This is a genomic window from Acidimicrobiales bacterium (assembly GCA_041394245.1).
Classification (GTDB): Bacteria; Actinomycetota; Acidimicrobiia; order Acidimicrobiales; family Aldehydirespiratoraceae; genus JAJRXC01.
The window spans coordinates 223755-339097 of the sequence record JAWKIR010000002.1; the positions used below are offsets into that span (position 1 = coordinate 223755).

The window sequence follows — 115343 nt, forward strand, 5'->3', positions numbered from 1 at the left end:
CGAGAGTCTGATCGCGCACCCCGGTCTGAGTGACACCGACCTCCAGGCGACCAGCGTCGAGAACTCCGACGGGAAGCCGCTCGCCAAGTTCTTCCACTCGATGGCTGCCGCAACCGGCATGAGTCCGGCCCGGGGCGCGCTGGCGCAGTTGCGAGCGGCGACCGACCCGGCGGCAAAGGGCGGCGAGTTCTACGGCCCCCGCTGGATGAACACCGGCAACCCGGTACGTCTCCCGATCCTGCGGCGACTGGGGATGGACCGGGCGATCGCCACCCTGTGGTCGGTGAGCGAGGAACTCACCGGCGAACGGATCCTGCCGGAGTGACGAGCGGCGTGACCCCGGATCCTCACGACCGGTTCCCGACGGGATTCTACGACCGTCAGGATCCCGACGACGAGGGGTTCTACGTGCCGGCTCGCATGGTCACCCACATCGACGACGCGGCCATCGCCGCGGTGGGTGCGCTCTATTCGGAGCTGGGCATCGACGGCGAGGTCCTCGACCTCATGGCATCGTGGGTGTCGCACTTCGACGCGGCGCCGAGGTCGCTGCACCTCCTGGGCATGAACGCGGCGGAACTCGCGGCCAATCCGCTCGCGGCCGGCGCCGTGGTGCACGATCTGAACACCGACCCGACGTTGCCGTTCGACGACGGGTCCTTCGACGACGCCGTGTGCTGCGTGTCGATCGACTATCTCGTCCGCCCGATCGACGTGCTGCGCGACGTCGCCCGGGTGCTCCGGCCGGGTGGGCGGTTCGTGTGCACGTTCTCGAATCGCTGTTTCCCGACCAAGGCCATCCGGGGATGGCTCACGAGCGGCGACGAGGCCCACACCCAGATCGTGAGCGAGTACTACCGACTCGCCGGCGTCTGGGGCGAACCGGTGGCGCAGCGCCGCACACCGGTCGGGCATCGAGGCGACCCCCTCTTCGCGGTGTGGGCCGAGCGGGTGTGACCGACTAGAAACGGCCCCGTGACCAGCGAGCAGATCGACGACCCGACCGCCCCCTATGCCGGTTTCGGCGGCACCGTCGGGAGGATCTTCTCGACGTCGGAGCCGGACTGGCCGGCCCAGCCGAAGGCCCCCGAGCGGGCGCCCAACATCATCGTGATGCTGGCCGACGACCTCGGCTTCGCCGACCTGGGCTGCTACGGCAGTGAGATCGACACCCCGGAGCTCGACGCCCTCGCCGCCGGCGGCGTGCGCTACACGAACTTCCACGTGAACCCGATGTGTTCGCCCACCCGCGCCTCGATGCTCACCGGACTCAACCATCACCTGGCGGGTATGGGCCATGTCGCCCACAGCGACCCGGGCTTCCCCGGCTACGCCCACGAGATCCGCGACAACGCCGTCACGATGGCCGAGCTCTATCGCGACAACGGGTGGGCCTCGCTCATGGTGGGCAAGTGGCATCTCTGCAAGGACTCGAACCTGAGCGAGGCCGGCCCGCGCCACAGTTGGCCACTGCAGAAGGGGTTCGACCGCTACTACGGCATCCTCGACGGCTTCACGAACTTCCATCAGCCGCACCGTCTCTACGAGGACAACCATCATGTCCAGGTCGACCAGTACCCCGACGACTACTACTTCACCGACGACCTGACCGACCACGCGATCACGATGATCGACGAGGTGCGCTCGTCGCACCCGACCAAGCCGTTCTTCCTGTACTTCGCCCACGGTGCCGTGCACGCTCCGCTCCAGGCCAAGCAGGCCGACATGGACAAGTACCGCGGCATGTACGACGCCGGGTGGGACCGCATCCGCGAGCAGCGCTTCGCCCGTCAGAAGGAACTCGGTGTCGTCCCGGCCGACACCGTGCTGCCACCCCGCAACTCCGAACCGCTCCACGACGTCACCGCCTGGGACGACCTGTCCGACATGCAGCGCGAGACCTTCGCCCGCTACATGGAGATCTTCGCCGGGATGGTCGACTCGATCGACCAGAGCGTCGGTCGGCTGCGGGAGCACCTGCAGGCGATGGGGGAGTGGGACGACACGATCCTCGTGTTCACCTCCGACAACGGAGGATCCCGGGAGGGCCAGTACGACGGCACCTCGCAGTACTTCCGCACGCTGCTCGCCCAGACCCGTGACAGCGATCTCGAGGACGTCGCCGTCGACCATGCCCGGCTCGACCTCATGGGTGGCCCACAGACGCTGCCGCACTACCCGATGGGCTGGGCGATGGTGTCCAACACGCCGCTGCGCATGTACAAGATCAACACCTTCCAGGGTGGCCATCAGGTGCCGTTCATCGTCCACTGGCCCGATGGCCTGGCGTCAGCCGGCGAGATCCGGCGGCAGTACCAGCACATCACCGACCTCCTGCCCACCCTCGCCGAGATGACCGGCGTGGAGATCCCGACCGTGAAGGACGGTCAGCCGCTCCCGGCGCCGGCCGGGGCCAGCTTCGCGGCGACGATGAGCGACGCCGCAGCCGCGTCGACCCACCCCGAGCAGTACTACGAGATGATCGGCAACCGTGGCTTCTACCGCGACGGCTGGTCGGCGGTGACCCTCCGCCAACCCCGCACACCATTCTCGGAGGAGGAATGGGAGCTCCACCACCTGGCCGAGGACCCGTCGGAATCGCGCAATGTCGCCGACGAACACCCGCAGAAGCTCGCCGAGCTCCAGGAGGCGTTCGACGAGGCGGCCTGGGCCAACCAGGTGTATCCGCTCGACGAGGGCAACTTCGTCAAGATGATCCAGAAGCCGCCCAGCGACGACGAGTTCGTCGCCGACGTGCGCCTCCGCCCGGGCATGCCCACCCTCGAACGGTGGCGGGCACTCCAGCTCATCTATGCGCGCGACTTCGATGTGGTGGTCGACATCGACTACGCCGCCGGCGACCAGGGCATGCTCGTCGCCCACGGCGACCAGGGCGGCGGCTACGCGCTCTACATCGAGGACGGCCACCTCTTCTTCGCTTTCAACGGCTATGGCGACATGACCGTGATCGACGCCGGTGAGGTTCCCGTCGGCACCGAACAGGTGGCGTTGCGCATCGAGGGTGCGGGCAACTTCCGGTGGAACGCCTACGTCTCCATCGCCGGACTGACCGTCGCCGAGGCGCTCGACCTCCCCGTCCTCATGGCGATGGCTCCGTTCGAGGGGATCGACGTCGGGATCGATCGGCGATCGCCGGTGAGCTGGGAGATCTACGAGCGCCACGGAGTGTTCCCGTACTCGGGCACGCTGCACGGCGCGACCTACTCGCCCGGCGAGCTCGCGGCCGACGCCGGCGTGCGCTTCCTCGAGTACATGAAGGAAGCCGGCACCCGCTACGAGTGAGTGAGACAGGGCCTCGACGCCACCCTGCTCTTCTAGGATCTCTCGATGCCACGTGAATCCGACGTGATCGCAGGGTCCTCCAAGCCGGTCACCCGGACATCGATACTTCGCGACCTCAGGGCGCTCGGGGTCGTCGCCGGCGACACGCTGATCGTGCATTCGTCGTTGTCGTCGCTCGGTTGGGTGGTCGGCGGGGCCCAGACCGTCGTCGAGGCCCTGCTCGACGCGACGACGGCCACCGGCACCGTCGTGGTGCCCACGCAGTCCGCCGGGTCGAGCGATCCGGCGGGTTGGTCGAACCCACCGGTACCGGCCGAATGGTTCGACGAGATCCGGGCCGCGATGCCCGTCTTCGATCCCGATCTCACCCCGACGAGCGGCATGGGTCGTATCGTCGACTGCTTCCGGGGCCACCGGTCGACACGCCGGAGTGATCACCCGCTGGTGTCGTTCGCCGCCAACGGCGCCGCGGCCGCAGCGATCACCGAGCACCACCCGCTGTCGCCGTCGCTCGGTGACGATTCGCCGCTCGGGCGGCTCTACGAACGAAACGCCAAGGTCCTGCTGCTCGGCGTCTCCCACGCCAGCAACACGTCGTTGCACCTGGCCGAGTACCGCGCCGACTGGTCGGGCAAGACGACGGAACGCCAGGGTGTGCCCCGAATCGTCGACGGAGCGCGCGTCTGGCTCGAGTTCGAGGACCTGGCCCTCGACGAGACGGACTTCGACGAGATCGGCGATGCGTTCGCGGCGACCGGCGGCGAGACCAGAGGACGAGTCGGTCAGGCCGAGGCGCGACTGTCGTCGCAGCGCGCCCTGGTCGACTTCGCGACCGAGTGGATGACCCGCAACCGCTGACCGCCCCTGGACGCGTCGCCGGTCGGATCAGCGCTCGACCGCACCCCGGGGATCGAGGGCGTCTCGCAGGCCGTCGCCCAGGAGGTTGAACGCGAGGATCGTGAGCACCAGCAGGGACCCCGGAATGACCATCAGACGGGGGGCGAGTCGGTAGCGCCCGCCCGGGATGGCTTCGGCGATCATCCGCCCGAGCGAGGGCACGTCGGGAGGCAGGCCGAAGCCGAGGAACGACAGCGCGGCCTCGAAGGTGATCGAGCTCGCGATCGCAAGGGTGGCCCACACGACGGCGGGGCCGACGAGGTGGGGGAGGATGTGGCGCACGAGAATGCGGCGCGTCGGTGCGCCGAGGCTGGTCGCCGCAGCGACGAAGTCGCGCTCACGAAGCGAGAGGACCTCGCTGCGGAAGAGTCGCCCCGGGTAGAACCACGAGAAGAACACGATGATCGAGATGACGATCCCTCGCGACGAGCCGAACGCCACCGACATGGCGATGGCGAAGAGGAGAAACGGAAACGCGGCGACGACATCCATCAGCCGCGAGATGACGCTGTCGATGATGCCGCCGAAGTAGCCGGCGACCAGGGCCATGGTCAACGCGAGGATCACCGTCAGCGTCGTGGAGACCAGCCCGATGTAGAGCGACGTGCGCATGCCGTAGCTCAACTGCACGAGCATGTCGTAGCCGCTGACGTTGGACGCGCCGAGCACGAAGCAACCGGGTTCGCCGACGTCGCCGAGGCCGTCGCACCCGGTCATCGGCGCCACCGGGAGCAGCGTGATGTCGTCGGATCCCTGCGGGTTCGACCGGTTCACGTCGTGGCCGGTCCACGACTCGAACAGTGGTGCGGCCAGCGCGAACACCACGAGCAGCACGATCACGGCGATGCTGACGAGGGCGACCCGGTCGCGCCGGAGGCGACGGCGGACCAGCGCCCACGGGCCGAGTCCGGTCGTGGCGAAGGACTGTTCCGTGGCGAGGTCGGTGGTGTCGGTGTCGTTGCTCATCGAGGACCTATCCGAGGGCGAGGGCGGCGGCGTTGAAGGCGACTCCGAAGGCGAACAGGCCCAACGCCAGTCGCTCGGTCTCGCGGCGGATCGAGATGGAATCGGCGTCGTCGTACGGCTGTGACCGGACGTAGCGAACCGGGCTCGCCTTGGCGAACGACGCAACGCCGGCGAACACGAGCAGGGTGCCGACCGAGCCGGCCCCCGCCGCGATGGCAGAACGGCCCCGTGCCCCCAGCAGCAGGAAGATCACGCTCAGCAGCATGGTGCCGAACACGAGTCCGACGGTGATGCCGGCCAGACGGACCAGGCCGCGACGTAGCTCGTCCCGGCTCACGAGCCGTCCTCCCCGGCGAGGGCGGCGACGCGGCCCAGATCGGACGGATCGTCGAGCGGCCACTTCTCGACCGGATAGTGACAGGCGTACTGATGGCCGGACTCGGTCGGTTCGGAGAAGGTGGGTTCTTCCTCGGCGCACCGGGGTTGTGCGCGGGGGCAGCGGGTACGGAAGCGGCAGCCCGAAGGAAGGTCGAGCGGGCTGGGAACGTCGCCCTGGAGGATGATCTGTCGGCGCTCACGGGCACGGACGGGGTCGGCTTCGGGCCGAGCCGACAGCAGGGCCGCCGCGTAGGGATGCATCGGGTGTTGGTAGACCTCGGTGCTCGTCGCCCGCTCGACGACACGGCCGAGATACATCACGTGCACGACATCGGACACGCGCTGCACAACGTCGAGGTCGTGGGCGATGAACAGGTAGGTCAAGCCGAACTCTGCTTGGAGGTCCTCGAGCAGGTTGATCACCTGGGCCTGGACCGAGACATCGAGCGCCGAAACGGGTTCGTCGCAGATGATGAGCTTCGGTTCGAGGGCCAGAGCGCGGGCGATACCGATGCGCTGGCGCTGCCCACCGGAGAACTCGTGCGGGAACCGGTTGACGTGATTCGGGCTGAGACCGACGAGTTCGAGGAGTTCGTTGACTCGTGCCCGTCGGGACTCGGTGGTGCCGATGCCATGGATGTCGAGCGGTTCCTGGATGACCTGTCCGATGCGCATGCGGGAATTCAACGAGGACATGGGGTCCTGGAAGATCATCATCATGTTGCGGCGAACCTCACGAAGCGCCCGCGGCGACAGGCGGGAGATGTCGTCGCCCATGAACTCGATCTTGCCGGCCGTGGGTTCGAGCAGTCGGGCCACGCATCGGGCGACGGTCGACTTGCCGCAACCGGATTCGCCGACGAGCCCCAGCGTCTCGCCGGCCCGAATCTCGAAGCTGACGTCGTCGACGGCCTTCAGCCGGGCGAACTCGCGCTGGAAGATGATCCCTCGCGTGCTCACGAAGTGCTTCTCGAGATTCGACACTCGCAAGATGACGTCGCCCGGAGCGGTCATGACACCCCCGTGCCGAAGTCGGCCGCGTGGGTGGTTCGCGTGCTCTGGTCGAGGTGACAGGCGACGGTGTGATCCGCCCACATCGTCGGCTCGGGTTCGGGGGCCGGATCGGTGCGGCAGATGTCCATCGCATGCGGGCAGCGGGGGGCGAACCGGCATCCGGGTGGCGGATCGATGAGGCTGGGCGGTGCCCCGGGGATCGAGTAGAGCCGTTCGGCGTTGAGGTTGCGGCCCGGGAGCGAGCCGAGGAGACCCCATGTGTAGGGATGCTGTGGTCGGCTGAACAGGTCGTTCACGCTCGCCCGCTCGACGACACGTCCGGCGTACATCACGACGACCTCGTCGCACAGTTCGGCGACGACGCCGAGGTCGTGGGTGATCAGGATGATCGCCGATTGGAAGTCGGAGCGGAGCTTGCGTAGGAGCTCGAGGATCTGCGCCTGGGTCGTGACGTCGAGCGCCGTCGTCGGTTCGTCGGCGATGAGCAGCTGAGGATTGTTGATCAGCGCCATCGCGATCATGACCCGTTGGCGCATGCCGCCCGACAGCTCATGGGGATAGGCCCGCATCCGCTCGGCCGGACTCGGAATGCCCACCGCGGTCAGCATCTCGACGCCCCGCTGGTGGGCCTGCGAGCGCGAGAGCGACTTGTCGTGGAGACGGACCGCCTCGACCAGCTGCCAGCCGACCCGGTACACCGGGTTGAGCGACGTCATCGGGTCCTGGAAGATCATCGCCATCCCCGAACCGCGGATGCGCTGCATGTGGCGCCGGGGCATGTCGAGCAGCTCCTGCCCGTCGAAGACGACGGAACCCTCGGTCATCGAGTTGCGTGGTGACAGCAGCCCCATGATCGACAGCATCGTGACGGACTTGCCGCAGCCCGACTCGCCGACGATGCCGAGCACCTGGCCCCGTTCGACCGAGAACGAGACGCCGTCGACCGCGCCGACTCGACCGTCGTCGGTCACGAAGGTGGTGTGCAGGTCGGTGACGTCGAGCAGGCTCCTGTGAGGCGGATCCGGGGGTCGATGAAGGCGTATGCGAGATCGACGAGGATGTTGGCGACCACGATCATGATGGCGGCGAAGAGCACGGTGCCGGAGGTGAGCGGCACATCGAGCGAGGAGGCGGCGTCGATGGAGAGGGTGCCGATGCCCTGCAGGCCGAAGGTCGCCTCGGTGAGGATCGCGCCGCCGAGCAGGATGCCCATGTCGAGGCCGAAGATGGTGACGATCGGCAGCAGTGCGTTGCGAAGGGCGTGACGGAAGATGGTGCGACCCTCGCTCGCGCCCTTTGCGCGGGCGGTGCGGATGTAGTCCTCGCCCATGGCGTCGAGCATGCTCCCGCGGATCAGACGGATGTAGATCGCGATGAAGGCGAGGGCGAGGGTGAAGCCGGGCAGGATCAGGTGCGAGAGCCAGGGCCAGGGGTCGGACCAGGCGAAGTCCTCGTAGCCGCCCTGAGGGAAGATGTGGTACTTGAACGTGAGGAAATAGAGCGCGAGAAGACCGAAGTAGTACACGGGGAGTGACTGTGCGATGAGGATCGTCACGATCGTGACCCGGTCGAATATCGAGCGCGGTTTCACTGCCGACAAAACGCCGACGGGAATCGAGATCACCAGCCACATCAGGGCCGCGACGGTGGCGAGCGAGAACGTGACGCCGACCCTGCTCCAGATGAGTGAGTCGACCGATCGCTGTTTCTCGAACGAGCGGCCGAGATGGCCGATCAGTTCGTCGCAGTCGTTGCCGCTGGGACACGACCGCCGCAACTCTTCGTCCGACGGACCGAAGATCAAGCGGCGGATGCTGATGGCGTATTGCTCGTAGTACGGCTTGTCGAGGCCGAGCGTCTGCTCGACCTGGGCGATCTCGTCGGGCTGAGCGTTCTTTCCGGCATACAGGCGGGCCGGGTTGACGTTCGCCGTCGAGCGCAGCACGGGTCCGAAAAGGACGAAGACCGAGAGGGTCACCGCGAAGATGACCAACAGTCCCCACAGGACCCGTCGAATGGTGTAGCGCAGCATCGGAAAATGACTGTGCCCCGGGGACCCGACGTGTGTCGAGTCCCCGGGGCGACTTCGTCAGATGTTCGGAATCACTCGTTGATGAAGTAGTTCGCGAAGTAGAACTGCTTGCCGGGGCCCCAGATGTAGTTGCCCACTCGCTCGGACACGAACGAGATCTTGCGACGGTTCACCCAGGGGTACCAGGGTGCAAGGTCGGTCATGGTCTGGGTCGACAGCTCGGCGAACGCCTGTGCGCGTTCGGGACCGGCCGGCATCGTCGCGATCTCGGCGACCGCTGCGTCGAAGTCCTCGTCGCAGAAGTTGCCGTAGTTCGAACCGACACCGCAGGTGAGCAGCGGGCCGTAGAACGTGATCGCGTCGGCGAAGTCCTGGCCCCAGGCAGCGATGCCCAGGTCCCATCCGGCTTCGGGGTCGGCGAGCACGCCGTAGTGCACGCTCGCGGTCGCGCCTTCGAGGGTGACATCGAAGCCGACGGCGTCGAGGTTCTCCTTGATGGCTGCAGCCGTCTCCGGGCCGGGAGCGTCGGAGAAGTGCTGCAGCGTCACGGCGATGGGCGTCTCGACGCCCGATGCCTCGACGAGCTCGCGGGCCTTGTCGGGATCGAAGGTGTAGACCTCGCCGGCGGCGTCGGCGGAGCCGGCCATCAGGTTGGACGACAGGATCTCCGACCACGGCGAACGCACGAGCTCGCCACCGAGGATGCGGGCCAGCGTGGTGCGGTCGATCGCGTAGTTCACGGCCTGACGCAGCATGACGTTGTTGAACGGTTCCTGGTCGGTGCGGAACACGCCGTAGTCGACTGCGGCATCCGGGGTCGAGAAGACTCGGCCGGCGTACTGCGGATCGTTGACCACGTTCGGCACGTCGGCGCCGGTCGGGGCCGAACCGTCATAGGTGATGTCGAGGGTGTTGTCCTTCAGACGGCCGAGCTGGACGTCGTCGGGCACGCCGATCTCGAGATCGATGCCGTCGATGTTGTTGACGTCGGGACCCTCGGGAACGCCGGCGGCGACATTGTCGGCCCAGCCTTCCTGACGGTCGACGGTCAGCGACTGATCGACCTGGTAGTCGGAGATGTAGTACGGGCCGACGTAGGGCGGCGAGACCTCGAGGATCTCGTGCGGCGTCGACGCCGGACGGATGTAGGACCAGCCCATGGCGAGGGCACGAACGAAGGCGCCGTCTTCCGCGGTGAGCGTGAACTCGGTCGTGAGTTCGTCGACGGCGACGATGCCGCTGATCTCGGCGTCGGCGGCCGGGTCGGCGGTCAGCGCTTCGCTGTACTCAGCGACGCCGGCGATGACGTCGTAGTAGCCCGAGGAGGGCGGGCCGCCGGTGGCGCACTGGATGTTGGGATCGAGCATGTACTCGAACGTCGCCTTGACGTCGGCCGAGGTGACGGGGTCGCCGTTCGGGAACGTGAGGCCTTCGCGCAGCGTGACGGTGTAGGTCAGGCCGTCGTCGCTCACGGTCGGGAGCTCCGCGGCGAGATGCGGCTCGACCGTGTCGGAGGCCGGCTGCTCGACGGTGTCGGGATAGCCGTAGAGGCCGCGGGCCATGAAGTAGAAGAGCGACCACGAGATGCCGTAGTACGACAGACCGCTGTAGCAGTCGATGTTGTCGTTCATGGCCATCTGCAGGCGACCACCCTTGACCGGGTCGACCGGAGCCGGGAACTGGTCGGGGATGCCGGTGGCGTCGCCACTGTCACCACTGTCGCCGGAGTCGGCGCTGTCGCCGGAATCGCCGGTGTCGCCGGAGTCGGCGCTGTCGCCGGAGTCACCGGTGTCGCCGGTGGTGGAATCACCATCGTCGCCACAGGCGGTTGCCAGCAGTGTGAAGGCGAGCAAGATCGCCATCAATCTCAATACGGACTTTCTCATGGGTATCCCCTCCGAGGAATGTCGCCAGGCGAGTTCACCGGGCTGATCCGCACGCTACCGGTGAGTCACTTCCGATGAAAGGGATGCGCCGGATTCATTCGCCGAGGTGCTTGAGCGCCTCTCGCCTCGACAGGCCCGACAGCCGGTCCTCCTGACGGTGGACGTAGGCCCGGACCTCTTCGGGATCGGTCCGGGCGTACTGGCGCAGCGCCCATCCGATGGCCTTGCGGAGGAAGAACTCCGTGGAGTCCATCGATGCCTCGATCGCATGGAAGAGCAGGTCGAGGTCGGTGGCGTCCTTCGCCGTGAGCTGGCACAGGATCGAGGTCCGGCGACGCCACACGGCCTCGTTCCGCTCGATCGGATCGGTCGCCCAGGCCCACATCGCCGGGCGAACCCGTTCGGGATCCTGCCGGAGCATCTCGCCCATGTGGTCGCCGGCCAGCGCGTCGACATGGTCCCACCACGCCCCGGTCACGATCATCTCCTCGATCATCGGGAGGGCCTCGCCGTCGAGCCATCGCCGGTAGGACGAGCGGGCTGCGAGCTGGGTGGCCGCATACCTCTGCTCGCGGTGCGTCGCCTCCCGCCAGATCTCGAGCACCCCCGTCTCCCACTCGACCCGATCGGCGAAGGGGTGGGCGCGGTCGACCGCGGTGGCGATGCGTCGGACCTCCGGCATGGCGACGCCGTGGTACGGCATCGCCGACTTCATGTACCGCTGCTGCCCGACGGCCCGGTCCGGATCGGCCACGGCCTCGAGCCGGGCGACGAGGTCGTCTCGTCGGGCGCTCACTCGGCGACGGTCACCGGGAGCCCGGCCAGGTCCTTGAGGGCTGCGAACTCCTCCATGTGGAGCTCGGCGAGGCGGTCGAGATCGGGCACCAGCTCGCGGCACGACACGAGCCCGATGTCGAGCGTGTCGCGATAGCTCTGCACCGTGATGTTGAGGCCCTGGCCGTCGACGATCGTGGAGACAGGGACGTAGTGGCGCACAGGCGCATCGCCCAGGGCGAGCAGGTCGCGCGGGCCCGGAACGTTGCTGATCGTCACGTTGGCGACCGTTCGGCCGGTGTTGGCGATCCGCGGGTTCATGGCGATCCGGGCGGCGGTGTGGGCGATCAGGCCCGGCGCGATCGACGCGGCCTCGACGATGAGATCGGCGGGCAGCAGGTCGTGGCGGTGCTTGCCCTCGGCCATCGTCGCCCCGATCGCGGCGATGCGCCCGGCCAGATCCTCGACATCGGTCGGGATCGTCACGAAGATGCTCGACACCCGGTTGGTCCAGGGGTCGACCTCGTCGCCGGTACGGATCGACACCGGCACCATCGCGACGAGGGGGTCCTCGGGCAGTGCCGCGTGTTCGAGCAGATAGTTGCGCAGGGCACCCGCGCACATCGCCATGACGACATCGTTGACCGTGCAGCCGAGTGCGGTCTTGATCGCCTTCACCTCGGCGAGCGGGATCGACCGCCAGGTGAAGCGTCGATTCGGAGTGATCGGCGCGTTGAACGGGTCCTCGGTACGCCGGGCAACACCCCGGCGAGCTCGCTGCGGCTCTCCGACGACCGCCCCACCCGGAACAGTTCCTTCGCCAGTTCGGTTTGCCAGCGGATCATCCGCCGGGGCCGTCGGGCCAGGTCGAACATCGCCTTGTTGAGGACGTCGACGGGCTTCGGGAGCGGAGCGGCCTTCGGCAGCGGGGGGACCGCCTCTCGGAGATCGACCATGGCGCCGGCCGAGAACATCTGCTGGGTGAGCATCGCGCCGGCGGCACCATCGATCGTCGAGTGGTGCATCTTGGTGAAGATCGCGAACTGGTCGCCCTCGAGGCCCTCGATGACGTAGGCCTCCCACAGCGGCTTGTTGCGGTCGAGGGGCCGACCGATCAGGCGGGCGATCAGTTGGTCGAGCTCGGCCGGCTCGCCCGGCGGCGGCACGGCGATGTGGCGGATGTGGAAGTCGAGATCGAAATCGGGGTCCTCGGCCCAGTACGGATGGTCGAGGCCGAACGGAACCTCGACCAGCCGGCGGCGCAGCGGGAGGTAGTCGACGACGGCTCGTTCCATCCGCGCCCGGTACTCGTGGTACGGGTCGAACGAGGGGTCGTCGGGTCGGTCGAGAACGAGGATGCTGCTGACATGGCCGAAGCTGCGGCCGGTCTCGAGGTAGAGGAAGCTGGCGTCGAGCCCGGAGAGTTGGGTGAGTCCCATGACGGCCTTTCGAGCGTGGGTCACGACAGTAGCGTTCGGCCGCCTCGGCCTCCGACGAAGTCGCGGATCAGGTCGGTCCAGTCGGCGACCTGCGCCTGATGGTCGGCGATCACGAGTTCCGCGTTGGGCAGGGCGCGCGCCACGCGTACGGCGGTGCCGATCGGGCGGAGCGGATCGCCCGGGTAGGCGAGGATCAGTGTGGGCATCGTGAGGCGGGCCAGGTCGTCGGGCGACGGCAGGTTGCTCCGGGCCGCACCGACCAGCGCCGCCACATAGCGCTGCCGTGGTGTCGACACGATCTTGCGGAAGTGCGCGCTCCGGTAGGCGGCGACCGAGCGCGGTTCACCTCCGGGCAGCGGGAGGTAGCGGGCGAGGAAGCGCATCGGCTCGGTGAGCCCGGTGAGGGCACTGGCGCCGAGTAGTCCCTGGATTCCTGCGGCAGGGGCGCGCCAGGTCCACCCGTTTGGCAGCGCGGCCAGCACCAGGCGGTCCACCCGTTCGGGCGCCATGTGGGCGGCCCACAGGGCGGTTGCCGCACCCGTCGAGAACCCGCCGAGGGAGACGATCGGGAGGCGGACCCGCTCACAGAGTTGGAGCAGGTCGTCGGCTCGCGAGTCCCACGTGTGGTCACCCGGATGGGCCACACCCGGGGAGCGGCCGTGGCCGACCGCGTCGTAGCGGATCAGCCGGGAACCAGTGGCGAGCCGGTCGAAGTCGACGAGCGAATGGAGGTCGTCGTCGTCGATGCTGAAGAACGCGTCGTGGGCCCAGACGAACGGGTCGCCCCAACCCCGCGAGACGACGCGGAGCCCGTAGCCGTGGACCAATTCGACGCGGTCCTCCGAGATGCCTTCGCCGTCGACGGCCGCGAGGTCAGGCATCGACTGCTCCCTTCGCCATCACGCCGGTCGCCCAGCGTTCGATCGTGGCGACGACGGCCCGGGCCCGCGGCCCGTTGATCACATCGAATGCGTGATGGGCGTGAGGGAGCTCGACGAACCTCGCCGAGGCCGAGGCCGAGGTGATCGCTGCGCCGAAGTCGCGGGCCTCCTCGATCGGTACCAGCGTGTCGTAGGCGCCGCTGATCGCGAGCATCGGCGGGGCATCGGCTCGCACCCGGCTGACCGGCGACAGCGCGTCCCAGGTCTCCTGGTCGTCGGCCAGCTTCGATTCCATGACCATCCGTTGGAGGAACGGTGTCATCTTCATCCGGCCGCGGCGGTTGTTGCGGTCGAGGAGGTCGAACACGCCATAGATCGGCGCAGCGGCGGCCACCGTGCAGTCGGCGTGTTCGAAACCGGGCTGGAGCATCGCGTCGTCGGCGGTCAACGCGCACAGCGCGGTGAGGTGGCCACCCGCGCTCCCCCCGGTGAGGAGGATGCGGTCTGCGTCGCCGCCCCATTCCTCGGCGTTGGCGCGGATCCACGCGATCGCCCGCTTCACGTCGTGGACGCACGCCGGGAGTCGATGCCTCGGGCCGAGTCGATAGTCGATGGCGACCCCGATCCAGCCCTGGCGGGTGAAGTGCGAGAGCAGCGGTTGCCCCTGCTGCCGCTTGTTGCCGCTGACCCAGCCGCCGCCGTGCACCTGGAGGACGATCGGCGCCTGCGTCGGCGTCGACGTCGGGCGGGCGGGGAGGTAGAGGTCGGCCCGGTTGCGGCGATGCGGTCCGTAGGTGAGATCTCGCCGGATCTCCACGCCTCTGAACGACGGGGGGACGACGCCGAGCAGTCGTCTGGTCATCGGCGCCGCGTCCTGTTCGGGGAACGCCGTTCGGAGCAGGCCCTCGGTCGCCAGGGCGCGTCGGTGGGCGAGTTCGAGGAGGGCGACGGCGAGGACGGCGAAGGCAGCGCCGGCGACGCCGGCTGGATCGTCGAGCGCGCCCGCAGCGATCCAGAGGGCCGCAGCCGAGAGGTGCAGCACGATCTGCACCCGGGCGAGCTCGGCGGCGAAGAAGCCGGCGATGGTCGACGGGAGCCCGATGATCACCGGTCGGACCCGCACGTTGGCGACGAGCGCGGCCGCGAAGCCGAGGCCGGCGGTGATGGCGAAGAGCGCTCCGATCACGAGACGCGTGTGGCGGCGGGTCGCCGACTGCGCAGATCGATCACGTCGGTGTCGGCGACCAGCAGCTCGGCCCGGTGGGCCACATCGGTGATGGCCTCGGTGAGGACCGTCGCGAACCCCGGCTCGAGGCAGCTCACGTGGCCGCCGTCGTACCGGTGCAGCCGTGCGCCAGGGATCTTGGCCGCGAGCCCGTACTGCGCTTCCGGCGGCACCGCCCGATCGCGTTGGGTGACCACGACCGAGGTGGGCACGTCGATGTCGGCGATCCACTCGCTCGACGAGTAGGTGCCGATGGCGAGACCGGCTTCGGCGATCATCCGCCAGGAGTGCCGCTGCATCTCGGCGCGAGCCCATTTGGCGATGGTCTGGGGTCGGTTCGCACCGCGGGCGTCGCGGGTGAGTTGGCGGGCGAGGGCACTCGGGAAGGTGGCCGGCATCGCGCCGGCTCGGAGGCCCGCGGCCAGCATCGACGCGGCGCCGGCCATCGCCATGCGGGCGCCACCACCCTGGACGAGGTCGAAACCGGTTGCGCAGAACACGAGGCCGGCGACGCGCTCGGGATGGCGTTTCCAGAGCATCTGGCTGATCGGTCCGCCGAGCGAGTACCCGACGACGATCGCCTGATCGATGCGGAGCACGTCGAGCAGCGCCGCGAGGTCGTCGGCGGCGTCGGCGATGCGGAAGCGGGCCCGCGAGTCGATCCCGCGGCCGTGGCCCCGATTGTCGGCGGCCAGCACGTGGAAGTTCTCACCCAGCGGATCGAACGCGGTCAGCCAGTTGAGACCGCCCGATGCGATCCAGCCGTGGACCAGCAGCACATGGGGACCATGGTCGGGTTGGTTGAGCTCCCGCACGAAGGTCGTGCCCCGTCCGGGGAGCAGGACGCGGTGACCGGCCGGAATCGGCAGTCGTCCGTCGTTGCCCCCACGCATGCTGATCGCCACGTCACCGACGGTAGCGGTTGCTGCGCTCTGGGTCGATGAATCGTTCGGGCTAGGGAGCGATGCCGGTGCTGTTGGTCAGCAGGGCGACGACGTCGCGGCGCAGGATCTTGCCCGTGGCGTTGCGAGGGATCTCGTCGACCACCGCCAGTCGTTTCGGGACCTTGAAGTTCGCCAGCCCGGTCTTCACCCGGTTGCGGATCGCCGCCGCGTCGAGACCCGCGCCGGCTTCGACCACGACGGCGGCACCGACGACCTGGCCGAAGTCGGGGTCGTCGAGGCCGACCGCGGCGGCGTCGACGATGCCGTCCATGGTGAGGAGGAACTCCTCGACCTCGCCGGGGAAGAGGTTCTCGCCACCGCTGATGATCATGTCGTCGACGCGTCCGGTGACGTGGAGGAGGCCGTGTTCGTCGAAGAACCCCAGATCACCCGTCTCCATGAACCCGTCGATCAGAAGCTTCGAACCGCCGCCGGTGTAGCCGTCGAAATGGGCGCCGTTGCGGGCCACGATCCGGCCCGTCGCGCCGGGGTCGACATCGCGGCCGGCCTCGTCGACGATCCGCACGGTCGCTCCCGGGATCGGTCGACCGGCGGTGCCCGCGGCGAGACGGAGATCGGCCGGCAGGGCGAGGGCGACATGGCCGACCTCGGTCGAGCCGTAGAAGTTGTGCAGGTTGTCGCCGAACGCGTCCATCCAACGCAGCGCGAGGCTGCCGGAGAGGGCGGACCCGCTGGTGGCGGTCATCCGGAGATTCGCGGCGACGAAGGAATCGCCGTCGGGTGCGGCTTCGAGGATCCGTTCGAGCATCACCGGGACCGCGATGAAGATCTCGGTGCGCTGGTGGCCGAGGTCGGCCAACACCCGCTCGGCCTCGAAGTGGCGGCGGAGGCGCACCGACTGGGCGTAGACGGCGGCGAGGGCAAGCTGGCTGAGGCCCCAGGCGTGGAACAACGGTGCCGCGATGTGGGTGCGTGCGCCCCGGCGATGGGGCAGGGCCAGCAGGGGTCCGAGTGCCGCGAGGTCGACGTTGCCGCCCCGACGCTGGGCGCCCTTCGGCGTGCCCGTCGTCCCCGATGTCATGAGCACGCTCTGCAGCGACGGGGAGGTCAACGGGAGATTCCAGGCGGCCGCGCCGGCCGGGAGCCCGGGGACGCTCCAGTCGGGGTTCGCCTCGGGCGCCACCAGATAGGAGTCGGCCCGGGCCTCGGCGACGACGTCGGAGAACTCCTCGTCGTGGAACACCGTCACGACCGATTCGCGCGCCACCACCTCGCTCAGCTGCTTCGTCCCGAAGCCGGTGTTGAGATACACGGGGACCGCGCCGGCTCGGCTGGCCGCCGCGTTGACCTCGACGAATCCGCGATGGTTGCGACACAGGATGCCGACATGATCACCGGGTTCGATGCCCGCCTTGCGCATCGCGTGGGCCAGTCGCTCGATGCGGCGGCAGAGCGCGAAGTAGGTGAGCGAACCGTGGTCGTCGGTGACGGCGATCCGTCGCGGGAACCGCAGCGCGGCGATGGCGTAGGGGAGCGCGAGCGATGGTCCGGTGGTCGCGATCCCTCCCGCTGCAGCGAGCGGCGTGGTCGGGTCGAAGAGCCCGAGGTTCCACGACGTGCGCAACAGTGTCCTCGTCGACACTCGGGTGGTCATGGGCGTGGACATCAGTCCTCCGAGCCGGCTCTCACCGGGCCGATGGTACCGCCAGGGGTCGAGGGCGGCGTGGTCGGCGACTTCGTGTCGGACGCAGCGGTGCGTTAGAAATTCACCCATGTACATCGGGTACGACGACGACCAAGAGGCGCTGCGGGCCGAGCTCCGCGCCTACTACAAGGACCTTCTCACCGACGACGTGCGCGAGGCGCTCGGAACCGAGGACGGCTGCGGCCCCATCCATCGCGAGATCGTGGGGCGGATGGGGCGCGACGGCTGGCTGACCGTCGGCTGGCCGGAGGAATACGGCGGCCGTGGCTACAGCGCCGTCGAGCAGTTCGTGATGTTCGACGAGTCGGTCGCGATCGGCGCCCCGATCCCGATGCTCACCATCAACACGGTGGGGCCGACGCTCATGCAGTACGGCACCGAGGAACAGAAGCAGTTCTTCCTCCCCAAGATCTCCAAGGGCGAGATCACCTTCTGTATCGGGTACTCCGAGCCCGACGCCGGTACCGACCTCGCCGCGCTGCAGTGTCGGGCGGTCAAGGACGGCGACGAATACGTCATCAACGGCCAGAAGACCTGGACGTCGCTGGCCGCCGACGCCGACTACATCTGGCTCGCGGCCCGCACCAACACCGAGGTCAAGAAGCACAAGGGCATCTCGCTCTTCTGCATCCCGATGGACACCCCCGGCCTGTCGATCGAGCCGCTCGACCTGCTGTCGAGCCACAACATCAACCACACCTTCTTCGACGACGTGCGGGTGCCGGCCTCGACGATGATCGGCGAGGAGAACGGTGGGTGGGGGCTCATCACGAGCCAGCTCAACCGGGAGCGGGTGACGATCTGCTCGTCGGGCATGGTCACCACCGCACTCGAGGAGACCATCGACTTCGCCAAGAACACGAAGCGGGCCGACGGCTCGCGGGTGATCGACCAGCCGTGGGTCCAGCGCAACCTCGCCGAGGTCAAGGCAGGTCTCGAGTACCTCCGTCTCGCGAACTGGAAGGTCGCCTGGACGGTCGCCACGAAGATCGACGACCAGACGCCCGACATGGACACGATCACGGGCTTCATCGCCGACTCGTCGGGGGTGAAGGTCTACGGCACCGAGTTCTACACCCGGGCCTATCGCAAGCTGATGGAGGTCTACGGCCCGCAGGCCGCGATCTCCAAGGGCCAGATCGGCCACCTCACCCGGCTCGAGATGCAATACCGCTCGACCGTCATCCTCACCTTCGGTGGCGGCACCAACGAGATGCAGCGAGACCTCGTCTCGCAATTCGGCCTCGGCTATCCCAAGGCCGATCGGTAGGAGACGACATGGACTTCAACCTGAATGACGAAGAGCAGGCGATCCACGACCTCGCCGAGCAGATCCTGGGCGACAAGTCGACCCACGAGCGGCTGCGGCAGCTGACCGCCGACGACGACCGAGTCGATGCCGAGGCGTGGGCCGCGCTGGCCGAGGCCGGCGTGCTCGGCGCCGCCATTCCCGAGGAATACGGCGGCATCGGGCTGGGCTATCTCGCCACCGCGATGGCGCTCCAGCAGGTCGGTGCCACCGCGTCGCCCGTGCCGTTGCTGTCGACCGCGGTCATGGGCGCGATGCCGATCGCCGAGTTCGGCACCGACGCCCAGAAGACCGCCTACCTCCCGTCGATCGCCGACGGGTCGCTGATCACCGGCGCCGGTCTCTACGAAGAGGGGACCGTGCCCTCCGAACCGGAGACCGTCGCGGTCGCCGACGGCGACGGTTACCGCCTCGACGGGGTCAAGCCCATGGTCGAGGCCGGTCTCGACGCCGGCCTGTTCCTGATCCCCGCCAGGATGGCCGATGGCTCGTGCGCGGTCTTCCTCGTGCCGGCCGATGCCGACGGGGTGTCGCTCACCCGGGTCGAGGTCACCACCCGTCGCCCGGTCGCTCGTGTCGAACTCTCCGGTGTCCGCGTCGGCGCCGACGCGCTCCTCGGCGACGGCACCACGCCGGGCGCCGACATCGTCCAGTGGATCGAACTCCGGGCACAGGCCGCGATGTGCATGATGATGGCCGGCGCGGCTCGGTCCTCGATCGAGTTGGCCGCGGCGTACACCAAGCAGCGCCAGCAGTTCGACCGTCCGATCGCGACGTTCCAGGCGGTCAGCAGTCGGGCCGGCGACAGCTACATCGACACCGAGGCGATCACCCTCACCGCCTGGCAGGCGGCGTGGCGCATCGATCAGGGCCTGCCGGCCGACGACGCGGTCGCCATCGCCAAGTGGTGGGCGGCCGACGGCGGGTTCCGGGTCGTGCATGCGGCCGTGCACGTGCACGGCGGCGTGGGCGTCGACCGCGACTACCCACTGCACCGCTACTTCCTCATGGCCCGCCAGCTCGAGTTGACGCTCGGCAACGGTGAGGAACAGCTCGCGGCGCTCGGTCGCTCCATCGCGGCCGGCTGAGCCCGGGCCGAAGGCCCGGGAACCAGACGCCGCCGCTCGACGTCGTAGTCTCGTCACCGTAGAGGTGGGGGAGGTTCGGCGCCCATGCGACGAAAGATCACACTGCTGTTGCTGGTGCTCGCGCTGATTGCGAGCGCCTGCTCCGGCGACGACGACGCCGGCCCCGACGAGGGCCCCGACGATTCGGGCCCGACCGACAACGGCGGACCGGCCGGTCGTGCGAACCGGACCGCGGGTCCGGTGACCGTGAGCCTCAGTCAGGGTGAGCGCAGCGGTGCAGCCGCCGACGAGCTCGTCGCCTACGTCGAAGGCGCACCGCTCGATGCCGCCGCGGTCGATCGGGTGCTCGATCGGCTGCCCGACTGGTCGGGCGACGATGCCGATCGGGTCGACTTCAACCGTCCGGCCGAGTCGCTCCGTCCGCCGGTGTCGGGTGACACGATCGACGTTCCCTTCCCGGCCGACGGCGGCGACCCGCCGCCCGCCGTCGACGACGGACCGCTCACCGTGCTGCGCCACCAACCCGACGGTGATGTGGGAATCGCTCCGTTCCTGAGCCTCACCTTCAGTCAGCCGATGATCGCGCTGGGCACGGTGGAGCAGACCGACGCGGCCGACATCCCCGTCACGATGACGCCAGAACTCGCGGGCCGCTGGCAGTGGATCGGCACGCGCACCCTGCGCTTCGAACACGACCCCGAGGTCTTCGATCGTCTCCCGATGGCCACGACCTACTCCGTGGTCGTCCCCGCGGGGACGGAGTCGGCCGCCGGTGGCGCACTCGCGGAGGACTACGAGTTCGCGTTCGCGACTCCGAGCGCCACCGTCCGGTCGTTGTCACCGAGCAACGACTCGCTCGAGCTCGAGCCGGTGTTCCTCGCGTCGTTCGATCAGCGGGTCGACCCCGACGCGATCCTCGGCGTGACCACCATGACGCTCGAGGGCCGGGAGGTCGCGATCAGGCTCGCATCGGACAACGAGATCGCCGGCGACGAGTTCGTGTCGGAGCGGATCGAACAGGCCGTCGAGGGCACCTGGGTCGCCTTCCGGGCCGTCGAGGCGTTCACCCCCGACTCGGCGATCCGCATCGAGATCGGCCCCGAGATCCCCTCGGTGGAAGGCCCTGACACCACCGACGAAGTGTTCACCGAGCAGGCCCGGACCTATGCGCCGCTGCGGGTCGACGACCAGTCGTGCCGACCGGGCGACGACTGTCAGCCCGACTGGGGCTTCTCCGTCTCGTTCAACAACGAGCTCGACCCCGACTCGCTCGATCCCGAGGATCTCCGGTTCGAGCCGGCGCTCCCCGGCGCGTACGTGCGGATCCAGGGCAACTGGATCGAGATCAACGGCCCGATCGTCGGTGGCACCGTCTACGAGATGACGGTGCCGGCCGCCCTGACCGACGTGTTCGGCCAGACGCTCGGCGACGACGAGGTGATCGAGTTCACCGTCGACGACGCGTACCCGTTCCTCGACTTCGATCGTGGCCGCCTGGCGACACTCGACCCGCTGGTGGACTCGCAGACCCTGCCGCTCCAGCTCCGCAACCACTCCGAGGTGCGGGTCCGGGCCTTCGCCGTCGACCCCTCGGACTGGGCCGACTATGTCGACTACTGGGACGACCGCTGGGACGACGACGGCTTCCCCGATCCTCCGTGGACCGAGATCTACGACGCGGTCCAGCAGACCGGCGCACCGGCCAACGAGCGGTTCGAGGCGCGGATCGACCTCGAGCCGGTGTTCGGCGGCGAGCCCGGCATGGCCGTGGTCGTCGTCGAAGCGGTCGGCGAGCTCGCGAACCTCGATCGCGACAACGACCGTCGCTACTGGGACAACCAGCCGGTGGTGCAGTGGGTGCAGTCGACTGCGCTCGGCGCCGACCTGATCGCCGACCAGGAGACCGGCTACGCCTGGGTGACCGACCTGACCACCGGCGCGCCGGTCGCCGGCGCATCGGTTGCCCCGGCGCCGATCTGGGCGACCACCGACCCGGTCGTCACCGGCGCCGACGGCCTCGCCACGCTCCCGCTGCCCGGATCCCGCGAGGATTCGGGCCCGCTCGTGGTCTCCCTCGGCGACGATATGGCGATCAGCGAGGCCTACGCGAGTGCCTCGCCCGCCACCGACCAGGCGCTCTGGTATGTCGTCGACGACCGCGGTCTCTACCGGCCCGGCGAGACGATCAGTGTCAAGGGCTGGGTCCGACTGCTCGACCTGTCCGACGATGCGACGATCGAGGAGTTCCCCGAGGGTGAGGCGTTCACCTATTCCGTCAAGGACGCGTTCGGCAACGAGATCGCGGCGGGCGATGTCGCCCTGAGTGCCACCGGTGGGTTCGACTTCACCGCCGACATCCCGCTCGGCGCCAACCTCGGCCAGGGCTGGATCGAGTTCGGTCATCCGTCGACGCCGCAACGCTTCGGCCACACCCACAACTTCGGGATCGAAGAGTTCCGGCGCCCGGAGTTCGAGGTGACGGCGCGGGCCGAGACGCCCGGACCCTACCTGGTCGACGATCCGGCGACGGTCGCCGTCGATGCGACCTATTTCTCCGGCGGACCACTGCCCGACGCGCCGGTCGACTGGTGGGTCGTGACCCGCCCCACGTCGTACTCGCCTCCGGGCTGGGGCGAGTTCACGTTCGGCGCGTGGATCCCGTGGTGGGATCGCAGCCCGTTCGGCGAGTATGCCTACGACGACGTTTGCTGTGGTGGCCCGGGCTTCGAGCCCGAGAGCTCGGCGGAGTCGTTCTCGGGGACCACCGATTCGACGGGCAGTCACTTCCTGCGCATGGACTTCGCGGGCGACGGCGAGGGCCGCCCGACCACGGTCAGCGCGACGGCCTCGGTGACCGACGTCAACCGCCAGACCTGGTCCTCGACCACCGACCTGCTCGTGCACGCCGCCGCGCTCTATGTCGGCATCCACGCCACGCGTCCGTTCGTGAAGGCCGGCGACCCGTTGCCGGTCGAGGTGATCGTGACCGACATCGACGGCGTCGCGGTGCCCGACCGGGTCGCCGACGTGGTCGCCGAACAGGTCCGCAGCGAGTACGTCGACGGCGAATGGACCGAGGTCGTGATCGACTCGGAGCCGTGCGAGATCACTTCGACCGACGCACCCGAGATCTGCACCTTCGCGATGGAGAACGGCGGCCGCTACCGGATCGCGGCCTCGGTCGTCGACGATGCCGGACGCGAGAGCCGCAGCGAGATGACGGTGTGGGTCAGCGGGGGCGAATCCCTGCCGAGCCGTCGGCTCGAGCTCCAGGAGGCCACCGTGGTCCCCGACCAGGACGCCTATGCAGCCGGGGACACCGCCGAGATCTTCGTCGGCTCGCCCTTCGGTGCGGCCCACGGGCTGATGACGATCAGCCGCAACGGGATCGAGGAGATCGTCCCGTTCGAGATCGAGGGGAGCGACACGATCCTCGAGATCGACATCCGCGACGAACACGTGCCGAGTCTGCGCATCGGCATCGAGCTGGTCGGCATCACCGACCGGGCCGCCGACGACGGCACGGTGCTCCCGGATGTGCCGCCGCGGCCGGCGTATGCCACCGGGGGAGTGGACCTCCGCGTCCCGCCCGCGAGCCGCACGCTCGCCGTGGAGGCGATCCCGGCCGACGACGTGGTCGAACCCGGCGCGTCGACGTCGGTGACCGTCGAGGTCACCGATGCCGCCGGCGACCCAGTGGAGGGCGCCGAGCTGCTGGTCGTCGCGGTCGACGAGGCAGTGCTGGCCCTCACCGGCTACGAGCTGCTCGACCCGCTCGACATCTTCTACCGCTCGCTCGGTGATCGCGACTCGGTGTCGCGGAGCCGCGACTCGATCCTGCTGGCCGATCCGCAGGCACTGGTCGACCTCGCCCGGCAGCTCGAGGAGACGGTGCAGACCTCGCTCGCGTCGCCGTTGCCGCAGGACGGGGCGACGGATGAGCTTGGTGACGATACGGCCGACAGCGACATGTCCGAGGCGGCTCGGGCTCCCGCTGCGCTGATCACCGCCTATGCGGTGGGTGGCGACGCGGCGCCGATCGAGGTCCGTTCGAACTTCGATGCGCTGGCGCTGTGGGATCCCGAGGTCACCACCGGTGCCGACGGGCGGGCGACGGTCGACTTCGACCTGCCCGACTCGCTCACCCGCTACCGGGTGATGGTCGTGGCCGTCGACGGGGTCGACCGTTTCGGCTCGGCCGAGTCGAACCTGACGGCGCAGCTCCCGCTCCAGGTGCGCCCGTCGGCGCCCCGATTCCTGAACTTCGGCGACGACTTCGAACTGCCGGTCGTGCTCCAGAACCTGACCGACGAGGCGATGGAGGTCGAGGTCGTCCTCCAGACCGCCAACCTCGAGATGACCGGACCGGCCGGCCAGTCGGTGACCGTGCCGGCCAACAACCGGGTCGAGGTGCGCTTCCCCGTCACCACCGAGTCGGCGGGCACCGCCCGTTTCCGGGCGGCGGCGGTCAGTGGTGACCATGCCGACGCGGCCACCATCTCGCTCCCCGTCTACACCCCGGCCACGGCCGAGGCGTTCGCGACCTATGGCGTGGTCGACAGTGGCTCGACCGGGAACGGCGCCACGATCCAGCCGGTGCTCGCCCCGGAGGGAGTCATTCCCCAGTTCGGCGGGCTGGAGGTGACGACCTCGTCGACCGCCGTGCAGGCCCTGACCGACGCCGTGTTGTATCTCGCGGAGTACGACTACACGAGTGCCGACGCCTACGCGTCACGCATCCTGGCGATTGCCGCCCTGCGCGACGTGCTCGAAGCCTTCGAGGCCGAGGGCATCCCGACGCCGACCGAGTTCGATCAGATCGTCGCCGACGACATCGCCTCGCTCGCGGCGCTGCAGAACTACGACGGTGGCTGGTCGACCTGGCGGCGCAACTTCGAGACGTCGCCCTACCGATCCGTGCACGTCATGCACGCGCTCTACGAGGCCAAGGCCAATGGCTACGCCGTGCCGGCCGGCGTCCTCGAACAGGGCCGCTCGTTCCTCCAGAACGTCGAGGGCTACATCCCGCAGGACTGGAGCGCCGAATCCCGCGACACGCTGATCGCCTACTCGCTGTTCGTGCGACGACTCGACGGTGATCTCGATCCGAACCGGGCCGACGAGATCTGGCGCCGTCACGGTCTCGACTTCGGGCTCGACGCGCTGGCCTGGCTGTGGCCGGTCATCGGCGACGAGGCGATCGCCACCGAGATCCGCCGCAACTTCTCGAATCGCGTGACCGAGACACCGAGCGCGGCGACGTTCACCACCGACTACACCGAGGACGCGTATCTGCTGCTGCAGTCGGATCGCCGCACCGACGGGATCGTTCTCGGCGCGATGCTGCTGATGGATCCGGACAACGACCTGATCCCGAAGATCGTGACCGGGCTCATCGGCAACCAGCGCCAGGGCCGCTGGAACAACTCCCAGGAGAACGCCTTCATCCTGCTGGCGCTCAACAACTACTTCGACACGTTCGAGGCGACGACGCCCGACTTCGTGGCCCGGGTCTGGCTCGGTGATCTCTACGCCGCCGAACACGTCTTCGAGGGACGCAGCGTCGACAGCCAGGAGACGGTCGTCCCGATGCAGGACCTCCTCGACCAGGGCGACACCGACCTCGTGGTCAGCAACGATGGCGTCGGCCGGCTCTACTACCGCCTCGGTCTGCGCTACGCGCCCGACGACTTCGACCTCGACCCCCTCGACCGCGGCTTCGTGGTCCAGCGCAGCTACGAGGGCGTCGACGACGAGGGCGATGTGTGGCTCGATGACGACGGGGTCTGGCACGTGAAGGCGGGGGCCGAGGTGCGGGTCAAGCTCACCATGGTCAACGATTCGCAACGCACCAACATGGCCCTGATCGACCCGTTGCCCGCCGGCCTCGAGCCCTCGAACCCGGCCCTCGCCGTGACCGCCGACCTCGGAGATCGCGGAGATCGCGACGTCGAGGCGGCGGCCGACAGCTGGTGGTACTGGACCTGGTACGACCACCAGAACCTGCGCGACGACCGAGCCGAGGCCTTCTCCGCCTACCTCTGGGCCGGCACCCACGAGTACAGCTACCTCGCGAGGGCCACCACACCCGGCACGTTCGTCGTACCCCCCACCAGGGCCGAGGAGATCTACGCCCCCGAGGTCTTCGGCCGTTCGGCTTCCGACCGCCTGATCATCGAGTGACCCGCCACACCGGTGTCAGACACCCGCTACGGCGGTGTCAGACACCTGCTTCAGATCAGGACGCCAGTCGGCGGGCCTTCCGGTGGCGACCGAGGTACTCCGCTTCCTGTTCGGCGGACCATGCGACGTGCCGCCCGCCGGGCAGGGCGAGGGTCGCGGCCCGGTGCCGTTCGACCTCGGTCGGCAACGAACGGTCGAACCCGAGGGCGATGAGCCCGGGCAGGCGCAGATAGACGGGGACGGCGATCGCCTCGGCCAGCGTCGGCTCCGGCCCTGCGAGCCACGGCGTCTCCCGCAGCCAACCGGCCATCTCGTCGAACGCCTCGGCCAGTCGACCGGCGGCGCGGTCGATCCGGTCGGGATCGACGCCGTAGGCGACCCCGCCCATGTTGCGCATGAGGGTCTCGTCGAGGTGGGCCACTCGCTCGAGCACCAGCGCCGCCCGGTCGGCGGGCAGCAGCGGGGGAGCGTCGACCCGTTCCTCGAGGAAGCGCAGGACGGGGATCGAGTCGGCGAGGTAGTCGCCGTCGACGCAGACCATCGGCACCTCGAGTCGGGGGCTGTGGGCGACGAACTCGTCGGGGAGGACGAAGCCCTCCGGTCGAACCGCCGACGGTGGGACCTCGACGAGTTCGTGGTCGATCCCTCGTTGCCCGAGCGCGAACGCGACCCGGTTCACATAGGGGCAGGTCCAGTGGCCGAAGAGCCGGACGCTCATGCGAAGAGTTGCTCGCAGCCCGTGCCGGCGAGCAGCCCATCGACCGCAGCCCGGTCGTCGGGCGCGAGGGCCCGGTACTCGTCGCGGAGCCAGTCGAGGCACTTGCGTTGGTAGCCGAACCGACCCTGCGAATAGGTGGCGCCGTCGATGGTGCACGACACCATCTCGTCGTCGTTCGCGAACGCGGCATGGTTGGCGACCATGAACGGCGCATAGGTGCGCCCCACCTCACCCAACAGCGCGACGGTGGTCGGGGGAATGGCGGCGCGGTCGCACCAGCTGTCATCGCCGTCGACGGCCAGACCGGACAGGTCCTCCATGCGCTCGACCCACACGACGGTCCGGCTGCTCTCCCGCACGGCGACGGCGACGGCCTCGGGGTCCCACCAGGTCAGCTGGGTCAGCTGACCGTAGAGCCCGAAGTCGGCCCGGGCCGGGCGGGGCCCGAACAGGTGGTCGTGCTCGTGCAGGTGGGCATCGAGCAGCCGCAGGAGGCGGACGTAGCTGTCCTCGATGATCGGCCGGTTCTCCTCGGTCGAACCCACGAGGGCCCGCCGGGAGATCTGCCGGTCGGTGATGAAGTCCTTGCCCGCGAGCCAGGCGTCGTCGGGGATGGTGAGGTCGGCCTGGAGCGGCAGCATGCGACCGGCCTTGTCGATGGCGGCCTCGTAGTACCAGCGGTAGTGGTACATCATCTTCGTGACCCATTCGTCGGCGAAGTCCTCGAGCAGGTAGTCGACGAAGGCGACCACCGGATCGGTGGGTACGAGGCTCCGGCCGTCGTACATCCCTTCGAGCCGCATGATCTGTGGGCTGCTGTCGGTCATGACCTCGGTGCACGTGCCGTCGGCGTCGACGAAGCCGATCACGGGGATCACCGGCACCTTCGGCTTCGGCAGGGCTCGCGCCTCGGGGCTGTTCTGGAGGACCCAGTCGAACGGGATGCGGCGGTACCGCAGGACGGCGCGCATCTTTCGCGAATACGGCGACGCCGGTGCGCCGATCACCTTCAGCGGTTGTGGCATGTGCTGCTCCCCGTCCATCGAACGTCCCTCAAACTATTGACACACTAACCGTCAATAGTTGCCCGGGAAAGATGACTAACTTCGCGCGATGGCAGAGTTCTTCACCGATGTCGACGCGATCACCTTTGCCGGGCCGGCAAGCGACGATCCGCTGACCTACCGCTGGTACGACAAGGATCGGGTGGTGGGCGACAAGACCATGGCCGAGCACCTGCGCCTGGCGGTGTGCTACTGGCACTCGTTCAACTGGCCGGGCAACGACGTGTTCGGCGAGGGCACGTTCGACCGGCCGTGGCTCGATCCCTCCCTCGATCCCGTGGCGGCGGCCCGGATGAAGATGGAAGCGGCGTTCGAGTTCGTCGAGAAGCTGGGTGTGCCCTTCTTCTCGTTCCACGACCACGACATGTCGCCCTACGGAGGCTCCTTCGCGGAGGAGACAGCCAACCTCCACATGTTGACCGACGAGGCGGTGGGCCACATGGAGCGCACGGGCATCAAGCTCTTGTGGGGCACGGCGCGGCTCTTCCATCATCCGCGCTACATGGCCGGCGCCGCCACCAACCCCGACCCCGACGTGTTCGCTCGGGCCGCAGCCCAGGTGGCGAACTGTCTCGAGGTCACCCACAAGATGGGCGGCGCCAACTATGTCCTCTGGGGCGGCCGCGAAGGCTACGAGACCCTGCTCAACACCGACCTTTCGCGCGAGATGGACCAGCTCGGCCGGTTCCTCACGATGGTCGTCGAGCACAAGCACGCGATCGGGTTCGAGGGAACCCTGCTGATCGAGCCCAAGCCCCAGGAACCGACCAAGCACCAATACGACTACGACACCGCCACCGTGTTCGGCTTCCTCCAGCGGTATGGCCTCGAGAACGAGATCAAGGTCAACATCGAGGTCAACCACGCAACCCTGTCGGGCCACGACTTCGCCCACGAGGTTGCCGTGGCCCGATCGTTGGGCATCTTCGGCTCGGTCGACGCCAACCGTGGCGACGATCGGCTCGGCTGGGACACCGACCAGTTCCCGAACTCGGTCGACGCTCTCGTGCCCGCGGTCTACGAGATCGTTCGAGGTGGTGGCTTCGACACCGGCGGGTTCATGTTCGACACCAAGTTGCGCCGCATGTCGATCGACCGATCCGACCTGTTCCACGGCCACGTGGGTGGCATCGACACCATCGCCAAGGCGTTCCTCGTCGCCCACGAGATGGTGGCCGACGGCGCGCTCGAGAGCCTGCGATCCGCCCGTTACGCGGGGTGGAGCGGCGAGGAAGGCCGGGCGATCCTCGCCGGTGCGCGGTCGCTCGACGACCTGCGGGCGCGGGTCACGGCGCAGGACCTGGATCCGGCGCCGGTGTCGGGAGCACAGGAAGCACTCGAGACGGTGGTCAACCGCTACATCGAGCGAGTGCACTGATGCCGCTGGTCGCCGGGGTCGATTCGTCGACCCAGTCGAAGAAGGTCGAGCTCCGCGACATAGACACCGGTGTGGTCGTCGCATCCGGCCGTGCCGCGCACCCGTCGACCGAGCCGCCGTGCAGCGAGCAGGACCCACGGGCCTGGTGGGGCGCCCTGGTCGAAGCCTTCGCGGCGACCGGCGACGCCCGCCGTGACGTGGTGGCACTCTCGGGTGCCGCCCAACAGCACGGCCTCGTGGTCCTCGGCCGTGACGGTGAGCCGCTCCGGGCGGCGAAGCTGTGGAACGACACCGAGTCTGCACCGCAGGCCGACCGGCTCGTGGAGGCGATCGGTGCAGACGCATGGGCCACCGCGTGCGGGTCGGTGCCGGTGGCGGCGTTCACGATCACGAAGCTGGCCTGGCTGGTCGAGACCCATCCCGACCTCGCGCCCGGAATCGATCGGGTGATGCTGCCGCACGACTACCTCACGTTGCGGCTGACCGGCGAGGCCGTGACCGATCGCGGCGACGCCTCCGGCGGTGGATGGTTCGACCGGGAGACCGGCGAGTACCGGGCCGACCTCCTCGGGCTCGTGGGCGGAAGGGACGACTGGGTATCGATCCTGCCGACGGTCCTCGGCCCCGACGAAGTGGCTGGTGTGTTGACCGCAACGGCGGCCGACGCACTCGGGCTTCGTCCGGGGATCACGGTCGGCCCCGGCACCGGCGACAACATGGCGGCGGCGCTCGGCCTCAGGCTTCGCCCCGGCGACGTCGCCATGTCGCTCGGCACCTCCGGCACCGTCTACGCGGTGTCGCCGGCTTCGACGAGCGACCCCTCCGGTACGGTCGCCGGGTTCTGCGATGCAGCGGGCGGCTACCTCCCGCTCGTGTGCACCCTCAACGCCACGAAGGTGACCGATACGGTGGCTCGCTGGCTGGGCCACAGCCGCGACGAGTTCGCAGGGCTCGCGCTGCGCTCCCCGTCGGGGGCGAACGGCGTGTCGCTCACGCCCTACTTCGACGGCGAACGCACACCGAACCGGCCCGACGCGACCGGCACCTTCGAAGGTCTCCGCAACACGACCGTCGCGGCCGACCTCGCCCGAGCGGCCCACGAGGGGGTCGTTCGCGGGCTGCTCCACGGTCTCGATGCGCTGACCGCGGCAGGGGCCGACACCTCCGGCACCCTCCACCTCATCGGTGGCGGTGCCAAGAGCCCGGCCTATCGGACGGTCGCCGCCGATCTGCTCGGCGCGGTCATCCGGGTCCCGGCCGACGACGAGACCGTGGCCGCGGGGGCCTGTGTGCAGGCCGCCCGCGTCCACGGCGGATCCGCCGCGGTCTCGTCATGGGATCTGCGCTCGGGAGTCGACGTCACTCCGTGATCGTGAACACTCCGAGCTCGGCGATGGTGCCCGACGGGGCGTCGTAGCGGGCGGCGACCGAACCGTCGATGAAGTAGGTCCAACCCTCGTCGGTCTGCATTGCGATGGTGTAGCGCCCGGGACGGAGCCCGACCACTTCGAAGCGTCCGGTCTCGTCGGTCGATGTCGTGGCCATGAAAGGGTCGTCGGCGCACGGCGTGTCGCCCTCGAACTCGTCGTCTTGTTCCTCGACACACACCTCGACCGTGATTCCCGCATAGGGAGTGCCGACGTCGTCCAGGACGAGCCCGGCGAGCCCGCTCCATTCCCGTGGTTCATCGCCGGGAAGGTCGGGACCGGCCCCGCTCACCGCGACGGCCCAGGTGTCGTTGTCGAGGAGCCCCGAGTTGTCGACCCGATAGGTCCGCACGTCGTCTTCGGTGACCACCGTCAGGCCGTACTCGGTCGCGAACCACTGCTGTCCGAGGTCATCGATCGCGACGCCACGCACGGTGTCGGACGACAGCCCGTCGGCGGAGGTGAACGGCGTCTGCGCCGCGCCCCGGTAGCTGACGACGCCGTTTCGGAAGGCCGGGATCAGCACCTCACCGTCGGCCGCTGCGAGATCGCGCGCACCGTTGAGGCTGGTCTCCTGCAGGGTCCACGCTCCGTCGACGAAGTTGGCGATACCGCGGAATCCGGCCGCAGCGTGGACGGTGTAGGAGCCGTCGGCGGCGACGTCGACATCGATCGCCGTCGGGCTGAGGCTCACATCGAAACCGGCGTTGTCCTCCCAGGCGGTCCAGGCCCCGTCGAATCGGGCGATGGACGAACCGGTGACGACCCACGCAGTGCCGTCGGGTGCCACGGCGACGTCCTTCACCGACTTCACGAAGTCGGTCGTGCCGAGAACCTCCTCGCTGTCCCACGAGGTCCAGGTCCCGTCCCTGACGACGGCGATCGATCCGAAGAAGCCGGCCCAGATGGCGTCGGCTCCGCAGGCCACCGCCTCCGGCCCGGTCACGGAGAAGTCGGCCGGGATCTCGGTCCAGCGGCCGTCGGCGTAGGTCGCGATCCCGTCGAGGGTGACCGCGACGACGGTGCCGTCGGCGCACACGTCGACGGACTGGACCCAGCTGTAGATCGGGGAATTGTCGCTGTCGAAGTTCTCCCAGGTGCCGTCGATCAGGCAGGAGAGTCCGAGTCGGGTTCCGACACAGGCAACGCCCGGGTCCGGCGAGGCGATCGCAGCGAATGCGGGTTCGGGCAGCGGCGGAATGGTCGTCGTGGTCGTCGTCGGTCCCGAATCGGCCGCCGGCGCGGCGGTGGAAGTCGGCGACGCGGCCGAGGTCGTCGTGGGATCGACGTCGCCGCCGGCGACGTCGCCGGCCGAGGGCCCGTCGCCGCACGCGGCGGCCAGGAGTGAGAGCCCGAGGGTCATGCTGATGATTCGGCTGAGTCTCGCCATGATCCGTCCTTTGTCGATCGATCCCTTGTCGATCGGTCCATTGTCGGGGGTCGACGCCGAAACAGGACGACTGCGCTGGTTCGCGGTTACACCCCGATCAGGCGAGCACGCTGTCGGCGATGCGATCCTCGCACGTCGCGATGTCCCACCAGCTGATCTGGAGTTGCTTGGCGCGGCGGAAGTACAGCTGGATGTCGTATTCGAGCGTGAACCCGACACCGCCGAAGACCTGCTGGGCCATGGCGGTGAGGTCGCGATACACCGTGCCGGTGAACAGTTTCGCCATCGGGGCGAGACGACTGATGTCGGCGCCGCGGGACTGCGCCCAGGCTGCTTCGTAGACGAGGATCTTGCCGCCGTCGAGTTCGGTACGGGCATCGGCGAGGTTGTGGGAGATCGCCTGGAACTCGGCAAGGGCCTTGTCGAACTGCTCGCGGTCCTTCGAGTACTGCGCTGTGATCTCGAGGGCGTAGTCGGCGCCGCCCATGGCCTGGGCCGATGCCAGGATGACGGCTTCGAGCATGACGTCGTCCCAGGTCGCCCAGCCCGATCCGGCGGCGCCGATGCGGTTGGCGACCGGTACCCGGACGTCGGCGAACTCGACGCGGTACTGCGTGTCGGAGGAGATCGACATCCGTTGCTCGAGGGTGACGCCGGGGGTCGCGGTGGGCACCAGGAAGAGGTCGACATCGGTCGGGGCATCGCCGGTGCGGGCGAGCACGAGCAGCTGATCCGCCGCCGCGGCGAAATAGACGTGCATCTTCGAGCCGTTGAGCACGACGTCATCGCCGTCGATGGTCGCCGTGGCCTGCACGCCCTTCGGCGAGTAACCGTTCTCGGGCTCGAGCCAGGCCGGGGTGATGATGGTCTCGCCGCCGGCCAGACCGGGAAGGAGCGCCGCCTTCTGTTCGTCGCTGCCGCCCGCGAGGATCGCCCCCGCACTGAGCACGCAGCTGACGAAGTGTGGGACCGGGGCCAGCGAGCGTCCGAGCTCTTCGTAGACGACCACGCCCTCGATGAGGCTCATACCGGATCCGCCGAACTCCTCGGGGAGCATCAGCCCGGTGATGCCGAGTTCGCCGAGCTGCTCCCACAGTTCACGGGCGATGCCGTCGGGATCGTCCTCCAGCTCGCGGACCTTCTCGAGCGGCGACAACTGGGCGCACACGCCGCGCACCATGTCGCGCAGCATGTCCTGTTCTTCGGAGAAATCGAGGTTCAGCATCTAAGGGGTCCAGTTCTGGCCCTTGCGGGCCCACGGGTTGTCGGTTTCGTCGGTCGGGATGGCCACTCGGGCGGTGCACGTGCAGCACAGCCGCTCGGCCTCGCCGGGATTCTCCACGGCGACGGTGATGTCGAGGTCGGCCCAGGCGCAGCCGGCATCGTCGGCGCTCACCGCGGTGACCGCGCCGCGAAAGACCATGCGGTCGTCGGGGAACACGGAGTCGCGCATCCGGAAGGTCATCCGGCCGATGCGACCGCGGGGTCCGGTCCAGTCGGTGATGAAGCGTTCGAACCAGGCGGCCAGGTTCGGTGTGTTGAGGAAGATGTCCTGCGTTCCGTTGCGCTCGGTGGCGAACTTGTAGTCGTGGTGCATCGGTCGCCAGTCGCGGCTCGCCAGGGCGCCCAACACGACGGTGGTGGCCGTCACGTCGTAGGCGAGCTCGGGGAGCGTCTGGCCGACTGCGACCTGGTCGATGGTGCGCGTCACTGGCCCGCCTCCTCGTGGCGTCGGTACCCGAACCCGGTGTAGCTCTCGATACCGACCAGCACACCGTCCTGGTTGGTGTAGACGATGTCGATCGACCAGAAGCGGCCGGTGCCGAGTTTCGTGGTCTTCGGCTCGCTCACGGAGCGCAGCACCTGGTGGTGGGAGATGACGTCGCCCGGCCGCACCGGTTCGTGAAGGATGAGCGTGTTGTCGCTCATGATGGCCTCGGGAAGGTCGAGCATCGCCTTGAGGTCGAAGTGGACCTTCAGCGCGACCTGCTCTTCCTCGGCACCGGGCTCCCAACGATGGGGTCGCATCCAGAGCGAGAGCGTGGTGGGGGGCACGGTCATGCCGTCGGTCAGCTCATCGGCGACGGCGGGATCCCAGTACAGCGGGTTGCCGTTCTCGGTGGCGGACAGCGTGTTGTAGCTGTAGCCGAGCTCGACCGGGAAGCTGGCCGTGACCGGGTACTGGGGCGTGTCGATCAGCTCCGCGATCGCGGCGGGAAGATCGCTCATGCGATGACTCCGTTCTGCAACAGTTCGTCGATGGCCGCCGGCTCGTAGCCGGCCTGGGCCAGGAGTTCGGCGGTGTCGGTGGCGGCGCCGTCGCGCACCGGGTAGGGCCCGTCGGGTTGGGTGGTGCCGGCCCAGACCGGGCCGGTCTGGCGGAAGACGCCCTCGGTCGCGTGCTCGGCCTCGACGACCATGCCGCGGGCAACGTACTGGGCGTCGTCGACCGCTTCGGCAACGGTGTTGACCGGTGCCACACAGCAGTCGGCCGGGCCGAGGCGGTCGGCCCACTCGTCGCGGGTCTTCGTGGCGAAGACGGCGGCGAACGCGGCGCGGATCTCGTCCTGGAGCGCATCCTCCATCTGGGCATCGTCGTACTGCTCCAGACCGAGCTCTCGGCAGAGGTTGCGCCAGAACGCCGGTTCGATCGCGCCCACGGAAAGATGGCGACCGTCGGCGCAGGTGTAGATCTCGTAGCAGGCGTAACGCCCGGTGAGGATGTAGTGGCCGGGGCCGGGCTCGGTGCCGGTGGCCAGGTACTCGTCGACATAGAGCGACATCAACCCGAAGGCACCGTCGGCGATGGAGACGTCGAGGAGTTCGCCCACGCCGGTGCGCTCACGGCGTAGCAGGGCCGCCATGATCGCCATCACGGCGTGCATGCCGCCGGCGGCGATGTCGGCGACAGTGGCGCCCGGCAGGGGAGGGGAGCCGTCGGCCCGCCGGCCGGTGCAGTCGAGATAGCCCGAGACGGCGAGATAGTTGACGTCGTGGCCGGCCCACCCTGACTGGGGCCCGCTCTGGCCGAAACCGCTGGTCGAGCAGTAGACGATCTTCTCGTTGACGGCGCGGGTGGCTTCGTAGCCGATTCCGAGACGGTCGACGACGCCGGGTCGGAAGCTCTCCAACACCACGTCGGCGTCTCTCGCGAGGGCCAGGTACGCCTCGCGGCCCGCTTCGGCCTTGAGGTCGAGCAGTCCCCGCCGCATGAGTCGGTGGCCGCTGTAGGCGTAGTAGGGCGGGACGATCTGCTTGGCGCCGTCCTTCGGGGTCGGGCCGAGCTTGACGACCTCCGCCCCGTAGTCCGACAGCATGCGTGACGCGCGGGCGCCGGGGCCGACCGACGCGAAGTCGAGGACGCGGATGCCGTCGAGGGCGGGAGTCGTCATGGCCAGAACTGTGCCGTCGGTCTCAGAAGTTCTTCGGCAGGCCCATGGCCCGGCGGGCGATGATGTTCTTCTGGATCTCCGAGGAGCCGCCGCCGATGGTGTCGATCACCGTGTAGCGGTAGGTCGACTCGGAACGGCCCTTCATCGGGGCGTCCTCGGTCTTGACCCGCAGCTGTGAGCCGGGGCCGCCGATGTCCATCGCCGCGTCGGCGAGGCGCTTCGAGAGTTCGGTCGCGAAGAGCTTGTACTCGGATGCCTCGACCGTCGGCGGCTGGTAGGGCTTGCCCGCCTTCACCAGGTACTCGACCTTGACGGCCTCGGCCACGAACTTGAGACCCATGACGCGGGCGACCTCGGCTTCGGTGTGGAGCCGGGCGAGTCGGGCGCGCACCTTGGGGTCGTCGCGGAGGGGTTCGCCGTCTCTCACTGCGGTCTTCACGTAGTCGGTGAGGAGCTCGAGCCGCTGGAGGATCGGCGACATCGTGAACATCGTGAAGCGTTCGAGATCGAGGGCCTGGCTGATGTAGCGAAAGCCGTAGTTGACCTGACCGACCACATAGTCGTCCGACACGAACACGTCGTCGAACCAGACCTCGTTGGTCCGCTCGTCGCCCATCGTCCAGATCCCGTTGATGGTGATGCCCTCTTGATCGAGGGGCACGAGCATGAGCGTGATGCCCATGTGCTTGTTGTCGGGATCGGTGCGGGCGCCCACCCAGTACCACTCGGCGAAGTGGGCCGACGTCGTCCAGGTCTTCTGGCCGTTGAGCAGCCAGCCGTCTTCACCGGCATCGCTGGTGACCCGTTCGGCCTTGAGTCGCATGGACGCGGCGTCGGACCCGGCGTTGGGTTCGGAGTAGCCGACGGCGAACTCGACGTCGTTCTCCAGGATCTTCGGCAGGAACTCGTCCTTCAGCTTCTGCGAGCCGTGGGCGATCAGCGTCTTGCCGATGATGCCGACGCCCTTGCCGATCTGGGGGCCGCCGCGGCCGGCCAGCTGCTCGTTGAGGATGTATTCGTAGACGCCTTCACCGTCGGTGCCGCCGTACTCCTCGGGCCACGTGATGCCCAACCAGCCCTTGTGCCCGAGCGACTTCATGAACGCCCGCCGCTTCGGGGTGTCGACGATCTGCGCCATGTTCTCCCTGGTCACGTCGAAGACGTCGGGATCGTCGTTGGCGTCGAGGAACTCCTTCACGTCGATCGCGAACTGCTGTTGTTCAGGAGTGAACTCGAAATCCATGCGAAGCCTCTGGTCGGATCTGACGGACCGTCAGATCGTAGACCCCCGCATTTCTGACGGCGAAGTCGCGCAATCCGCGACTCCGGGATCACAGAAGCCGGGTGGGGTGGGGTGGGGGTGGGGGTGGGGTGGGGGTGGGGTGGGGGTGGGGTGGGGTCAGGTGGTGATGCCGGCGGCGCGCAGGGCCGCGAGGCGGTCGGCGTCGAGGCCGAGCTCTTCTGCGAGCACCTCGTCGGTGTGCTCGCCGAGCCAGGGGACGCGGGTCTCCGGGCCCTCCTGGGTGCGCGACATCTTGACCGGGTTGCCAGGCACGAGCACCGGATCGCCGCCGTCGTCGCGGGGCATCTCGACGAGCATGTGGCGCACGGCGACGTGTTCGTCCTCGACGATCTCCCTGCTCGAGTTCGATTCACCGGCGGCGATCCCCTCACCCGACAGGATCGCCACTGCCTCCCGATTCGACTTGTCGGCCGCCCAGCGTTCCACGCCGGGGCGGATGACCGTGTCGAAATGCTCCGCCCAGCCGGCGCGGCTGGCGAAGCGGGGGTCGGACAGCCATTCGGCGTTGCCGGTCAGTTCGGCGACCTTCTCGAAATGGTGTTCGCGCACGATCTGGAGCACGAAGTTGCCTTCGCCGGCCTCGAACGTCTCCACGATGCCGACCCCCGACGACGCTTCGTCGGGAATCCCCATCGAGTAGAAGTTGCTGACGATGTCGGTCATGGCCATGGTCGCATCGAGCATTGCGATGTCGATGTACTGGCCGTGTCCGGTCATGTCGCGATGGCGCAATGCGGCGAGGATCCCGATCACACCGAACAGCGCGCTGCTGATGTCGCCCAGCGCGCCGACGGGATTGGCCATCGGTCGACGGCCGGGTCGGCGCTTGTACTCGTAGATGCCCGACATGCCCTCGACGACGGCGGCATAGGCGGCGCGGTGCATGTAGGGCGACGCCGGGTCGTTGCCGAAACCCGACACCGACAGATACACGACCTCGGGATGACGAGCCGAGACGGCCTCGTAGCCGATACCGAGCCGGTCGGCGGTACCGGCCTTGAAGTTCTCGCACACGATGTCGAACCTGGGGGCGAGGTCGAGGAAGAGTTCCACTCCCTCGGGTGCCTTCAGATCGATGGCGACACTTCGCTTGTTGAAGTTGTTGCGCAGGAACGTGGCGCCGACCTTGCGACCCTGAGGGTCCTCGATGAACGGTACCGATCCGCGGCCGCTGTCGCCCGTGGTCGGATGTTCGACCTTCACGACGTCGGCGCCGAGTCGAGCGAGGAGCTGTGTGGCGTAGGGGAGCGCGGCCATCTGCTCGGCGGCGAGGATGCGCACACCCGCGAGCGGCTGGGGCTGACCTGGGTCTTGCGGGTTCACGATGTCTCCGAGGCGCATGGGATCAGTCTGGACGCAACCGGCGTGTGCGTGCACACCGAGCGGCGGCACCGCTACCGTGCTGGCTCGATGGACATCGGGGGAGAGGCCTACCGCCACCGTGGTGGGGTCCATGCGATTCCGGTGGCCGACGTCGCCGGGACGCTGGTCCTGTGCGGCCTCGACGCGATCGGCCCGGATCCAGCCGGCCTGCTGGCCGTCGTCCGCGGTGACGTCGCCGTCTGCCTGCAGACCGACGACGAACTGCTGCGCCGCTACCCCGACTATCCGGAGTGGTTGGCGTCGCCCGATCCGCACGAGGCGTTGCGCCTGCCGACGCTGGATCACATGGTGGCCGACGACGAGGCGGTGATCGATCTCGTGATCGACATCCATCGCCGACTCGGAGCTGGCCAGCGGGTGGTGGTGCACTGCGGCGCGGGTTGGGGTCGGGCCGGGGTCATCGCAACCCTCGTGATGTGCACCGCCGGTGCCGAGGTCGCCACTGCGCTGCGCGACCTTCGCGCCGCCCGACCCGCCGCAGGGCCCCAATCGGCGGATCAGGACTCTCAGGTCGAACGGCTGGCCGTCCGCCTGCGCACTCCCGACGGTCGGCGCTGATCAGGCGTCGCCGTAGCGGGCGATGTCGCCGACCACCGCAGTGAAGCGTTCGAGCACCTCGCCGGGTTCGGCGTGCCGTCCGGTCTCGGCCTTCGAATAGATCAGCTCACCGTCGACCACGACGTCGTAGACGCCCTTCGTGCCGGTGCGCAGGGTCAACGAGTCGATGACGTGCTGGTAGTTCGAGAGAAGATCGGCGGCCGCGCGCACGGCGCGGCTCGAATAGTCTCAAGGGACGCAGTAGGTGATCTCGATCGTGTGGGCCATGCTCCGAGGCTACCCGCGCTCACCAGACCGCGATCGGAGCGAACGTCGCCCCCAGCGCGGCCACGAAGGCCGACGGCGCAACGCCGACCTCGAGCCCGCGTCGTCCGCCGCTGCAGTGCACGATCTCCAGCGCGGTCGCCCACTCGTCCACGAAGGTCGCCGACGGCTGCTTCTGGCCGAACGGGCTGATGCCCCCGATGACGTAGCCGGTGCGCCGTTCGGCGACTGCGGGTTCGGTCATCACGGCCTTCTTCGCGCCGGCCGCCGCGGCGATCGCCTTGAGGTCGAGCCGCGCCCCGACCGGGACGATGCCGACCGCGTGCGTTCCGTCGTCGAGCGTGACGAGGAGCGTCTTGAAGACCGAGGTTGCATCGACGCCGAGCGCTTCGGCCGCTTCTGCTCCGTACGACGGGTGAGCAGGATCGTGCTCGTACTCGTCGATCGAGTGGGCGATGCCGAGACTGCGCAGCAGGTCGATCGCGGGCGTCATCTCCTCATGGTGCCAAGCGATCGTGCCAAGTGGGTTGCTCCAGTGTTAGAAAACTCTTCGCTCGACCCCCGACCAACAGGAGCACGACATGGCCGAGATCACCCTCGGAGGCAACCCGATCCACACCAACGGCGATCTGCCGGCGGTGGGGAGCCCGGCACCCGCCTACACACTGACCAAGGCCGACTTCAGCACGGTCTCGTCGGCCGATCTGGCCGGTCAGCAGGTGATCCTCAACATCTTCCCGTCGATCGACACCGGCGTGTGCGCGACGAGTGTTCGCACCTTCAACGAGCGCGCCGCCGGGCTCGACGCGACCGTGCTGTGCGTGTCGGCCGACCTCCCGCCGGCGGCAGGACGCTTCTGCGGCGCCGAGGGCATCGACAACGTTTCGACCGGTTCGACGTTCAAGAACCCCGAGGTGCTCGACGCCTTCGGTGTGCGCATGACCGACGGCAAGCTCGAGGGTTTGGCTGCCCGGGCAGTGGTCGTGATCGGTGCCGACGGCAACGTCGCCCATGCCGAGCTCGTCCCCGAGATCGCCCAGGAACCCGACTACGACGCGGCGATCAGCGCCCTCTCGTAGGGACCCGGGCCGTTCTCCCCACTCATTCCGGGGTCGGAGCGGCCGATACCAGAGGGGTATGAGCGCCCCTCCGAGGACCTCTGCGACCGGCGGGTCCGCCGAGTCGCAGGCCGCGTCGCTGGACGAACGCGCCTGGACGGCCCGCCCGGGGTTGGCACGCCTGTTGCGGTTCGTGATGTTCGTCGGGCCGATGGTGGGCGGATTCGTGGCCGTCGGGGCAGCAATGCGCATCGTCGATCGGCCCGACGGACTCGTGCCCTCTTCGGTCTGGCTGGTGCTTCTGATCGGGGTGTCGGCGGCGGGTGCCCACGTCGTCCAGACGATGACCATGCGGTTGGCGCCGCTGACGACGCTGTTCAAGTTGTCGCTCGTCTTCCCCGACGAAGCGCCGTCACGGTTCTCGGTCGCGCTTCGAGGTGGGACCTCACGCCGGCTGCAGGAGCGAACGACGTCGGCGGGACCGGAGCAGGTCGCCGCGGAGCACCTGCTGGCGCTGGTCGCCGATCTCGCCGGCCACGACCGATCGACTCGTGGTCACTCGGAACGGGTTCGGGCCTACTCCGTGATGTTGGGCGAACAGATCGGCCTCTCCAAGGCCGACCTCGACAAGCTGAACTGGGCGGCGCTCATCCACGACGTCGGGAAGCTCCACGTTCCCCCGGAGATCCTGAACAAGCCGGGACGGCCCACCGACGACGAATGGACGCTCCTGCGTGGCCATCCGGGCGCTGCCGCGCAACACGTCGAGGCGCTTCGTCCGTGGCTCGGCGATTGGGTCGATGCGGCGATGCAGCATCACGAGCGCGTTGACGGCGGCGGGTATCCCGCGGGATTGCGAGGCGAGGAGATCAGCCTGGCCGGGCGGCTCGTGGCGATCGCCGACGCGTTCGACGTGATGACGGCGCCACGGTCCTACAAGGTGCCGCTGCCGCACGAGCAGGCGCGGGCCGAACTCCTCCGGTGCGCCGGTAGCCAGTTCGATCCGGTGCTGGTCCGTTCCTTCCTGCGAATCTCGCTGGGTCGTACTCGATGGACCGCGGGTCCGCTGGGCTGGCTCTCCCATTTCCCCGAGATCGTCCGGACGCCGCTCGTCGCCGCGGCGTCGACGGGTCAGGTCGCCGTTGCCGCCGCGGCTGTGACGGTTGCCGCTGCGACCGGCGTGGTGCCGTCCTCGTCCCCGGCGCCCTCGCAGCCGGCGGCGGAACGCGTCGTCGAGGAGTCCCTCGCCATCGATTCGGCGATGCCCTCGGACGAGGGTCGACCGGTTGGGGTGGTGACGACGACATCGATCGAGTCGTCGGAGGCCCCAGACGCGATCCAGCCCGAGGTGGACGTGGACGACGCTGCGTCGGTGCCGGCGACCACCGAATCGACACCGTCGTCCGGCCCGGTCGATACCCCGGACGAATCGACCACGACGCTGCCCGGTTCGTCGACCACCACCCCGACGACCACCACCACCACGACCACCACGACCACCACGACCACCACGACCACCACGACCACCACGACCACGACCGCGCCGATGGTGCTCGCGGCGGACGACGCCTATGCGATCACCAAGATCACGACGACGCTGCGCGTGCTGGACAACGACGACTTCGGGTCGGGAAGCGCCGACGTCTTGACGCTCGAGGTCAGTGGAGGGGTCCACCACGGTGTTGTCACCGTCGTCGGCCGCAACCTCATGTATGTCGTCAATGACGGTGAGACGACCGGTCTCGAGTCGTTCTCCTACTCGATCTGCGCCGTCGGGGGTGGCTGCGACACCGCGGCGGTGACCCTCACGGTCGACCTCGACTGAGGCGACACGAGTCGGCTAGAGCGAGCCGCTGCGCAGGATTCGGTCGGCGGTCTCGATGAGGCTGTCGACGGCGTCGAGCGCGTCCGCGTTGGCCGTGCCCTCCTGATCGCCCATCGCTCCCGCAGCGAAGCGGACGCGCACGCCCTCGCTGATGGCGGCCAGGCGCCAGTGCTGGAACGCGACGTACCAGGGCAGGTCGGACACATCGCGGTCGGAGTGCTGCGCGTAGCGCTCGAGCATTTCGACCCGGGTGCCGAAGCCGTCGGCCCTCGTGGGGACATCGGCGATCCGGCCCCGAGCGGCCGGGTCGTCGCCCCACCACATCGCCATACCGGCGACGTCGGCCAGCACGTCGCCGAGCGTGCACAGCTCCCAGTCGAGCACGGCGGCGACCGTGCCATCGTCGGCCATCATGCAATTGTCCAGGCGATAGTCGCCGTGGACGATGCCGGCACCCTGCTGCGGCGGAATGGCGGCGACGAAGCGGTCGTGGAGATCCTGGAACAGCGGCATGTCGCGATCGGATCCCTCGTCGACCTGTCGCTTCCAGCGTCGTAGCTGGCGGGCGCAATAGTCCTCCTTGCGGCCGAGGTCGCCGAGCCCGATCTCGTCGGGATCGATCGCGTGCAATGCGGCGAGCGTGTCGGTCAGCGAGTTCGTCATCACCGGCCGCAGCGCAGGATCGACCGCCTCGCCGTCGGCGCGGTCGAAGATGATCCGCCCGTCGACGAAGTCCATCACGTAGAAGTCGGCGCCGATGACGGCCTCGTCCTGGCAGAGGCCGACGAGCGACGGGACGGGCACGGCGGTGTCCTGGAGCGCGGCCATGATCCGATGCTCGCGGGCCATGTCGTGGGCGCTGGCGAGTACGTGTCCCGTCGGCGGACGACGGAGGACGAGTCGGGTTCCGGCGGCGTCGACGACCCGGAAGGTCAGATTGGAGGCGCCACCGGTGATCAGCTCGAAGCCGAGTGGCACGACGAGATCGGGCCTGCGCTCGAGAATCCAGTCGGTGACCGGTCCCGGGTCGATGCCTCTGGGTGCGTTCATCGGTGCGTCAGGCCTTCGGGCTCAGCGCTTCCAGCAGCCGCCAGTCGGGCTGGCTGCGATCCTCGGTGTTGACGGGTTGGATGCAGACGTGCGTCGCGCCCGCGTCGTAGTGGGCCTGGATGCGCTCGGCGATCGCACTCTCGTCGCCCCAGGCCATGACGGCATCGAGGAAGCGGGGCGCACGCGATTCGATCTCGTCCTCGGTGAAGCCCAGCCGGAGCCAGTTGTTGCGATAGTTCGGGAGGGTGGCATACATGCCGAGCTGCTCTCGAGTCGCCTCGTGGGCGACGTCGGCGTCGGTGGTGAGCACGCACTTCTGTTCGACACACAGCAGCGCGTCGGGCCCCATGATCTCGCGGGCCTGGGCGGTGTGTTCGGGCGTCGTCCAGTAGGGGTGGGCGCCGGCGGTCTTCTCCGCAGCCATCGCGAGCATCTTCGGCCCGAGCGCGGCGAGCACGACGAGTGGTTCTTCGGCCGGTGGGATGGCCGAGTAGAGCGACGCATTCATCGCGTCGAGATAGGTGCGCATGGTCGACAGCGGCTTCTCGTAGGGCAGCTGCCGCAGCCCCTCGACCATCGGTGCGTGGGACACGCCGAGGCCCAGCACGAAGCGGCCCCCCGACAACTCGGCGAGGCTCATGGCCCCCTGCTTCATCATCCCCGGATGGCGCATGTGGATGTTGGCGATGCCGGTGGCGACGATCAGCTCGGTCGTCGCATCGAGCAGGGTGGCCGCGTTGACGAACGGATCCCGGCCGAGCGTGTCGGGGATCCAGAGGGCGGAGTAGCCCAGCGATTCGATCCGCGCGGCGGTTTCGCGGCTCTGCTCGGTCGTGAGCATGTCGGTGAAGTACCACACGCCGGTGGCGGAGAGCTTGTCGATGACGGTCGCGTTGGGAGTAGACACGCGGCCACCGTAGCCCGATGGCTTCTGGCGACCGAAGCCCGAACAGTGGCAACGTGGGATCCATGAGGGAACGGGTGGATGTGGTCGTCGTCGGCGCCGGGTTCGCGGGGCTCTACATGCTGCACGCGGCGAAGGAGGCCGGCTTCTCGGCCCGGGTGTTCGAGGCCGGGAGCGGAGTCGGCGGCACCTGGTTCTGGAACCGCTATCCCGGGGCCCGCTGCGACGTCCCGTCGCTCGAGTACTCGTTCGGTTTCGACGAGGCGCTCCAGCAGGAGTGGGAATGGACCGAGCGCTATCCGACCCAGCCGGAGATACTCCGCTACATCGAGCACGTGGCCGACCGGTTCGGGCTGCGCGACGGCATCACGTTCGACACGCGGGTGACGGCGGCGCACTTCGACGAGGCCGACGCGACGTGGACCGTCACGACCGATGGCGGCGAGTCGGTGACGTCTCGATTCGTGGTGATGGCCACCGGTTGCCTTTCGGCGGCCAACATCCCCGACATCGCCGGGCGCGACGACTTCGCCGGCGACACCTACCACACCGGGCACTGGCCGCCGGAGGGAGTCGATTTCACCGGCCGCCGCGTCGCCGTGATCGGGACGGGCTCGTCGGGAGTGCAGTCGATCCCGGTCATCGCCGCCGAGGCCGCCCACGTCACCGTCTTCCAACGCACCCCGGCCTACGCCGTGCCCGCCCACAACCGGCTGCTCGACCCTGCCGAGGTCGAACGGGTGAAGGCGGACTATCCGAACTGGCGCAACGCCGCTCGCGAAACCACGACAGGCTTCGGCGGCCACTTTCGCGACGACGATCCCGTGAGTGCGTTCGACGTCGACGACGCCCGCCGGGCCGAGATCTACGAGCAACGGTGGGAGTTCGGAGGACTGACGTTTCTGGGTGCGTTCAGCGATCTGCTCTTCTCGCCCGAGGCCAACGACACGGCGGCGGCCTTCGTGCGGGGGAAGATCGCCGAGATCGTGGAGGACCCGGAGCTCGCCGCCCGGCTGAGCCCCGACACGGTCATCGGCTGCAAGCGCATGTGTGTCGACACCGACTACTACGCCACGTTCAATCGGGACAATGTCGATCTCGTCGACGTGAGCGCGACTCCGATCGAGCGCATGACCCCGTCGGGGGTCGAGGTCGATGGCGTCGTCCACGAGGCCGACGCGGTCGTCTTCGCGACGGGTTTCGACGCGATGACGGGCGCACTCGATCGCATCGACATCCGCGGCCGCAACGGACTCCCCCTCCGGGAGAAGTGGGCGGCAGGCCCGCTCACCTATCTCGGGTTGCAGGTCAACGGTTTCCCCAACCTCTTCACGATCACCGGGCCCGGCTCACCATCGGTGTTGACCAACATGATCGTGTCGATCGAACAGCACGTCGAGTGGATCCGTGACCTGCTGGTGAGGATGGAAGCCGACGGGGTCGCTTCCGTGGAGCCCGAGCCCGACGCCGAAGCCGGCTGGGTCGACCATGTCAACGCCGTCGCCGAGCTGACCCTCTTCCACGGCTGCAGCTCCTGGTACCTCGGCGCCAACGTGCCCGGCAAGCCGCGGGTGTTCATGCCGCTGCCCGGCTTCCACGAGTACCGGCAGCAGTGCGATGCGATCGCCGCCGCGGGCTACGAGGGCTTCGTGCTGGCCTGAGCGGCGCGCTCAGCCGAAGGCGCCGGATTCCTTGAGGGCGGCGATCTCCTCGGGGGACTTGCCGAGCACGGTGGCCATCACATCCTCGTTGTGCTGGCCGACGGTCGGGGCCATCGTCGGCGTGGGGGGCAACGACCCGTTGACGTAGACCGGCAGCGGCAACTGCTCGCAGCCGACGGCTTCGGTGGGGTAGAAGCCCATCCGGGCCTGGAACTGAGGGTCGTCGCCGATGTTGGCCGGCGTGTTGACCGGGGCGATCGTGGTGTTGTGCTCGCTTGCGAAGTCGAGCCATTCCTGGCAGGTCTTGGTCTTGTAGATCGCCTGGAGTTCCCGCTGGAGTTCGGTGTTGCCCCGGGCGTGGTCGGCGTATTTCGAACCGGGCCACTTCTCGAACAGGTCCATACGGCCGACGCCTTCGCAGAAGTTCTTCCAGAAGGCCTGTTCGCTGGCCATGAACAGCACATGGCCGTCGGCGGCCTCGTACATCTGGTAGCGCACGCCCTCCCACATGCCGGCCAGGCCGGCGGGACGCCGCTCGTAGTTGTCGGACGGGTTGCCGGTGACCTCGTCTTCCGGGCGCATGTAGGCGCGCTCGGACTCGATGCGGTACCAGTCCATGTAGGCCGCCGCGTCGGACTGGGCCATCTCCATCTCGCAGCCCTCACCGGTCTCGCGGGCCTTGATGATGCCGGCGAGAATCGCCATCGCGCCGACCATCGGACCGACATTGATGCCGACATTCGGCATGTTCGGCGGGATACGCGAGAAGCCCTCGTCGTCGATGACGGGCTGGACGATGCCGGCCCAGGTGTCGTAGGCGATGCCGTGGCTGGGCATGTCCTTGTAGGGGCCGGTGGCGCCGTAGCCGGACAGTGTGGCGAAGACGATCTTCGGGTTGACCTTCTTGAGGTCTTCGTAGCCGAGCCCGAGCTTGGCCAGCGCGCCGGGCCGCATCGCCTCGACGACCACGTCGGCGGTGGCGACGAGTTCCTTGTAGATCTCCTTGCCCTCGTCGCTCTTGAGATCGAGGGTGATGCCCCGCTTGCCGCGGTGCGTGTGCAGGTGCAGGAGGGAGATCCCCTCGACGATCGGCCAGGTCATCTCGCGGATGTAGTCGCCGGCCGGCGACTCGACCTTGATGACGTCGGCGCCCAGATCGGCGAAGAACGTCGCCACGTGCCCCGGGCCGAGCAGGCTCGACTCGATCACGCGGACCCCGGAGAGGAGCTGAGAACTGTCGGACGCTGATTGTGGAGACACGGCTACCTCGGAGAAACCTGACGGACCGTCAGAAACTACCCGCAGGGAATGTCCCAACCGACATCCCGGTTGGGGACTTTCGTCGACCGGGGAAGTCGACCGCGACGTGAAAGACTCGGCCCGACGGCTGGATTGCTCCCGGGGGGACGCATGGAGATCTTCGACTCGGTACTCGACATGGTCGGGCAGACGCCGCTCGTGCGCCTGCGGCGCATGGGGGCCGATCTGCCGTGCCCGGTCGTGGTCAAGGCCGAGATGACCAACCCGGGCGGCTCCTCCAAGGATCGTGCCGCGATCGCCATGATCGATGCTGCCGAGCGCGACGGCCTGCTCCGCCCGGGCGGCACCATCGTCGAACCGACCTCGGGCAACACCGGCGTCGGGCTCGCCATCGTGGCTGCGCAACGCGGCTACAAGTGCGTCTTCGTCATGACCGACAAGGTCGGTCGTGAGAAGGTCGATCTGCTGCGGGCGTACGGTGCCGAGGTGGTCGTGTGTCCCGTGGCTGTCGCCCCGGACGACCCGGCGTCGTACTACTCGACGGCAGAACGGCTCGTGAAGGAGATCCCCGGCGCCTACCGGCCGAACCAGTACCACAACCCCGCGAATCCCCAGGCCCACTACGAGTCGACCGGGCCGGAGATCTGGCGCCAGACCGAGGGCAAGGTCACGCACTTCATCGCCGGTGCCGGCACGGGTGGCACCTTGAGCGGTGTCGGCCGCTACCTCAAGGAGCAGAACCCCGACATCAGGATCATCGCGGCCGACCCCGAGGGCTCGGTCTACTCCGGCGGGTCGGGGCGGCCCTATCTGGTCGAGGGTGTGGGCGAGGACTTCTTCCCCGACACGTACCACGCCGACCTCGTCGACGAGACCGTGCCGGTCAGCGATCAGGACTCATTCCTCACCGCGCGGGCCGTCACCCGCGAGGAGGGCCTGTTGATCGGCGGATCGGGCGGCACCGCGGTCAACGCCGCGCTGAAGGTCGCGGCAGGGTGCGGGCCCGACGACCTCGTGGTCGTCCTCGTGCCCGACAGCGGCCGGCTGTATCTCTCGACGGTGTTCGACGACGAATGGATGGCCGGATACGGATTCGTGCGGACCGACGGTCCGGTCATCGCCGACGTTCTCGAATCCCGGCGTGAGGGCGTGCCCGAGTTGCTCTACGTCCAGCCCCATCAGACCGTTCGTGAGGCTGCGCAGATGATGAGTGAACACGGTGTCTCACAGCTCCCGGTGGCCAAGAACGACATGCCCCTCGCCGCCGCCGAGGTCATGGGGTCGGTCAGCGAGCTCCGTCTCATGGACCTGGCGTTCGACACCGACGCGGTGCTCGACAAGACCGTGGAAGACATCATGAGTCCGAAGCTGCGCACGATCGGCAGCGGCCAGCCCGTCGCCCTCGCCGTGGAGATGCTCGAAAGCTGTTCGGCACTGCTGGTGCTCGACGGCGGCCGGCCCCGGGCCGTGATCTCGTCGAGCGACGTGCTCGCGTTCCTCTCGAAAGGTGCCTTCCATGGCTGACGACGTGTTCGCCGACGCCGAGGCGTGGGGTTTCGAGACCCGTGCCATCCGGGCCGGTCAGCCCCACGACCCCACGAGTGGTGCCGTGGTGACACCGATCTCGCTGGCCACGACCTTCGTGCAGGAGGACGTGGGCGTCCACCGCGGCTACGAGTACTCCCGCACCGGCAACCCGACCCGGTCGGCGCTCCAGGCCTGCCTCGCCTCGCTCGAGGGTGCGGCCCACGGCCTCGCCTTCGGCTCCGGTATGGCTGCGGAGGACACATTGCTGCGCACCCTCGTCCCTGGCGACCACATCGTGCTCGGCAACGACGCCTACGGCGGTACGTTCCGGCTGATCTCGGCCGTGCTCGCGCCCATGGGCATCGAATGGTCGGCCGCCGACCTCACCGACCCCGCCGCGCTCGCCGCGGCAATGCGCCCGTCCACCAGGGTGGTGTGGGCCGAGACCCCGACCAATCCGCTGCTCACCGTCATCGATCTGGCGGCGACCGCCGAGGTCGCCCACGCCGGTGGCGCACTCTTCGTGGTCGACAACACCTTCGCCACGCCCTACCTCCAGCAGCCGCTCTCGCTCGGAGCCGACGTGGTCGTCCACTCGACCACCAAGTACTGCGGCGGCCACTCCGATGTGGTCGGCGGGTTCCTCGCGCTCAACGACGACGCGCTGGCCGACCGACTCGCCTACCTCCAGAACGCCATCGGCGCGGTGGGAAGCCCGTTCGACAACTACCTGACCCTGCGGGGACTCAAGACGTTGGCGGTGCGGATGGACCGCCACTGCGAGAGCGCGGAGGCGATCGTCGAGTTCCTCCAGGGCCGCAGCGAGGTCGCCGAGGTCCGCTACCCGGGTCTGCCCGAGCACCCCGGCCACGAGGCGGCGGCGCGACAGATGAAGAGGTTCGGCGGGATGGTCTCGTTCCGCGTCGCCGGCGGCAAGGACGCGGCGATGCGGCTGGCCGCGAGCACGCGGGTGTTCTCGCTCGCCGAGTCGCTCGGTGCCGTCGAGTCGCTCATCGAGCATCCTGGAGCGATGACCCACGCCTCGGCGGCGGGCTCACCGCTCGAGGTCCCCGACGACCTCATCCGGCTGAGCGTGGGCATCGAGTCCCTACCCGACCTGATCGGCGATCTCGCCGACGCGTTCGATCGGCTCTGAACCGTCGACGCTGCTGACGGTGCCTTCACACTCTCCACACATTCCCCGTCGATAGTGGGGGCGTGAGTACGAACGGCACCACCACCCGAGACGAGGTCGCCTGGCTCGCCCGACGGGCGGCCTGGGGCCTGCGTCCCGGCCAGCTCGACGAACTCGAGGCACTCGGCACTGCGGCGGTCGTCGATCTCCTCGTCGACCCGGGCGGCAACGGTCTGGTTGAGGAGCCGTCGCCGTGGGCGGGGTTCGACTATGTCGACGAGCCGGGGGAGCGGGCCCGCCAGGGCCTGGCCGTGCTCAACTCGTGGCTGGGCCACCTCGTGACCACCGAGCGGCCATTCGAGAACACGCTCGCCTGGTTCTGGCACGATCACTTCGCGGTGTCGTACGCCGTCGTCAACCACCTCCCGCTGCTGCTCGACCATCTCGACCTCCTGCGCAACTCGGCGTTCGGTGACTTCCGCACCCTGATCCGCGACGTCACGACCGACGGGGCGATGCTGATGTTCCTCGACGGCGCGACATCCACCGGCGCATCGCCCAACGAGAACTACGGCCGCGAGCTGCTCGAGCTCTACACGCTCGGGATCGGCAACTACACCGAGGACGACGTGAGAGCCGCCGCCGTCGCGCTCACCGGCTGGGTCGTCGCCCCCCGCCTCGGCTACGACGTCCGATTCGTGGAACGACGCCACGATCCGACACCGCAGGATTTCCTCGGCGTGTCCGGGGTCAGCGGCGTCGACGCGGTGGTCGACGCGGCCGTCGCGCACCCGGCCGTGCCCGGCTTCATCGCCGGCAAGCTCGCCGCCCATCTCCTCGGCGGGGTCGACAGCGCCACGGTGACCGCGCTGGCGACGACGTTCGCGGACAACGACCTGCGGATCGGCCCGCTGTCGAGAGCGGTGCTCGAGGCGGGCCTCGACGGGCGGTCGACACCACAGGTGACCGCACCGGTGCCCTGGCTCGTGTCCGTCCTCAAGGCGACGGGTGCAGAACTCCCCGGCAACACCGCGCTCGGCCTCCTCCGCCAGATGGGCCAGGTCCCCGGGAACCCGCCCAACGTCGGTGGCTACCCCGGCGCGAGCACGTGGCTGGCGTCGTCGGCGACGGCCGGCCGTTTCACCGCGGCGAACCTCATCGCCCGACTGACCCCGGCCGACGCACCGACGCTCGTCGCCGCAGCCGATCGCGACTACGACCTCCTGGCCGACCTCCTCCTGCGCCCGGGAGGGTTCTCGACCCCGACCCTCGATGCCCTCGACGGCCTGTCGTCGACGGCCGCACCCCGCCCCGGCGAAGCCGTCCTCGCCGTCGCCCTCGCTTCGCCCGACCTCCTGATCCGCTGAGAGGCCCACGATGACCGACGACCCCACGCCCGATGCCCACTCCGGTCGACCTCCCGTGTCCCGCCGCGTGTTCCTCGGTGCCGCCGGTGGCGTCGCCGGCGCGGCGGCGATCGGCGGCGGTGTCTGGGCGGCGCTGATCCGAGCGAGCGTCGAAGACTCCGCCGGTCGTGCCTCGACGACCAGCACGACGACGACCAGCACCATGACGACGGCGGCGTCGGCGTCGACCACGACGCTCGCCGGTGCGCCCGGCGTGCCCCACGGCGAACGCGTGCTCGTCGTCGTCGAGATGGCCGGTGGCAACGACGCGCTCAACACGCTGGTCACCGCCGACGGGCGCTATCGAGACCAGCGTCCACTGCTTGCGCTCGCCGAGGGCGACCTCGTCACCCTGTCCGGCACCGACTACTCGCTCCATCCCTCGCTCGCCGCGCTGGCGCCCCACTGGGATGCCGGCTCGATGGCCGCCGTTGCCGGCGTGGGCATGGAGCTCCAGAGTCGTTCGCACTTCAAGGCGATGGACACCTGGTGGTCGGCGCTGCCCGGTGGGTTGTCGCAGACAGGCTGGCTCGGGCGATGGCTCGACGCGACGCTCGAGGGCGAGAACGACCCGTTGCGGGCGATCGCCCTCGGCGGCGGGAGTCCCGCCCTTCGCGGCGTCGACACGCTCGCCACCGTGGTCCGTTCGCCGGCGACGTTCACGCTGCGCACCATGGACGGTGTCGACAACGACGCGCTGGTGGCTGCGTTCCTCGCCACGTCGGAGCCGCTCTCGGGTGTTCCCGAACTCGCGGCCGCCCAGTACGCGATCCCGTCGACGCTGTCGGCGGTCGATCTGCTCGCGTCGGCGTCAGGCGACACCGATGAGGCCGACGACACCCTGGGGCTCGCCCTCGACGGTGGCAACACCGTGACCGACCTGCTGCAGACGGCGGCCGGCATCATCGATCTCGGCATCGGCACCCGCGTGATCACCGTGGGCATCAGCGGCTTCGACACCCACGCGAACCAGGCCGGGAACCATGCCGCCCTGCTGGCCGATGTCGGCGACGGGATCGCCGGGTTCCTCGCCCGGCTCGAGGCCGACGGCAACGCCGATCGGGTGATGGTGGTGACCACATCGGAGTTCGGGCGCCGTGTCGCCGAGAACGGCTCGCTCGGAACCGACCACGGTCAGGGCGGGTGCCAGTTCGTGTTCGGGCCCGAGGTCGTCGGCGGGCGGGTGATCGGCGGCTACGACATGGCCAACCTGGTCGAGGGTGATCTGCCGACGGTGGTCGACACCCGCTCCGTCTACTCGGCCGCCCTCGACTGGCTCGGTGGCCCGACCGACGAGATCCTCGACGGTCCCCACGACCGCCTCGGGCTGCTCTCCACCTAACCAACCACTCGTCGCGCGGGGCAGACGTTCAGGTCTGCAACGGGAGGGCCGCCTGGGCCAGTGCCTCGAGTTCGGATCGCCAGTCGTCGGGCTCGGCGAAGGGGAACAGTACGAACTTCGACGCGCCCACCGACAGGTACTCGTTGACCAGGGCGACGATCCGGTCGTGGCTCGTGGCGACGACGTCGCGTGGGTCGGCATCGGGCTTGCGGGCGGCGACCACCGCCGCCAGTGCCTCGGGCACGTCGCGCTCGCCGTCGCCGGGCAGGTAGGGGATGAGCACGCCGTAGTGCTCGGGGTCCATCGTGCGGCCGGCGCCCGCGGCGGCCTCCTCGATCACCGCGATCCCGTCGGCGACATGGTGGGGAGTGGTGAACGACGCCAGCCAGCCGTCGGCCAGGCGCCCGGTGCGGCGCAGTTCCGACGGCGCCTGACCGCCGAGCCACACCTCGAGCGGGTCCTGGATCGGCTTGGGGAGGACGTTCGCGCCGTGCACCGTGAACCGTTCGCCCTCGTGGTCGACGTCGTCCTCGGCCCAGAGCCGTCGCATCAGGGGGAGCGCCTCGTCGAGCCAGGGTGCGCGTTCCGTGCGGTCGACCTGGAACGCCTGGTGCTCGGCCGTGTTGGCGATGCCGAGTCCGAAGGCGGGGTGGCACCGGCCGCCCGAGACGACGTCGAGGCTGGCGAGCATCTTGGCCATGAGGATCGGGTTGCGGCCCGGGAGGACCGACACCGCAGGGCCGAACTTCAGACGCTCGACCCGGCCGGCCACGTACGACATGGCGACGATCGGGTCGAGTTGCGCGCTGTTGACCCGTTCGGGAAACCAGATCGAGTCGTAGCCGAGACGGTCGAGGTCGTCGACCACCGAGCCGAACCCGCCGGGCGTCGCCAGGAGGCCGGGAACTGCGCCGATGCCGTATCCGATGCGAACGTGCATGGCGTCAGCGTTGCACATCGTCGGGTACCGCCCGCGGCTGGGGCAGAGTGTCGGCATGTACGAGCGAGGGTTCGAGCTGCGGGGGGTGTGGGTCGAGGGATCACCCCGGCCCCGGCTGGCGGACGTCGACCTCGACATCCCGGCCGAGGGAATCACCGTGCTGGCCGGGGCGTCGGGTTCGGGAAAGAGCACGCTGCTCCGCCTGCTCAACCGTCTCGACGTCGTCGATGCCGGCACGATCACCTGGCAGGGCACCCCGCTCGAGGAGACCGACGTCCTGCTGCATCGGCGCGAGGTCGGCATGGTGTTCCAACATCCGACCGTCGCCCCCGGCACCGTCATCGAGAATCTGCGGCTCGCCGCCCTCGACCTCGACGAGGAGAGTGCCGCCGACCTGTGCACCCTCGTCGACCTCGACCCCTCGTTCCTCGATCGCGATGCGACGGAGCTGTCGGGTGGCGAGAAGCAGCGGGTCTGTCTCGCCCGGACGATCGCGACCGGCCCGGCGGTGATCCTCGCCGACGAGCCGACCTCCTCGCTCGACCCCGCCGCGACCGACGCCATCGAGCACCTCGCCCTGCGCTTCGTCCACCCCGACAGTCCGATGCCGATCGCGTGGGTGTGGGTCTCCCACGACCCCGCTCAGGTACGCCGACTGGCCGATCGGGTCGTCGTGCTGGGCGAGGGCCGGGTCCTGGCGACCGGCAACGCCGTCGAGCTCACGGATCACGACGACCCAGAGGTGCGTCAGGCCGTGGGAGGCGTGCGATGAACCAACCGCTCTCCGACATCGGTCTCGGCGGCCTGGCCATCTCCGGCATCCTGATCGGGGTCGCGCTGGTGCTGTCGCTGGTGCGTCGCCTCGGGCTCGAGAAGGATCTGCTCGTCGCGGCGACCCGTGCGCTGGTGCAGTTGCTGATCGTCGGCTTCGCGCTTCGCATCGTGGTCGACGACGACGACCCGCTCGTGTTCACCTGGATCTGGGTCGTCCTGATGGCACTGGTGGCCGCCTGGACGGTTCGCCGCCGTGCTCCCGAAGTGCCCAACGTGCTCCCGCTGTCGCTCGCCGCCTTCGCGGCGGCGGCGGTTGTCAGCCTGGGGGTGCTGTTCGGGCTCGGCGTCTTCGAGCCGACCGGTCGGGCCATCGTTCCGGTGGCGGGGATGATGGTCGGCAACTCGATGACCGCGACCGTGGTGGTCGCCCGGCGCATCGTCTCCGAGGCGAAGGACCACCGCGACCTGATCGAGGCGCGTCTCTCGCTCGGGCTCTCGTCGCAGGACGCCTTCGCCCCTCACCTGCGAGAAGCGCTGCGAACGGCGCTCATCCCCCAGATCGAGACGACCAAGACGGTGGGCCTCATCGCTCTGCCCGGCGCGATGACCGGCCTGATCCTCGCCGGCGTCGAGCCGGTCGACGCCGTCCGGGTGCAGGTTGCGGTGATGTATCTGGTCCTGGGCTCGGTCTCCACGACCGCCGCGGTGATGGCCATCGGGCTCACCCGCGGCCTCTTCACGAGCGACCACCGGCTCGCCTGATCGCACGGGACGTCGGCCGGAAAGTCGGTGAGGCGCCTGCGGCTCCGTAGCCTCGCAGCCGTGATCGAGGCGATCTTCATTCCCGACGGTGATGTGCTCGTGCCCCAGCCGACCGCGGCCGGCCCCTGGTTCCCCGGCGTGCAGCACGGTGGCGCGGTCACCGGCCTGATGGCCCGGGCGATCGAGCAGGCACCGGCCGCGCAGCCGATGATGCTCACCCGCATGTCGGTCGACATGAGCCGCAAGGTGCCGATGGGCCCCACCCGGGTCATCGCCCACGTGCTGCGTGACGGGCGCCGCGTGCAATCCCTGGCGTGCGACTACGAGGTCGACGGCGAGATCGTCGGCCGGGCCACGGCGATGCGGATCCGCATCGACGACACCGTCGTGTCCGACGATCAGTTGCCCGACCCCTGGCCGGAGGACGAACCACCGGCGGGCCCCGAAGGTCTGCCGGAGATGGACATCACGGTGCGGGGAGCGGACTTCGTCCACAACTTCACGATGCGCCGCCAGGAGGACGTGCCCGGCCGTTCGATCAGCTGGCTGCGGTTGAACGTGCCGTTCGTGGCCGGCGAGGAGACCAGCCCGATGACCTTCGCCGCCGCGGCCGCCGACATGATCGCCAGCGCCGGCAGCATCATGGACTTCGACAAGTACCTCTCGGTCAACCCCGACCTGAGCATGCAGTTCCATCGTGTACCCGATGGGCCGTGGATCGGACACCAGTCGCTCGTGCGGGTCTCGCCCGGCGGCTTCGGCTCGACCGATGCCCAGCTGTTCGACACCACGGGGTCGATCGGTCGTTCGATGAAGAGCCTGCTGATCGACCCACGCTGAGGATCGGGCTACGTTCGGCGGCCATGGCCAGCTCCGCAACACGCTCCTCTGACAAGCCGAACATCGTCCTGATCAACTGCGACGACCTCGGCTACGGCGACCTCGGCTGCTACGGCTCGGATGTCCACGACACGCCGGTGCTCGACCGGTTGGCGGCCGACGGGATGCGGCTGACCGACTTCTACGTGGCCTCACCGGTGTGCACGCCCTCGCGGCGCGTTGATGACCGGCTGCTACCCGTCGCGGTTCGGGTTCGACTCGTTCAGCGGCGTGCACGTGCTCTTCCCCGGCATGCGATACGGCCTGAACCCGGCCGAGATCACGATCGCCCGCATGCTGAAAGACGCCGGCTACGCGCGACCCAGATGGTGGGGAAGTGGCACTGCGGTGACCAGCGCGACTTCCTCCCGACCAACCACGGGTTCGACTCGTGGTACGGCCTGCCCTACAGCAACGACATGGGTCGGCAGCGCAACGACATGCCCAAGGAGATGCGCGAGGGCATGGAATCGTTCCTCGGCATCAAGCTGCAGGACGGCGACTACCCGCCCCTGCCGCTGATGCTCGACGACACGGTGCAGGAGGAGCAGCCCGACCAGGCCGCACTCACCGAGCGCTATCTCCAGGAGTCGGTGCGGTTCATGCGGGAGAAGAAGGACGAGCCGTTCTTCCTCTACTTCGCCCACATGTACGTCCACCTGCCCATCTATGTGCAGGAGCGCTTCGCCCGTGAGTCGCGCAACGGGTCCTACGGCGCGGCCGTGCGCTGCATCGACTGGGCCCTCGACGTGTTGCTCCACGAGCTCGATGCGCTCGGCCTCACCGACGACACGATCGTGATCTTCACGAGCGACAACGGCTCGCTCGCCCGACCGGGCGAGGGGAGCAATCTCCCGCTGCGGGCCACGAAGGGCACGACGTGGGAGGGCGGTCAACGGGTGCCGTGCATCGCTGGCCGGGGCGCGTGCCGGCGGGGGCGACCTCCGGCGCCGTCGCCACCGCGATGGACTTCCTGCCCACGTTCGCCGAATGGTGCGGCGCATCGGTGCCCGCCGATCGCACCATCGACGGGCGGAGCCTCGTCCCGCTGCTGGAGGGGACGATCCGTCGTCGCCCCACGAGGCGTTCTTCTACTACCAGGGCCCCAACCTCGAGGCCGTACGGGTCGGGAAGTGGAAGCTGCACGTGGCCAAGACGTCGATCTTCGGTGGTGGCGACGTCGACATGCGGGAGCTCTACGACCTCGAGACCGATGTGGGGGAGACGACGGATGTCGCGGCCGAGCACCCCGACGTTGTCGCCGAGCTCCTGGTGCACGTCGAGCGGGCCCGAGCCGATCTGGGTGATGCGGTGACAGAGACGGTCGGTGCCGATCTGCGGCCCGTGGGGGAGGTCGACGACCCCGTGCCGCTGACGGTGTGGAACCCGGATCACCCGTACTACATCGCCGAGTACGACCTCGGCGATCGCGGGTGAGTGTCATACCCCCTCAGTAGTTTTCGTGTATGGGTTTGGCGGAGTTGGATGATCTGAGTGAGGCGATACGGCTGGCGGCGAAGGTCGACTTCGCGGGTCTGGCGGGGGTCGAGGTCGAGGCGTCGGCGGTGGTGGTGCAGCGGTTGAAGGCGCAGTTGGCCGCGTTGGAGGCCGAGGTGGTCGGGGCGTACGACGCGTCGATGCAGTGGGCGGCAGGGCAGCATCGTTCGGTGAAGGTGGCGTTGCGGCATCGGTGCCGGATGCATGGCGGTGAAGCGTCGTCGGTGGTGTCGCTGGCGCGTGCGTTGCGCTCGATGCCGGGCACTGCGTTGGCGCTTTCGGATGGGGTGATCACGGCGAATCATGCCCGTCGGTTGGCGCGGGCGGCGTCTCGGCCGGAGTTCGCCGAGGCGGAGGCGTTCCTGCTCGCCAAGGCGGGGTCGTTGTCGTTTCGAGATTTCGAGCGGGCGGTGGCGTATTGGGAGCAGGTGGTCGACGAGGCCCGCCGGGGCGACGACCCCGAACCGCCCGATCCGCGTGAGGTCAACCGGGAGGCGCACGTGTCGACGACGCTGGCCGACATGGTCCGGGTCGATGCGTGGTTGGATCCGGTCGGTGGTGCCACGTTCGCCGAGGCGCTGCGCCGTATCGAGAGCGAGTTGTTCGACGCCGATTGGCAACAGGCCAAGGCCGAATACGGCGACGCGGTCACCGTTGATCGTCTGTGGCGCACCCCGGCGCAGCGCCGCGCTGATGCGTTGGTGGAGATGGCGGTGCGGGCGTCGACCGCACCGGTCGGCGGGGCCCGGCCACGGCCGTTGGTGATCATCCATGCCGACATCGACACGTTCACGATCGCCCTGTCGAACTATCTCGGTGTCGAAGGCCCGGCCCCGGTCGGCGGCGTGGAGCGCTTGTGCGAGCTCGACGACGGCACCGTCATCTCACCCACCCGCATGATCGAACAGGCGTTGGCCGGCCATGTCCGCCGACTCGTGTTCGCATCACCCGGCGTGATCCTCGACTACGGCCGCACGCAACGGCTCTTCACCGGCGCCCTACGAGAGGCCGTGTGTGCCAGAGACCGGGTCTGCGACCACGACGGCTGCGACATCCCGGCCCGACGATGCGAGATCGACCACGTTCAGCCCTGGGACCACGGCGGCCACACCAGCCACCACAACGGCAAAGCTCGCTGCAGCTTCCACCATCGGAACCGGAAACCCAGACCCGGCTAACGTCGCCGCATGGTCGATTCCCCCTGGGCAGGCGATGCCTGCTCGCTCGTCGACGCGTATCGCTCCGGTGAACGCTCGCCGGTTGAGGAGCTCGAAGCATCGCTCGCCGCAATCGAGCGAAGTGATCTCAACGCGTTCGCGTACCTCGACCCCGATACGGCGCGGGAGGCGGCGCTGAGTGCCGATGTGGCGCTGCCCTTCGGCGGCGTGCCGTTCGGGATCAAGGAGCTCGAGCAGGTGAAGGGGTGGCCCTACACCGAGGCGTCGCTGATCTTCAAGGATCGGATCGGGGCCTACGACACGACGATGGTCACGAGGTTGAAGGCTGCAGGGATCGTCCCGGTGGGGTCGACGACGGCCAGCGAGTTCGGCGGGCTCAACGTCAGTGTCACCAAGATCAACGGGGTCACCGGCAACGCGTGGGACCCCACCCGCAGCGCCGGCGGGTCGTCGGGCGGCAGTGCGAGTGCAGTGGCCGGCGGGCTGATTCCGCTCGCCTGTGGCGGCGACGGTGGCGGGTCGATCCGCATCCCCGCCGGCTACAACGGGCTGCTCGGGATGAAAGGCACCTACGGCCGGATTCCGCGCGGCCCCCACACGTCGCTCAACCCGCACACCGTCGTACTGGGCTGCCTCGCCCGTTCGGTGCGAGACGCAGCCCGTTACTACGACGTGGCCGCAGGTCACGACGCCCACGATCCGACCAGCCTTCCCCGTGTCGAGGGATGGGAACGCAATCTCGGGACCCATGACCTGCGCGGCCGGAAGGTCGTGATCGACCCGACCCTCGGCGGCATCGCGATCGACGACGCGGCCCGCGCGGTGGTCGAGGCGGCCGCCGACCAGCTCGTCGCCGAGCTCGGGTTGATCCGGGTCGACCTGCCGGTCGAGATCCCCCGCATGGGAGGCGAGTGGATGATCGGCAACATCAGCAGCCTCTACGGCGAGATCGAGCACCTCTGGCCGGGTTGCGCGGCCGATCTCACCGACGAGATCAGGGTCGCGATCCAGCTGTCGGAGAACCTGCTCAACATGCGCGTGGCGGCGGCCGCCGAGATGGCTCGACGCGAGGCCAACGAGGCGATGGCGCGGCTGTTCGACGAGGTCGACTTCGTCCTCACGTCGACCAACCCGGGGCCTGCATTCGCGGCCGATGCCGGCATGAGCAGCGATGCCAAGACCTTCATCGACTACGCCCGGGGCAGCGCACTGATCCAGAAGGCCTTCAGCGGGGTGCTCAAGACGGCCCGTGCCGTGAGCGGGGTGGCCCCCAGGACGCCGCAGCGATTGCTCGCCGCCGGCACCAAGGGGTCGCCCGAGTTGCTCGACATGGGCGCGCTCACCATCCCCGCCAATCTGTCGGGCAACCCGGCGATCTCGATACCGGCGGGCGATGTTGGCGGCCTCCCGATCGGCCTCCAGGCCATCGGCCGTCATCACCAGGATGCGCTCCTGCTCGACCTGGCGCTCCACGTCGAGCGCGAGCGGCCGTGGCCCCTCGTCGCGACGAGAGCCCTAGCCTGACCAGGTGCCGATCCACGTCCTGACCCTGCAGTGCCCCGACCGCAAGGGCATCGTGGCCGCCATCTCGACCGCCCTCGTCGGACTCGACGCCAACATCCTCCAGAACGCCGAGTTCAGCGACGCCGCCACGGCGACGTTCTGCATCCGCACTCGCTTCGAGGCACCCCTCGACGACGCCGACGCGATCGCCGACCGGCTCTCGGTGACGGCATCGGCGTTGGGCGGCGAGCTGCGGGTCCGGCGCGAAGACGAGCGGCGTCGGGCGCTGATCATGGTGTCGAAGTTCGACCATTGCATGCTCGACCTGCTCTACCGGCACCGCAGCGGCGATCTGCCGATCGACATCCCGATCGTGGTGTCGAACCATCCCGATCTCCGCGAGATCGTGGAGAGCCACGGCGTCGCCTTCGAGGAGATCCCCGTCACGAAGGACACGAAACCGGAGGCGGAGCGGGCCCTGGCCGACATCGTGGACCGCGACGGCATCGATGTGGTGGTGCTGGCCCGCTACATGCAGGTGCTGAGCGACGACTTCTGCGGTCGGTATCCGGCGCGGATCATCAACATCCACCACTCGTTCCTACCCGGGTTCAAGGGGGCCAAGCCCTACCACCAGGCGTGGGACCGGGGGGTGAAGCTCACCGGGGCGACCGCCCACTTCGTGACGGCCGACCTCGACGAAGGGCCGATCATCGCCCAGGACGTCGAAGCCGTCAGCCACCGTCACGCGCCGGAGCAGATGGTCGCTCGCGGCCGGGATGTCGAGCGTCGAGTGCTGTCCGAGGCGGTCACCGCGTTCGCCGAGGACCGCATCTTCCTGCTCCCCAACGGGCGGACCGTTGTATTCGAATGACGTTGTATTCGACTGAGCGGGCCCGAGTCGAGCGTCAGCGCAGCTTCACCGGGGTGGTGACCTCGGCGTAGAAGTCGTTGCCCTTGTCGTCGACCACGATGAAGGCGGGGAAGTCCTCGACCTCGATCTTCCACACGGCCTCCATGCCGAGCTCGGGGAACTCGAGGACCTCGACGCTGCGGATCGAGTCCTTGGCGAGACGAGCGGCGGGGCCGCCGATCGAGCCGAGGTAGAAGCCGCCGTGGGCGGCGCACGCCTCGGTCACCTGGCGGGAGCGGTTGCCCTTGGCCAGCATGACCATCGAGCCACCGGCGGCCTGGAACTGTTCGACATAGGAGTCCATGCGGCCGGCGGTGGTGGGGCCGAACGAGCCGGAGGCGTAGCCCTCAGGGGTCTTGGCCGGACCGGCGTAGTAGATCGCATGGTCCTTGAGGTACTGCGGCATCGGCTCGCCGGCGTCGAGACGTTCCTTGATCTTGGCGTGGGCGATGTCGCGGCCGACGACGAGGGTGCCGGTGAGCGAGAGGCGGGTCTTGACCGGATACCGGCTGAGCTGGTTGCGGATCGCGTCCATCGGCTGGTTGAGATCCACCTCGATGACCTCGGTCGAGAGCTCGTCGTCGGCGGCTTCGGGAAGGAACCGGGCCGGGTCGGTCTCGAGCTGTTCGAGGAAGACGCCGTCGGCGGTGATCTTGGCCCGGGCCTGGCGATCGGCCGAACACGAGACGGCGATGCCGACCGGGTTGGAGGCGCCGTGGCGGGGGAGTCGGATCACCCGGATGTCGTGGCAGAAGTACTTTCCACCGAACTGGGCGCCGATCCCGAATTCGCGGGTCTGCTCCAGGATCTTCTGTTCCCATTCGAGATCGCGATAGCCGTGGCCGGTCGCCGCGTCGCCGGTTGTCGGGAGCGCATCGAGATAATGGGCCGAGGCGAGCTTTGCCGTCTTCAGGTTGAACTCGGCCGACGTACCGCCCACGACGAGGGCGAGATGGTACGGCGGGCAGGCCGAGGTGCCGATGGCCCGCAGTGACTCGTCGAGGAAGTCGACGAGCGACGTCTCGTTGAGCAGGGCCTTGGTCTTCTGGAAGAGGAACGACTTGTTGGCCGAGCCGCCGCCCTTGGCCATGAACAGGAACTCGTAGGACGACCCGGGCTTCGTGTAGAGCTCGATCTGGGCGGGCAGGTTGTTGCCGGTGTTCTTCTCCTCGAACATCGACAGGGGAGCGAGCTGGGAGTAGCGCAGGTTGGTCTGGGTGTAGGTGTCGAAGATGCCCTTCGAGATCCATTCGGCATCATCGGCGAGGGTCAGCACCTGGTCGCCCTTCTTGCCCATGACGATGGCCGTGCCGGTGTCCTGACACATCGGGAGCACGCCGGCCGCGGCGATGTTGGCGTTGCGCAACAGTTCGGTCGCCACGAAGACGTCGTTCGGCGATGCTTCCGGGTCGTCGAGGATCGAGGCGAGTTGTTCGAGATGTTCGGTCCGCAGATAGTGGGCGATGTCGTGCATCGCTTCGCGGGCGAGCATCTGCAGGACCTCGGGGTCGACCTTCAGCAGCGTCGTGCCGTCGACGTCGACGGTCGACACTCCAACCGTCGGGAGGAGACGGTATTCGGTCGTGTCGGGGCCGACGGGCAGGAGATCGGAGTAGGCGAACTCGGTCATGGCTTCACGGTAGTGGTCGCTACGCTCCAGCCGTGAGCCGGGACGGGGATCCTCAGCAGCGGGCCGAGCAGACCATCGATCGGATCGCGCACGCCTTCTCGCCAGCCGAGTGGAAGGGGCGCTCGCTCGTGATCGCGATCGCGGTGTTCGCGACGGTCGCAGCCGTCACCGTCGTCCAGCGGGCGCTGTTCGCCGACAGCACGATGGGTTGGATTTTCACCGCCGTGCACGGCGCGATCGTTGTCGTCGGGGTGCCGGTGCTCTCGGTGCGTGCGGTTCGCGACTGGCGCGCCGCACAGGCGGATCAGCCGAGCGGGGTCCCCGAATAGGCGACGGGGTCGCCCGCGGCCGGAACGGCGGGGCGGCTCCAGCTCGTGAGCGCAGCCACGGCCTCGGCGACCTGGCGCCAGGCATCGGGGTCCCATCCCTCGGCCATCGCGGTGACCTGGCCGTCCTGGCGCAGCAGTGCGATTGCCGGAGCCTGTTCGATCCCGAGGCTGCGCACGACCGCACCGGTCGGGTCGACGAAGGTAAGGATCTCGTCGGCGTAGGGGCCGAGGAAGCGGCGGGCGTCGTCGATCGAGCAGGTCAGGATCCAGCAGATACGGCAGTCGGCGCCGCTGAAGTGCTGGAGGATCCGCTTCGAGGTGTCGAGCAGCCAGGCGCTCTCGTGGGTGAAGGGGTCGAGCACCACCGGAACCAGCGGAAACGTCGTCAGCCAGTCGCCCAAGGGACGAGCGTCGCCGTCGAGCGGCTGAAGATCGAGGTCGAGAGCAGCGGTCACCACGGACGTGAAAGCTAGCGCAGCCGACGCGTAACGGGTCGCATCGGGGGCGATACGATCGCTGTCGTGCACCCGATCGAGCGTCTCCGGTATGTGGCCCGAGCCGGTGATGCGCCGACGGCACCACTCGTGCGGGAAGCTGCGATCGCCCTCGCATCGTTCGCGCACGACCCGGTGGAGCTCCTCACGGCCTGCCGCCAGCTGATCGAGCGTCGGCCCACCTCGGGGCCGCTCCTGTGGGTCGCGGCACGAATGGTCACCGGCACCGACCCGGGCACCGAGGCATGGGAGGCCGTCGAGGCGCTGGAACGCGACACCACCGCGCGAGAGTTGACTCATGCCCTCCCCGCTGACTCGAGCGTGCTGGTGATCGGTGCGTCGGAAATCTGTGGAGAAGCGGTGCTCCAGCGGCCCGATGTCGAGGTGCTCGTGGCCGACACGGTCGGCGAAGGCTATGGGTTGGTTCGTCAGCTCGAGGCGCGCGACCACCTCGTCGTCGACGTGCCCTCCGCCGGTGTCGGCGCGGCAGCCGCCGAGGTCGACCTCGTCCTCCTGGAAGCCGAGGTGCTGCACGAGGAAGCCGCGCTGGCCCGGTCGGGTTCGCTCGCGGCCGCCGCCGTCGCCCACCACGCCCACACGCCGGTGTGGCTGGTCGCCGGAGTCGGCCGTGTGGTCCCGAGCCGGATGTTCGGCTGGGTCACCGATCGCGGCACCGATGTCGATCCGTGGGATGCCGATGTCGAATCCGTGCCCGTCGCCCTCGTCGACGAGATCGTCGGTCCGTCCGGTCTCCAGCCGGTGGGCGAGCTGCGCTATCGCATCGACTGCCCGATCGCGCCGGAGCTGTTCCGGTGAGTACCGGGCGTCGGGCGTTGGTCGGTGCCGCCTTCCTGGCGCTGTTCGTCGCCGGCGCCGCAGTCGCGGCCAACACGGTCGGCAACGACGACGAGCCCGATGCGGGGGCGGTCGAGGTGCTCTCCGGCCAGTCGACCTCGTCGCCGTCGACGAGCTCCTCCACGTCGTCGACGACCACCACAACCACCACCACGGTCGCGCCGCCGCGCACGGCGACGCTCGCGTTCACCGGCGACCTTCTCCCGCACGGCCCGGTGGTGCGGACCGGCGCGACCAACCAATGGGAGGCCACGGGATCCGACGGCTGGGACTTCCGTCCGATGTTCGACGAGGTGCGCCCCATCCTGTCGGCCGCGGATCTGGCCATCTGTCATCTCGAATCGCCGGTGTCGAGCACCGACACCAACCTGAGCGGCTATCCGGTCTTCAACGCACCCAGGGCGTTCGTCGAAGCCGCCGTCGACGCCGGCTACGACGGGTGCAGCACAGCCTCGAACCACGCGTTCGACCGTGGGGCCGACGGTGTGCGTTCCACTGTCGAGGTGTTCGAGCAATTGGGCATCGCCCAGGCCGGCATGGCCAAGGATGCGGCGCAGGATCTCGAGCCTGTGCTCTACGAGGTCAACGGGATGGTCCTCGCCCACATCTCGGCGACGTACTCGCTCAACGGTTTCGTGATGCCCGACGACGAACCGTTCCTCGTCGACCTGATCGAACCGGACGACATCATCGCCGAGGCGGCGCTGGCGAAGGAGGCGGGCGCGGAGTTCGTGATCGTGAGCCTGCACTGGGGCAACGAGTACCAGCAGACCCCGTCCGCCGCGCAGGACCAGTGGCTGGCCGAGATCCTTCCGAGCGACGAAGTCGACCTCGTCATCGGCCACCACGCGCACGTCGTGCAGCCGATCGACAAGGTCGGCGACGAGTGGGTGGTTTTCGGGTTGGGGAATTTCCTGTCGAACCAATCGGCCAACTGCTGTGTGGCCGCGTCGCAGGACGGGATGATCGCCCACGTCACTCTGCTCGAGAACGAGCTCGGCGAGATCGAGGTCGACAGCGTCTCCTACACCCCGACCTGGGTCGACCGTTCCGACGGCTACGTCATCCGTGTGGCCAACGGTGAACCCGGGCGTGAGGGCATCGCCGACGCGTTGGCGACATCGGCCGCCCGCACCGCCGATGTGGTGATGAGCCGCCTCGGTCCGGCGGATGGCCTCACCGAGCGCCTTCCGGGCTGAGCCGATTTCGTCTTGCCGTCGCGGCGAGTGGTACGTTTCGGGGTCGACCGGCGTGCGGAAGAGGTGGGATTGGTATTCAGCAGCGTCAGCTTCCTGTTCTACTTCCTTCCCGCCGTCGCCCTGCTGTATGCCATCGCCCCGCCGAAGGCCCGCAACGGGGTCCTCCTGGTGGCGAGTCTCCTCTTCTACACATGGGGATCGGGAGCCCTTGTGGGCGTTCTCCTCGTTTCCGTGCTGGTCGACTACGTCCTCGGGTTCGTGGCGGCACGAGGCCACGACCTCGACTCGGTGCGGCTGCGACGCCTTGCGATCACCGGTTCCGTCGTCGCCAATGTCGGAATTCTCGTCTGGTTCAAGTACGCCGGATGGCTGCTGACTGAAGCCGCCGACGCAGGCGTCTGGACCGGCACCGTGCCCGAGATCGTCCTGCCGATCGGGGTTTCGTTCTTCACGTTCCAGTCGATGAGCTACACCATCGACGTTGCGAGGGGCCGCTGCGAACACCTCGTCAATCCGTTGGACTTCGCGCTGTACGTCACCCTCTTCCCTCAGTTGATCGCCGGCCCGATCGTTCGCTACCACGAGATACACGAGCAGATCCACCGGCGCGAACACAATCTCGCAAATGTCGGAGAGGGTGCGATCCGCTTCGCACACGGGCTCGCCAAGAAGGTCTTGGTCGCCGACACCGTGGCCGTGGTCGCCGACGTCGCCTTTGCCGACGCCAGCCCCTCGGCGGGGGTCGCGTGGGTGGGCATCTTCGCCTACACGGTGCAGATCTACTTCGACTTCAGCGGCTACTCCGACATGGCCATCGGGTTGGGAAAGATGTTCGGGTTCACCTTCCCTGAGAATTTCGAACGTCCGTACTCCGCTGTGTCGGTGACCGACTTCTGGCGTCGATGGCACATCACACTCTCGAATTGGTTCCGTGACTACGTCTACATCCCCCTCGGTGGGGGGAGGGGGGCCCCCGTCGCCGTGTATCGCAACCTGCTCGCGGTCTTCCTGCTCACCGGCGTGTGGCACGGAGCGAACTGGACCTTCGTCGTCTGGGGTGCCTACCACGGCAGCTGGTTGCTCCTCGAGCGACGACTCCGACTCCGCAACACGGAGTCCGTGCGATCACCTGCGTTCCGGCGAGCAACCACGTTGTTCATCGTGATGATGGGGTGGGTGTTGTTCCGGGCCCCCGACCTCGGCGCAGCGATCGACTACTACGGTGCGCTGTTCTCCTTTGGGGGGTTCGAACTCGGTCCGGTGGAGCCCTTCATGACGACCCGCGTTGCCCTGACCCTTGCCGCGGCCACGATCGGGGTCGTCCTGCTGCCCCGCCATTTCGTCGCCGGCCCGGCGCTCGTCGATCCCCGCAGCCGCGGTGCACTCGTCGGCCGCGCCCTTGTCATGTTGGTCGCACTCCCGTCTGCGCTGTTGCTGGTGGCTTCCGGCAGCTTCAGTCCGTTCCTGTACTTCCAGTTCTGATGCGTACGGACGACCGACCGCTCTGGGCCCTGTGGCTGTTCGGACTCCTCGTCGCCGCGCTTGTTGCGCAGGCGACGGCCTTCCGGCCCAACGACGTGGATACGGGGCTCGTCGTTGAATCTCCCGGGTTCGAGCCGGCTCGGCTGCTGGACGCAGAGTACTACCACGAGGTCGATGGATGGATCGAGTCGAGTTTCGCCCTCCGCGGGGTCGGACTCAGGGCGCGGGCAGCGGTGGACTACGAGTTGCTCGGCGACAGCACCGATCCCGAGCACGTGGTGGTGGGAAACGACGGTTGGTTATTCTACGCCGAGTACCTCAATCCCGACTGCGACGAACTGCGGGCGACGACGCCGCCGAACCTCGACACGGGGGGGGAGAATGCCTTCTTCGTTGTCACACCGCCGAAGGCGGCCTATCACGCCGACCAGCTGCCCGAGCCGGAGGAATCATGCGTCGCCGAGGCCCGGACGGTCCAGCGGGCGAGTTTCGCACCGCAGACCATCGATCTGGATACCGGGTTGCGGACATTGGCCGATGCGGGGACCGACGTATTCCTGCGAGACGACACGCATTGGTCGATGGAGGCACGCGTGTCGGTGGCACGGACCATCGTCGAGTCGCTCTCCGAAGGACTCTGGCGTGACGACCTCGCCGTCGGCCCGGTCCAACGACCCTCCGCCTTGTTGCGTCTCCTCGGCATTCGTCGAACGGAATCGTTCGAGGGCCCGGTGAGTGTCTCGACCGCAACCGTGACGGAGGATCGCATCTTCTCGGCCGGGGATCTGCTTGTGCTCCAGGCCTCGGAGGCTGATGAGGATGACGTGGTCCCCGGCGTCACCTACCTGGTGGGTGACTCCCAGATGTCCTACGTCATTCCCTTGCTCGCGCCATACTTCGAGGATCTCCGATTCGTGAACTGGCTGATGATCGAGGGGTTCGGATACCTCGCCCGGGACTGGCCGGATCCCGACCGGATCATCGTGCAGACCATCGAGCACGAGGCCGCGAGCAGGATGGCGAATACCGATCTCGCCTCGTACCTCGAGCGCCTTCCGGGCTGAGTCGCCTAGAACGAGACGCCGTTGCGCGAGATGTCGAGATAGTCGGCGAGCTCGTCGTAGGGCATCGGGTGCGCGAAGAGATAGCCCTGCGCGTAGTCACAGCCGAGCATGGAGAGCCGCGTCATCGCCGACGGTGTCTCGACGCCCTCGGCGACGACGTCGAGACCGAGGTTCTGCCCGAGCGAGATGATCGACTTCACGATCGTCGCGGCGGCCTCGTCGCCGTCGCCCATCGCGAGCACGAACGACTTGTCGACCTTGATCTCGGACACGGGGAGGCTCTGGAGGTTGGAGAGGCTGGAGTGCCCAGTCCCGAAATCGTCGACCGAACCCCGGACGCCGAGGCCGCGTAGACGGTCGAGTACGCCGTGGGCCAGGAGTGGGTCGTCCATCACCTGGGTCTCGGTGAGTTCGAGCACCACCCGTTCACCGCTCAGCTCGGTGCGTTCGAGTGCGCCGCGGATGCCGTCGACGAAGGTCGGCTCGTAGAGGTTGCGCACCGAGACATTGACCGCGAGGTCGACCGGAAAGCCGGCTCGTTCGAGTCGGCGCACGTCGCCGGCGGCAGTCTCGAACACCCAACGCGTCAGGGGTCGGATCACGCCGGACACCTCGGCGACATCGATGAACTCGCCCGGGCCGATCACGCCGCGCTCGGGGTGCGCCCAGCGGACGAGGGCCTCGACTCGCACGACGCGGGCCGAGGACAACTCCACCACGGGCTGATAGTGGACCTCGAGCTCGTTGTTGTCGACGGCGTGTCGTAGCTGACCCACGAGGGTGAGGCGGTCGAGATTCGGGCGGTCGCGTTCGGGGTCGTAGACGGCGACGCCTCCGCCGCGACGTTTCGCCGCATACATCGCGATGTCGGCGTGCTTGCGAAGCGATTCCGCGTCGTCGCCGTGGTCGGGGTAGATCGCGACGCCGAGGCTGGCGCCGCATTGCAGCGACATGCCGTCGATCTCGTGGGGTTCGTCGAAGCACGCGAGGACTCGTTCCGCGGCGCGCAGCGTGCGGCGGGGCGACACGTCGTCGGTCAGCAGAACGGCGAACTCGTCGCCGCCGAGCCGCGCCACGGTGTCGACGGCGCGGAGCGCACCGCGCAGACGCGCCGCGACCATCACGAGCAGACGATCGCCCTGATCGTGGCCGAGCGTGTCGTTGACCTCCTTGAACTGGTTGAGATCGAGCAGCAGGAGTGCGACGGGCTTGTCGTCGCGGCGAGCGGAATCGATGCCGTGGCGCAGACGATCCTCGAGCAGGGCGCGGTTGGGGAGTCCGGTGAGATCGTCGTGCAACGCCTGATGGCGCAGCGTGCGGGACGTGATGACCCGGTCGGTGACGTCGACGATGTTGAGTCCGAACAGGTCCTCGGAGATCGGGAACGCCTCGAGGCTGATGATCCGTTCACCATCGGCCCGGAGATCTCCCGCCTCGGCACGACGGACGCTCCGTCCGGTTCGGCGGGCGTCGCCGAGCAGTTCCAACACGTCGCTGCTCCCGGGACCGGTGAGGGCCCCGGTGATCGAGGTGTGGACCAGATCGGTGGCCGCCCGGCCGGTCAGCTGTTCGAACGCCGGGTTGACGGTGATGGTGGTGAACTGGCCGCTCGTCTCCGCCCGCACCACGACCAAGCCCACGGGAACCCGTTCGACGAGCTCGGCGAGATTGCGGTTCGATTCGCGCACCCGCACCTCGTCGGTGATGTCGACCACCACGCCGCGGGCGGTGGTGCGGCCCTGAGCGTCGACCTCGACCCGCACCCGATCGCGGACGTGGCGCAGATTGCCGTCGGCATCGGTGATCCGGTACGTCAGTTCGTGGTCCCGTCCGTCGTCGATCGCGGCGTGGGACTGTTGCGCCACCGACGCTCGATCGAACGCGGGAACGTGGGAGAGCCAGGCGCCAGGGCCGGTCAGCCGAGCGGGATCGATGCCGAGGACGCTCATGGTGTCGCCGGTGACGACGGCATCGACGAACGGATACGGGTGGGCTTCCCAGACGACTGCGTCGATGCCGGCCAGAAGCTCCTCGTTGCTCTCACGCCCCTGCCGCTCGGCGTTGGCGATCACCGCGATGAAGACGGTCACGCCGATCGACACCGCGACATACGTGGCGGTCTGGGTGAGGCCGTCGGGGACGTCGTATCGGACCATCGCGCCGACGAGGAACGGTGCCCCGATCAGTGTGGCGATCGCGGTGGGCCGCCAGCCCGCCGTGGCCGCCTGGCTCGTCGAGCCGAGCATGACGATGAGCGCGATCGGTCCGAGTTCGGGCTGGATCGAGATGGCGACCGCGCCCAAGGCGGAGTCGACGATGGGGATCCACCAGGGGGCGGTGCGCAGCCGACTGGTCATCTCGCGCATCGCCACGTTGCCCGGGACCATCAGCCCGATCACGAACACGCTGATGATGGGCTCCACACGGACCGAGGGCAGCAGGGAGATCACGCCGAGCACGCCGAGGGCGACGATGCGGATCTCGAAGAAGAGACGCCACAGCTTTCGTTCGAAGTCGGTCAGGTCGCGTCGCGAGATACCCATGTGTCGGATACCCAGGTGCTGGATAGCCAGTGGCCGAATAGCCATGTGGACGCGTGCCTTTCCGCCGGACTCCCTTCGTCTCCTTCGGCGTGCCGGGGAGCCGACCTGAGTGTCGCGTAGATTCCGGGCATGGCCGCCCCGACTCCGTCGCTGCACTCGACCATACTGCCGTGGGCCGACCAGCACCTTCGCGACCTCCCATGGCGCCGGACCCGCGATCCGTGGGCGGTCCTCGTGGCGGAGACCATGCTGCAGCAGACGCAGGTGGCGCGGGTGGTGGATCGGTGGGAGCGATTCCTCCAACGGTTCCCCGACCCCCGGTCCTGTGCCGATGCGCCGCCGGCGGACCTGCTGCGGGAGTGGGCCGGACTCGGCTACAACCGCCGGGCCCTGATGCTGCATCGCACCGCGACGACGATACGCGACGACCACGACGGGGCCGTGCCGTCGGAGTTGGCCGCCTTGACGGCCCTTCCCGGTATCGGCCCCTACACCGCGCGGGCGGTGCGGGCATTCGCGTTCGAGCTCGGGGCGGCGCCGGTCGACACCAACATCGGCCGGGTGCTGGCCCGGGTCGGCGGGCAGCGTCTGGGTGCCGCCGCCGCGCAGCGCCTCGCCGACTCGCTCGTCCCGGACGATGCCGTGTGGCGGTGGAACCAGGGCATCATGGAACTCGGTGCCCGGATCTGCACGAAGCGGGCACCGTCGTGCCGCGAGTGTCCCGTCGTCGAGCACTGTCGCTGGCGGGGAATGGGCCCCGATCCGGCCGACGGTTCGGCCGCGGTGGGCCGACCTCAGGCTGCATTCGCGGGGTCGGACCGGCAGCTCCGCGGCCGGGTGATCAACGCGCTACGGGCGGGTCGCTGCTCGGTCAGGGAGATCGACGAGGTGCTGTCGATCGACGACGAGGCTCGTCGTGGGCGAATACTCGACGGCCTCGTGGGCGAGGGGCTCGTCGAACGCGAGGGTGACCGACTGTGCCTCCCCGGCGATCGTCAGGATGGGCCGGTCAGCGCGGAGAGGAGCGCGTCGATCGCCTGATCGGCGATCGCCACCATCTCCTCGTCGGTCCGATCCTGGATCGGATGCTCGGTGAGGACGTGGGCGACGTCGAGGCCGAGCGACTTCGACTGGCCGACGGCGGCATCGGCGAACTCCACGGTGGCCACGAAGACCCCCGGGATGCCACGGCGTTCGAGATCGTTGATGTCGTGCACACTGCACGTCGTGCAGCTACCTCAATCGGCGAGCGCTTCGATCACCGCGTCGCAGCTGGTGGCGATCTCGTGGCGGAGGTCGACGGGGGCCGGCTTGGTGAAGGTGGGCTTCGCGTAGCGCTTCACCGAGGCGCCGAGGGCGGTCAGCTTCTCCTCGACCCGGTCGAGGAAGATGTTGCCGCGGGGCTTGGAGATGTCGAGAAGTCCGACGGTCAATCCGTTGAGCGACTCGGGCCGGGCGACCCGCTCGCGCGTTTGGGGTCGCAGCTCGCCAGTGGGGTCGAGAACGATGGTCATCGAGGGTCTCCTACTCGGCTGTCTCGCTACGTGGCGATCTCGCGGGTCACTGTGACACTACCGATCTCTCCGGTCACCCACCCGCCGATGGCGGCGGAGAAGAGGCCGGCATGGCTGCCACCGTGGACCACATGGATACCACCCGGCGGGTACTTCGGGAGTTGCATGTCCTTCACGAACTCGGGCATGCCCTCCTCGATGCCGTCGGCGCCGGCGATGATGTCGGCCCCGTCGATCATCAGATGCCCGTTCAGTTCCTCGAGGAAGCGGGCGCGGTCCCAACCGGCATCGCGGTAGCGGTTCATGTGTTCGGGCGACATGACGACGACGGTTTCGAACTGCATCACCATCCGCGGGCTCGCGTAGGTGCGCAGCATCTCGGCGAAGTGCTTCGTGAGCGACTCGGCCGATCTGGACTTCTGGTCGAAGAGGAGTCGCGGGCCCTCGCCGGGGAAGAGGGTGACGGTCGATGCTCCCTTGGCGAAGCCTCGCGACTCGGCGAAGGAGTCCCATGGCGATCCGGCCTCGTCCTCCGCGAAGCAGAGACCGATCTTTCCCGGATTTCCTTGCGTCGCCCGGTCGACGCCGCCCGGCTTGCCGCCACCGACATTACGGATGACGAGCTGGAGCGCACGGCCGATGGTGCTGTTGGCGCGATTGCCCTGTCCGAGGAGATTGAGCCCGCTGTTCATGCCGATCTCTTCGCAGATCGGGCCGTTGACGATCAGCACCGGTCCGACCGGCATCGTGGTCGCCAGGAGGCCGTGCATGTTGAATTCGTCGGTGCACGCGGCCTCGACGGCGGTCAGCACCACCGGAAGGTATTCGGGCCTGCACCCTGCCATGACGGCGTTGACCGCGACCTTCTCGACCGTGCACGCGACCAGGTCGGGAGGGACGATCGCGACGATCTCGTCGGGGGCACGCGTCGTGCCGTCGAGCATGCGCAGCACCCGGGCCTCGGTGGGCGGAACGACCGGGAGACCGTCGCTCCAACCCCGGTCCCACATGGCTTCCCACTCGTCCTCGAGTGCGGCGATCTCGATCCGGCGACTCGTGAGCGTCGATCCCGAGAAGCGGACGGCCAGTTCGTCGGTGCGGGTCGGGTCGACACTCAGCGAGCCACATCCCGGTCGCCAATCGGGCAGGCCGATGCCGAGATCCGACACGCCGGTGAACGACTCCCACTGCTCGCGCGACCATCCCTCGATCCGCTCGCCGGTGTCGTCGCCCACAACCCGCACGAGGGTCGGCACCGTCTCGATCTCGTGGTGCCACGACAGCGCGAGATCGTCGTCGTGGACCACCCAGTCGGCCGCCGTCGGGAACTCCGGATCGTCCTGCGAGATCACCGTCAGCCCGGCACGTGCGGCGAGGTCCTCGAGGACCGGGGCGACGAGCACACACGTCGGGCAGTCCTTCTTCACCACGGCGACGAGACCGTCGGGCAGAGGCGGCGGGGTGGTGGTCATCGCACCACACTACTCACGGCCGGTGATGACACTTCAACTGCCAGAATCGCGGTGATCGAGAGAAATCCGTCACACACCCCTCGACGCGGTGACCGGCTGTTGGCTACCGTCCGGGTCACATGGGGGAAGCAACGACGATCGATCTGTCGTTCCACGGTGTCCGTGGGTCGACGCCGTGCAGCTGCCCGTCCGTGCAGCGCTACGGCGGCAACACGAGCTGTGTCTCGATCGAGGCCGTCGGTCACGATCCGGTCGTGTTCGACCTGGGCACGGGATTGCGCCCGTGGGGTTGCTCGCTGTCCCATGGCGACCCGATGACGGTGCACGCCCTCGTCACCCACCTGCACTGGGATCACGTGCAGGGTCTTCCGTTCTTCACCCCGCTGCAGTCGCCCCAGACGGCGCTGCACGTCTACGGGCCCGGCGATGGCGGCAAGACGATGGCCGAGACGTTCGCCGAGTTCATGAGCCCGCCGTTCTTCCCGATCGAGGTGACCGACCTGCCGGCGACGGTGGAATTCAGAGACGCCCATCACGACGACTTCGAGATCGACGGCACCCAGGTGATGGTCCGGCCGGTCCCGCACTGTGGGAAGACCAACGGGTACCGCGTGACCCGCAACGGCGTGGCCGTCGCCTACATCCCGGATCACCAGCAGCCGGTGGGGCGTCCCGATCATGTCGATCCGGGTGTCCTCGAGCTGTGTCGCGACGCCGACGTCCTGATCCACGACGCCCAGTTCTGGGCCGACGAGTTCGAGGCGAAGTCGACCTGGGGGCACTGCACGCCCGAGTACGCCGTCGAGGTCGCGGCCCAGGCGGGGGTGCGGACACTGGTGCTGTTCCACCACGACCCCAGCCACACCGACGAGGACCTCGACGAGATGACAGAGCGGATCGCGTCGATCGCGGCATGCCGCGGGGTGCGTTCGGTCCTGTGCGCGACCGAGGGGTTGAAGCTCTCCGTCACCGCCGACGACTGAGCGGGGCGCTACCGTGCGCTCCGAATGCGAGCGCCTCCGGAGCGCTGCGGTGAGGAGCAAGACATGTCGATCGATTCCAGCGAGTACCGACGCGTACTGGGCCATTTCCCCACGGGTGTGACGGTGGTGACGGGTGCCGACGAGGACGGACCGGCCGGGATGGCGATCGGCTCCTTCGCCAGCGTCTCGTTGGACCCGCCCCTCGTGATGTTCTGCCCGGCCAAGTCGTCGTCCACGTGGCAGCGGATCCAGACGACCGGCGCGTTCTGCGTGAACGTGCTCGGCCACGACCAGCAGGACATCTGCGGTGTCTTCGCCAGCAAGGCGGAGAACAAGTTCGAGGGGATCGACTGGACCACCGAGAGCACGGGTGCGCCGCTGCTACCGGGGGCGATCGCGACGATCGACTGTTCGATCCACGCCGTCTACGACGGCGGGGACCACGACATCGTCGTCGGCCTCGTGCAGTCGATGACCACGGCCGAGGACGCGCCGGCGCGAGGACCGCTGCTCTTCTTCCAGGGCGGCTACGGCCGATACCAGGGACTCTGACGTGCCGGTCTACGCCATCGGCGACCGCGTTCCCGAGATCCACCCGTCGGCCTACATCCATCCCGAGGCGACGATCATCGGGAGCGCCGTCATCGGTCCCGATGCATCGGTCTGGCCGCAGGCGGTGATCCGGGCCGACGACAACATCATCTCGATCGGGGAGGGTTCGTCCATCCAGGACGGCGCGGTGATCCATTGCACACCGGTGCACCCGACCACGGTCGGCGACTTCGTGACGGTGGGTCACCTCGCACATCTCGAGGGCTGCACGGTGCTCGACCACGCGCTGGTCGGGACGGGCAGCATCGTCCTGCACGAGGCGGTCATCGGCGAGCATGCGCTCGTCGGTGCCGCGGCGATGGTGCCGGGGAAGGTCATCGTGCCGCGCCGCGCGATGGCGTTGGGGGTGCCGGCCAAGATCCGCGAGGACGCCGTTCCCGAGGGTCACTCGCAGCTCAACGTCGACACCTACATCGCGCGGGGCCGGCAGTTCGCGGCCGGCCTCCGTCGCATCGACTGAGCCGGCCCCATGGCCGCGACGAGCCACGGACCCGGACCGTTCCGGATCCTGACGGTGTGCACCGCCAACATCTGCCGGTCGGTGCTGGCCGAGCGTTTCCTGCGTCGCGAGATCGATCGGCGGGGACTCGACGTCGCCGTCGAGTCGTGCGGTCTGCTCTTCGACGACGAGCCGGCGTCCGACATCGTGCTCGAGGTCCTGGCCGAACGCGGGATCGATGCGTCGGATCATCGGTCTCGTCGCTTCGACGCGGAGATGCTCTCGGGGGTCGACCTCGTGGTGACCATGGAGCGCGCCCATGCCCGCGAGCTCACCGTCTCGATCCAGGGCGCATCGCCACGAATCCACACCCTCGGCGGCCTCGTCGCGTGGCTCGGCGAGGCCGACGACCTCGCCGGTTCGCCGGCCGAGCGGGTGGCTCGCTGCGCCGCCGTCCGCGAAGCCGCCGACCTGCTCGGGTCGGGCCCCGACGAGATCGAGGATCCCCACGGCCGATCGAGGCGGGTCCATCGCAAGGCCGCCGATCGGATCGAGACGCTGTCGATCGGCCTGCTCGACGGCGTGTTCGGGCCGATCGACGGCGGCTGACCGCGCCGGAGACTCTGGGCCGAAATACCTACAGGCGGGCCGGTCGCGGGTCGAAAACGAGGATCGTGGAGTCACGAGTTCTCCCCGGCCCGAGCGCGACCGCTCAGGGACGTGGCATCGCCGGGCCGAAGGGCACCCTGGTGGTCGTCAACCTCGTGGGCGGCCTCGACGGGCTGAGCCTTCTGGTGCCGTTCGCCGATCGGACCTACGCCGCACGCCGCCCCGGTCTGGCGGTGGCGTCGCCCGGCGATCGCTACGGCGCCATCGACCTCGGTCGGGGGCTGGGCCTCCATCCGGCGCTGCAACCGTTGTACGAGCTGGCCGGACGCTCGGACCGGCTCGCGGTCATCGGCGGCGTCGGTGTTCCCGACGACCAGGGCGGCAATCGGAACCACCTTCCGTCCCGCGAGTTCGTCCACCGCGGTGGACGGCAGCAGTCGGAGGGCTGGGCGACGAGGCTCCTTCGCTTCGAGGGAATGGGCCCGGAGGCGGTGTGGTCGTTCGGCGACGGGCCGCATCCGATGTTCGACGGTCTCTCCAGTGGCCATGTCGGCGGTGGGGTGGGGCCGATCCGGCCGGTGACCGTCGGTGCTCAGGCGGCGTGTGCGGGGGTTCCTCTCGGTGCGCCCACTGCGGCGGCCGCTGCGCCGGACGCCGCGCTCGACGACATCCGATGGTCGGACGCCCGTTGGAGTTCGCCGGCCGATCGCCTCGCTCGCGGCTATCCCGAGGGACACCTCGGCCGCTGCCTCGCGACGATCGTCGACATGCGCCGCAGCGATGCCGGGCTGCGACTCGTGGGCATCGACCACGCGGGCTACGACACCCATGTGGACCAGGGGGACGGCCGGTCGGGGGTGCTTGCCCACAAGCTGGATCGGCTCGCTCGCGCGTTGGCCGCGTTCTGGTCCGAGGTGAGCCGAGGGCGCGACGTCGAGGCACGGCGCGACGACCCCGTGACCGTGGTCGTCGTGAGCGAGTTCGGCCGCGCCATCGACGAGAACGGCAGCGGTGGCACCGAGCACGGCCGGGGCGGCGTCGCGCTCGCGATCGGCGACCAGGTGGTCGGGGGAGTCCACGGCGACCTCCCGTCGATGGCCGACGACGAGGTCTGGCCGGTCGGGGTCGACGTTCGCCGTGTGCTCGCCGACGCGGCGGCCAGCCACGGCTTCCGGCCATGGCGGGGCGCCGTCTTCCCCGGGTTGTCCCTGCCGAATCGGTCGCTCGGGCTGTTGTTGTCGCCATGAGGCGTCGCAGTCCGGGGGGCCCGGCCGCCCTGTGCCAAAAGCGCCGTCGGCCGCGCCACAATGGTCCCCATGCCGATGCGTCAGGACTGCAAGTACTTCGAGTCCCGGAGTTACCCCAACGGTGACACCGTTCGGAAGTGCGACCTCGACCTCGCCCCCGAGGCGCCGTGGCGCTGCCCGGCGAACTGCGGGAAATACACCAGGCGTCTGGCCGACGTGAACTGGGCCCACGGTTCGCTCGTCACGCCGGAGACTCCCCCCGAGCCCGAGAGTCTGGGCGACGACGACAGCATCGCGGCCCTGCTCGACGCCGCCGAGGACATCATCAACGGTGCCGTTCCGTCGGCGTTGGCAGATCTCGCGGAGGAACGCCGCAAGCGCGAAGGGGGCCGCCTGCGACGAGCGCTGGGCAAGGGTGGGTCGCCCAAGTCGCCCAAGTCGCCGAAGTCGCAGAAGCGCGCCCCCAAACCCAAGCCGACGCGGGGTTCCGGTGAGAGCCTGGGCGAGCGGTTCCGCCGTCGCTATCGCGACGGTCGCTGAACGATGCCCGGCACGCTGCTCAGCGAGAATGAGATCGCGTCGCTGCTGCGCGAGCACGACGATTGGGCTCGCGACGGCGCGGGGCTGACCCGCGAATACGTCTTCCGGGATTTCTCCGAAGCGTTCGGCTTCATGGCACAGGTTGCGTTGATCGCCGAGCGACTGTGTCATCACCCCGAGTGGTCCAATGTCTACAACCGGGTCCGGATTCGCATCACCGATCACGATGCCGGAGGGATCTCGTCCACCGACCGCGACTGGATCCAGCAGGTCGATCGTCTGACGTGACCCGATCCGTTGCTCAGGCCGCGACCGCGTCGGGGATCGTGGCGTCGACGGACCCGCCGGCGTACTCGTAGATCAGCAGGTTGGCGCCGATGCTGTAGGAGTACAGGGCGAACGTGGCCGGGATCGAGATGAGCAGTCCGACCAGGGGAATGAGGCCGACGACGTTCATCGCGATGTTGAACGCGAAGGCGATGAGGTTGACCACGAGGCAGCGCAGCGCGATGCCGCCCCAGTTCGCCCGCACCAGCGACACGACGTGTCGGAACGGTGGCGTGCCGCGGGGCGCGAGGAGGAGCCCCGTGCCGCTCAACTGCATGAACGGCCAGCCGTAGATCACGCCGGCGAGTGCTGCCGGGACGAGGATCACGAGGATCACCGGCGAGATCATCACGCCGACCACGAACACCGCCACGACGGCGGCGACGGCAAGCGACGAGACGAGCGACCACAGCAGGCCGATGCCCACCCATCGTGGTGCTCGGCGCAGCATCATCGCCACACAGGCGGTTGCGTTGCGGGGGCGTCCGGCCCGGGCCGATGCCAGGTGGAGCGTCCCCGCAGCCATGCCGCCGTACATGCCGATGAGGAACAGGAGCCAGCCGGCGACGACGAGGACGATGCCTGCGTTCCACTCCCACGTGATCGAGTCGACGAACGCCTCGTCGACCGGGTCGATGTCGGGATTGAAGTTCGCGTCGGTCGTGGTCTCGATGATGTCGAACAGGCCGGGCTCGAGCGACAGCGACAGGCCGAGCACGCCGATCACGACACCAGCGATGGCAATGGCCACTCCGAGTCCGGCGATGGCGAGGAGGGAGACCCAGCGGTCGCGAAGGAGCGCGAACGCGCCGTTGACGACGGCCATCGATTCGCCGCTCGCCACGTTCTGGTGCGTCGGCACGGGCGAACGGTGGTCGGTCCACTGCAGCCCGTCCCAGTAGCGGAGCTGGGCGGCGTCCTCGGGGTCGTTGTACCAGCCGGCCGGGATGTCCGTCATGGCGACGACCGTAGTGCCGCCTAGCCTCCCGGCATGGTGATCCAACGATTCGAGGAGTTCGTCGACCCGGTCGACGGCACGAGATGGACGGTCGATGTCGGCTTCCTCGGCTCGCGGTGGACGTGCATCTGGGGAGCCGGTTGCCAGGGCATCCTCGACGAGCCGGCGGAGGAGCTCGGGCACGGCTGCTGCTCGGTCGGTACCGAGCTCCTCGACGAGGAGGAGGCAATGGCGGTGTCGGCCTTCGCCGCCCTGCTCGACCCCGATCTCTTCCAGTACGCCGAATGGGCTGCGATCCACGGTGTGTTCGAGGACGAACGTCGGGCCCGCACCGTCACCGTCGACGGCGCCTGTGTGTTTCTCAACCGACCCGGGTTCGCAGGTGGAGGTGGCTGTGCGCTGCATCTCCAGGCGCTGCGAGACGGTGAACGGCCGATCGACGTGAAGCCGAGTGTGTGCTGGCAGCTTCCGCTCGTGGCCGAGCACGGTGGCGATGGCACGGCTCGGCTCCGTCGCTGGGGGCGCGACGACCGGGGCCCGGACGGGGCGACGATGGCGTGGTGTTGCACGGAGGGCGACAACGCGCAGGTCGGCGACCGCACGACGGCCGACGACCTCGCCGAGGAGCTGCAGGCGCTCGTCGGACCGGAGGTCGCGGTGGCGATTCGTCGCCATGTCGCCGAGCGAGCCTGACGATTCTTTCGGCTCAGTCGGCGAGGGTGGCCAGCAGTTCGTCGAGCGCGGCGGGCAGTCGATCGGCGATGGCCCACGGGTCGGGAACGAGCGCCGGACACGACATCAGCCCGAAGTGCAGTTCGTCGGCATCCGAGACGACCGTGAAGTTGACGCCCGACCCGTAGAGCAACGGCCCCATCGGATACATCGCGTCGACCCGGGCCCCGGCGAGGAACAGGTCGAACGGCGGTCCCGGCACGTTGGAGATGATCAGGTTGAAGACCGGGGGAGTGCGAGCGTCGAGTCCGGCCGCGCTCCAGGACCGCGCAGCCAGGGCGATGGCGGCGGGGGGAAGCGTGTCGGTCCAGTTGATGCGATGATCGGCATCGAGGTCACGTCGCATCTCCTTGGCGCTGATCGTGCTGGCATGGATGGCCCGCAGACGCTCGCCGGGGTCGTCGATGTCGGTCGCCAGCGAGCAGAACAGGGCGGCCACCTTGGTGCCGATGTGCTCGTCGGCCTCGGCTCGCAGCGACACCGGGACCTGGGCGATCAGCGGCTTGTCGGGCAGCGCGCTTCGTGCGTCGAGATAGCCGCGCAGCGCACCGGCGCTGATCGCGAGCACGACATCGTTGAGCTTCACCCCGAAGGCGTCCTTCACCCGTTTCGCGTCGTCGAGACGCACCGCTGCGCTCGCGAAGCTGCGGTCGGAGGTGAGGCGGCCGTTGAGCACGGTACGGGGGGCCTGCAGCGGTTGGGCGGGCGGATCACCACCGAGGGCATGGCGCCCAACGGTGATGCCCTGGCGCAGCACCTGCCGGGAGAACCGGCCCGCTCGGATGGGCCACACCACGGCATGTCCGGTCGCCATGGCGATGCGCTCGGCGAACGACGGCGCCGGCTCCGGCTCGTAAGGGGGAGGTTCGTCGTCGGGCGGCGGATCGGGCTCGAGATCGTAGAGCAAGGTCGCGAGTTCGGACCCCGACTGTCCGTCGATGATCGCGTGGTGGATCTTGGCGAGCAGGGCGACGCGGCCGTCCTCGAGCCCCTCGATCAGCCACATCTCCCAGAGCGGACGAGAACGGTCGAGCTTGTAGCTCACGAGCTGGCCGACGAGCTCACCGACCGCCCGTCGATCGCCCGGGTGCGGCGCCGCGACCCGGTGGACATGGTTGGCGATGTCGAAATCCGGATCGTCGATCCACACCGGGCGTTCGAGTCGCATGTGCAGCGGACTCTCCAGGAGCTTCCAACGGAACTGGGGCGAGAGGTGCAGTCGTCGTTGCAGTTGTGCCACCACCTCGTCGAACGAGAAACGGTCGCTCGCCGCCGGGTCGAGGATGGTGAGTGCCGACACGTGGAAGTGCCATTCCGGTCGTTCCCCGTAGAGGAACGCAGCGTCGGGGCCGGGGACCTGGCGATAGGTCATCAGGCAGTCGCCTCCTCGGTCGGCGCGTCGAGCGCGATCCGGCGAGCGACATCCAGGCACGCATCGGTCACCTTGCGCCCGAAGTCGGGGTCGATACAACTGACATGCCCTCCGGGGATTCGGTTGATGTGGGCTCCCGGAATCGCCATCGCCATGCGGAGCTGGGCTTCGGGCGCGACCGCCGAGTCGTTCTCCGTGACGATGACCGAGGTCGGGACGTCGATCCCGCCGATCCAGTGTTTCGAGCTGAAGTTGGCGATGGCGTGGGCCGCCTCGAGCATCGTGCGACCACTTTGTTTGGCCATCTCGCTGCGGGCCCAGGAGATGAGTTCGGTCGGCCGCTCGCCGACACGGGTGTCGGGCATCGCCATGCGGGCCAGTCGGCCGGGAAGCCAGGTGGCCGCGGCACCCACCCGTGTGCCCGCCGACGCAACCAGCAGGGCGGACGCGGCGTAGCGGTGGCGGTTGCCGGGAACGAACTCGGCGCCCGACGCGATGAGCACCAGGCCGTCGACGACGTGGCGGTGGTCGCGCCACAGGAGCTGGGCGATGGGACCGCCCATCGAGTAGCCGACGGCGATCACCGGCCCTGTGCCACACGCGTCGAGCGCGGCGGCGGTGTCGGCTGCGCAGTCGGCGAGACGGAATCGTCGACGGGAACGAATACCCCGGCCGTGCCCGCGATGATCGATGGCGAGTACGTTGAAGTGTTCCGCCAGCGGCTCGAAGCAGCGGTACCAGTTCAGGGCGCCGGTCGCGAGCCAGCCGTGGAGCAGCATGACCGTGGGTGCCCCGGCGGGTCCGGGTGCGTGACGGACGAATGTGGTCCCCCGGCCCCGCAGCTCGATGCGGCGGCCCAGCGGAACCACCGAACCGCTGGGTACGTCGCCGTCGGGAGTCAGGCGGTCGGAAGTCGGGCGTGCATCGTCGGCCACAGACCGAAGGTACGGCAGTTTCCCATTTCCCGCCCGGGACCAAAGACCCTGGGCTCGGGTGAGTCGCTAGGTGATCGGGCGGGCTTCGTCGAGAGCCTGGGCGAGCGTGTTCCAGCCGAGAGTGGCGCACTTGATCCGGACCGGGAACTTCACCACACCGCGCAGCGCCTCGAGATCGCCGAGCGACAGATCGTCGGTGTTGTCGATGCTCATGTCGTGTTCGCTGAACGTGATCCCCTGCTCCGATTCGGTGCCGTCGCCGCCGATGTCGGCCTCGTGGATCGACATCAGCCCCTTGAACGCACCGATCAGCTGGCGGGCCTCCGTCACGGTCTTGCCCTTGATCGCGGCCGACATCATGGATGCCGATGACTGGCTGATCGAGCAGCCCTGGCCGCCGATGGCGATGTCGGCGATCACGCCGTCGTCGTCGACATCGATGAACACGATGATCTCGTCGCCGCACAGGGGGTTGAACCCGTCGGCCCGCACTGCGGGTGGAGACTCGAGCTCGCCCCGGTTCCGCGGCGAGCGGTAGTGGTCGAGGATGATCTCTCGGTAGAGGTCTTCGAGGCCGGTCATGGTGCTTCCTCGCGGTGGGCGGAGCGGGTCAGAACGAGAACAGGTCGTCGGCCGCGTGCAGCGCGGCCGAGAGCTGGTCGATGTCGGATTCGTCGTTGTAGACGTAGAGCGAGGCTCGGGAGGTGGCGTTGGCACCGAGCACCTTCATGAGCGGCTTGGCGCAGTGGTGACCGGCCCGCACACAGACACCGGCCTGATCCAGCACCTGGGCGATGTCGTGCGGATGGACCTCGCCGGAGGCGCCCTCGTAGACGAAGGACAGCACCCCGCCCCGTTCGGACGGCTCGGCGGGGCCGTGGATGGTGATCTTGTCGCCGTGGTCGTCGGTGAGGGTGCGCATCGCGTAGGCGGTGAGCTCGACCTCGTGGCGCCGGACGTTGTCCATGCCCAGGGCGTTGAGATAGTCGACGGCGGCCCCGAGACCGACGGCTTCGGCCACCATGGGTGTGCCCGCCTCGAACTTCCACGGGATCTCGTTGGTGGTGAACCCCTCCTTGGTGACCTGGAGGATCATCTCGCCGCCACCGAGGAAGGGTGGCATCGCGTCGAGGATCTCGGCCGGCGCCCACAGCACGCCGATGCCCATCGGCCCGAGCATCTTGTGCCCGGTGAACACCACGAAGTCGGCGCCCATGGCCTGCACGTCGGTGGCGATGTGGGGCACGAACTGGCTGGCGTCGACCGCCATCAGCGCGCCGGCGGCGTGGGCCGCTTCGGCCAGGCGGGGGATGTCGTTGAGGGTGCCGAGCACGTTGGACATCGCGGTGATCGACAGGAGCTTGGCGCCGTCGAGGAGGCGGTCGAGGTCGGTCAGGTCGAGATGACCGTCGGCGTCGACCGGAATCCACCGCAACTCGATGCCCTTCTCGGCGGCGAGCATGTGCCAGGGAACGATGTTGGCGTGGTGTTCCATCTCGGAGATGACCACGGCATCGCCGGCGCCGAGGTTGGCACCGCCCCACGCTCGGGCGATGAGGTTCATCGACTCGGTGGCGTTCTTCGTGAAGATCACCTCGGACACCGATGGTGCGTTGATGAATGCCGCCACCTTCGCCCTGGCCCCTTCGATCGCGGCGGTCGCCCGAACCGCCAGCTCGTAGCTGCCGCGGTGGACGTTGGCATTGTCGGCTTCGTAGTAGTGGCTCATCGCGTCGATGACCGCCTGCGGCTTCTGCGACGTGTTGCCCGAGTCGAGATAGACGATGGGAACCCCGTGGACCGACTGGGCCAGAACCGGGAAGTCGTCCTTGATGCGGGCCGGCAGTGTCCGTCGAGGATCCTGGGTCATGCGCCGTCTCCGAATCGTTCGTCGCCCTCGGCTTCGAGGTGGGTGGAGCGCTCCTGGCCGCCTGATCGGACGATACGACCATCGACGATCACGTGCACCCGGTCGGGCTGGACTTCGAAGAGCGGAGCCGTCGACATGCCCGGAAGTCTATTCGTCGTGCCCGGTTTGTCCTACCGCCGTAGGAGAAACCTCTCGTGGCGCACGCATGGCCGGCGCAGGCTCAGCTCCGGTCGAGAAGGTCTTCCTTCCAGGCCCGGAATCGTGTGTGGCGGGTGCCGCTCGGGCCGGTGCCGTCGCCGCTGCCATCGGGAAAGAGTCGGAACGTGTGATGTCGGCCGAGATCGTCCGAGTCGACCGCGACATAGCGGGCATCGGCCCCGCGGGCCGGCCCGGCCCGCCACAGCAGCCATGGGCCGATACGGCGCTTGTATGCGACCCGGACGCCGCCGATGTCGGCACCGGCGTTCCGGACCGATTCCGGGGCATCGATCCAGGCCTCGACGCTGATGTTGCGGTCGCGCGTCGGTGTCGGGGGAAGGTCCTCGGTGCGGATCGGGTTGTCGTCGAAGGGCCGCTGGTCGGCCGGAAGGGCCGGGATCGGCTCGGGTACTGCGGGATCAGTCACCCTCGATCTCCAGTTCGGTGACGACGCCGTCCGGGTCTCGCAACGCGAGACGAATCGTGTTCTCGTCGGGCTCCAGTGCGCCGTTCGGCAGGAGGACGACGAAGCGGTTGTCATCGTCGCCGCGGGAGTAGAGCCGGGACACGCCGACGACGCGGCCGTTGACGGCGGCGAGGAGCGTCGAATCGGTCGCGGCCGCGAGCACTCGACCCGAGATCTCCCCACGCAGGGGCACCGACGGGTCGGGGCGTCGGAGGACCTCGACCGAATCGACCGACACGGACCCCGACGGCGGTCCGAACACGTCATCGGCCGTCGCGCCGATCAGGTCGGCACCGGGAACGTCGCGGGTGAGGCCGGCGAGACGGTCCTCGTCGGGTCCGATGGGTGCAGGGACACCGGCGAGCAGCTCGGCGAACGCCTCGGTGTCGTCGTAGTCGACGATGCCCAGGAACTCGTAGTCGAACGCATCGCTGAAGGAATGGATGTACTTGGCCGTGCCGCGGCGCTCGATCGCGGGCGACCCCGCTGGGGCCCCGTCGACGTCCCACGGCACGGTCACACCCAGCAGGGTCGCGATCGTGGGCAGGACGTCGGTGGAGTTCACGTTTGTATCGTCGACGACCCCCGCATCGAGGCCCGGCGCCTTGATGAACAAGGGGGCGTAGGTGATCTGCTCGAGGTTCGCATCGGTCACTCGCCGGCTCGGTTCGCCCGGCTCGAACGCCACGCCATGGTCGCCCACGACGACGATGATGCTGTCGTCGTACTCGTCGATCTCCTCGAGTCGTCGCAGGATGTCGCCGAGCAGTCGATCGGCGTACTCGGCCTGGAGCAGGTGACGCTGTCGGCTGACGGCAACCGGCCACGGATCGTCGAGATCGTTCTCGTAGACCGACCGATCGTCGGCCACGGTGTAGGACGATCCGTCCTCCCGGATGGTCCACGGCTGGTGCGGGAGGATGAGGTGGAGGAAGCCGAGGATCGGAACGTCTGTCGGCTGGAGCGCGTCGACGAACAGCCGATGCCGGTCGGGTTGACCGAACACCTGGGTCGCGAAGAAGCGTTCGAAATCCGCGTTGTCGTCGGTGATCCCCTCGTTGGGATCGGGCCTCGCGGTGGGTCCTGTCGTGCTGGTCGTGGTCGCTGGCGTGATCTCCTCGGCGAAGTCGTCGAACGCGTTCGCCGTGTCGTCGGCGCCGGGCGTCACCCGGTCCCGCCACAACTCGACCGTCGTGTCGAGGAGGCGCCTCCAGCGCGGGTCCGTGTCGATGTCGACGACGCTGCTCACGACATCAGGTGTCTCGGGCAGCTCGCCCTGGGGCAGGGGTGGGGGAACCGGGCGGAGTCCGCATTTCTCCAGCCCGCAGAGGTCGGTGATCGACTCCGCGACGATCGGATGGTGCGACCCTCCGAGCAGGCTGAACAGTGAATTCGGATGATCGGCCCAGGTGGGTCCACCGAAGGGGTCGAGCCCGTCGAGCAGGGCGGGCACGGCGCTCTGGGTGAAGGGACTCACCGCGCTGAAGTGCCGGTAGAAGGTCGAGTCCTCGGCGAACGCCGCGATGTTGGGGAAGCGGACCGAGTCGATCGTCCCGTCCGTGGTGAGTAGGGACTGGGTCGCCCACTCGTCGAAGACCAGCATGATCACCGAAGGGGGGTCGTCGCCCAACTCCTCGATCGTGACGGCGGCGTCGGCGGCATCCTGGGTCCCGGCCCAGATCGTGTCGGACACCGGCGCCGCGAACAGGAACAGCGCGAGCAACAGCGGATTCGTGAGGCTGAGGAGGCGTGACCACGAGCGAAACGCGGGCAGGCGCTCTGCGGCCACGACGCCGGCCGCGCCGCCCGCGATGCCGACCAGGGTCGTCGCGACCGTCGCGGTGGTGAGACCCTTCGCGAGGAGCACGGCGAACATGGCGCTCAGCGCACCGATGGTCGCGGTGTGCACCACGCGGCCGACGCGACGGTTCAGGGCGAACGCTGCTTCGCCGGCGGCCCAGAGGAGCAGCGGCGGAACGACGACCACGCCGACGGCGAAGAGCACGATGCCCGACGGCTCGATCCGGTTGATTCGGAAGGTCGCCGGGTTCCTGCCCAAGAGGTCGAGGATGGGCTGGGCGACGGCGAGCCCGCAGAGGCCGGCCACGATGAGGAATCGGCCGACGAGACCTTCCCGGTCGGTGGCGGCGTCTGCGCCGTTCGGCTCGGCGGGAGTCGTCGTGTCCATCTCGACGGTGGACGATACTGCCGTTGGGCTATCGGTCGGGTCGCGCCCGTTCGTCGACGAGGGGGGAGACCAGCTCGAACCCGAGCGCGGCGGCGGCGGGGATCTGGTGCCGGTCGAGGGTCAGGTAGCGGACCGGGCGGGGAAGGCGGTCGGCCGCGGCGAGGTGGATCGCATCGACGGTGCGGAGTCCGTAGGCGGCCCCCAGCTCGGTGGCACGGGCGATGCATCGCTCATCGACCGGCACGAGCACGAAGGCATCCAAGTCGGCGCGTGCCGCGGCCCACAGCTCGTTGGCGAGGATCTCCGCGCCCGCCACACGGTGCAGCGCGAGCATCACTTCGGTGCGGGCGAGGTCGCTCGCGCACCAGGTCGGGTCATCGGCCATGGTGGCGTTGACGAGGCCGCGGTCCGGCCCCGGCACGTAGCGAGCGATCAGGGCCGACGGGTCGACGGCGAGCGTCATCCGGCTTCGCCTCGGAGCTCGGCGATCACCGAGGCGAGTCGGATGTCGACGGGCACGCCGAACGGCTCGGGCGCCGCCGGGTGATCGGGCCGACCGGGGAGCCGGACGAGGCCGGCGGCGGCGAGGTCGTCGATCGTGGGTGCACCCGGCGGCTCGAGCGGACCCAACTGGGCGACCGGCTCGCCGTCGACGGTGACGATGATGCGTTCGCCGCCGCCGGCGCGCCGCACGATGGCGGCGACGTCGTTGCGCAGTCCTCGAATGCCGATCCGTTCCACGGTCCGATCGTAGCACGACGCGTAGCACGTGTGTACACATCACGAATTGGCGAGATGGGCCAACCTCGCTAGTTTCTCGTCCATGAACTTTGCATTCTCAGAAGAGCAAGAGCAGCTGCGGGAGTTCGTGCGCAGCTTCCTCGCCGACAAGTCGAGCGAAGAAGCGGTCCGCGAACAGATGGACACCGAGAAGGGCTTCGACGACGCCGTCTGGAATCAGATGGCCGAGCAGATGGGCCTCCAGGCCCTCGCCATTCCCGAGGAATACGGCGGGCAGGGCTTCAGCTTCGTCGAACAGGTCGTCGTGCTCGAGGAGATGGGCCGCGCCCTGCTGTGCGCCCCCTACTTCTCGAGCTGCGTGCTCGCGGCCAACGCCATCCTCCAGTCGGGGGACGACGCGGCCAAGGCCGAGCTCCTTCCGGGCATCGCGTCGGGCGAGACCCGCGCGACCCTCGCGTTCACCGAGGAGAGCGGGCGCTGGGACGAGGGCGGCATCACGATGCAGGCCACCGGCTCGGGCGACTCCTGGACACTCGACGGCACGAAGATGTACGTGCTCGACGGTCACACCGCCAACCTCCTCATCGTCGCGGCGCGCACCGACAAGGGCGTCTCGCTCTTCCAGGTCGCCGCCGACGCCGACGGCCTCACCCGCACGGCACTGTCCACGATGGACCAGACCCGCAAGCAGGCCAAGCTCGAGTTCTCGGGTGTCGCGGCCACGCCGATCGGCGACGACGGTGCCGGCTGGGCCACCCTCGAGACCGTGCTCGATCTCGCCGCGGTGGCGCTGGCCGCCGAGCAGGTCGGTGGCGCCCAGATGTGCCTCGACATGTCGGTCGAATACGCCAAGGTCCGCGTGCAGTTCGGTCGCCCGATCGGCTCGTTCCAGGCCATCAAGCACAAGTGCGCCGACATGTTGCTCGAGGTCGAGTCGGCGAAGTCCGCGGCGTACTACGCCGGCTGGTGCGCCGCTGAGATGAACGACGAACTGGGCCAGGTCGCCTCGCTCGCCAAGAGCTACTGCTCCGAGGCGTACTTCCATGCCGCAGCCGAGAACATCCAGATCCACGGTGGCATCGGCTTCACCTGGGAGCATCCCGCCCACCTGTACTTCAAGCGGGCCAAGAGCTCCGAGCTCCTCTTCGGTGACCCCACCTACCACCGCGAGCTGCTCGCCCAACGCATCGGCATCTGATCATCTCTCCCTTCTGTGAGCGTGAACGCCGCTGTGAGCGGCGTTCACGCTCACAGAACGAGAGGATGGGGCACTGATGACGCTGGCACTCTTCATCGTCGGGGCGATCGTCGTGACCGCGATCGCGTTCGTGGCGGTCGGTCAGGCAGTGGGTCGCATGGCCGACGATCGCCCGCCGGCGGTCTACGACCTGCACGACGCGTCGGTGTGGATCGGCGACCGACTCCCCGACGAGGTGACCGCCCGGCTGAGCTATGACGACGTCGCGCGGGTGCTCGGTTGGCATCTCGACTGGTTCGGCGAGGTCGGCGCGGCGTCCCGCTACGGCCAGGAGATCGCCGGTGAAACGGTCCGCCAGGAAGGCGCCATCGCTCCCGACGACGCGGCGATCGATGCCGTCGTTGCCCGCTCGCTTGCCGAGAACGGTCCCGACGCCGTCGATGTCGTCTGTGTGCTCGATCTGCAGATGAAGTACCTCGTGGCGATCGGGGCGGTGGGCAAGGAAGTCGACAGCTGAAACTGTTTCCCCAAGCCCCTCACTTGTGCTTCACTGACAGGACCAAAGAGAGGAGGTGGTCCAGACGTGAGTAGTAGATCTGTGACTTTGGAGGTGGCTGGCCGCTAGCACGGCTGCTGGACCACTGGCGCAAACCAAGCCAGCTCCACCCCTGGGATCCGTGGGACGGGACACGTCACGCCTGTCGGCCACCGTGCACGCACGGCTGGCGACCACCCCCGGGAATCCAGCAAGTATTCGGGACATCCCGGGGCCGCCTGGTCCCGGGATGCCTCGTTTTCGTGGCCCGAGCGGGGCGCCGCCATATTCCGACGGCGCTATGTTTGGGCGCCATGGAGCGACCAACCCGATTCGAAGAGACCCGCTTCCTCGGCGACAAGCGTCTGCAGGTCGTCTACGACCTCGACGACGTCGACGACGAGTCCGTCATCGAGGAACTGGCGTCGGGGTCCCACGCACAGACCTTCGGACCCGACACTCTCGCCGAGGCCCGCAATCGGGGTTACCGCCTCCGGAAGATCTGAGCACGTGGACCGGCGGTTCACGGTCGACGGCAACGAGCTCGCCGCGCATCTCGCTCGTCCGGCGCAGGTCCACCCGACCGCGCAGGCGGGTCTCGTGATCGCACACGGCTTTCCCGCCGAGGCAGGCGGCGGCATCAACTCCACGGCCAGCTTTCCCGAGCTCGCCGACCGGGCCGCGACCGAGGCGGGGTGGGCGGCGCTCGCGTTCTCGAGCCGCGGTGTCGGCGATTCGCAGGGCAACTTCTCGCTCGGTGGGTGGCGCAGGGACCTGGCCGGCGCCGTCGCGCATCTGCGCGAGTCCGTGCCCTGCGACGGCGTGTGGCTCGTCGGCTTCGGCACCGGCGGCGCGTTGGCGATCGACCTGGCGGCCGCCGATCCCGGGATCAACGGGGTCGCGGCGATCGGGGTGCCGGCCGACTTCAAGGACTGGGCTCGAAATCCGCGAAAGCTCCTCGTGCTCGCTCGCGAGATGGGGATCATCCGCGACGGCGACTTCCCCCGGTCGTTCGACGACTGGTCGGGCGAGATCGCCTCGCTGCGAGCTTCGCAGGCGGCGGCGAGGATGGCGCCACGCGAGCTCATGATCGTCCACGGGTCCGAGGACGAGATCGTCCCCGTCTTCGATGCCCGCGAGGTCGCCGATGCCCACGGTTCGGCCGACCTGAGGATCATCGCCGGCGCCGGCCATCACCTGCGTCACGACCCGCGTGCGATCGCCGTCGTACTCGGCTGGCTCGACCGGCAGCGCAACGTGCTGCTCAACGCCGGCGTCTGATCAGTCGGTTTTCGACTTCCCGGCCGCCTTCATGGCCCGGCGCACCTCCCTGAGCGCGACGAGCGCGTCGGGCGAGTCGAGGTCGGCCACCGACCGGAGGCCGTCCTCGGCGAAGACACCGGCCTCGTGTTCCCAGCCGAGCGGCCGGCGACCGAACCGCTTGGCGAGCAGTGCGATGAAGATCTGCGTCTTCTCCGGCCCGAACCCGGGTACCTCGAGGAGGCGATCCCTCAGGGTCTCGGCCCGTCTGACGTGGCGCCATATCGCCCCGGCGTCGCCGTCGTAGCGGTCCACGAGGTGAGCGCACATGGCCTGGATGCGCCCGCTCATCGACGCAGGGAAGCGGTGCAGGGCCGGCTTGGCGCGACAGATCTCGGCGAACGACTCGGGGTCGATCCTGGCGATCACCTTGGCATCGAGTTCGCCACCGAGGCGCTCACGCAGCCGGGCCGGTCCCACGAACGCGAGCTCGATCGAGATCTGTTGATCGAGCAGCATGCCGATCATCAGTGCGAGGGGATCGCGGTTGAGCAGTCGGTCGGCCGCCGGGTCGCCCGTCACTGCGAGGGTGCCGCGCACCTCAGCTGCCGGTGTCGGGGTGCGCCGGGTCGGGTCGGTACGGGTCGATGCCGTAGGTGCGGATGGCCGCGGTGACATCGGACGCCGGGATCTCTCCGGCCTCGGACAGCGCGTAGAGGACGGCGATCACCACGGAGAAGGCATCGACCTCGAAGAAGCTCCGAAGTGCCTCGCGGGTGTCGGACCGGCCGAAGCCGTCGGTGCCGAGCACCCTCATGGGGCGCGGCGTCCACCGGCTGACCTGGCCGGGCACCAGCCCCATCCAGTCGGAGACCGCGACGATCGGGCCCTCGCTGGTCCGGAGCTTGCGGGTCAGGTCCGGGACCTCGGGTTCGTTCTCCGGCTGGAGTCGGTTCCGTCGCTCGACGTCGAGCGCGTTGGCGCGCAGCCGCTTGTAGGAGGTGACGCTCCACAGTTCGGCGGAGATGTCGTGGAACTCGGCGAGAATCGCCTGGGCCTCCCTGGCCGCGAGGTTGGCCGGGCCGGAGAAGAGGATCGTCGCTCGCTTCGAGGGCCCCTCCGGTCCGTCATCCCACTTGTAGAGACCGCTGGTGATGTCGCGATCCTCGACATGGTCGGGGCGGGGCGGCTGCTCGTAGTTCTCGTTGTAGATGGCGAGGTAGTAGAAGACGTCCTCGCCGTCGACGGCACGACCGTCCGGATACATGCGGTGCAGACCGTCGCGGATGATGGTGGAGAGCTCGTAGGCGAATGCCGGATCGTAGGCTTCGCACGCCGGCACGGTCGACGCGAGCAGCATGCTGTGGCCGTCCTGGTGCTGGAGGCCCTCGCCGAGCAATGTGGTCCGGCCGGCGGTGGCGCCCATGAGGAACCCGCGGGTCCGGGCGTCGGCGGCGGCCCAGATCGAGTCACCCACCCGTTGGAAGCCGAACATCGAATAGAAGGTGTAGAAGGGCACCATCGGCACGCCGTTGTTGGCGTAGGCGGTGCCGGCGGCGATCCACGACGCGGTCGACCCGCATTCGGTGATGCCTTCCTCGAGGATCTGACCGTCCTTGCTCTCGGTGTAGGAGAGCAGCAGGTCGTGGTCGACGGGCTCGTAGAGCTGGCCGGTGGGGGCGTAGATGCCGAACTCGCGAAACAGCGAGTCCATGCCGAACGTGCGGGCCTCGTCGGGCACGATCGGGACCACCCGGTCGCCGAATGCCTCGTCGCGCAGGAGGTCGCGCAGCAGGGACGTGAACGCCATGGTGGTCGACACGGCGCGACCGGCGGAGCCCTTCTGGAGGTCCAGGAACGGGGACTCGCCGGGCAGCTTGAGAGGTCGACGGTCGCGGATCATCCGGGAGGGGAGCGGCCCGTCGAGCGCCCGGCGGCGATCCATCAGGTAGGTGCGCTCGGGTGAGTCGGGCGACGGGCGGAAGTAGGGCGGGATCCCGTCCTCGAGTGCTTCCTCGGGAATCTCGTCCTCGACGTGGAGTCGCTCACGCAGCTCGAGCAGCTGCTTCTTGGTCATCTTCTTGATCTGGTGGGTGGCGTTGCGTCCCTCGAATCCCTCGCCGAGGGTCCAGCCCTTGATCGTCTTGGCGAGGATGACCGTCGGCTGGTCGGTGGTCTCGGCCGCGGCCTTGAATGCCGCGTAGACCTTCTGGTAGTCGTGCCCGCCTCGGGGAAGCGCCTTCAGCTCGTCGTCGCTCAGGTGCTCGACCAGCTTGCGCAGTCGGGGGTCGGGGCCGAAAAAGTGTTCTCGGATGTAGGCGCCGTCCTCGACCGCGTAGCGCTGGTACGCGCCGTCGATGGTCTCGCCCATCTTGTTGAGCAGGACGCCGTCGACGTCGCGGTGCAGGAGTTCGTCCCACCGGGTTCCCCAGATGACCTTGATGACGTTCCAGCCCGCGCCCCGGAACACGCCTTCGAGTTCCTGGATGATCTTGCCGTTGCCGCGCACGGGGCCATCGAGGCGCTGCAGGTTGCAGTTGATGATCCACTTCAGGTTGCCGAGCTGGGCCCGACCGGCGAGCGAGATCGCGCCGAGGGTCTCCGGCTCGTCGCACTCACCGTCGCCGAGGAAGCTCCACACGTTGCTCTGCGAGGTGTCGTCGAGTCGACGCTGATGGAGGTACTTGTTGAACCGTGCCTGGTAGATCGAGTTGATCGGCCCGAGGCCCATCGACACGGTGGGGTACTCCCAGAAGTCGGGCATGAGCCGCGGGTGTGGGTAGCTCGACAGGCCCCCGCCACCGACCTCCATACGGAAGCGGTCGAGCTGCTGCTCGTCGAGCCGGCCCTCGAGGTAGGCGCGGGCGTAGATGCCCGGTGCGGCATGGCCCTGGAAGTAGACGTGATCGCCGGGCAGGCCGTCTTCCTTGCCCTTGAAGAAGTGGTTGAAGCCGACTTCGTAGAGCGAGGCGCTCGACGCGAAGGTCGACAGGTGGCCGCCGATGCCGTCGGCGGTCTTGTTCGCCCGGATCACCATGGCGGCGGCGTTCCAGCGGATGAAGGCGCGGATGCGACGCTCGATGTGTTCGTCGCCGGGGAAGAACGGCTGTTCCTCGGCCGGGATCGTGTTGATGTAGGGGGTGCTCGTCGTGGGTGGGACGCCCAGTTGCAGTTCGTTGGCCCGTTGCAAGAGTCGGGCCACGATGTAGCGGGCCCGGGCCTGACCCTTCGCGCCGTGGATCGCATCGAGCGAGTCGATCCACTCCTGCGTCTCGGCGGGATCGATATCGGGGAGTTGCCGACTGAAGTGGTCTGCTGCCATATCAGCCAATCATCGCAGCCCGAGCGGTCCAGTTGTGGCCATGGGTCGGGGCTTCTCGTCCGGCGTGGCAGGATCACGGCGTGATCGAGGTCTACACGGATGGTGCGTGCAAGGGGAACCCCGGCCCCGGTGGCTGGGCCTGGGTCGTGCCCGACGGCCCCTGGGCGAACGGTGCCGAGGCCGAGTCGACCAACCAGCGCATGGAGTTGATGGCGGTGCTCGACGCCCTGAAGAACCTCTCCGGCGAGGTCGAGGTGGTCTCGGATTCCACCTATGTCGTCAACTGCTTCCGCGACGGCTGGTGGAAGGGATGGCTGAAGCGGGGCTGGAAGAACTCGAAGAAGGAGCCCGTCGCGAACCGTGATCTGTGGGAGCCGTTGATCGACCTGTACCGCGAACGCGAGGACGAGTTGGCGTTTCGTTGGGTGAAGGGGCACGCCGGTGACGAATGGAACGACGTGGCCGACCGCCTCGCCGTCGAGGCATCGGAGACGCAACGTCCGCGCAGTGGCAGCGGTCGCCCCGACGAGCTGGGTCCTGCTGACCACGTCTCCGTCGGCGCGTCGGCGCCCCGCGTCGGCGCCGACGGACGATTCGGGCCGACGTGGCGACCGCACGGGCGCGCGGTGGTGGTGACGGGGCTGCAGCCACCGGGACTGGGCGGCTACGAGGAGAACGCGGTCGCGGCCGGTGTGCGGCGACGTCTCGCCGAGATCATCGAGGCGAAGGCCGAGGTCGACGCCGACCTGGTGGTCCTCACCGGCCTCCGTCTCGGGGCGGAGACGCTGGGAGCCGAGGCCGCCGCACTCGTGGGTGTGCCCTACGTGGCGGTGCTGCCGTACCCGGATCCCGACGCGAAATGGCCGCGTGACTCGCGCCGCCGGTTCGCCGAGTTGCTCGACGGCGCCGACGCAGTGGTGCAGCTCGAACGAACATCGCCGGAGAGCGCGCCCCGGGCCGGTCAGGCGATGGATCGGCGCAACGCCTGGTTTCGTCAGGTCGCGAACGAGGCCGTGATCGTGTGGGACGGCGCCGAGCGGCGCATGGGCGAGGTCGTGAAGAAGTTCGAGCTCGACATGCCCGACGACGTCTGGATCGTCGGCCCCTGAGGGAATGGCGTCGGGACGAGCGGGGTTGTGGTGGTCCCCAGACAGAACTCGGAGACTTCCATGGCAACCGCGACCTTCAACGGCACCGTGATCGCGCAGAGCGACGACATCGAGATCGTCGAGGGCAATGCCTACTTCCCGATCGACTCACTCGACCGACGGGTGCTGGTCGACTCCGACCGCTCGACCCACTGCCCGTGGAAGGGCGATGCGTCCTACTGGGACCTCGAGGTCGACGGCGTCCGGGCAGCCGATGCGGCGTGGTACTACCCGAACCCGAAAGCGGGTGCCGAAGCCGTCGCCGGTCGCGTGGCGTTCTATCCGGTCGTGACCATCGAGATGTGAGGCTCAGTCCGGGCGGTCGAGGACGGCGCGCAGTGCCCCTTCGATGTCGGGATGCTCGAACTCGTAGCCTCGATCGCTCAGGACGGTCGGCTCGACCCGTTGGCTGGCGTAGAGCAGCGCTTCGGTGAGTTCTCGCCCGAGCCGTAGCCACAGGGCCGGCTTCGGGATGGGGAGCAGCGTCGGCCGGTGCAGCACGCGTCCGAGCACCTTCGTGAACTCCCCGTTGGTCACCGGGTTCGGCGCCGTGAGGTTGACTGCGCCGTGCACATCGTTGGTGAGGAGCCAGAGGAGGGCACCCACCATGTCGTCGATCGAGATCCAGCTCCACCACTGGTTGCCGGAACCGATCCGGCCACCGAGTCCGGCCTTGAAGAACGGCAGTTGCGGAGCGAGCGCGCCGCCCTCGCCCGACAAGACGATGCCGGTGCGGATGTGGACCACGCGGGTGGGTGGTGTCGTGACGGGCGCGGTCGCGCCCTCCCACGCGGCGACCACGTCGGCGAGGAAGCCCTCGCCGGGTTCGCTGGTCTCGGTGAGCCTCTCGTCTCCGCGGTCGCCGTAGAACCCGATCGCAGAACCGGAGATGAAGACCGACGGCGGCGTTGCGGCTGCGGCGATGCGGTCGGCGAGCAGGGAAGTGCCCTCGACGCGGCTGTCCAGAATCCGGGCCTTCTGCGCGTCGGACCACCGATGCTCGGCGATGCCCTCGCCGGCGAGATGGATCACGGCATCGATCCCGTCGAGCGCATCGTCGTCGATCGTGCCCGCGGCGGGATCCCAGGAGACGGCGGGGAGATCGTCGGGGCGATGCGAACGAACGAGCCTGACGGGCTCGTGGTCGGCCGCGAGGAGGCCCCGGACGAGCGCTTCGCCGATGAGGCCGGTGGATCCACTGATGAGCACACGCACGGAGACACTCTCCCACGCGTCGTCTAGGGTCGCGTCAGCGGACGCTTGGGAGGCAGTCATGTCGGACGAACAGCCGGTGGGCGAGGAAGTGAAGGAGTCGACCGGGCTCGCGACCGTGATCGGCGCCGCCGTGATCGCGGTCGCCCTGATCGCCTTCATTGGTCAGAATCGCGCCGACACCGAGGTGTCGTGGCTGTTCCTCGACGGCACCTGGCCGCTGTGGTTGGTGATCGTCATCGCCGCCGTGCTCGGAGCGGTGCTGAGCGAGGTCCTCGGCTGGTTGATCCGGCGCCGCCGCCGATAGTGCTGTCCTAGACAGTGGCCCGTTCGCGCCGCGTCGTCGCAGCGAGCAGCACGATCGCGCCGAACGCGACGAGCGTGATGCCGATCCGAACCGCCTGTTCGGCGAAGCGGGCGCCGGTCACCGCGAGATCGGGGCTCGACCCCGCACCGCCACCTGATCCGCCGTTGCCGCCGGTTGCGTCGTCGCCGCCTGTGCCGCCGGTCCCACCATTGCCGCCGGAACCGGGCGTCGTGGTGGTGGTCGCGGTCGGATCCTGGCCGCCCACCGTCTGCCCATCGGGGCAGGCTCCGTCCACCGGGTCGGTTCCGCCGTTGCACACGGCGCGGATGACTGCGGTGTCGGAGTTGCCCGCGCAGCTGGCGCGCACCGTGTAGTCCTGTCCGGCGACGACGCCGGACGGCATGGCGACGGCGGTGCCCGCGTACGAGCTGTCGTCGAAGGCGATGGTGGTGGCGAGCACGCCGGGGATGCCGTCGATCGTGATGGAGACGGTGCTCCCGGCCGGACAGTTCGATCCGAAGTAGTCGAAGGTGCCGTCGATCTCGACCCTCGTCGGATCGACGAAGAGATCGACGGCGCCGCCGTACTGGGCGCTCGCCGGCGAGGCGGTGAGGATCGCGGCACCCGCGACGAAGAGCGCGACGACGAGACGGCGAACAGTGGCGGGAGTGGGGGCGAGATGGGTCATACGCATGGGAGAGACCTGGCGGTCCACTCTCTCGATCGGCAGGGTCGGTGCCGCCTTGAGGGGCCGCGTGGAATCGCCGGTGCGGACCGGATCAGTCGGTTGGCGCGCGCAGGACCATGTCCTGGCCGAGCGTGAGGGACGCGGGCAGGTCGAGCAATGACCCGTCGACGGTGACGGAGAGCGTCAGCGAGTCGTCGTTGACCAGCGGTTGTTGGGGGAGCAACAGCACATACGGCGACGTGTCGAGCTCGCCGCCGACGTCGATCTCGATCGTGCGGCTTCCCCCCGGTGGGATCTCGACCACCAGGGTCAGGGCGTCGTGGCCGAACGCGATCTCCCGGTCGGCCACGACACTCGCGCCGTCGAGCCGGGCGGCCCGGAAGTCGAGGCCGGTGTGGATCGTGACGCGGGCCACGTTGGTGCCGAGCGGATAGCCCTGGTCGTTGCTGGCGATGATCGCATCGGGGAGGGACAGATCGGTGAGTTCGTTGCGCAGCGTCACGGTGATCGTTCCGCTCGCCGACCGGTCGTCGATCTCGAGTCGGTAGTCGACGTCGCGGAAGAGGTACGTGTCGAGCTTGTTCTGCCCGGCGTTCTGATGCACGACGGCGACCATGTCGGTCCGGAGCGTCCCGTCCGCTTCCGGCGCCGGGAAGCGGCCGTCGAGTCCGGCGGCGTCGATCAGCGCCGACGTGTGGTCACCGCGGCCCCACCAGACGCCGATGCGATCCTCGGCCACCACCGGCCCGAGGACGTCGGCCATCGCCCGAGGACCGGGCAGTTCTCCGGTCGTGAGGGCCGCGAACGCGCCGTCGACGAGCTGGGCCAGCGTGAGTATGCGCCCTGCCTCGTCGCCCTCGTTGTCCACGTACTGCCCTTCGAGGAGGTAGGGGACCACCGTGCGTGCCGTGAGGGTGATGTCGTCGGTCTCGACCGGCCCCCCGAGTTCGAGGAGCGCAGCCACGGCGTAGGGATCGAGGACGACCACGCCGTCGACGGTCCGGTCGGTCGCCTTCTCGAACAGATCCGCGGCGACCTCGGCGACCATCGGGAGGTCCGGCGACAGGGTGACGTCCTGGAAGAACTCGTTGGGGGAGAACCGTCCCCAGCGTTCGAGATACTGCGCAGGTCCCTCGAGCTCGACTCCTCGCTCCCGCAACCGCGCGTTGATGTCCTCGTTTCGACCCGACTGCACGATGGTGAGCTGCCCGTCGTCGGCCTGGACGAGAACCCAGTTGCCCAGCAGGCCGCCGAGGCCGCGAGCCTCGGCCGGTGTGGTGATCGCGACCAGCCAGTGGACGGGTCCGTCGGCGCCGAGGAACTCGGGGAGCTCTCGGACCGCAGCGGCCGCGGTGCGGGCGGAGGGTTCGGCGGCGGCGAGTTCGTCGAGCAGCTGACGGATCCGGTCGTCGAGCGGCCCGGCAAGCCATGGGCTGCGCGCATCGGAGACCCGATCGTGGGCCCGGTCGAGGGCCCGTTCGGTACGGTCGAGCACCGGCTGCAATGCCTCGATGGTGCCGAGGTCGAGGCGGCCGTCGACGAGTCTGATCGTGTCGGGATCGACGGATCGCGCCGCATCCGCCGCGGTGTCGGTCAGGGCCACGCCTTCACCGGCGACGACCTGCACGGCACGGACCTGTTGTCCGATGATCGGCACGAGCCTCGCCGGGAGGGTCCAGAAGCCACTCACCTTGGTACGGGCCCGCTCGAAGCTGTCGCGGGCGGCGTCGAAGGAAGCGGCGGCCACGGTCTGCTCACCGTCGCCGGCGGCGTCGAAGCCGTCGTCGGCGGAGCGAATGCCGTCGGACACATCACCGAACGCCAGGGCGGACGACAGGGTGAAGACGACCGTCGCCAGCGCTGCGGCCGCCGCCGACATCGAGACGGCGGTTGCGGCAGGCCGGCGCCAGTGCCGTGGCATCAGACGGATGCCCGAGAAGAGCATCGGGCCGGCGGCGAGTGCGGCGAGGATGACGGTGGATCCGTGGAACGGGCCCGACCCGAGATCGCCGAGCACGAGGGCGAGGAGCGCGCCGACCGCGGCGCCGAGGGCCCGGCGGCGGCCGTGTCGCACCGCGGCGAGTGCGAGGAGCAATGCGACGATCGAGACGATGCGGCCGACGGTGTCGGGGGTCGCCCAGAGCGCGATGACACCGCTCATCAGCCAGGTGGCGCGGCGGGAGCGCCCGCCGGCCAACGCGAGGGAGGCGCCGGCGCCGCCGACATAGACGACGTCGACCGGCGCGATCCCCGTCGGTGCCGCGCCCCCGAGGGTCGCGAGCACGGCGGCGCACCCCGCGAGCAGGACGATGAACTGTCGCTCCTCGCGGCCGGTTCGGCGAATACGAGAAGCGCCAGGAGGGGGCGGATCGGCGATCGCGTCGATGAGAGGTCCTCCTTGTCGCGACCGCCGGACGGCTCATAACCGTACAAATTCTGCCGATCGACCGGGTGGAGGGCTTCGTCTCCGAGGGAGGAAACAACCGCGATGGCGATCAACAGACTGGGCGGGGAACCGGGGCGTCGGCTGCAGATGCCCGGCGTCGTACTCGCCGTGGTCGATTCGTCGGCGTGGGTCGTCGGCGTGCTCGCGGCCATGGCCCTGCGGTTCGACTTCCGCTTCGCCACCTGGGGCGACTGGAACACGGCCGGCGCGATCGGCATCGCCGTGACGGCGATGCTGGCGGCCGGCGCGATCGGCGGGCTCTACGGCGGCCGCTGGCAGCGGGGCAGCCTCGACGAGGGTCTCGCGCTCGCACGAGCCGTGATCCTGGTCTGCGTGACCCTCTTCGCGGTCAACAATCTCCTGCTCTCGGCCCGTCTGGTGCCGACGAGCGTCGTGTTCGCCGCCGCGCCCGCTGCGTTCTGCGCGGCCGGAGCGGCCCGGTTCCTCGAGCGTCTCGCGGTCCTGCGCCGGAGCCGCCAGGCGCCCGGCAATGCGATTCGCGTCCTGGTGTTCGGGGCAGGCGACGGCGGTCAGCGGGTGATCACCTCGATGCACAGCGACGCCCAGGGGCGCTACACCCCCGTCGGCCTTGTCGACGACGATCCCGCGAAACGCAATCTCCGGATCCGAGGCGTCCCGGTGTTGGGCACCCGCGAGAGTCTGCGATCGCTTGCCGTGGAATCGGCGGCCGAGATGCTCGTCGTGGCGGCACCGTCGATCTCCTCGGACAGTCTGCGTGACCTCTCGACCCGGGCGCTCGAGGCGGACCTCGACATGCGGATCGTTCCGCCCGTCACCGAACTGATCGACGGGCACGTGGGGGCCGACGACGTCCGGCCCCTCACCGAGGCCGACCTGCTCGGTCGGCATCAGATCGACACCGACATCGACGCCATCGCCGACTACATCACCGGTCGTCGCGTCCTGGTGACCGGCGCGGGCGGTTCGATCGGTTCGGAACTCTGTCGGCAATTGCACCGGTTCGGGCCCGAGGCGCTCATCATGGTCGACCGCGACGAATCGGCGCTCCACGCGGTGCAGATGGCGATCGAGGGTCGGGCGTTGCTCGACTCCGAACGACTCGTCGTCGCCGACATCCGCGACGCGGCGCGCATGAAGGAAGTGTTCCTCCATCACCGTCCCGAAGTGGTCTTCCACACGGCGGCACTCAAGCACCTGCCGTTGCTGGAGATGCATCCCGCCGAAGCGGTGAAGACCAACGTGTGGGGCACGCTGAACGTTCTCGAGGCGGCGTCGAACGCCGGTGTCGACCGGTTCGTCAACATCTCGACCGACAAGGCCGCCGACCCCACCAGCGTGCTCGGCTACACCAAGCGGATCGCCGAACAGTTGACCTCCTGGTATGCCGCCCGCGAGCAGGGTGTGTATCTCTCCGTCCGGTTCGGCAACGTGCTCGGCTCCCGTGGTTCCGTGCTCGGGGCGTTCGAACGCCAGGTCGCCGAGGGTGGCCCGATCACGGTGACCCACCCCGACGTCACTCGCTACTTCATGACGGTGACGGAAGCGGTCCAGTTGGTCGTACAGGCCGGCGCGGTCGGACTGGACGGCGAGGCGCTCGTACTCGACATGGGTGAGCCCGTCAGGATCGTCGACGTCGCCCGCCGTCTCGTGGCCCAGGCCGATCGCCCGATCGAGATCGTGTTCACCGGTCTCCGCCCCGGTGAGAAGCTGCACGAGGTGCTGCTCGGGCAGGCCGAGAAGGACGATCGCCACGCACACCCGCTGATCTCGCATTGTCGGGTTCCGGCCCAGTCGCCGGCCGGCCTCGCCGGTCTCGACGATCCCGACATCGACGCGCTGCGACGCACCATGATCGGTCTCTGCCGCCCGGGCGTGGAGTCCGAGGCACCGGTCACGGTCTGATCGTCCGATCGTGTCGGCCGTGGTGGTAGCCGTTGCGGGGATCGTGCCCGAGGGGCCGCTGCACCCGAAGTTGTTCGTGATCGGCATCGTCGCCGGGGTCGCAGCGGCGGTGGTGGCCGGGCGGAGCAACGGCCGTTGGCTCGTGAGCACCCTCGGTGCCGTCGGCGTCGTCGTGACCGCGGCCCAGGGCGATGTGCTCGTGGGCGGGGTCGTCGACCGGACCGACCGCGGGTTCGTCGTGGCGGTCACCCTCGCGGTGATCGTGGCGGCGATGGCCACGCGACCGCGATGGTCGACCGCCGCGATCTCGGCGCTCGGCGCATGTGCGGGCGTGTGGGCGATCGTGCCGGACACGGAGGTCCCACTGCTCGTGGCCGCCACCCTGGCTGGTGCGAGCGTGGTGCGATGCCTCCCCGGCTGGCTTCCCGACCGGCGCAGCCTGGCAAACGGCGTGCTCGTGGTGTTGCCCCTGGCCGGGGCGGTCGCCGGATCGATCGGGCGACCGTCCCGCTACGGGCCGGCGCTCGCGGTCGGCGCGCTCACCGCGCTGCTGGCCCTGTCGGCCTGGGGTCTGTTGGTGCTGAGCCGGCGGCGTCAGCGGGCGGGTACGCCCACCACCGTCGCGCCGGGTTCGACGTCGTCGATGACGACCGCGCCGGCACCGACGACGGCGTTCTGACCGATCGACCGCCCGGGGAGGACGATCGCTCCGGTGCCGAGGAAGACGCCGTCGCCGACCGTGACGGCACCGTTCAGCTTCACGCCCGGCGAGAGGCTCACGAAGTCGCCGATGCGGCAGTCGTGGCTGATGACCGCACCGCAGTTGACATGGGAGTGCGAACCGATGCGCACGTTGGTCGTGCAGATCGCGCCGGGATACAGCATGGCGCCGTCGTCGAGTTCGACGTCGTCGCCGATCCAGGCCGACGGGTCGACGAGTGTGACCGCGGGGGCGGCGGGGCCGACCCGTTCGGCAATGACCCGTCGAAGGCTCGGCGAGCCGATCGCGATGACGAAGTCGTCGCCGTGGTCGAGGAGGAACTCCGTCGACCCGAGGACGATCGATTCGTCGACGAGCTCCGGATCGGTCGGGCCGTCGTCGACCAGACCGATCGTCTGCCAGCGCTGCTGGCTTCGGTTGACGGCGCGGGCGACGGCCAGCGCCTCGCGCCCGTGACCGCCGGCGCCGACGATCACGAGCCGGTCGCTCATGCGGCGCCGCTCTCGCGAAGGCCGGCGATGGGGTCGTCGGCAGCCGTGGCGCCCGTGCCTTCGCCGCCGACCATCGCCGTGGCGGTGCGGACGAGGATCCCGAGATCCGTTCGCAATGACTGCGTGTCGACGTACTCGAGGTCGTACTCGATGCGTTCGGGCCACGACAGGTCGTTGCGTCCGTTGACCTGGGCCAGGCCGGTGAGACCCGGTCGCACGTCGAGGCGGCGCTTCTGACGATCGGTCCACCGCTCGACCTGGTAGGCGAGGGTGGGTCGAGGGCCGACGATGCTCATCTCGCCGCGGGCGACGTTGACGAGCTGGGGCAGTTCGTCGAGCGACGTCCGTCGCAGGATCCGACCCACCGTGGTGATGCGATCGGCGCTGGGGATGATCGGATTGTCGCCGTCGATCATCGTGCGAAACTTCCACACGACGAAGAGTTCCCCGTGCATGCCGACCCGTTCCTGGAGGAACAGGACGGGACCACGGGAGGTCAGGCGGATGGCGATGGCGCATCCGGCCCCGAGGACCAGGGCCGGAACGGCGACGATCGCGACGACCAGGAGGTCGACGAGTCGCTTGCCGCGGTACGGGGCGCCGGGAAGCCGTCGCATCAGAGAACCTCGCGCATCCAATCGACCGTCGCCTTCAGCCCGATCTCGAGCGGAACCGGCGTGATGGTCGGGAACAGCTCGCGGACGCGGCTGTCGTCGGCCTGGGAATGGGGGACGTCGCCGGTCCGCACCGGCCTGCGCTCGACCCGGATCTCCCCGTCCACCAGCTCCCCGATCATGTCGATCACGGTCAGGAGGTCGGTTCGGGTGCCGAACGCCAGGTTGACAGGGATGTCGCTCGTGACCCGGCGGTTGACCGCGTCGACGATGACCGATGTGAGCGTGTCGATGAACGTGAAGTCGCGGCTCTGGGAGCCGTCGCCGTTCAGGGGCAGCGGATCGCCGCGCAGCGCGGCGTCGACGAAGGCCGGGATAACGGCTGCGTACGCGTGGCCCGCCGCCTGCAGCGGCCCGAACACGTTGAAGAAGCGGAACGCGAGGGTCGGCAGGCCGTAGCTGTGCCCGTAGGCGATCGTGTAGGACTCGGTCGCCAGCTTGCTCGCGGCATAAGGACTGACCGGGCGGCAGGCGAGCCCTTCGTGCTTCGGGAGTTCCGGGTTCGCGCCATAGACCGACGAGGAGCCGGCGCACAGGACGTGGCGCAGCCCGTCCTTGCGGGCCGCCTCGAGCACGTTCACCGTGCCCGTGGCGTTGGCGAGATGGCTGGCGACGGGGTCGGTGATGGAGCGGGGAACCGACGGTCGGGCGGCGAGATGGACGATCGCATCGGCGGGTCCGGCGGCTGCGTCGAGCGCGGCCTGGTCGAGGATGGTGCCCACGACGAGTTCGGTGTCCGTGCCGTCGAGGTTGGCGGAGTAGCCGGTCGAGAGGTCGTCGAACGCGGTGACGCGGTGACCGCTGAGCTCGAGCGAGCGACAGAGGTTGGCGCCGATGAAGCCGGCGCCGCCGGTGACGAGGACGTGCATGGGGTTCCCCTTCCTGAGAGAACGTCACCCCTCCATCGGCACCGGCGCGCGGCTCATGAGGAGTGGGTCGAACGGCTCATTCCCCGATCCGCCCGACCGATGGAGACGTCGATGACCTCTCCCACCTCGGCTTCTCCTGCATCGCCATCTCCTGCATCGCCGGCGGCCCGGCGGCTGCTCTTCGTGTCATCGGTGGTCGAGGGAGGATCGGGACGCAGCCAGCGTGAGCTCGCCGCGGCGCTCCAGGCCCACGGTCGCCAGGTCCGCTTCCTGGTCGATGCCGGCGACGAGGCGAAGCGACGGCGACGGATGCTCTCGGAGTTCACCGACGCCGCTGTTCGATTCGACGGTCGTCCCATCGGGCGACCCGTCGATCTCGTGCGCCGCCGGCTGGGGGCGCGCGTGGAGACCAGGGAGATCGCCGGTCTGCGACACGACAGCACCATCGCGCCGGAGAACGCCATCGAGCAGTCGGTTCGCCGTTGGCGACCCGACGTCGTGGTCGCCTCGAGCATCTCCCGGGTGACCTGGCGGCGGGTCCGTGCCGTGTGCCGCGAGCGGTCGATCCCGACCGCGCTGTACCTGCGGGAAGCGCCGGCGATCGGCCATCTCACCGCCGGTCTCTTCCCCGATCTGCTCCTCGCCAACTCCGGGACACTGGTCGACGACGCGGCGCGTCTCGGCCATCACGCCGCGCTGGTCCCGTCGGTGGTGCGGATCGACCCGATGGAACTCCCGCCCACCCGGGAGGTCCTCCTCCTGGTGAATCCGCTGGCCAGCCACGGTCTCCACGTCATCGGACCGCTGGCCGCGGCGCGTCCCGACATCCCGATCGTGCTGCAGGAGTCGTGGTCGCTCGCCGGAACAGACCGTCGCGAGGTCGAGCGCCTGCTCGCGGCGCACGACAGCATCACGTTCCGTGCCTTCGAGCCCCGTCCCGGCATCGTCTTTCGCGATGCCCGGATGCTGCTGACCCCCCACCAGGTCGACAATCGGCCGCGCACCGTGCTGGAGGCGCAGGCCAACGGGCTCCCCGTGGTCGCCAGCGACCTGCCGGGTCTACGCGAAGCCGTGGGAGACGGTGGCACCCTCGTGGCCCCCGACGCCGGCCCCGACGAGTGGATCCGCGCCGTCGGCACGCTGTGGGACGACGAGTCGCACTGGATGGCGCTGTCGGATCGCGCCCGGATGCACGCCGCCCGCCCCGAGGTGCGACCCGATGCGATCGCCGCGCACTTCAGCGCGGTGATCGACGACCTCGTCGATCGTGTCGGGGCGGGCGACTAGAAGAGTTCGATGTCGCCGAGGGCGAACCGGAAGTCCTCGAGGTCGGGGCCCGTGCCCGCGAGATCGCGCACCGTCAGCCGTGGCCCGAGTCTCGGCAACGTCGGCAACCAGGGGGCCGGATGCGGTGGCCGGGCCAGTGTCAGGAGATGGTCGGCCGAGAGATCGTGGCGAAGGCGGCGCAGCAGTCGGCGGGTCGCCTTGGCGTCGGGGCTGAACACCTCAGCGAGGACCGCCTCGAGGGCCGGTCCCCGGCGTCGCAGCCGGATCACCGCCGCCGCATCGTCGGACCGGATGACCCGATAGGCGAGGGGCTCGAAGCCGTAGCGCCACAGGAGGTGATCTCGGGTTCTCGTCGTTGCGATCGCCGACGGCGAGGGTGTGGCGGCGTCGAGTTCGACGAGGTCGTCGATGGCACGGTCGACGGTCACACCGAGCGCACAGGGTTCCGACCACTTCTGTGCCGCCGTTCGCGCCTGGGCCAGTCTCGGCAGCGAAGTGGGCCCGCGTAGCGCGAATCGGGTCGGGATGCGGCCGACCTCCCGCCATCCCATGCGGAGGTAACCGGGGCGGCTGTTGTCGTTGGGTGTGTTGAAGACGAACTCGATGCCGTCGGCGGTCAGTTCGTCGACGGCAGCGGTCGTCAACGCCCGGAAGATGCCCCGACGCTGGTGGTCGGGGTGGGTGGCGGTGTCGACGGCCCGTACGGCGCGACGCGTGGCCCCGTCGGGACCGGTGAAGTTCCAGCGCAGCATCGTGCGGAAACCGGCAACGGTGTCGGTCCCCGCGTGGGTGTCGTCGATCGCGAGCCACATCGGCGACGGTCCGGCCGGGTTGTCGAGGTGCTTCCAACGGAAGAACGCCTCGTTGGGTTCGTCGCGACGCCACCCGAGCGCAGCCGCGGCCACCGCGATCGCCGCCGGGATGTCGTCGTTCGTGCCGCGACGAACGGTGGGGGCGGGGCGATCCACGGGCGAGAGGTTATCCCTGCGCCGTACCTGCCGATGGGAGCGGGTGGGTCTCCTGCCTTCCGCCGTGAAGTTCGCCGCCGGTGCCGCCGACGTGGTTCGTCGCCCCGTCGCGGGCCTGGTGGTGCTGATCTATCACCGTGTCGGCGGACGGACCGGCGTACGCGTCGATCTTCCGACCCCGATGTTCGACGAGCAGATGGCGATGTTGGCGGCGAGCGGTGCCGTGCTGTCGCTCGACGAGGCCGTCGCTCGCCTGGCGCAGGCCGAGGACCTGCGGGGCCGAGTGGTCGTGACGTTCGACGACGGCACCGACGACTTCGTCGACGACGCGTTGCCGGTGCTTGCGCGCCACGGGATTCCGGCGACGCTGTATGTCGCCACCGCCCACATCGACGAGCGGATCGACTTCCCCGACGACGGCCGCCCGGCAACCTGGGCAGGCCTCGCGGAGTGTGTCGCCTCGGGGCTCGTCACCATCGGTTCGCACACCCATCGCCACGTGCTGCTCGACCGGCTCCCGCACGACCAGGTCGCCGACGAACTCGACCGCTCCATCGACCTCATCGGTGATCGACTGGGACTGTCGGCGCAGCACTTCGCCTACCCGAAAGCACTGCGACCCTCGCCCGGGGCCGAGCGCGAGGTGCGGGCCCGCTTCGTGTCGGCCGCATTGGCCGGTACCCGGGCCAACCCGATCGGTACGGACCTCCATCGTCTGGCCCGCACTCCGGTGCAGACCACCGACGGCGCCCGCTGGTTCGCCTGCAAGGTCGCCGGTGGCATGGGGTTCGAGGACGACCTGCGACGGCTCGTCAACCGGCGTCGCTACGCGGGGGCGTCATCGTGAGCGCTCGGCGCCTCGTGCACCTCACGACGACCGACATGAGCCTCGACTGGTTGCTCCGCCCCCAGCTCGAGGCGTTCGCCGATGCCGGCTTCGAGGTGTTCGGCATGTCGGCTCCCGGTCCCCATGTCGCCGCGCTCGAGGCGAGTGGTATCCAGCATGTGGCCGTGCCGTCGCTGACCCGGGCGATGTCGCCGATGCACGATCTGCGTGCGTTGCGCGACGTGCACCGCGCCCTGCGGCGCCTGCGGCCCGACATCGTGCACACCCACAATCCGAAGCCGGGAGTGCTCGGCCGCGTCGCCGCGAGAGCGGCTGGCGTTCCCGTGGTGGTGAATACCGTGCACGGGCTCTACGCCCTCCCCGAGGATCGGCTGGCGAAGCGAGCGGTCGTCTACGGCCTCGAACGGCTGGCCGGCACCTGCTCCGACGCAGAACTCCTCCAGAACCCCGAGGATCTCGCCGTGCTGCGCCGACTCGGAGTGCCGCACTCCAAGCTCTCGCTGCTCGGCAACGGCATCGATCTCCGGCGCTTCGACCCGTCGTCGGTTCCCGCCGCCAGTCGCGGCCGCATCCGGGCCTCGATCGGCGTCGACGACGACACGGTCGTGATCGGACTCGTCGGTCGCCTCGTGTGGGAGAAGGGCTATGCCGCCGTTTTCGAGGCGGCCGCGGCGATGCGCGACGAGAACTGCCGCTTCGTCGTCGTCGGCCCCGAGGAGCCGGACAAGGCAGGTGCGGTCTCGGCCGCCGACCGGGCCGAAGCCGAGCGCCACGGTGTCGTCTTCCTCGGTCGCCGCGACGACATGGCCGACGTCTACTCGGCGTTCGACGTCTACGTCCTGGCTTCGCACCGCGAGGGATATCCGCGTTCCGCAATGGAGGCGTCGGCGATGGGATTGCCGGTCGTGGCGACGAACATCCGCGGCTGTCGCCAGGTGGTCGCCGACGGTGTCACCGGGCGACTCTTCGACGCCGGCGATGCGGTCGGTCTCGTCGCGGCGTTGCGGCCGCTCGTGCGCGATGACGTGCGTCGCCGCCGTCTCGGCGACGCGGCGCGGCGCCGTGCCCTCGAACACTTCGACGACCGTGACGTCATCGACACGACGCTACGGACCTACGAATGGCTGCTGTCGGCCGCGCGGGTGCCGTCGATGGCCGCGGCGTAGATCTCCTCGATCTCCGAGATCGCACGGGATCGCTCGAATCGCTGCGCCTCGAGCGTGGCGGCGAGCGACAGCTCGCGGCGGCGCGCCTCGTCGCGCGCCATCGCCACGTGGTTGCCCGCGAGGGCATCGGCATCGCCGACCGCGGAGATGAGTCCGGCACGGCCGACGGCACTCGGTACCCCGCCGGCTGCGGTCGCGACGACCGGCAGACCGAGCGCCAGCGCCTCCATCACCGCCACCGGCAGACCCTCGTGGGCCGACGAGAGGGTGAGCATGTCGCCGGCGCTGATGATGCGTGTGGCATCGGGCCGATAGCCGAGTGCGGTGAACCGTCGGCCGATCCCGGCAGCCGCGATCCATCGGTCGACGTCGTCGGCGAGCGGCCCCTGCCCGACGAGGAGGTAGCGCAGGCTCGGCTCGTCGTCGAGCGCTCGGACGGCGGCCGCCACCAGGATGTCGAGCGCTTTCTCGCGACGCAGGTTGGCGACACACACGACGACGATGTCGGTGTCGTCGATGCCGAGTTCCGTGCGGACACCGCCTCGATCGGCGGTCGCGCGCACCGCGGCGATGTCGATGCCGTGCACCACGACGGTGACCCGGTCCGGAGCGATGCCGCGCACGGTGGAGCGGACGTCGTCGCTCACCGCGATCGTCGCGTCCTGGAGCCGGATCGTCAGCCGGTTCGCGAGACGGGTCACGCGATGGTGGCGGGGCCAGCGGTTGTGTTCGGTGCTCACGACCGCGGGCCGACGACCCCGCGGCACGGTGCGGACGAGGATCCGGGTGACGGCGGCGAGGGCGGGGGAGTGGACGTGGAGGACGTCGACGGGATCGGTCCGCAGGAGTCGGTGCAGCCGGACGACCCAGCCCGGGCGGACTGCGCTGGGGGCATCGAGGCAGCGATTGACGACGCCGGCGGCGTCGAGGAGCGGCACGAGATGATCCTTCTCGGGCACCAGGTAGACGACATCGTGCTCGATCGATCCCGGCGCCGTGGTCTGGGCGACCACGAGTCGCTCGGCGCCGCCCGGGCCGAGTCCCTTGAGAAGGTGGCGTACCCGGGTCACGAGAGCGCGGCGCGGGCGGCGTCGATGACGCGATCCAACTCCGAGCCGGTCATCGACGAACCGCTCGGGAGGCACACGCCGCGGGCGAACGCGGTCTCGGCGACCTCGCCACCGAAGACACGGCGATCCCCGAACACCGGTTGGAGGTGCATGGGCTTCCACGCCGGACGAGCTTCGGCATCGGCGGCGTCGAGCGCGGCGATCAGGTCGGCGGGTGAACAGCCGGCATCGTCGGCGAGCACGGCGATCGTCAGCCAGTTGTTGGGCGTCCCCCGTGGATCGAGCGGGTTGAACGACACCCCGCGGAGGTCGCCCAGCGCGTTCTGGTACGCCGCTCGGATCTCCGCCGTTCGGGCCAGCATGTCGGGCAGGCGGCGGACCTGTCCGCGGCCGATGGCCGCCAGGATGTTGCTGAGGCGGTAGTTGTAGCCGATCTCGGCGTGTTCGTAGTGCAGCACCGGCTCGCGGGCCTGGGTCGACAGGTGCCGGATGCGAGCGATCGCAGCGGCGTCCGCGGAGACGGCCATTCCGCCACCGCCGGTGGTCATGATCTTGTTGCCGTTGAAGGAGAAGACGCCGATGTCGCCGAACGAGCCGGCACCGGCACCTTCCCATGTCGCACCGACGGCTTCGGCCGCATCCTCGACGAGCGGTACGCCGTATCGCTCGCAGGCGGCGCGGATCGGTGCGTGGTCGGCGCACTGGCCGTAGAGATCGACGCTGATGACCGCGCCGATCCGTCGACCCTCCGCCACGGCGGTGCGCAGGGCTTCCTCGACCAGGGCCGGGTCGAGGTTCCAGGTGGACGGCTCGCTGTCGACGAACCAGGGCTCGGCGCCGACGTAGGCGACGACGTTCGCGGTGGCGGCGAAGGTGAACGACGGCACGACGACGACATCGCCCGGGCCGACCCCGCTCACGAGGAGCGCGAGGTGCAGGCCGGCCGTGCCACTCGTCAGCGCAACGGCGTGGGGGACACCGACGAGGGCGGCGAACTCTTCCTCGAACGCGGTGAGATCCGGTCCGACGGGGGCGACCCAGTTCGCGTCGAACGCGCCGAGCAGCAGTTCGCGTTCGACCGCCGTCATGTCGGGTGGGGAGAGGTAGATCCGGCCCATTGGGTCCTTTGGCTCATGTCGGCGGAGAACCTGCCGACAGGCAAAGCGTCGCACAAGCACGCGCTGGTCTGGCGTCTTCGGAGGGAGACGTCGGGCCGGCCTCGACGGGTGGGCGAAACCAAGGACATGGAACCCCAACATCTGATTCGAACCATTCGGCGCCGCTGGCGGCCGATCGTGCTGCTCGCCGTCGTCGGTGCGTCGCTCGGTGCCGCCAGTGCCGCTGTGGCCGAGGACGCTGCTCCGGCACCCGTCCCGACCGTCTACTACGACGCCTGCCACACGCTGCTCGTCGATCGGACCCTGTCCGACATCTACGAGACGGTCGACGTCAGCAATCTCGCACAGCTCGCCCAGCGGCTGACCCAGGGAGAGATCCCGGCCGCTGCCGCAGCCGCCCTCGGGCGCGATGCCGACACGCTCCAGACCCAGGTCCGCGTGGATGTCCGCAACGACATCCAGAGCATGTCGGTGTGCACCGTCGGCGAGACCGCGGCCGAGGCCGAGGCATCCGCCGACCAATTCGCCGCCCAGCTGGTCGGCTTCCTCCAGGCCGAGGCGCAGGCCTACCACGACGATCGCATCACCATCGCGATCGGCCAGGTCACCCAGGCCCAGACGTGCAAGGACAATGCTCTGTCGCTGCGCGACGCGAAGCTGCTGCTCGATCCCGAGGCCGACGTACGCGACGAGTCGATCGCGGTCGAGCTCTGCGAGAGCCAGCTCCGCCCGGCACAGTCCCGCCTGACCGACTTCGAGGCGTCCGGCGTGCCGGTCGTGCCGCTCGAGACCCTCGAAGAAGCCTCCGCGGTCGAGATCAGCGAACGGAACTACGACGCACGGCTGCGTCAGGGAGCCGCCGGTTCGAACGTGGAGGTAGGCATCGGCGACTCGGTCGGTGCCGGTACCGCCGCGCCGGCCGCAAGGGAGTCGGGACCGACCATTCCCGATGGTCCGCTGGCCCGGGGAGTTGCGGGCGCGCTCGTGGGCGCTGCGCTCGGTTTCGGCTTCGTCGTCTTCACCGAACGACTCGATTCCAAGCTGCGCAGCAAGCCCGACGTCGAGTCGACGCTCGATCTGCCGGTCCTCGCCGAGATCCCGCCGCTCAGTCGCAAGGATCGCAAGTCGACGCGCATCCTGACCCTCGAAGAACCGCGCTCGCGCACCGCGGAGTCGTTCCGCGCCCTGCGCTCGGCGCTCGACTACGCCCGGCGAATCGACGAGGACCAGGGTCGGGCACGGCCCGGTGCACAGGTCGTGCTCGTGACCTCCGCCGGCCCGTCCGAAGGCAAGACGACGACCGTCGCCAACCTCGCGACCGTGATGGCGGAAGGCGATCGGCGCGTCCTGGCGATCAATTGCGACTTCCGTCGCCCGCGGCTGCACCGGTACCTCGGAGGGACCGCGCATCCGCAGCGTCTCAACGTCACCGAGGTGCCCGGCGTGCAGCTCGTCACCCAGGTCACCGAGAACGACGGGGAGGCCACGCCCAGCGACGTGATCGCGGCGCAGCGTCGGCTCGTGCAACGGGCGATGGAGCGCTTCGACGTGATCCTGCTCGACACCGCGCCGATCCTCACCACCAATGACGCCGCCGATCTCCTCGGCGTGGCCGACCATGTCGTGTTGATCGTCAACTCGTCGGAGACCAAGGCCGAGTCGGCCGCCCGCGCGGCCGAGCTCCTCGAGCGTCGGGGTCGGGCCCCGCTCGGCGTCGCCCTCGTCGGCGCCCGCGATGTCCCGAACGCGTCGGACTACTACTACGACGACGACGATCCATATCTCGAACCGACCGGTCGGCGTCGTCGGCAGGTCGTCGACCTCACCGAACCCGAGGTCGCACCGGTTCGGTGATGAGGATGGCCGGACCGTCGTCGCCGGCAACGGCAACCCCAGAACCCGCGATCCCGAGACCGAGCGCCCGCGCCGCCGCCGCAGCGCCGGTCCGGCTCGCATGGGCCGCGCCGGCGGGATGGGCCCTCTGTGCGGTCGCGCTCGTCGCCTATGTGGCCGGAACCGTCATCGGCCGGTCGTCGATCCTCGGTGTCGCGACGGCGATGGGGGCGGTCGCGCTCTCGATCCCTGTGTTCGGCCGGATCGGCCGTCGGTTCCCCGATCTCGAGATGGCGGGGATCATGCGGCTGTCGCTCGGCGTCAAGCTGTTGGCCACACTGCCGCGCTTCTCGGCCCGCGAGGACAGCGTCGACTACCACCGGGTCGGCGCGTCGCTGGCCGACAGCTTCCGTCGGCTGGACTTCACCGTCGAGACCGGTCGGTCCATCCCGGGCACCGGATCCGTCCGCTATCTCACCGGCCTCGTGGAGGTCGTCACCTTCGAGGACGAGTTCGCCACCTTCGTGGTCTTCTCACTCCTCGGGTTCATCGGCTCGATCCTGTTCGTGATGGCCTTCCGCACGGCACTGCCGACGGTCGACACCAAGCGCTACGCGCTGCTGCTGCTCTTCTGGCCGTCGCTCGTCTACTGGCCGTCGAGTATCGGCAAGGAATCGGTGATCCTCCTCGGCCTGGGCACGGTCGCCTACGGCGGCGCTCGATTGTTGCGTGGTGACCTCCACGGTCTGGTCGTGACCGCGCTCGGAATGGTGGGGGTCGCGCTCGTCCGGCCCCACGTCGCGCTCATCGCGATGACGGCGCTGGTCGTGGCGGTGATCATCGGCGCGCCCGGGCGCGGCGCGATGCGCACCGTCGCGCGGGTCGCGCTGGTCGCCGCGCTCGTGGTCGGAGGCTCCGTCGCGTCGGATGCGGTGGAAGCGCTGTCCGACATCGACGGGCTCAACCCCACCGGACTCGAGGCCGCGCTCGACCTCGTCAACACGAGGTCGTCGCAGGGTGGCTCGCACTTCGAGGCCGCTCGCATCGACGGCATCACGGAGTACCCGTGGGGGTTCGTCACCGTGCTCTTCCGCCCCTTCCCGCACGAAGCCTCGAGCGCGGCGATGCTGGCCACATCGATCGAGGCGCTTCTCCTCGCGGTGCTGCTCGTCGGAGCGATCCCGCGGCTCATGGCGGCGGCGCGGTCGATCCGTTCGGAGCCCTACATCGCCTACGCGGTCGCGTTCACGATCGTGTTCGTCTATCTGTTCTCGGCCCTGGGCAACTTCGGGATCCTGGCGCGCCAGCGGGCCATGACGATCCCCCTGGTGTTGCTGGTCGTGGCCCTGCCGACCGCCAAGGAGCGGGTCCGGCAACGTCGACTGGGGGTCGATTCGTGAGGTATGCAGTCTCGGTGGCCCCGCGGCCACACCACCGCGTCGTCGCGTCGCCCCTCGGCGACGAGCTGGCGCTGTTCCATCTCGACACGAGACGTCTCCACGTCCTGAACGGTTCGGCTGCGGCCATCTGGCAGGAGCTCCACGTGGTGGAGACGATCGGCGATCTGGCCGTCCGTCTCGGCGACCGGTTCCAGGTGTCGCCCGTGGAGATCCGCTCCGACGTGGAACGCACGGTCGAGCAGCTGCGGGCCGACGGACTGCTCGAGATGGACGACCGGATGGCGAGCGGAGCCCCGCGATCGACGCGGCGGCCGGGTTCGATCGACCCGTCCCGGGTCGACGTTCCGGCGACCGGGTCCTTCGCTGCGCTCGACGCCCGGGTCGGCGTCGTCTGCGACGACGAGGAGATCGCCGCCGCTATCGGTGATGCGCTCGATCCTCTGCGCGTCGACGCGCCGCCGGAGGTCGTCATCGAGATCCGGCCGGCCGACGGAGTCGGATGGACGGTGCGAGTCGGCACGGCCGATCCGATCGCACTCGGGTCCCCGTTGGCCGTCGCGCTCCGCGCGATCGGCGAGGTGAACAATCTCGCGGTCGCATCGGTTCCCGGTGATCTCGTCCTGCATGCGGGCGCAGTCGCGGACCAGGGCCGTGCCGTGCTGCTTCCCGGCGGGTCGAACCACGGGAAGTCGACCCTCACGACCGCCCTCGTCGCCGACGGGTTCTCGTATCTGACCGACGAGGCCGCCGCGGTCGTCGACGGGCTCCGGGTCCGTGCCTATCCGAAGTCGATCGTGCTCGACCCCGGGTCGTTTCCGTTGTTTCCCGAACTCGCGCCGCCCGAGGATCTCGAAGGGCTCGCCCGTGCCGTCGCCGGCCGGGAGTGGCACATCGACCCCGCTCGTGTGGGCCCCGTGTCGGGTCCGTCGCCGGTCGCCGCCGTGATCTGCCCCCAATGGCGGGCGGGAGCAGCGACCCGAGTGTCGAGGATGCAGCCGGTCGAGGCGCTGCACCTGCTGTTGGGCGACGCGTTCGATTTCTCGGTCGGCGGCCAACCGGTCTTCGACCGCCTCGTCGAGCTGGTCGAGTCCGTGCCCGTCGTCAAGCTCAGCTACGGCGACACCGCGGCAGCCGTGTCGGCGGTGCGCGAAATACTCCTGACCACGGACTGAGTGGCCGGCGAGGTTCAGTCGGCCTCTCGACGAGTGCGTCGGCGGTCGCCCTCGACCGGCAACTCCTCGAGCGGCGGTAGGCCCTTGCGGCGGCGCTTCTCCTCGTACTGCATCTCGTCGGCGGCGCGGAGCAGATCGCCCGGGGTGAGCATGTCGGGCGTGGCCAGGGCCACCCCGCACGACAGCGACCGATTGTGGCCGGTCCGGGCGAACTGGGCGAGGGCGAGGTCGGTGACGGGATGGGCCGACAACATGCCGCCGCCGTCGAGGATGATGCAGAACTCGTCGCCGCCGATCCGACAGACCACCGAGTTCTCCACGGTCGCGGCCGCGTCGGCGAGCGAGCGTGCCGCGTCGACGAGCAGGGAATCGCCGGCGGCGTGCCCCTCGTTGTCGTTGACGACCTTGAGACCGTCGACGTCGCACATGATGACGGCGACGTCTTGACGATC

At 68.9% G+C, this 115343-nt stretch carries 107 protein-coding genes and 1 pseudogene (2 of these 108 cut by a window edge); 53 read left to right on the plus strand and 55 right to left on the minus strand.

Annotated elements, in window-relative coordinates; all coding sequences use genetic code 11:
- The 4 genes in view from R2707_01245 to R2707_01260 are tightly spaced (at most 45 nt apart) and all read left to right on the plus strand, a layout consistent with a single transcriptional unit that may run on beyond the window.
- A protein-coding gene (locus tag R2707_01245; protein MEZ5243693.1) for an oxidoreductase crosses the window boundary here: on the plus strand, positions 1 to 325 show its end. Its footprint begins 599 nt before the window's first position; 325 of the gene's 924 nt are visible here — the last part of the coding sequence; its start codon lies off the left edge, out of view; its stop codon occupies positions 323 to 325.
- Between the two features lie 8 nt (positions 326 to 333).
- Positions 334 to 957 carry a methyltransferase domain-containing protein gene (locus R2707_01250; protein MEZ5243694.1) on the plus strand — a complete coding sequence of 208 codons (624 nt, stop codon included), beginning with the start codon at positions 334 to 336 and terminating at the stop codon, positions 955 to 957.
- 18 nt (positions 958 to 975) lie between these two features.
- The gene (locus R2707_01255) at positions 976 to 3303 is read left to right on the plus strand and encodes an arylsulfatase (protein ID MEZ5243695.1); all 2328 of its coding nucleotides are present in this window, start codon (positions 976 to 978) and stop codon (positions 3301 to 3303) included.
- 45 nt (positions 3304 to 3348) lie between these two features.
- A complete protein-coding gene (locus tag R2707_01260; protein ID MEZ5243696.1) occupies positions 3349 to 4161 on the plus strand; it encodes an AAC(3) family N-acetyltransferase in 813 nt (270 codons plus the stop codon).
- A 27-nt stretch (positions 4162 to 4188) separates the two neighbouring features.
- Here the strand turns inward: R2707_01260 and R2707_01265 are convergent, their stop codons facing one another.
- From R2707_01265 to R2707_01325, 13 genes are all read right to left on the minus strand, one after another.
- Positions 4189 to 5166: an ABC transporter permease gene (locus tag R2707_01265; protein ID MEZ5243697.1), complete on the minus strand. Its 978-nt coding sequence runs from the start codon at positions 5164 to 5166 to the stop codon at positions 4189 to 4191.
- Between the two features lie 7 nt (positions 5167 to 5173).
- Complete coding sequence (locus R2707_01270) at positions 5174 to 5503, minus strand: hypothetical protein (GenBank protein ID MEZ5243698.1); 330 nt, start codon at positions 5501 to 5503, stop codon at positions 5174 to 5176.
- Positions 5500 to 6558, minus strand: a complete 1059-nt coding sequence (locus tag R2707_01275; protein MEZ5243699.1) for an ATP-binding cassette domain-containing protein — start codon at positions 6556 to 6558, stop codon at positions 5500 to 5502. The genes R2707_01270 and R2707_01275 overlap by 4 nt, the downstream gene beginning before the upstream one ends.
- Positions 6555 to 7529, minus strand: a complete 975-nt coding sequence (locus R2707_01280) for an ABC transporter ATP-binding protein (protein ID MEZ5243700.1) — start codon at positions 7527 to 7529, stop codon at positions 6555 to 6557. The genes R2707_01275 and R2707_01280 overlap by 4 nt, the downstream gene beginning before the upstream one ends.
- Positions 7526 to 8590: an ABC transporter permease gene (locus R2707_01285; GenBank protein ID MEZ5243701.1), complete on the minus strand. Its 1065-nt coding sequence runs from the start codon at positions 8588 to 8590 to the stop codon at positions 7526 to 7528. The genes R2707_01280 and R2707_01285 overlap by 4 nt, the downstream gene beginning before the upstream one ends.
- 71 nt (positions 8591 to 8661) lie before the next feature.
- Complete coding sequence (locus R2707_01290) at positions 8662 to 10476, minus strand: ABC transporter substrate-binding protein (GenBank protein MEZ5243702.1); 1815 nt, start codon at positions 10474 to 10476, stop codon at positions 8662 to 8664.
- A gap of 94 nt (positions 10477 to 10570) precedes the next feature.
- Positions 10571 to 11272 (minus strand): DNA alkylation repair protein, encoded by a 702-nt coding sequence (locus R2707_01295; GenBank protein MEZ5243703.1) that lies wholly within the window; start codon positions 11270 to 11272, stop codon positions 10571 to 10573.
- A complete protein-coding gene (locus R2707_01300; GenBank protein MEZ5243704.1) occupies positions 11269 to 11928 on the minus strand; it encodes a WS/DGAT domain-containing protein in 660 nt (219 codons plus the stop codon). The genes R2707_01295 and R2707_01300 overlap by 4 nt, the downstream gene beginning before the upstream one ends.
- Positions 11925 to 12713 carry a wax ester/triacylglycerol synthase family O-acyltransferase gene (locus R2707_01305; protein MEZ5243705.1) on the minus strand — a complete coding sequence of 263 codons (789 nt, stop codon included), beginning with the start codon at positions 12711 to 12713 and terminating at the stop codon, positions 11925 to 11927. Before R2707_01305 ends, R2707_01300 begins: the two co-directional genes overlap by 4 nt.
- Positions 12710 to 13570, minus strand: a complete 861-nt coding sequence (locus R2707_01310; GenBank protein MEZ5243706.1) for an alpha/beta fold hydrolase — start codon at positions 13568 to 13570, stop codon at positions 12710 to 12712. Before R2707_01310 ends, R2707_01305 begins: the two co-directional genes overlap by 4 nt.
- On the minus strand, positions 13563 to 14756 hold the full coding sequence (locus R2707_01315) for an alpha/beta hydrolase (protein MEZ5243707.1): 1194 nt from the start codon (positions 14754 to 14756) through the stop codon (positions 13563 to 13565). The genes R2707_01310 and R2707_01315 overlap by 8 nt, the downstream gene beginning before the upstream one ends.
- Complete coding sequence (locus tag R2707_01320; protein MEZ5243708.1) at positions 14753 to 15700, minus strand: alpha/beta fold hydrolase; 948 nt, start codon at positions 15698 to 15700, stop codon at positions 14753 to 14755. Before R2707_01320 ends, R2707_01315 begins: the two co-directional genes overlap by 4 nt.
- Positions 15701 to 15749: 49 nt before the next feature.
- The gene (locus R2707_01325; GenBank protein ID MEZ5243709.1) at positions 15750 to 17366 is read right to left on the minus strand and encodes an AMP-binding protein; all 1617 of its coding nucleotides are present in this window, start codon (positions 17364 to 17366) and stop codon (positions 15750 to 15752) included.
- Between the two features lie 106 nt (positions 17367 to 17472).
- Between R2707_01325 and R2707_01330 the strand changes: the two genes are divergently transcribed.
- The 3 genes from R2707_01330 (at position 17473) to R2707_01340 (ending at position 25985) form a co-directional block, all read left to right on the plus strand.
- Positions 17473 to 18675: an acyl-CoA dehydrogenase family protein gene (locus R2707_01330; protein ID MEZ5243710.1), complete on the plus strand. Its 1203-nt coding sequence runs from the start codon at positions 17473 to 17475 to the stop codon at positions 18673 to 18675.
- Positions 18676 to 18683: 8 nt separating this feature from the next.
- Entirely contained in the window at positions 18684 to 19802 is a 1119-nt protein-coding gene (locus tag R2707_01335) for an acyl-CoA dehydrogenase family protein (GenBank protein ID MEZ5243711.1), read from the plus strand.
- Between the two features lie 84 nt (positions 19803 to 19886).
- The gene (locus tag R2707_01340) at positions 19887 to 25985 is read left to right on the plus strand and encodes an alpha-2-macroglobulin family protein (GenBank protein ID MEZ5243712.1); all 6099 of its coding nucleotides are present in this window, start codon (positions 19887 to 19889) and stop codon (positions 25983 to 25985) included.
- Positions 25986 to 26040: 55 nt separating this feature from the next.
- Here R2707_01340 and R2707_01345 read toward each other — a convergent pair whose 3' ends face one another.
- Entirely contained in the window at positions 26041 to 26703 is a 663-nt protein-coding gene (locus R2707_01345) for a glutathione S-transferase family protein (GenBank protein ID MEZ5243713.1), read from the minus strand.
- Complete coding sequence (locus R2707_01350; GenBank protein MEZ5243714.1) at positions 26700 to 27746, minus strand: glutathione S-transferase family protein; 1047 nt, start codon at positions 27744 to 27746, stop codon at positions 26700 to 26702. Before R2707_01350 ends, R2707_01345 begins: the two co-directional genes overlap by 4 nt.
- 70 nt (positions 27747 to 27816) lie before the next feature.
- On the opposite strand from R2707_01350, the gene xylA reads away from it, so the two are divergent.
- A complete protein-coding gene (gene xylA / locus R2707_01355) occupies positions 27817 to 29145 on the plus strand; it encodes a xylose isomerase (protein MEZ5243715.1) in 1329 nt (442 codons plus the stop codon).
- Complete coding sequence (xylB, locus tag R2707_01360; protein MEZ5243716.1) at positions 29145 to 30515, plus strand: xylulokinase; 1371 nt, start codon at positions 29145 to 29147, stop codon at positions 30513 to 30515. The genes xylA and xylB overlap by 1 nt, the downstream gene beginning before the upstream one ends.
- Here the strand turns inward: xylB and R2707_01365 are convergent.
- The 7 genes from R2707_01365 to R2707_01395 all read right to left on the minus strand — a co-directional run bounded on the left by R2707_01365 (position 30505) and on the right by R2707_01395 (position 37998).
- A complete protein-coding gene (locus tag R2707_01365) occupies positions 30505 to 31962 on the minus strand; it encodes a carboxypeptidase-like regulatory domain-containing protein (GenBank protein ID MEZ5243717.1) in 1458 nt (485 codons plus the stop codon). The genes xylB and R2707_01365 overlap by 11 nt on opposite strands.
- A 97-nt stretch (positions 31963 to 32059) precedes the next feature.
- Positions 32060 to 33187, minus strand: a complete 1128-nt coding sequence (locus R2707_01370) for an acyl-CoA dehydrogenase family protein (protein MEZ5243718.1) — start codon at positions 33185 to 33187, stop codon at positions 32060 to 32062.
- A complete protein-coding gene (locus R2707_01375; protein ID MEZ5243719.1) occupies positions 33188 to 33673 on the minus strand; it encodes a hypothetical protein in 486 nt (161 codons plus the stop codon). It lies immediately after the preceding gene.
- Positions 33670 to 34191 (minus strand): MaoC family dehydratase N-terminal domain-containing protein, encoded by a 522-nt coding sequence (locus tag R2707_01380; GenBank protein ID MEZ5243720.1) that lies wholly within the window; start codon positions 34189 to 34191, stop codon positions 33670 to 33672. The genes R2707_01375 and R2707_01380 overlap by 4 nt, the downstream gene beginning before the upstream one ends.
- The gene (locus R2707_01385; GenBank protein ID MEZ5243721.1) at positions 34188 to 35354 is read right to left on the minus strand and encodes a CaiB/BaiF CoA-transferase family protein; all 1167 of its coding nucleotides are present in this window, start codon (positions 35352 to 35354) and stop codon (positions 34188 to 34190) included. The genes R2707_01380 and R2707_01385 overlap by 4 nt, the downstream gene beginning before the upstream one ends.
- A 22-nt stretch (positions 35355 to 35376) precedes the next feature.
- Complete coding sequence (locus R2707_01390) at positions 35377 to 36597, minus strand: acyl-CoA dehydrogenase family protein (GenBank protein ID MEZ5243722.1); 1221 nt, start codon at positions 36595 to 36597, stop codon at positions 35377 to 35379.
- A gap of 156 nt (positions 36598 to 36753) precedes the next feature.
- Positions 36754 to 37998 carry a CoA transferase gene (locus R2707_01395; protein MEZ5243723.1) on the minus strand — a complete coding sequence of 415 codons (1245 nt, stop codon included), beginning with the start codon at positions 37996 to 37998 and terminating at the stop codon, positions 36754 to 36756.
- A 69-nt stretch (positions 37999 to 38067) separates the two neighbouring features.
- Between R2707_01395 and R2707_01400 the strand changes: the two genes are divergently transcribed.
- Positions 38068 to 38598 carry a hypothetical protein gene (locus R2707_01400; GenBank protein MEZ5243724.1) on the plus strand — a complete coding sequence of 177 codons (531 nt, stop codon included), beginning with the start codon at positions 38068 to 38070 and terminating at the stop codon, positions 38596 to 38598.
- On the opposite strand, the pseudogene R2707_01405 reads toward R2707_01400, so the two are convergent.
- Both R2707_01405 and ybaK read right to left on the minus strand, forming a co-directional pair.
- Positions 38599 to 38811: pseudogene (locus tag R2707_01405) on the minus strand (Rdx family protein).
- 73 nt (positions 38812 to 38884) lie between these two features.
- A complete protein-coding gene (gene ybaK, locus R2707_01410) occupies positions 38885 to 39355 on the minus strand; it encodes a Cys-tRNA(Pro) deacylase (GenBank protein ID MEZ5243725.1) in 471 nt (156 codons plus the stop codon).
- A gap of 88 nt (positions 39356 to 39443) precedes the next feature.
- On the opposite strand from ybaK, the gene tpx reads away from it, so the two are divergent.
- Together tpx and R2707_01420 are read left to right on the plus strand one after the other, a co-directional pair.
- On the plus strand, positions 39444 to 39941 hold the full coding sequence (tpx, locus tag R2707_01415) for a thiol peroxidase (protein MEZ5243726.1): 498 nt from the start codon (positions 39444 to 39446) through the stop codon (positions 39939 to 39941).
- Positions 39942 to 39999: 58 nt separating this feature from the next.
- Positions 40000 to 41745: an HD-GYP domain-containing protein gene (locus R2707_01420; protein ID MEZ5243727.1), complete on the plus strand. Its 1746-nt coding sequence runs from the start codon at positions 40000 to 40002 to the stop codon at positions 41743 to 41745.
- A 15-nt stretch (positions 41746 to 41760) separates the two neighbouring features.
- Here the strand turns inward: R2707_01420 and R2707_01425 are convergent, their stop codons facing one another.
- Together R2707_01425 and R2707_01430 are read right to left on the minus strand one after the other, a co-directional pair.
- Positions 41761 to 42795, minus strand: a complete 1035-nt coding sequence (locus R2707_01425) for a phosphotransferase family protein (GenBank protein ID MEZ5243728.1) — start codon at positions 42793 to 42795, stop codon at positions 41761 to 41763.
- Positions 42796 to 42802: 7 nt separating this feature from the next.
- Positions 42803 to 43702 carry a TIGR03620 family F420-dependent LLM class oxidoreductase gene (locus tag R2707_01430; GenBank protein MEZ5243729.1) on the minus strand — a complete coding sequence of 300 codons (900 nt, stop codon included), beginning with the start codon at positions 43700 to 43702 and terminating at the stop codon, positions 42803 to 42805.
- Between the two features lie 62 nt (positions 43703 to 43764).
- Between R2707_01430 and R2707_01435 the strand changes: the two genes are divergently transcribed.
- Positions 43765 to 45360 (plus strand): NAD(P)/FAD-dependent oxidoreductase, encoded by a 1596-nt coding sequence (locus R2707_01435; GenBank protein ID MEZ5243730.1) that lies wholly within the window; start codon positions 43765 to 43767, stop codon positions 45358 to 45360.
- A gap of 9 nt (positions 45361 to 45369) precedes the next feature.
- Here R2707_01435 and R2707_01440 read toward each other — a convergent pair whose 3' ends face one another.
- Complete coding sequence (locus R2707_01440; protein ID MEZ5243731.1) at positions 45370 to 46620, minus strand: CaiB/BaiF CoA-transferase family protein; 1251 nt, start codon at positions 46618 to 46620, stop codon at positions 45370 to 45372.
- 150 nt (positions 46621 to 46770) lie between these two features.
- Here R2707_01440 and R2707_01445 point away from each other — a divergent pair, with 150 nt between their 5' ends.
- From R2707_01445 to R2707_01460, 4 genes are all read left to right on the plus strand, one after another.
- Positions 46771 to 48144, plus strand: coding sequence for a cystathionine beta-synthase (locus R2707_01445; protein MEZ5243732.1), 1374 nt, complete (start codon positions 46771 to 46773; stop codon positions 48142 to 48144).
- The gene (locus tag R2707_01450; protein ID MEZ5243733.1) at positions 48137 to 49303 is read left to right on the plus strand and encodes a cystathionine gamma-synthase; all 1167 of its coding nucleotides are present in this window, start codon (positions 48137 to 48139) and stop codon (positions 49301 to 49303) included. The genes R2707_01445 and R2707_01450 overlap by 8 nt, the downstream gene beginning before the upstream one ends.
- A 62-nt stretch (positions 49304 to 49365) precedes the next feature.
- Complete coding sequence (locus R2707_01455; GenBank protein ID MEZ5243734.1) at positions 49366 to 50649, plus strand: DUF1800 family protein; 1284 nt, start codon at positions 49366 to 49368, stop codon at positions 50647 to 50649.
- A gap of 10 nt (positions 50650 to 50659) precedes the next feature.
- Positions 50660 to 52030 carry a DUF1501 domain-containing protein gene (locus R2707_01460; GenBank protein MEZ5243735.1) on the plus strand — a complete coding sequence of 457 codons (1371 nt, stop codon included), beginning with the start codon at positions 50660 to 50662 and terminating at the stop codon, positions 52028 to 52030.
- Between the two features lie 28 nt (positions 52031 to 52058).
- Here the strand turns inward: R2707_01460 and R2707_01465 are convergent, their stop codons facing one another.
- Positions 52059 to 52970: an LLM class flavin-dependent oxidoreductase gene (locus R2707_01465; GenBank protein ID MEZ5243736.1), complete on the minus strand. Its 912-nt coding sequence runs from the start codon at positions 52968 to 52970 to the stop codon at positions 52059 to 52061.
- On the opposite strand from R2707_01465, the gene R2707_01470 reads away from it, so the two are divergent.
- The 7 genes from R2707_01470 (at position 52969) to purU (ending at position 60437) form a co-directional block, all read left to right on the plus strand.
- Positions 52969 to 53742: an ATP-binding cassette domain-containing protein gene (locus R2707_01470; protein ID MEZ5243737.1), complete on the plus strand. Its 774-nt coding sequence runs from the start codon at positions 52969 to 52971 to the stop codon at positions 53740 to 53742. The genes R2707_01465 and R2707_01470 overlap by 2 nt on opposite strands.
- A complete protein-coding gene (gene fetB, locus R2707_01475) occupies positions 53739 to 54506 on the plus strand; it encodes an iron export ABC transporter permease subunit FetB (protein MEZ5243738.1) in 768 nt (255 codons plus the stop codon). The genes R2707_01470 and fetB overlap by 4 nt, the downstream gene beginning before the upstream one ends.
- 60 nt (positions 54507 to 54566) lie before the next feature.
- Entirely contained in the window at positions 54567 to 55346 is a 780-nt protein-coding gene (locus tag R2707_01480) for a thioesterase family protein (GenBank protein ID MEZ5243739.1), read from the plus strand.
- Between the two features lie 1029 nt (positions 55347 to 56375).
- Positions 56376 to 56822, plus strand: coding sequence for a hypothetical protein (locus R2707_01485; protein ID MEZ5243740.1), 447 nt, complete (start codon positions 56376 to 56378; stop codon positions 56820 to 56822).
- Between the two features lie 29 nt (positions 56823 to 56851).
- Complete coding sequence (locus R2707_01490; GenBank protein MEZ5243741.1) at positions 56852 to 58060, plus strand: DUF222 domain-containing protein; 1209 nt, start codon at positions 56852 to 56854, stop codon at positions 58058 to 58060.
- Positions 58061 to 58069: 9 nt separating this feature from the next.
- Positions 58070 to 59584 (plus strand): amidase, encoded by a 1515-nt coding sequence (locus R2707_01495; protein MEZ5243742.1) that lies wholly within the window; start codon positions 58070 to 58072, stop codon positions 59582 to 59584.
- A 4-nt stretch (positions 59585 to 59588) separates the two neighbouring features.
- Positions 59589 to 60437 carry a formyltetrahydrofolate deformylase gene (gene purU / locus R2707_01500; protein MEZ5243743.1) on the plus strand — a complete coding sequence of 283 codons (849 nt, stop codon included), beginning with the start codon at positions 59589 to 59591 and terminating at the stop codon, positions 60435 to 60437.
- A 34-nt stretch (positions 60438 to 60471) separates the two neighbouring features.
- On the opposite strand, the gene R2707_01505 is transcribed toward purU, so the two are convergent.
- Positions 60472 to 62106 (minus strand): fumarate hydratase, encoded by a 1635-nt coding sequence (locus tag R2707_01505; protein MEZ5243744.1) that lies wholly within the window; start codon positions 62104 to 62106, stop codon positions 60472 to 60474.
- Between the two features lie 32 nt (positions 62107 to 62138).
- Here R2707_01505 and R2707_01510 point away from each other — a divergent pair, with 32 nt between their 5' ends.
- Positions 62139 to 62435, plus strand: coding sequence for a hypothetical protein (locus R2707_01510; protein MEZ5243745.1), 297 nt, complete (start codon positions 62139 to 62141; stop codon positions 62433 to 62435).
- Here the strand turns inward: R2707_01510 and R2707_01515 are convergent.
- Complete coding sequence (locus R2707_01515) at positions 62411 to 62962, minus strand: hypothetical protein (protein MEZ5243746.1); 552 nt, start codon at positions 62960 to 62962, stop codon at positions 62411 to 62413. The genes R2707_01510 and R2707_01515 overlap by 25 nt on opposite strands.
- On the opposite strand from R2707_01515, the gene R2707_01520 reads away from it, so the two are divergent.
- The 4 genes from R2707_01520 (at position 62957) to R2707_01535 (ending at position 67529) form a co-directional block, all read left to right on the plus strand.
- A complete protein-coding gene (locus R2707_01520) occupies positions 62957 to 63745 on the plus strand; it encodes a hypothetical protein (GenBank protein MEZ5243747.1) in 789 nt (262 codons plus the stop codon). The two genes, R2707_01515 and R2707_01520, sit on opposite strands and share 6 nt — an antisense overlap.
- Positions 63742 to 64983, plus strand: coding sequence for a CapA family protein (locus R2707_01525; protein MEZ5243748.1), 1242 nt, complete (start codon positions 63742 to 63744; stop codon positions 64981 to 64983). Before R2707_01520 ends, R2707_01525 begins: the two co-directional genes overlap by 4 nt.
- A gap of 69 nt (positions 64984 to 65052) precedes the next feature.
- Positions 65053 to 66465 (plus strand): MBOAT family O-acyltransferase, encoded by a 1413-nt coding sequence (locus tag R2707_01530; GenBank protein ID MEZ5243749.1) that lies wholly within the window; start codon positions 65053 to 65055, stop codon positions 66463 to 66465.
- Positions 66465 to 67529, plus strand: a complete 1065-nt coding sequence (locus tag R2707_01535) for a hypothetical protein (GenBank protein MEZ5243750.1) — start codon at positions 66465 to 66467, stop codon at positions 67527 to 67529. Before R2707_01530 ends, R2707_01535 begins: the two co-directional genes overlap by 1 nt.
- A gap of 5 nt (positions 67530 to 67534) precedes the next feature.
- Here the strand turns inward: R2707_01535 and R2707_01540 are convergent, their stop codons facing one another.
- Positions 67535 to 70072: an EAL domain-containing protein gene (locus tag R2707_01540; protein ID MEZ5243751.1), complete on the minus strand. Its 2538-nt coding sequence runs from the start codon at positions 70070 to 70072 to the stop codon at positions 67535 to 67537.
- A 129-nt stretch (positions 70073 to 70201) separates the two neighbouring features.
- On the opposite strand from R2707_01540, the gene R2707_01545 reads away from it, so the two are divergent.
- Positions 70202 to 71113 carry an A/G-specific adenine glycosylase gene (locus R2707_01545; GenBank protein ID MEZ5243752.1) on the plus strand — a complete coding sequence of 304 codons (912 nt, stop codon included), beginning with the start codon at positions 70202 to 70204 and terminating at the stop codon, positions 71111 to 71113.
- Here the strand turns inward: R2707_01545 and R2707_01550 are convergent.
- Both R2707_01550 and R2707_01555 read right to left on the minus strand, forming a co-directional pair.
- On the minus strand, positions 71068 to 71586 hold the full coding sequence (locus tag R2707_01550; protein ID MEZ5243753.1) for a UGSC family (seleno)protein: 519 nt from the start codon (positions 71584 to 71586) through the stop codon (positions 71068 to 71070). The two genes, R2707_01545 and R2707_01550, sit on opposite strands and share 46 nt — an antisense overlap.
- A 26-nt stretch (positions 71587 to 71612) precedes the next feature.
- Complete coding sequence (locus R2707_01555) at positions 71613 to 73058, minus strand: thioredoxin family protein (GenBank protein ID MEZ5243754.1); 1446 nt, start codon at positions 73056 to 73058, stop codon at positions 71613 to 71615.
- 119 nt (positions 73059 to 73177) lie between these two features.
- Here R2707_01555 and R2707_01560 point away from each other — a divergent pair, with 119 nt between their 5' ends.
- From R2707_01560 to R2707_01590, 7 genes are all read left to right on the plus strand, one after another.
- Entirely contained in the window at positions 73178 to 74041 is an 864-nt protein-coding gene (locus R2707_01560; GenBank protein MEZ5243755.1) for an MBL fold metallo-hydrolase, read from the plus strand.
- A 63-nt stretch (positions 74042 to 74104) separates the two neighbouring features.
- Positions 74105 to 74593, plus strand: coding sequence for a flavin reductase family protein (locus R2707_01565; protein ID MEZ5243756.1), 489 nt, complete (start codon positions 74105 to 74107; stop codon positions 74591 to 74593).
- Position 74594: 1 nt separating this feature from the next.
- Entirely contained in the window at positions 74595 to 75113 is a 519-nt protein-coding gene (locus tag R2707_01570) for a gamma carbonic anhydrase family protein (protein ID MEZ5243757.1), read from the plus strand.
- A 9-nt stretch (positions 75114 to 75122) separates the two neighbouring features.
- Positions 75123 to 75701, plus strand: coding sequence for a hypothetical protein (locus R2707_01575; protein ID MEZ5243758.1), 579 nt, complete (start codon positions 75123 to 75125; stop codon positions 75699 to 75701).
- 65 nt (positions 75702 to 75766) lie between these two features.
- Positions 75767 to 76948: a DUF1501 domain-containing protein gene (locus R2707_01580; GenBank protein MEZ5243759.1), complete on the plus strand. Its 1182-nt coding sequence runs from the start codon at positions 75767 to 75769 to the stop codon at positions 76946 to 76948.
- 69 nt (positions 76949 to 77017) lie between these two features.
- On the plus strand, positions 77018 to 77488 hold the full coding sequence (locus tag R2707_01585; GenBank protein ID MEZ5243760.1) for a hypothetical protein: 471 nt from the start codon (positions 77018 to 77020) through the stop codon (positions 77486 to 77488).
- A 3-nt stretch (positions 77489 to 77491) separates the two neighbouring features.
- On the plus strand, positions 77492 to 77776 hold the full coding sequence (locus tag R2707_01590; GenBank protein ID MEZ5243761.1) for a 4a-hydroxytetrahydrobiopterin dehydratase: 285 nt from the start codon (positions 77492 to 77494) through the stop codon (positions 77774 to 77776).
- Positions 77777 to 77789: 13 nt separating this feature from the next.
- Here R2707_01590 and R2707_01595 read toward each other — a convergent pair whose 3' ends face one another.
- On the minus strand, positions 77790 to 78773 hold the full coding sequence (locus R2707_01595) for a DUF2510 domain-containing protein (GenBank protein ID MEZ5243762.1): 984 nt from the start codon (positions 78771 to 78773) through the stop codon (positions 77790 to 77792).
- Between the two features lie 33 nt (positions 78774 to 78806).
- Here R2707_01595 and R2707_01600 point away from each other — a divergent pair, with 33 nt between their 5' ends.
- Complete coding sequence (locus R2707_01600; protein ID MEZ5243763.1) at positions 78807 to 79466, plus strand: hypothetical protein; 660 nt, start codon at positions 78807 to 78809, stop codon at positions 79464 to 79466.
- Positions 79467 to 79479: 13 nt separating this feature from the next.
- Here the strand turns inward: R2707_01600 and R2707_01605 are convergent, their stop codons facing one another.
- The 9 genes from R2707_01605 to R2707_01645 form a co-directional block, all read right to left on the minus strand.
- The gene (locus R2707_01605; GenBank protein ID MEZ5243764.1) at positions 79480 to 80877 is read right to left on the minus strand and encodes a wax ester/triacylglycerol synthase family O-acyltransferase; all 1398 of its coding nucleotides are present in this window, start codon (positions 80875 to 80877) and stop codon (positions 79480 to 79482) included.
- Entirely contained in the window at positions 80877 to 81812 is a 936-nt protein-coding gene (locus R2707_01610; GenBank protein MEZ5243765.1) for an alpha/beta hydrolase, read from the minus strand. Before R2707_01610 ends, R2707_01605 begins: the two co-directional genes overlap by 1 nt.
- 66 nt (positions 81813 to 81878) lie before the next feature.
- The gene (locus R2707_01615) at positions 81879 to 82394 is read right to left on the minus strand and encodes an SUF system NifU family Fe-S cluster assembly protein (GenBank protein ID MEZ5243766.1); all 516 of its coding nucleotides are present in this window, start codon (positions 82392 to 82394) and stop codon (positions 81879 to 81881) included.
- 28 nt (positions 82395 to 82422) lie between these two features.
- The gene (locus tag R2707_01620) at positions 82423 to 83682 is read right to left on the minus strand and encodes a SufS family cysteine desulfurase (GenBank protein MEZ5243767.1); all 1260 of its coding nucleotides are present in this window, start codon (positions 83680 to 83682) and stop codon (positions 82423 to 82425) included.
- Positions 83679 to 83819 carry a hypothetical protein gene (locus R2707_01625; GenBank protein MEZ5243768.1) on the minus strand — a complete coding sequence of 47 codons (141 nt, stop codon included), beginning with the start codon at positions 83817 to 83819 and terminating at the stop codon, positions 83679 to 83681. Before R2707_01625 ends, R2707_01620 begins: the two co-directional genes overlap by 4 nt.
- A gap of 83 nt (positions 83820 to 83902) precedes the next feature.
- On the minus strand, positions 83903 to 84307 hold the full coding sequence (locus tag R2707_01630) for a hypothetical protein (protein MEZ5243769.1): 405 nt from the start codon (positions 84305 to 84307) through the stop codon (positions 83903 to 83905).
- Positions 84300 to 86534, minus strand: coding sequence for a sulfatase-like hydrolase/transferase (locus tag R2707_01635; protein ID MEZ5243770.1), 2235 nt, complete (start codon positions 86532 to 86534; stop codon positions 84300 to 84302). The genes R2707_01630 and R2707_01635 overlap by 8 nt, the downstream gene beginning before the upstream one ends.
- Before the next feature lie 28 nt (positions 86535 to 86562).
- Positions 86563 to 86997 carry a type II toxin-antitoxin system VapC family toxin gene (locus R2707_01640; GenBank protein ID MEZ5243771.1) on the minus strand — a complete coding sequence of 145 codons (435 nt, stop codon included), beginning with the start codon at positions 86995 to 86997 and terminating at the stop codon, positions 86563 to 86565.
- Positions 86994 to 87275: a type II toxin-antitoxin system prevent-host-death family antitoxin gene (locus R2707_01645; GenBank protein MEZ5243772.1), complete on the minus strand. Its 282-nt coding sequence runs from the start codon at positions 87273 to 87275 to the stop codon at positions 86994 to 86996. The genes R2707_01640 and R2707_01645 overlap by 4 nt, the downstream gene beginning before the upstream one ends.
- An 82-nt stretch (positions 87276 to 87357) precedes the next feature.
- Between R2707_01645 and R2707_01650 the strand changes: the two genes are divergently transcribed.
- The 4 genes from R2707_01650 to R2707_01665 all read left to right on the plus strand — a co-directional run bounded on the left by R2707_01650 (position 87358) and on the right by R2707_01665 (position 90289).
- The gene (locus R2707_01650) at positions 87358 to 88473 is read left to right on the plus strand and encodes an acyl-CoA dehydrogenase family protein (protein MEZ5243773.1); all 1116 of its coding nucleotides are present in this window, start codon (positions 87358 to 87360) and stop codon (positions 88471 to 88473) included.
- Between the two features lie 76 nt (positions 88474 to 88549).
- Positions 88550 to 88990: a hypothetical protein gene (locus R2707_01655; GenBank protein ID MEZ5243774.1), complete on the plus strand. Its 441-nt coding sequence runs from the start codon at positions 88550 to 88552 to the stop codon at positions 88988 to 88990.
- 332 nt (positions 88991 to 89322) lie between these two features.
- The gene (locus R2707_01660; GenBank protein ID MEZ5243775.1) at positions 89323 to 89514 is read left to right on the plus strand and encodes a hypothetical protein; all 192 of its coding nucleotides are present in this window, start codon (positions 89323 to 89325) and stop codon (positions 89512 to 89514) included.
- 4 nt (positions 89515 to 89518) lie between these two features.
- Positions 89519 to 90289, plus strand: coding sequence for an alpha/beta fold hydrolase (locus tag R2707_01665; GenBank protein ID MEZ5243776.1), 771 nt, complete (start codon positions 89519 to 89521; stop codon positions 90287 to 90289).
- Here R2707_01665 and R2707_01670 read toward each other — a convergent pair whose 3' ends face one another.
- Both R2707_01670 and aceE read right to left on the minus strand, forming a co-directional pair.
- Positions 90290 to 90868, minus strand: a complete 579-nt coding sequence (locus R2707_01670) for an HhH-GPD-type base excision DNA repair protein (protein ID MEZ5243777.1) — start codon at positions 90866 to 90868, stop codon at positions 90290 to 90292.
- A gap of 1 nt (position 90869) precedes the next feature.
- Positions 90870 to 93590, minus strand: a complete 2721-nt coding sequence (aceE, locus tag R2707_01675) for a pyruvate dehydrogenase (acetyl-transferring), homodimeric type (GenBank protein ID MEZ5243778.1) — start codon at positions 93588 to 93590, stop codon at positions 90870 to 90872.
- An 80-nt stretch (positions 93591 to 93670) separates the two neighbouring features.
- On the opposite strand from aceE, the gene R2707_01680 reads away from it, so the two are divergent.
- Both R2707_01680 and R2707_01685 read left to right on the plus strand, forming a co-directional pair.
- Positions 93671 to 94699, plus strand: a complete 1029-nt coding sequence (locus R2707_01680; protein ID MEZ5243779.1) for a ribonuclease H — start codon at positions 93671 to 93673, stop codon at positions 94697 to 94699.
- A gap of 60 nt (positions 94700 to 94759) precedes the next feature.
- Complete coding sequence (locus R2707_01685) at positions 94760 to 95044, plus strand: DUF427 domain-containing protein (GenBank protein ID MEZ5243780.1); 285 nt, start codon at positions 94760 to 94762, stop codon at positions 95042 to 95044.
- 3 nt (positions 95045 to 95047) lie between these two features.
- Here the strand turns inward: R2707_01685 and R2707_01690 are convergent, their stop codons facing one another.
- Positions 95048 to 95953: a TIGR01777 family oxidoreductase gene (locus tag R2707_01690; GenBank protein MEZ5243781.1), complete on the minus strand. Its 906-nt coding sequence runs from the start codon at positions 95951 to 95953 to the stop codon at positions 95048 to 95050.
- Positions 95954 to 96011: 58 nt separating this feature from the next.
- Between R2707_01690 and R2707_01695 the strand changes: the two genes are divergently transcribed.
- Positions 96012 to 96257 (plus strand): LapA family protein, encoded by a 246-nt coding sequence (locus R2707_01695; GenBank protein ID MEZ5243782.1) that lies wholly within the window; start codon positions 96012 to 96014, stop codon positions 96255 to 96257.
- A gap of 7 nt (positions 96258 to 96264) precedes the next feature.
- On the opposite strand, the gene R2707_01700 is transcribed toward R2707_01695, so the two are convergent.
- Complete coding sequence (locus R2707_01700) at positions 96265 to 96951, minus strand: hypothetical protein (GenBank protein ID MEZ5243783.1); 687 nt, start codon at positions 96949 to 96951, stop codon at positions 96265 to 96267.
- 85 nt (positions 96952 to 97036) lie between these two features.
- On the minus strand, positions 97037 to 99229 hold the full coding sequence (locus R2707_01705) for a DUF4012 domain-containing protein (protein ID MEZ5243784.1): 2193 nt from the start codon (positions 99227 to 99229) through the stop codon (positions 97037 to 97039).
- A gap of 204 nt (positions 99230 to 99433) precedes the next feature.
- On the opposite strand from R2707_01705, the gene R2707_01710 reads away from it, so the two are divergent.
- Both R2707_01710 and R2707_01715 read left to right on the plus strand, forming a co-directional pair.
- Positions 99434 to 101275 carry a nucleoside-diphosphate sugar epimerase/dehydratase gene (locus R2707_01710; GenBank protein MEZ5243785.1) on the plus strand — a complete coding sequence of 614 codons (1842 nt, stop codon included), beginning with the start codon at positions 99434 to 99436 and terminating at the stop codon, positions 101273 to 101275.
- Positions 101276 to 101294: 19 nt separating this feature from the next.
- Positions 101295 to 101954 carry a hypothetical protein gene (locus R2707_01715; protein ID MEZ5243786.1) on the plus strand — a complete coding sequence of 220 codons (660 nt, stop codon included), beginning with the start codon at positions 101295 to 101297 and terminating at the stop codon, positions 101952 to 101954.
- Here the strand turns inward: R2707_01715 and R2707_01720 are convergent.
- The 3 genes from R2707_01720 to R2707_01730 are packed head-to-tail and all read right to left on the minus strand — an operon-like array spanning position 101870 to position 104030.
- Positions 101870 to 102487 carry an acetyltransferase gene (locus tag R2707_01720; GenBank protein MEZ5243787.1) on the minus strand — a complete coding sequence of 206 codons (618 nt, stop codon included), beginning with the start codon at positions 102485 to 102487 and terminating at the stop codon, positions 101870 to 101872. The two genes, R2707_01715 and R2707_01720, sit on opposite strands and share 85 nt — an antisense overlap.
- Entirely contained in the window at positions 102484 to 103104 is a 621-nt protein-coding gene (locus tag R2707_01725) for a sugar transferase (GenBank protein MEZ5243788.1), read from the minus strand. The genes R2707_01720 and R2707_01725 overlap by 4 nt, the downstream gene beginning before the upstream one ends.
- Entirely contained in the window at positions 103104 to 104030 is a 927-nt protein-coding gene (locus R2707_01730) for an NAD-dependent epimerase/dehydratase family protein (GenBank protein ID MEZ5243789.1), read from the minus strand. The genes R2707_01725 and R2707_01730 overlap by 1 nt, the downstream gene beginning before the upstream one ends.
- A 111-nt stretch (positions 104031 to 104141) precedes the next feature.
- Here R2707_01730 and R2707_01735 point away from each other — a divergent pair, with 111 nt between their 5' ends.
- Complete coding sequence (locus R2707_01735) at positions 104142 to 105317, plus strand: glycosyltransferase (protein MEZ5243790.1); 1176 nt, start codon at positions 104142 to 104144, stop codon at positions 105315 to 105317.
- Here the strand turns inward: R2707_01735 and R2707_01740 are convergent.
- Positions 105314 to 106285: a GNAT family N-acetyltransferase gene (locus tag R2707_01740; protein MEZ5243791.1), complete on the minus strand. Its 972-nt coding sequence runs from the start codon at positions 106283 to 106285 to the stop codon at positions 105314 to 105316. The two genes, R2707_01735 and R2707_01740, sit on opposite strands and share 4 nt — an antisense overlap.
- A 43-nt stretch (positions 106286 to 106328) precedes the next feature.
- On the opposite strand from R2707_01740, the gene R2707_01745 reads away from it, so the two are divergent.
- Both R2707_01745 and R2707_01750 read left to right on the plus strand, forming a co-directional pair.
- Positions 106329 to 107132: a polysaccharide deacetylase family protein gene (locus R2707_01745; protein MEZ5243792.1), complete on the plus strand. Its 804-nt coding sequence runs from the start codon at positions 106329 to 106331 to the stop codon at positions 107130 to 107132.
- On the plus strand, positions 107129 to 108298 hold the full coding sequence (locus tag R2707_01750) for a glycosyltransferase family 4 protein (protein ID MEZ5243793.1): 1170 nt from the start codon (positions 107129 to 107131) through the stop codon (positions 108296 to 108298). Before R2707_01745 ends, R2707_01750 begins: the two co-directional genes overlap by 4 nt.
- Here the strand turns inward: R2707_01750 and R2707_01755 are convergent.
- Together R2707_01755 and R2707_01760 are read right to left on the minus strand one after the other, a co-directional pair.
- Positions 108247 to 109368, minus strand: coding sequence for a glycosyltransferase (locus R2707_01755; GenBank protein ID MEZ5243794.1), 1122 nt, complete (start codon positions 109366 to 109368; stop codon positions 108247 to 108249). The two genes, R2707_01750 and R2707_01755, sit on opposite strands and share 52 nt — an antisense overlap.
- Complete coding sequence (locus R2707_01760) at positions 109365 to 110486, minus strand: aminotransferase class I/II-fold pyridoxal phosphate-dependent enzyme (protein ID MEZ5243795.1); 1122 nt, start codon at positions 110484 to 110486, stop codon at positions 109365 to 109367. The genes R2707_01755 and R2707_01760 overlap by 4 nt, the downstream gene beginning before the upstream one ends.
- A gap of 126 nt (positions 110487 to 110612) precedes the next feature.
- On the opposite strand from R2707_01760, the gene R2707_01765 reads away from it, so the two are divergent.
- Genes R2707_01765 through R2707_01775 form a run of 3 tightly spaced genes read left to right on the plus strand, consistent with a single transcriptional unit; the run spans position 110613 to position 114891 of the window.
- On the plus strand, positions 110613 to 112340 hold the full coding sequence (locus R2707_01765; protein ID MEZ5243796.1) for a division plane positioning ATPase MipZ: 1728 nt from the start codon (positions 110613 to 110615) through the stop codon (positions 112338 to 112340).
- A 5-nt stretch (positions 112341 to 112345) separates the two neighbouring features.
- The gene (locus R2707_01770) at positions 112346 to 113719 is read left to right on the plus strand and encodes a hypothetical protein (GenBank protein MEZ5243797.1); all 1374 of its coding nucleotides are present in this window, start codon (positions 112346 to 112348) and stop codon (positions 113717 to 113719) included.
- A gap of 14 nt (positions 113720 to 113733) precedes the next feature.
- Positions 113734 to 114891 (plus strand): PqqD family peptide modification chaperone, encoded by a 1158-nt coding sequence (locus tag R2707_01775; protein ID MEZ5243798.1) that lies wholly within the window; start codon positions 113734 to 113736, stop codon positions 114889 to 114891.
- Between the two features lie 14 nt (positions 114892 to 114905).
- Here R2707_01775 and R2707_01780 read toward each other — a convergent pair whose 3' ends face one another.
- A protein-coding gene (locus R2707_01780; protein ID MEZ5243799.1) for a diguanylate cyclase crosses the window boundary here: on the minus strand, positions 114906 to 115343 show its end. Its footprint extends 1269 nt past the window's final position; the window shows 438 of its 1707 coding nt (coding positions 1270-1707); its start codon lies beyond the right edge, outside the window; its stop codon occupies positions 114906 to 114908.

Bases quoted from the DNA above. Each gene is read 5' to 3' on its own strand.
- R2707_01600 (MEZ5243763.1), top strand. From the start codon at position 78,807: ATGGTGATCCAACGATTCGAGGAGTTCGTCGACCCGGTCGACGGCACG.
- R2707_01650 (MEZ5243773.1), top strand. From the start codon at position 87,358: ATGAACTTTGCATTCTCAGAAGAGCAAGAGCAGCTGCGGGAGTTCGTG.
- R2707_01720 (MEZ5243787.1), bottom strand. From the start codon at position 102,487: ATGAGCGACCGGCTCGTGATCGTCGGCGCCGGCGGTCACGGGCGCGAG.
- R2707_01340 (MEZ5243712.1), top strand. From the start codon at position 19,887: ATGCGACGAAAGATCACACTGCTGTTGCTGGTGCTCGCGCTGATTGCG.
- R2707_01765 (MEZ5243796.1), top strand. From the start codon at position 110,613: ATGGAACCCCAACATCTGATTCGAACCATTCGGCGCCGCTGGCGGCCG.
- R2707_01265 (MEZ5243697.1), bottom strand. From the start codon at position 5,166: ATGAGCAACGACACCGACACCACCGACCTCGCCACGGAACAGTCCTTC.
- R2707_01710 (MEZ5243785.1), top strand. From the start codon at position 99,434: ATGGCGATCAACAGACTGGGCGGGGAACCGGGGCGTCGGCTGCAGATG.
- R2707_01660 (MEZ5243775.1), top strand. From the start codon at position 89,323: ATGGAGCGACCAACCCGATTCGAAGAGACCCGCTTCCTCGGCGACAAG.
- R2707_01370 (MEZ5243718.1), bottom strand. From the start codon at position 33,187: ATGCTGAACCTCGATTTCTCCGAAGAACAGGACATGCTGCGCGACATG.
- R2707_01325 (MEZ5243709.1), bottom strand. From the start codon at position 17,366: ATGTCCACGCCCATGACCACCCGAGTGTCGACGAGGACACTGTTGCGC.
- R2707_01615 (MEZ5243766.1), bottom strand. From the start codon at position 82,394: ATGACCGGCCTCGAAGACCTCTACCGAGAGATCATCCTCGACCACTAC.
- R2707_01285 (MEZ5243701.1), bottom strand. From the start codon at position 8,590: ATGCTGCGCTACACCATTCGACGGGTCCTGTGGGGACTGTTGGTCATC.
- R2707_01605 (MEZ5243764.1), bottom strand. From the start codon at position 80,877: ATGACCTATCGCCAGGTCCCCGGCCCCGACGCTGCGTTCCTCTACGGG.
- R2707_01760 (MEZ5243795.1), bottom strand. From the start codon at position 110,486: ATGGGCCGGATCTACCTCTCCCCACCCGACATGACGGCGGTCGAACGC.
- R2707_01625 (MEZ5243768.1), bottom strand. From the start codon at position 83,819: ATGTCGACGGCTCCGCTCTTCGAAGTCCAGCCCGACCGGGTGCACGTG.
- R2707_01275 (MEZ5243699.1), bottom strand. From the start codon at position 6,558: ATGACCGCTCCGGGCGACGTCATCTTGCGAGTGTCGAATCTCGAGAAG.
- R2707_01535 (MEZ5243750.1), top strand. From the start codon at position 66,465: ATGCGTACGGACGACCGACCGCTCTGGGCCCTGTGGCTGTTCGGACTC.
- R2707_01640 (MEZ5243771.1), bottom strand. From the start codon at position 86,997: ATGACGCTCGCCGTCGACCCGTCGGCCCTGATCGCTCGCTACGTGCCG.
- tpx (MEZ5243726.1), top strand. From the start codon at position 39,444: ATGGCCGAGATCACCCTCGGAGGCAACCCGATCCACACCAACGGCGAT.
- R2707_01635 (MEZ5243770.1), bottom strand. From the start codon at position 86,534: ATGGACACGACGACTCCCGCCGAGCCGAACGGCGCAGACGCCGCCACC.
- R2707_01725 (MEZ5243788.1), bottom strand. From the start codon at position 103,104: ATGCGACGGCTTCCCGGCGCCCCGTACCGCGGCAAGCGACTCGTCGAC.
- xylA (MEZ5243715.1), top strand. From the start codon at position 27,817: ATGGCAGAGTTCTTCACCGATGTCGACGCGATCACCTTTGCCGGGCCG.
- R2707_01395 (MEZ5243723.1), bottom strand. From the start codon at position 37,998: ATGCGCCTCGGAGACATCGTGAACCCGCAAGACCCAGGTCAGCCCCAG.
- R2707_01465 (MEZ5243736.1), bottom strand. From the start codon at position 52,970: ATGCACGTTCGCATCGGATACGGCATCGGCGCAGTTCCCGGCCTCCTG.
- R2707_01345 (MEZ5243713.1), bottom strand. From the start codon at position 26,703: ATGAGCGTCCGGCTCTTCGGCCACTGGACCTGCCCCTATGTGAACCGG.
- R2707_01700 (MEZ5243783.1), bottom strand. From the start codon at position 96,951: ATGCGTATGACCCATCTCGCCCCCACTCCCGCCACTGTTCGCCGTCTC.
- R2707_01545 (MEZ5243752.1), top strand. From the start codon at position 70,202: ATGGCCGCCCCGACTCCGTCGCTGCACTCGACCATACTGCCGTGGGCC.
- R2707_01450 (MEZ5243733.1), top strand. From the start codon at position 48,137: ATGGCTGACGACGTGTTCGCCGACGCCGAGGCGTGGGGTTTCGAGACC.
- R2707_01350 (MEZ5243714.1), bottom strand. From the start codon at position 27,746: ATGGACGGGGAGCAGCACATGCCACAACCGCTGAAGGTGATCGGCGCA.
- R2707_01380 (MEZ5243720.1), bottom strand. From the start codon at position 34,191: ATGAGCGATCTTCCCGCCGCGATCGCGGAGCTGATCGACACGCCCCAG.
- R2707_01585 (MEZ5243760.1), top strand. From the start codon at position 77,018: ATGCCGATGCGTCAGGACTGCAAGTACTTCGAGTCCCGGAGTTACCCC.
- ybaK (MEZ5243725.1), bottom strand. From the start codon at position 39,355: ATGACGCCCGCGATCGACCTGCTGCGCAGTCTCGGCATCGCCCACTCG.
- R2707_01400 (MEZ5243724.1), top strand. From the start codon at position 38,068: ATGGACATCGGGGGAGAGGCCTACCGCCACCGTGGTGGGGTCCATGCG.
- R2707_01385 (MEZ5243721.1), bottom strand. From the start codon at position 35,354: ATGACGACTCCCGCCCTCGACGGCATCCGCGTCCTCGACTTCGCGTCG.
- aceE (MEZ5243778.1), bottom strand. From the start codon at position 93,590: ATGGCAGCAGACCACTTCAGTCGGCAACTCCCCGATATCGATCCCGCC.
- R2707_01620 (MEZ5243767.1), bottom strand. From the start codon at position 83,682: ATGACCCAGGATCCTCGACGGACACTGCCGGCCCGCATCAAGGACGAC.
- xylB (MEZ5243716.1), top strand. From the start codon at position 29,145: ATGCCGCTGGTCGCCGGGGTCGATTCGTCGACCCAGTCGAAGAAGGTC.
- R2707_01425 (MEZ5243728.1), bottom strand. From the start codon at position 42,795: ATGAACGCACCCAGAGGCATCGACCCGGGACCGGTCACCGACTGGATT.
- R2707_01330 (MEZ5243710.1), top strand. From the start codon at position 17,473: ATGTACATCGGGTACGACGACGACCAAGAGGCGCTGCGGGCCGAGCTC.
- R2707_01685 (MEZ5243780.1), top strand. From the start codon at position 94,760: ATGGCAACCGCGACCTTCAACGGCACCGTGATCGCGCAGAGCGACGAC.
- R2707_01770 (MEZ5243797.1), top strand. From the start codon at position 112,346: ATGGCCGGACCGTCGTCGCCGGCAACGGCAACCCCAGAACCCGCGATC.
- R2707_01435 (MEZ5243730.1), top strand. From the start codon at position 43,765: ATGAGGGAACGGGTGGATGTGGTCGTCGTCGGCGCCGGGTTCGCGGGG.
- R2707_01595 (MEZ5243762.1), bottom strand. From the start codon at position 78,773: ATGACGGACATCCCGGCCGGCTGGTACAACGACCCCGAGGACGCCGCC.
- R2707_01565 (MEZ5243756.1), top strand. From the start codon at position 74,105: ATGTCGATCGATTCCAGCGAGTACCGACGCGTACTGGGCCATTTCCCC.
- R2707_01505 (MEZ5243744.1), bottom strand. From the start codon at position 62,106: ATGACCGAGTTCGCCTACTCCGATCTCCTGCCCGTCGGCCCCGACACG.
- R2707_01490 (MEZ5243741.1), top strand. From the start codon at position 56,852: ATGGGTTTGGCGGAGTTGGATGATCTGAGTGAGGCGATACGGCTGGCG.
- R2707_01485 (MEZ5243740.1), top strand. From the start codon at position 56,376: ATGGTGCGGCGCATCGGTGCCCGCCGATCGCACCATCGACGGGCGGAG.
- R2707_01575 (MEZ5243758.1), top strand. From the start codon at position 75,123: ATGGCCGCGACGAGCCACGGACCCGGACCGTTCCGGATCCTGACGGTG.
- R2707_01555 (MEZ5243754.1), bottom strand. From the start codon at position 73,058: ATGACCACCACCCCGCCGCCTCTGCCCGACGGTCTCGTCGCCGTGGTG.
- R2707_01470 (MEZ5243737.1), top strand. From the start codon at position 52,969: ATGGCGTCAGCGTTGCACATCGTCGGGTACCGCCCGCGGCTGGGGCAG.
- R2707_01655 (MEZ5243774.1), top strand. From the start codon at position 88,550: ATGACGCTGGCACTCTTCATCGTCGGGGCGATCGTCGTGACCGCGATC.
- R2707_01335 (MEZ5243711.1), top strand. From the start codon at position 18,684: ATGGACTTCAACCTGAATGACGAAGAGCAGGCGATCCACGACCTCGCC.
- R2707_01735 (MEZ5243790.1), top strand. From the start codon at position 104,142: ATGACCTCTCCCACCTCGGCTTCTCCTGCATCGCCATCTCCTGCATCG.
- R2707_01590 (MEZ5243761.1), top strand. From the start codon at position 77,492: ATGCCCGGCACGCTGCTCAGCGAGAATGAGATCGCGTCGCTGCTGCGC.
- R2707_01420 (MEZ5243727.1), top strand. From the start codon at position 40,000: ATGAGCGCCCCTCCGAGGACCTCTGCGACCGGCGGGTCCGCCGAGTCG.
- R2707_01310 (MEZ5243706.1), bottom strand. From the start codon at position 13,570: ATGCCTGACCTCGCGGCCGTCGACGGCGAAGGCATCTCGGAGGACCGC.
- R2707_01260 (MEZ5243696.1), top strand. From the start codon at position 3,349: ATGCCACGTGAATCCGACGTGATCGCAGGGTCCTCCAAGCCGGTCACC.
- R2707_01445 (MEZ5243732.1), top strand. From the start codon at position 46,771: ATGGAGATCTTCGACTCGGTACTCGACATGGTCGGGCAGACGCCGCTC.
- R2707_01730 (MEZ5243789.1), bottom strand. From the start codon at position 104,030: ATGCACGTCCTCGTCACCGGCGGCGCCGGCTTCATCGGCGCCAACCTC.
- R2707_01365 (MEZ5243717.1), bottom strand. From the start codon at position 31,962: ATGGCGAGACTCAGCCGAATCATCAGCATGACCCTCGGGCTCTCACTC.
- R2707_01495 (MEZ5243742.1), top strand. From the start codon at position 58,070: ATGGTCGATTCCCCCTGGGCAGGCGATGCCTGCTCGCTCGTCGACGCG.
- R2707_01560 (MEZ5243755.1), top strand. From the start codon at position 73,178: ATGGGGGAAGCAACGACGATCGATCTGTCGTTCCACGGTGTCCGTGGG.
- R2707_01290 (MEZ5243702.1), bottom strand. From the start codon at position 10,476: ATGAGAAAGTCCGTATTGAGATTGATGGCGATCTTGCTCGCCTTCACA.
- R2707_01390 (MEZ5243722.1), bottom strand. From the start codon at position 36,597: ATGGATTTCGAGTTCACTCCTGAACAACAGCAGTTCGCGATCGACGTG.
- R2707_01540 (MEZ5243751.1), bottom strand. From the start codon at position 70,072: ATGGGTATCTCGCGACGCGACCTGACCGACTTCGAACGAAAGCTGTGG.
- R2707_01695 (MEZ5243782.1), top strand. From the start codon at position 96,012: ATGTCGGACGAACAGCCGGTGGGCGAGGAAGTGAAGGAGTCGACCGGG.
- fetB (MEZ5243738.1), top strand. From the start codon at position 53,739: ATGAACCAACCGCTCTCCGACATCGGTCTCGGCGGCCTGGCCATCTCC.
- R2707_01460 (MEZ5243735.1), top strand. From the start codon at position 50,660: ATGACCGACGACCCCACGCCCGATGCCCACTCCGGTCGACCTCCCGTG.